Genomic DNA, 113,391 nt, shown 5'->3' with positions numbered 1-113,391 from the left:
TCGTGGATTCCCGGACCTGACTGACGAGCCCGACCGCAACCAGGGTCTTGATGTGATGCGACAGCGTCGACGCCGGAATCTTCAGCTTCTCCTGCAGGCGACCCACGGGCATGCCCGGGTGCCCTGCGCGAACAAGGGCCCGATAAATCTGGAGCCGTGTCCGGTTACCAAGAGCTTCCAGGCGTGCTGCTGCATCGTCGATCTTCATGATCCCACGATGCGCCCAATCGTCCGCGCCGTCAACCGTATTTCTAGAATATTCGAAATATTGGGTTTCTGATTGACACCCTCCCTTTAATTCCATAAGTCTGGATATATGGAAACTGAAGAAGCCGTCCTCGCCCTCGCGGCGCTCGCCCAACCGACCCGTCTGGAGGCTTTCCGGACGCTGGTCCGGCACGAGCCTGATGGTCTTGCGGCCGGCGACCTCGCCCGCCTCCTGGAAGTCCCCCAGAATACATTGTCGGCGCATCTGTCGATCCTGAGCCGCGCGCGCCTCGTGTCGTCCGAACGGCACAGCCGCTCGATCGTCTACCGCGCCAACCTCGGCGAGTTTCGCGACGTCGCCGTTTTCCTGCTTCGCGATTGCTGCGGCGGCCGGCCGGAAGTTTGCGAGCCGGTTGTCCAAACCCTGCAGTCCTGCTGCTCGCCAAAACGAAAGGAGCGAGCGCGCTGATGGAGACATTCGACCTTTCGCGGCGCCTTGCAGCCGAAGCGCTCGGCACCGGCATTCTCGTCGCGACCGTGGTCGGCTCCGGCATCATGGCGGAGACACTGACCAAGGACGTTGCGCTTGCGCTCCTCTGCAACACGTTGCCGACCGGCGCCATTCTGGTCGTGCTGATCACCGTGCTTGGCCCGATCTCCGGTGCGCACTTCAATCCGGCGGTCACGCTGGTCTTCGCCGGCAAGCGCGAGCTGCCGGTGAACGAAGCGGCGCTCTACGTGATTGCACAGATCGCCGGTGGCATTGCGGGAACGATGGCCGCTCATCTGATGTTCGGACTGCCCCTGCTCGATCCCTCGACGAAGGTGCGAACGGGCGGGCCGCAATGGTTCGCCGAAGCGGTCGCCGCCTTCGGGCTGGTCGCAACGATCCTGGCCGGCATCCGCTTTCAGCGAACGGCGGTCCCCTGGCTGGTGGGCCTCTACATCACAGCGGCCTACTGGTTCACGGCCTCGACATCGTTTGCCAATCCGGCGGTCGCCATTGCGCGGTCACTGACAAACACGTTCTCGGGCATTCGTCCCACCGACCTGCCCGGGTTCATCCTGGCGGAACTCTGCGGAGCATTCGCCGGACTACTGCTCATGAACTGGCTGCTCGGACAGACCAAAGCCCGCGGCCCCGTCCCGATCGCGGAGACAACCCGATGAGCGTCACGATCTACCACAACCCCGCCTGCGGCACCTCGCGCAACACGCTGGCAATGATCCGGCAGAGCGGCGTCGAGCCTGTCGTGATCGAATACCTCAAGACGCCGCCATCGCGCGAAACGCTGAAGCAACTGATCGCGGCGATGGGAATATCGGTCCGCGCATTGCTGCGCGAGAAGGGCACGCCCTACAAGGAGCTTGGCCTCGATGATCCCAAATGGGCAGACGACGAGTTGATCGACCAGATGCTGGCGCATCCCATCCTGATCAACCGTCCGATCGTGGTGACGCCAAAGGGCACGCGCCTGTGCCGGCCCTCGGAAGCGGTCGTCGATCTTCTCGACAATCCCGTCGGCCGCTTCGTGAAGGAGGACGGCGAGGTGGTCGAGACGCGTTAGGCCGGCGCTGACCGGTCAAGCGCGGCTCGTCGGGCAAAACCGGACCGGGAACATCGAGAGTTCGTCTTACCCGCGCGGGGAAATCCGCCGCGGGCATTTGCCGCGGGCGTTTTATGTCGCACCAGAAGTAGCCCGGGTCGGAGGATTTCTCTGGTTCCCCTTGCGTCAGCTTGGGCCATCGATCTGTAAGCGCCGCGGTTCCAGGAGTGACGGGCCTGATCCGATCACGTGCACAATCCTGACATGCCCCTGGAGAGTGGCAGGGGATGGTTCCGCGTCGGGCCTTGGTCCGTGCAGGACCGAAAAAGGTTCAATGGATGCGAGGACTTCGCTCTCCCGAACGCGGGGGTTTCGTCATTGTCTCAGTATGTCAATGTGATAGCTTTCACAGACAGCGGCCTTTGGGGGGCTATAGGCTGGGCTCGCGTTTGAAAGTTCGTGGAGTCCCCCGCTATGGGCGAAATTCGCAACTTCAGATCGGGAAGTCAGGATGAGCCGCCTCCGCATGGCGTGGGGCCGCGTCGTCTTGCAGCGATCATCGTCGGCGATATCGCCTCCTACAGCCGCTTGATGCAAGCCGATGAGGAAGGCACGCATGTCCGCGTGAAGCGGATCGAGCGGGACCTCATCCAGCCCAGCATCGTCGAGCATCATGGAAGCCTCGTGAAGACGACGGGCGACGGCTTCATCGCCATCTTCGATAGCCCCGTCGAAGCCGTTCGATGCAGCATCGTCATCCAGCAGAACCTCATCGGCCGTAACGCCTCGCTCCCCAAGCATTCGCGGATCGAGTACCGGATTGGCGTCAATCTCGGCGACGTCATTGTGGAGCCGGACGATGTGTACGGCGACGGTGTCAACATCGCCACGCGCATCGAGGGCCTTGCCGAACCGGGCCACGTTTACATCTCAGGCGCGATCTACGAGCAGATCAAGCACAAGGTCGTGTGCGGTTACGAGTCGCTTGGGGATCGCAAGGTCAAGAACATCACCGATCCCGTGCGCGTTTATCGCGTGCTGCCTGACGCCGACGCGGTCGACAGGACCCGCGGCCGCCGCGAGAATGCGCTGATCTTTCTCCTGGGCATCACACTACTGATCATTGCTGCCGGCGCGCTGTGGTATCTGCTGGCCTTGCCGCATGGGAAAATGCGCGAGCAGGCCGCCGTGCCGACCGCCTCTCCGGCTCCCGCTCCGGCTCCATCGCCGCCGCCCCCCCAACGCGAAGCGGCGGCACCGATGCCGCAGCCATCGCCCTCGCTGGCTGCGTCACCCCCACCGCCCGCCCCGGCACCGAGCCCATCGGCGGCGCCCGTTCGCGAGCCCGAGATGATCGCCATTCGCGGCGGCAGCTTCGCAATGGGAAGCAATGATGATCCGACCGAGCGGCCTGTTCACCAGACCACGATCAAGCCGTTCTCGATCGGCAAATATCCGGTGACGGTTCAGGAGTGGAACGCCTGCGCGGCTGCCAAGGCATGCGGCTTCGCCGCCAGCGGCCGGGACGATGCGCCGATCACCAATGTGAGCTGGACCGACGCGCAGCAATATGTCGCCTGGCTGGCGCAGGCGACGAAGAAGGCCTATCGCCTTCCAAGCGAAGCGGAATGGGAATATGCCGCGCGCGGCGGAACGCAAACCAAATATTGGTGGGGTGACAAGCTCCAGCCGGGCATGGCCGGATGCAAGGATTGCGGCGACGTCGCGGCCGAGCAGCCGGCGAAAGTGGGTAGCTTCAAACCCAATCCATTCGGACTCTACGACATGGGCGGTGCCGTCGATCAGTGGGTCGAGGATTGCTGGCATAGGACGTATCAGGGGGCGCCTGGCGACGGATCGGCATGGCGCGGCCCGGACTGCACGTCGCATGTCCTGCGCTCGGGCTCCTGGAAAAACGATTCCAGATATGTACGGACGTCAAATCGCGATGGCTACGACACCAATGTTCGATACCCGACTCACGGCTTCCGCGTCGCGCTCGATCCTTAGTTGCGGGGAGTAGGTCTGATGCACATCCTGCGCTGCCTTGCGCTGTCGGCGATGCTCGCATTGCTGCCGGCCGTCGCTTATCCACAGGGCAAGACCGCCCCCAAGGACGCAAAGCTCTATTTCATTACGCCCCATGATGGGCAGAAGATCCGTGGCGGATTCTGGGTTCGGTTCGGATTGCGCAACATGGGTGTGACGCATGCGGGCGACGACTACCAGAACGCGGGTCATCATCATCTGCTGATCGACGTCAGCGACCCCATCGATCCCAAGGAGCCGATTCTGCAGGACAAATCGCATCTGCATTTCGGCGCGGGGCAGACCGAAACGTTCCTCGAGCTTCCGCCCGGGACTCACACGCTCCAACTGGTGCTGGGGGACGCCAAGCACTATCCGTTCGAGCCGCCGATCGTATCGGAGAAGATCACCGTCCGCGTCAGGCCGACGGCCTCAGCGCGGCAAGGTAAATAGCGAGCCCGGATCGGCGAAACATTCGATCTCCGGTGACCCCACCTATTCCGCAGCCAGCGGCGTGCGCATCAGACGCTCATCCTCAATCGTCGCACGCTCGCCCGGCGGCAGGCCCCGTCCCTTCACCAGGCCGAAGATCGCGGGGATCACGATCAGCGTGAGCAGCGTCGACGACAGCATGCCGCCGATCATCGGCACCGCGATGCGCTGCATGATCTCCGATCCGGCGCCGGTGCTCCACATGATCGGCAGCAGACCGGCCATGATGGCGACCACGGTCATCATCTTTGGCCGGACGCGCTCGACGGCACCGACCATGATGGCGTCATTCAGATCGCGACGCGTGAGGCCCCTTCCTTCGGCGTCGCGCATGGCTTTCATCTCGGCCAATGCGTGATCGAGATAGATCAGCATCACGACGCCCGTCTCGGCGGCGACGCCGGCGAGCGCGATGAAGCCGACGGCGACGGCGACGGACAGATTGAAGCCGAGCCACCACATCATCCAGATGCCGCCGACCAGCGCGAACGGCAGCGACAGCATCACGATCAACGTCTCGGTCATCGACCTGAAATTCAGGTACAGCAGCAGGAAGATGATCGTCAGCGTGACCGGGACGACGACCTTCAGCCGCGCGGCCGCGCGCTGCAGATATTCGTACTGGCCGCTCCAGACCACGTAATGTCCGGGCGGAAACTGGATGCTGTCCGTCACCGCGCGCTGCGCGTCGGTGACGTAGCTGCCGATGTCGCGATCCCTGATGTCGACGTAGATATATGTCGAGAGCTGCCCGTTCTCGGTGCGGATCGACGTCGGCCCCCTCGCCGGCTCGACCTTGGCGACCTCGCCGAGCGGCACCGCACCGCCCGCCGGCATCGGCACCAGGATGTCGCTGGCGATCGCCGCGGGATTGTCCCTGAGGTCGCGCGGATAGCGCATGTTCACCGTGAAGCGCTGCCGGCCCTCCACGGTCGTCGTCACCGTCTGGCCGCCGAGCGCGGCGGCGATGGTGTCCTGAACGTCCTGGATCAGGATGCCGTAGCGGGCGAGCGCCGCGCGGTCCGGCACGATTTCGAGATAGTAGCCGCCGATGCCGCGCTCGGCGTAGGCCGACGAGGTGCCGGGCACGGCCTTGATGACGCGTTCGATCTGCTTCGCCAGCCTGTCGATCTCGACGAGATCGGTGCCCATCACCTTGACGCCGACGGGCGTGCGGATGCCGGTGGAGAGCATGTCGATGCGCGCCTTGATCGGCATGGTCCAGGCGTTGGAGACGCCCGGAAACTGCAACGCCTTATCCATCTCGGCGATCAGGCTATCGACGGTGACGCCGGCCCGCCACTGCTCCTGCGGCTTCAGATTGACGATCGTCTCGAACATTTCCGTCGGCGCGGGATCGGTCGCCGTCGCGGCGCGTCCTGCCTTGCCGTAGACCGAGGCGACTTCCGGGAAAGACTTGATGATCCGGTCCTGCATCTGCATCAGCTCGGCCGCCTTGGTGACCGAGATGCCGGGCAGCGTCGTCGGCATGTAGAGCAGCGTGCCTTCGTTCAGCGTCGGCATGAACTCGGTGCCGAGCTGCCGCGCCGGCCATATCGTCACCGCGAGCACGGCGAGCGATGCCAGGATCACCAGCGTCTTGGCGCGCAGAACGCCTGAGATCACGGGACGGTAGACCCAGATCAGGAAGCGATTGATGATGTTCCGGCTCTCCGGGACGATCCTGCCGCGGACGAAGATCACCATCAGCGCCGGCACCAAGGTGACGGACAGCAAGGCCGCCGCGGCCATCGAGAAGGTCTTGGTGAATGCCAGCGGGCTGAACAGCCGCCCCTCCTGCGATTCCAGCGTGAAGATCGGCATGAACGACACGGTGATGATCAGCAGGCTGAAGAACAGCGCGGGCCCAACCTCGGACGCGGCGTCGATCAGGACCTGGACGCGCGACTGATCGGGCCCGGCACGTTCGAGATGCTTGTGGGCATTCTCGATCATGACGATGGCGGCGTCCACCATGGCACCGATCGCGATCGCGATGCCGCCGAGACTCATGATGTTGGAGCCGAGCCCGAGCAGCTTCATGGCGCCGAACGCCATCAGCACGCCCACCGGCAGCATCAGGATCGCAACCAGCGCGCTGCGGACGTGCAGCAGGAACACGATGCAGACCAGCGCGACGACGATGCTCTCCTCGAACAAGGTATGCTTGAGGGTATCGATCGCCGCATAGATCAGGTTCGACCGGTCGTAGACCGGGACGATCTCGACCGACTTGGGAAGGCTGCTCGCGATCTCGTTGAACCGCTTCTTGACGTTCTCGATGACGTCGAGGGCATTGACGCCGAAGCGCTGCAGCACGATGCCGCTTGCGACCTCGCCCTCGCCGTTCAGCTCGGCGATGCCTCGCCGCTCGTCCGGACCAAGCTCGACGCTGGCGACGTCGCGCAGCAGCACCGGTGTGCCGTTGCTGGTCTTCAGCACGATGTTGCCGAGATCGTTGATGCTCTTGATGTAGCCCCTGCCGCGGATGACGTATTCGAACTCCGCAAGCTCGACGGTGCGGCCGCCGACATCGGAATTGCTGGCGCGGATCGCCTCGCGGATCTTCTGCATGCTGATGCCGCGGTCGCGCATCCGCTGCGGGTCGAGCACCACATTGTACTGCTTGACGAAGCCGCCGATGCCGGCGACCTCGGCGACGCCTTCGGCCTTGGCCAGCGCGAATTTCAGATTCCAGTCCTGGATCGTGCGGGTGTCCGCGAGGTTCAATTCCTTCGACATGACCGCATACTGATAGACCCAGCCGACGCCGGTCGCGTCGGGCCCGATGGTCGGGGCGACACCGGCGGGAAGCCGCGAGGCCGCGCCGTTGAGGAACTCCAGAACGCGCGAGCGCGCCCAGTAAATGTCGGTGCCGTCCTCGAAGATCACGTAGACGAACGACACGCCGAAGAAGGAGAAGCCGCGCACGACCTTTGATTTCGGCACGGACAGCATCGCCGTCGTCAGCGGATAGGTGACCTGATCCTCGATCACCTGCGGCGCCTGGCCGGGATATTCGGTGTAGACAATGACCTGCGTGTCCGAGAGATCCGGGATCGCATCCAGCGGCAGATGAACCAGCGCATAGAGGCCGGCGGCGGCGGCAAAGCCGGTGCCGAACAGGACCAGCAGCAGATTGCGCGCCGACCAGGCGATGATACGGGCGATCATTTGCGATCTCCCATCGTTTGGCCGGCGTCGGTGGCCCGTGGTGCGCCTTCCGCAAACCCCTTCAGCGCCGCCTTCAGATTGCTTTCTGCATCGATCAGGAAGTTGGCGGAGGTGACCACTGCCTCGCCATCGGCAAGACCATCCCGCACCTCGACGTAGCCGCCGCCGCGCCGGCCGAGCTTGACCTCCCGCGGCTCGAAGCGCCCTTCCCCCTTGTCGACGAGGACGGCCTGCCGGCTGCCGGTGTCGAGCACCGAACTATCGGGCACCGCCAGCACGGGCGCGGCATCGGCCGTGTCGATGTCGGCGTCGACATACATGTCCGGCAGCAATACGGCGTCCGGATTGGCGAGCTCGATCCTGACACGAACGGTTCGCGTGTCGCGGTTCACCTGCGGATAGACGAGTGCGATCCGGCCGGTGAAGGTCCGGCCGGGAAAGCTCCGCGCGCGCACCGCCACGGATTGTCCGACCGCGATGTTGCCGAGATCGCGTTCGGCGACATCGACCAGCGCCCAGACCACCGAGGTGTCGGCGATGCGGAACAGCACATCGCCGGGATTGGCACGCATGCCCTCGATCGCGTTGCGTTCGAGCACGACACCGTCGCGCGGCGCCGACCAGTGTATGGTGACGGGCGCGGTGTGCGTCCTGTCCATTTCCGCGATGGCGGATTCGGGAACGTCGAGATTGACCAGCCGCTGCCGCGCGCCGCGACCATACATCTCGACGCCGCCGACCGTCCTGGAGGTGATGGTCGCGAGATATTCGGCGGAAGCGGAGACGACCGCCGAGCTGTAGATTTCCATCAGCGGCTGGCCAGCCTTCACGCGCGTGCCGGTGGTCACATCGGAGACCTTCTGCACGAAACTCTCGGCGCGCATCGCGATGACGGACACGCGGCGCTCATCGAGCTGGATCGTGCCGGGCGCCCTCACCGACACGCGGATCGCGCGCCGCGCGACCGGCTCGGATTTCACGCCGGTACGCTGGATCTTGCCGGGCGAGAGCTTGACCGTGCCGTCGTCGGCATCGTCGCCTTCGTAGACGGGGACATAGCTCATCCCCATCGGGTCCTTCTTCGGCACGGGCGAGGTATCCGGCAGGCCCATGGGATTGCGGTAGTAGAGGATTTTTCGCGAGGGCTGCGCCTGCTGCGGCTTCGTCTCCGCCGGGAGCGCCTGCGCGTCGTCATAGACCGGCAGATAGTCGCGCCCGCGGTCGTCCTTCTTCGGGCCTGCGGACCATAGCGGCGCGCCTGAGGGGTCGCGGTAGTACAGCGGCGCTCGGTCCGCGGCAGATGCAGGCGGGGCGAACTCGCCACTCGAGCATGCGAGGACGAGGCCACTGCCCAGCACAAGAGTCGTCAGAAGACGCAGCGTTTTCATGGCGTGTCTCCGCGCGCCCGGGAGCGCGCGTCCGTGTCAATGGAAAGGGGAATGTCGGGCGCCGCCGGGCAGCGCCCGAACGCTCACTTGGTCGCCGTGACGATCACCTTGCCGGTGACGGTCTCCGCTTCGCCCTGCACCTTCGCGGACAGTGTCACCTGGTAACGGCCGGCCATCGGCAGGTCCGTCCTGAAGGCGTAGACGCCAGGCTCCTTCGACGGCAGCGGAGCGACAGCCGATTCCATCTCGGCCATCCCGTCCGGGGCCATGTCGACGCGGGTCTTGAAGATGACGGCGTCCGGCACCGGCTTGCCGGTCTGCTTGTTGGTCAGGCGAACAGCGAGCGTGACGTCGTCGCCCTTCTTCATCTGCGGAGTGACGGGCTCGAAATTGTAGTCGCCGGCGCCCGCCATCGCGGCGGAAGCGGCAAGCGAAAGGGTGGCGGCAATAGCCGCGGTGCTGAATTTGGAAAGCATTGTCCAGTCCTCATGAATTGATCTTCCGCCGTGGCGCGTCACGCGCGCACGTCTGTCGTCGTCGCGAGCAGGCACACCGCTCGCGCCGTCAGGCTTTGCGAGATCAGATTCGAGGAGGTCGGAAGGGAGGACTGCCGCTGCGGTGAGAGGCAACCTGATCCTCGGGGATGGCCATCTTGCCCGCCGCAACGGCAAGATGTTCGAAGGCGACGGGCCTGATGTCGCCCAGCGCAATCATTCCGCCGATGCAGCAGAAACCCATCCCGCACTTGTAGCCGCCGGTGGGCGAGCCCGGTCCCTTCACGTCAGGACAACACTCGTCCATCGACATGTCGGCATCGCCGCCCATCTGCATGGTCGCCTGCATGTCGCCCGACGACATCGCGAGCCCGGCCGCGGACGCACCAACGGGCAGCATCGCCAGGGATATGGCGACGGCAAATGCCAGGATGGTACGAATGAACCGCATCGATGAAGACTTACCCTTTGGTCCGGAACTTTGCCTGACTAACATACTCCGGCGCCGGAAGCAGTCCTTGATCCGGGTCAAGCATTCGTGACCGGGGGCGCCCTCGCCGAGCAATGTTGCGATGCCGGCGGCTCAGATCTTCGGGATCTTCGCCCGCTCCACCACGGCCGACCATTTGGCGATCTCGGCCTCGATCAGCGCCTTCATCTCCTCCGGCGAGCTGCCGCGGACCTCGCCGCCGACGGCCGTCTCCAGGCGCTGCCTGACGTCGGGGTCCTTCAGCACCTCGAGCGTTGCGGCATTGAGCGTCGCCATGATCGCGGGCGGCGTTCCCTTCGGCGCCAGCAGGCCGGCCCAGGTGCGCACGTCATATCCCTTGATGCCGGCCTCCTGGACGCTGGGCACATCGGGCAACAACGCGGTGCGCGCCGGCGAGGTCACCGCGAGGCCGCGGATCCCGCCGCTCTGGATCTGCGGGGCCAGCAGCACGGGCGTGCCGACGATGACAGGGACCTCGCCGCCGAGCAGCGCGGTGACCGACTGCGCATCGCCGCGATAGGGCACATGCACGATCTCGACGCCGGCGGTCGCGTTCAGCAGCTCTCCGGCAAGATGATGCGTGCTGCCGAAGCCGACCGATCCGAAGCTGAGCGCGCCGGGCTTCTCCTTGGCCATCGCAATGAGATCGCCAAGCGATTTCGCCGGGTGGTCGCTGCGCACGGCGATGACCAGCGCGTAATACACCACGGTCGAGATCATCTCGAAGCTCTCCGCCGGCTGGTAGGCGAGGCTCTTGTAGGTCGCCGCGGAAATCGCGTGGGCGCCGGTGACGAGGCCGAGCGTGTAGCCGTCGGGCGCCGCCTTCGCGATCGCATCGGCCGCGATGTTGCCGCCGGCGCCGGGCTTGGCCTCGACGATGATGGGTTGACCGAGCTTCTTCGAGAGTCCGTCGGCGACGATGCGCGACAGCGTGTCGGCGGCGCCGCCCGCGGCAAATCCGTGCAGCAGCCGGATCGGGCGCGACGGATAATTGTCCGCCGGCACTGGGGTGGTCGCAAGACAACCGCCCAGCAGAAAAATGGCCGCAGCAAGCCGCTTCATCCGTCGCATGGATGCGTCTCCCTTTTTGATTGTTCTATCGTTGGCCGCAACGCGTGCGGCGTTCTTCAGGTCGCTAGCGCGCGAACTCCGTGCATTCAGGTGAAGGCGGCATGCCCCAGACGTCGCGCGGCAGGCCGACCCACACTTTCGGCCGCTGCGGACGATCGCGGTGCCACGGACGCGGCTCGAAATAGCCGAGCTCCTCGTCTGTCATGCGGTCGAGATCGCAGAACAGCTCGACCAGATGCCCGTCGGGATTGCGGTGATAGATCGCCGTGTTGTGCCCGGGACCATGACGAACCGGCCCCCAGAGCACCGGCAGCTTGTGCCGCGCCAGATGATCGCAGGCTTGATGCATGTGGGCGGGCCCTCGCAGCTCGAAGGCGAAATGATGCAGGCTGCGCACAGAGGCACGCGCAAAATTCAGCGTGTGATGCTCGAAGCCGCTGCGCATGAAGACGAAGCGATCTTCGATCCAGTCGGAGACCCGCAAGCCCATGACATTTGCATAGAACTCCGAGGCCGCCTGCGGATCGGGTGTGCGAAGCGCAACATGGCCGAGCTTGGTGACGGCGAGCGCACCGATCCGCTCCTGCGCGGGCGTCGGCGTCCAGCCCTGGATCAGCTCGAAGCGCGTTCCTTCGGGATCGCTGAACGACAGCAGCCGGGAAATGCCGGGCGAGGAATCGCTGTGAAGCTCGGGCCGCAGGTCGGCCTGCTTGAGCGCGGCACCCAGCGCCTCGATCTGGACGTGGGGCGAGATCTCGAAGGCGATGCTTTTGAGCGCGGCCTCGCCGGGCTCGATCACCAGCGAGAGCTGCTCGGAATCGTTGGCGAGGAACAAACGTCTTCCATCGCGGGCGACGAGACCAAGCCCGATCACGCCGCGATAATAGTCGAGCAGCCGTTCCGGATCGGGCGAGGTGAAGGTCGCGTGCCGCAGCCGGGTGAAGCGCGCAATGGGTGCTTGTGTGGTCATCGGTGCATCCATCCCCTCATGGCGTCATGATGATCTTGCCGAGCGCGGAGCCCTGCTCCAGCAGCGTATGCGCTTTCCCGACCTCGTCGAGCTTCAGCACCGCCGAGATCGCCGGCTTGATCGCATTGCGGCTCAGCGCGTCGATCACGCTGCGCATCAGGGCGCGGCGGCCGTCGCGATCATGGTCGTAGATGTGGAAGGAGAAGCAGCGGATCGCCGGACAGATGTCGAGATGGTCGCGCATCGCCGCCATCAAATTCTCTTCCGGCAATCCGGCAAAGGCGTTGTAGGACAGCAGCGTGCCCCATTTGCCGAGCGCGCCGAGATAGGCGGTGAACTCGGGCCCGCAGACGTGGTCGAGCACGAGGCCGACGCCCTCGCCGCCCGTCAACTCGCGCGTCCGCGCCACCACATCCTCGCTTCGGTAGAAGATGATGTGGTCGGCGCCGTTCGCCTTCGCGAATGCGGCCTTCTCCTCGGTCGAGACCGTGCCGATCACGGTCATCCCGGCGAGCTTGGCCAGTTGCACCAGCGCGGTGCCGACGCCGCCGGCAGCGCCGATCACCAGCACGCTCGCGGGTGCGCGCGGATGGCGGCACTCGTGCAGCAGCGCGTAGGCGACCTGGTAGTTCGACAGGCACACGGCCGCCTGCAGATCGACATGGTCGGGCAACACATGGACGGCGTCAGCCGGCGCCACCACGTAATCGGCGTAGCAGCCGCCGCGCTGGGACAGATCGCGCGCGCTCAGCAGCACCTTCTGACCGACGGCAAGGCCTTCGACGCCGGGGCCGAGCGCAGAGATGCGGCCCGCGACGTCGTTACCGGGATTGGCCGGCAAAGGCGGCATCCATTTGTAGACACCGCGCCGGATCAGCACGTCGGGCTGCCCGACGCCGAACGCCTCGGCCCGGATCTGCACCTGCCCTGCGGCCGGCACAGGCACCGGAAGCTCGACCACCTCAAGTGCATCCGGCCCGCCCGGCTGACGCACCAGCACTGCCCTCATGATTCCATTGCTCCCCAGACCATATTTTCGAAAATCATATCGTTTACGAAAATTATTGCAAGATGGTCGTTGGCGCGGCATCTTGAGGCATCGATTCATTGGCTGAGCCATGCCCGACAGCGCCATTCGCCCCCGCAAGGAATTCGGCAAGACCATCGCCGCCGACATCACCCATCGGCTGCGCGAGGAGATCATCGCCTGCGCCCTGCCGCCGGGCGAGCCACTGCGCTTCGACGTCCTGCGCGAACGGTTCGGCGCGAGCTTTACGACGCTGCGCGAGGCGCTGACCGCGCTCGCGGCGGAAGGGCTGGTCGACGCGCAGGAGCAGCGCGGATTTCGCGTGGCGCCGGTCAGCCGTCAGGATCTGGTCGAGGTCACCGACGCCAGGGTGCTGATCGAGGTGGAATTGATCCGCCGCGCGATCGAAAAGGGCGATGACGATTGGGAGATCGCGGTCATCTCGACGCTGCACCGTCTAAAGCGGATCGAGCAGCGCGATCCCGAGCATCCGCTGCGCGACCCCGAATGGAAGATCGCCCATCGCCAGTTCCACGAGGCGCTGGTCTCGGCCTGCGGCTCGGCGACGCTGCTCGCCATTCGCGCCGAGCTGTTCGACCGCGCCGAGCGCTACCGGCATCTGTCGGCCGGTTTCCGGCCACGGCCGCGCGACAAGGCCGGCGAGCACCAGGCGATCATGCAGGCCGCGATCTCGCGCAATGCCGATCTCGCCGTGCAACTGATCGAGACGCATATCCGTTCGACCTCCGACAACGTCGCCAAATACGCCGCCCACCTGCTCGATGCAGAATAGGCCGGAGCTGCATTTTCGCACCGGTGGGCTTGCGCGCCCGCCGATTTTCGAAAATAATACACCAGATCGAAAATCATAACCTTGGGGCGAAAACCATGAAGCTGCTGTCGTTCTTAGACGGAAACCGGGAAAGCTGGGGGGCCGTTGTCGAAAACGGTGTCGTGGACCTCGGCCGCGCCCTGCCCCAGTACCCCACGCTCGCGGACTTCCTCGGCAGCGACGACTATGCGCGGCGCGCGGCCATCGTCGCCGCCCACAAGCCCACGCTGGCGCTGAGCGACCTCAAATATCTGCCGGTGATCCCGCGGCCCGAGAAGATCGTCTGCGCCGTGCGCAATTATCTCGACCACCACAACGAGGCGGTCGCGTTCGGCATGAAGCGCGAGATCACGGAATTTCCGCCGATCTTCCTGCGGGTCTGGCGTTCCCAGGTCGCGCACAACGCGCCGGTGATCCGGCCGAAAGTGTCGGACAATTTCGACTGGGAGGGCGAGCTCGCCGTCGTCATCGGCAAGGGCGGCCGCCACATCAGCCAGGCAGACGCCTGGAGCCACGTCGCGGGCTACTCGATCTACAACGACGTCAGCGTGCGCGACTGGCAGCGCCATGCGCAGCAGATCGCTTCCGGCAAGAACTTCGTCGGCACCGGCCCGTTCGGACCGTGGCTGGTCACGCCGGACGAGATCGGCGATCCCACCAAGCTGAAGCTCGAGACGCGCGTCAACGGCGCGGTGGTGCAGTCCTCGGACACGTCGATGCTGATCTTCTCGATCCCGCGGCTGATCGAATATTGCTCGACCATCTTCGACCTCGTCCCCGGCGACGTCATCGCCACCGGCACGCCGGCCGGCGTCGGCTTCACCCGCAAGCCGCCGGTCTTCCTCAAGCCCGGCGACGTGGTCGAGGTCGAGATCGAGAATATCGGCGTGCTGCGCAACCCCGTCGTCGACGAAGCCTAGAGCCGCCCATGTCGCACGACATTCGCAAGACCGCGCTCAGCGTCGAGACGATCCGGCATGAGCGCGGCCCGCTTCTGGAGACGCCGCTGCTCGTCGGCACCGCCATCGCGGTGATCCGCAATCCCTTCGCCGGCCGCTACGAACCGGACCTGATGCCGTTCCAGGCGTCCTTGCGTGAGCTCGGACGCGAGCTCGCGAGCGGGCTGATCGCACAGCTCGGCGGCGCCGCGCGCATCGAGGCCTATGGCAAGGGCATCATCGTCGGCGAAGACGGCGAGCTCGAGCACGGCGCCGTCTGGCACGAGGCCGGCGGCCACGGCATGCGCGAGGTGCTCGGCCAGCCCAAGGCGATCGTGCCGGCGGCTAAGACCATTGGCGGCGCCGGCACGCGCCTGATGGTGCCGCTCGGTCACATCCATGCCGCCTATGTCCGCAGCCATTTCGGCACCGCGGAGATGACGCTGTGGGATGCGCCGCGGCGCGACGAGATCGCCTTCGGGCTCGTGATGGCCACCGGCGGCCGCCCCCACGCCCGCATCGGCGGCCTCAAGGCGTCCGACATCTCCGTGCATGACGGGCAGCGCTGACGGCGCGGCGCGCGCTCAATGCGCGCCGCGGGGAAATCGACAGCAATAAAGCGTTCACTACAAGACACACTTGTAGGGTCGCAGTAATGCAACCTTTTGGCGTCCATGCTAAACCAGAGGATGAAATGATTTGTCGCAACACCCTCGTGTAGCGAATGGAATGCCGGAATGCCCAGCATATCAACTGTCGCGCGATGGATCGGATCGTCGAATCGCGACGGAATGCTGGGGCATCCGAAGGTTACGACTCCGGTCCAGCGGCACAGCGAGGCCACGCCTCATGCGTTGATCGAACGATCCTGCTGGCTGATCGGCATCCTCGCGAGCGGCCTGGCGATATTTCTGCTCTCGACGCTCGGCGTCACGGTGGAGATCCGAAGCCTCGTTCTGTCGCTGGTTCCGATGTCGTTCCTGGTTGCCATCCGTCTCGTCTACGGGACGTGGCGGCCGGCACCGGTTCTGTCGAACATCGGCGGTGCGGTCGCCGTTCTTTTCCTCTCGATAGGAATGGCCGGAATCATCAGCCTTGTCGGGCTGCGGTACCACTACCCCCTGATCGACAACGCGCTCGCGAAGAGCGACCGTTCACTCGGAATCGATCTGCCCGCGACGATCTCCTGGTTCGCCGCTCACCCCGCTCTGTCTACTCTTCTCGGCCTCGCCTACGACAGTTCCTTCCTTCAATTGCTGGGACTGGTTGTCCTGCTTCCCTGCCTCCGTCGCATGGACAAGCTCTGGGAGCTGGCATTCGTCTGCAGTCTCACCATTGTCGCCTCCACCACGATTTCGATTTTCTGGCCTGCGATCGGCGCTTTCGCCTATTTCGACTATCCGACCGACATCCTCGAAAAACTGCCAACGGACGCGGGGACATATCATCTCGCGAAGTTCGAGTATTACAGGAACGCAGCCGCGCCCGTGCTGTCCTTTAACAGCCTTCAGGGCGTCGTGACTTTCCCTTCGTTTCACTGCTGCCTTGCATTGATGACGATCTTCGCCGTGGTCGGCACCGGATGGCTGTTCCGGATTGTCGCGGCCTGGAACGTTCTTGTGATGATATCGACGCTGCCGATCGGAGGTCACTACGTCACTGACCTGGCCGGGGGCGCGTTGTTGTGGCTGGCCTGTCTCTCACTGGCTGTCATGCTGCGCAGATGGAGCGCCCGCGAACCGATCCCCGGCGATCGGCTGGTTGCAGCCGAGGCAGGTATCGCGACATGACGCGGGAAAGCCAGGAACGCGCGGACCTGGCGCCCGAAAGCAGGGCCGCCGACAAGGGGGCAAGCCGCGACGGCATGTTTTGCACTCGGCCCGCTGGTGTTCAGCACGGCTCGCAGCCTGACATCGTCTCATCGCACCGCTAGAGCCTTTCCCGTTCCGATGGAATCGGAACGGGGCTCTAGCTTCTTGTTTTGACGCGTTTTCTTGACGCGAACCGGTATCCACTTCGCTCGAAAACGCTCTAATGCGCGCCGCACCGGCAGCGCTCGTAATCGACGGGATCATGGCTGTTGACGATCCTGACGCGGTCGCCGTGCTCCAGCTTCAGCGCGCGCAGCCGCGCCTGGTTGGCGATCCGCATCTTGCGGTCCATGTCGCCCTTGCGCTGGAAATAGCCGAGCATCAGCGGCACGCGGGGCGATGCGTCGAGCTGGGCGTGGTGGAAATAGCTGTCGCCGGCATGCAGCAGCCAGGTGTCGCCTGATCGCACCGCGATGCCGCAATGGCCGAGCGTGTGGCCGGCGAGCGGGATCATCAGGATGTCGGCTTCGGTGTCACCGAGCGCGCGCACGCCCTTGAAGCCGAACCAGCCCTCGCCGGCTTCGCCATAGAATGCCCAGCGCGGACCATGGCTCCACTGCCCAGTGACATAGCGTCCTGCGGGCGGCGCGGGCTTGCGCTCTACCGCCATGTCATATTCGGCGCGATGGACGTGAATCGCGGCACGCGGGAAATCAGGCACGCCGCCGGCGTGGTCGCGGTCGAGATGCGTCAGCAGCACGTGCCGCACATCGTCGGGCGAATAGCCGAGCGCCCTCACCTGCTCCACCGCCGTCTCCGAAGGATCGAGTCTTGGCGCGGTCTGGCGCACCCACCGCCGTCCCAGCCGTTCGGGTGTCGTGATATCGCCGAGCCCGATGCCGGTGTCGACCAGGGCGAGCCCGTCATTCGTCTCCATCAGCAGACAATGACAGACCATACGCGCGCGCTGGAACAGGCTGCCGGTGCCGTTGACGAGACGGCGGCCGATCGGACACATCGTGCCGGTGTTGAGGTGGTGGATCTTCATCGCGCGTCCCCGCTGTTGTGACGGGAGCGTTCTTGCCAGCCGGTAATCCATAGGTAAAATATCGAGTATTGATCATATCTCTAGGTTTATCCTATGGACATCCGCGAGCTTCGCTACTTCGCCGCCGTCTACCGCGAGCGCAATCTGACCGCGGCGGCGCGCGCATGCTTCGTGTCGCAGCCGTCGATCTCGACCGCGATCACCCATCTGGAAGCCGAACTCGGCACCACGCTGTTCATTCGGCACAAGAAGGGCGTCGCACCGACCGCCTCGGCCGAGCAGTTTCACACCCTCGCCCGCCGCATCATCGACGAGACCGACGCGGCGCGCAGCCTGTTCAGGAAGCCCGCGACCAAGACCACGCTCACGCTCGGCCTGATGCGCACGCTCGACGTACCCCGGACGATCGCGCTGTTGAAGCCGCTGACGGCGCGCAGCGACATCGCGCTCCGCCTCGTCGGCAGCGACGAGCGCGCGGATGCAAGGATCATCTCGAAGAGCATGCTGCGCTCGGACGAGCAGTTCGTTTCGCTGTGGAGCGAACGCTATGTGGCCGCGCTGCCGCCGTCACATCCGCTGACGCTGAAGGAGAAGCTCCGGACCGCCGATCTCGCCGGCGTTCCCTTGATCGACCGTTGCCATTGCGAGCAGAGCGAATTCTTCGGCCGTGCCGCACAGCGACGTCAGACCGCCGCGATCGCGCAATCGGAGGACTGGGCGATGGCGCTGGTCGCCGCCGGCGTCGGCATCGCCATCGTCCCGGAAGGCGTGGCGCGCGGCAATCCTGACGTCGCCGTGCGCGAGATCGACGTCAAGGTGAAGCGCGACGTCGGCCTCGCCTACCGCGCGTCCGTGCCACTGGCAGACGCGCTGAAGGATTTTGTCGGAAAGCTGCAGAAGCAGCGGCGCGAGCCTGATCGGAGCGCGCGCAAGGCTTCTGATCGAAGGCGCTGACCGCCCCCGGGAGCAACTGGCGCACATCGCCAGCATGTAACCTCAAACGGAATCGACGGTGGGCTCGCAGTTGAAGGCCTCACAAAATTGCTCGATCACGTCGACCGCCGCATCGACGTGGGTTGCCAAAAGCATGTGCGGCGCATCCAACCAGCACACTTGACTACCAGATCTGGCCGCGACGACCTCGTCGACATACTTCCTGCTCACGAGACGATCGGAGCGCCCATGTAGGCAGAGGACGGGACATGCGATTCCGCCTAATCTGTCGCGCTTGTCGACACGAAGCACCTCTTGTGCCCGTGTCCGGAGAATCTCTCTCGGCAACGCATTGAGAACTTGCCGGAGACGCACCTTGAGTTCTGGTGTCGCCGCCGATCCCATGAGGGCGGCAACGATGATACTTGTCGGTATCCATTTGAGATCAAGCAGCGGAGTGAGCGCCATAAGACTGGCCGGCAGCGGATGCCGCGCAAAGCTGGACGCGAGAACAAGCCCGGCAACCCGCGTGACCGTCGCGGCGATCTCGATCGCGATCGGTCCAGAAAACGACTCGCCGAGAACAACGAAGCGACCGCTTGGCAAGCGCTCCCCGACATAAGCGGCGAGTTGATCGTAGCCGAGAACGCAATCAGTGGGATACCCCACGAGCTGAACCGAACGATGCGCCGACAAGCGTTCGGCCAACGGCCTCAGCAATTCCCCCGTTCCGTCCATCCCCGGCAACAAGACGATCGCGGTATTATCAGGTATCTGCATGCTGTGGTTGTAGCACTCGCGGGCGAGAAACTCGATTGGCATTCCTCGCGCGCTGATGCGCTGTGGTATTCGAGCAAGACCGGTAACGCCCCCTAGCGGATGAGCAGACCTCGAGCGAACCGCTCAGCCCTTCGAAACCACCGCCCGCCCGTAGGGCGGCTGCGATGCGACCGGCGGGTTGGCGGTCTGGGCGGCGAGCTCGCCGATCAGGCGGTCGGCGTCGGCGGCCATGGGATCGGGCGCCTGGAGTACCAGGCGCTCCAGCGCCCACCGATAGGAGGAGACGCGCTGCTCGAGGGACTGCTGCACCCACTGGATGATCAGCGAGTTCTCCTGCATGCGCGCGACCGCGTCATCCCTCTCCCTCGGCGAGAGGGCGGACATGCGCGCCATGGTGGCATCGCGCTTCCTGTCGAGATCGATGACGCGGATCGCGGAGGCGAAGAACGGCTCGAAGCGCGTGGTGTCGTTGCGCACGTCCTCGATCAGCTGTGCATAGCGCGAGGAGTGCGAGCGATGCGGCTCGTCGATCAGCGTACGGCCGTACATGGTGCGGTCGAACACGACCTTCTGGTGCCACGGGGCCGGCAGGGCCCTGTAGTCGCCGAACACGCTCTTCCATGCGGGGCGCGAGAGGGGCGGCTCGATCATGGGATAGGCGAGGTCGCGAAGCTGGCGCTCCTCGTCGGTGAGCTGGAATTGCGAAGCTTTCAGGCCGAGACTGCCGGTGGCCTCGGCGCCGAGCCAGCGATGCATGTCGTCGCTGCGCATGTCCGCGCGGGTGCGGCCGAAATCGCCGCCGCTGCAGGCGCCCAGCGTCGCGCCGAGCAGCGCGAGCAGGACGGCCGAGAAGAAGGGCCGGATATGGCGGAGAGTGTCCGGCATTGCAAAGTCCGGAACTAGCGGCGGCGACGACGGCGCCCCGGCGCTGTGCCCTGCTCCGGCCCGCGATCGCCGCTGGTTTCGTCGCTCTCGCGCTCGATACGGATGACGGGGAGAATCAGAACAGTCCCCATGTCCGCGCGTGGTGTGACGTCCCCCGACGAGCCTACCCGGCGACCGGCCGGAAATTCGATGATGGTCCCCATGTCAGCTCTCTCAATTGCCGCGCGATGAAATACACCTCTGCAACATGGCGATCATTAAGATCAGTTCATGGTTAACGGGGTGTAAACAGGCCCGCCGGACCGTAACCGCACGGACCTTAGCGCCGGTCCCGTTGCGGCACGAGAAGCCTTCAATTTGAAGGGCCGGCTTCACGGCTCGTTTTCCTTAACGAGCCTTTAAAGGAACCTGCGCTACGCTCGCCCGGAAGTCTCTTTTCCGAGTTGCGTAAGCTTCCATGACCAAGTCGCTGTTCCCCGGATTCGACGGGTTGATGACCCTGTCCCGTCGCGAAGGCGTCGATGTCCGCCCGACGCTGCTGCGCGTGCTGACCGACCTCTATGTCCAGACCCGCATCCACAGCGACGACGAGCAGCGCCAATTCGTCGAGCTCGCCACCCGATTGATCGACCAGGTCGACGATGCGACCCGCGCCTCCGTCAAAGCGAAGCTCGCGGTCTATCCGCAGACGCCGGTCCCGGTCCTGCAGAAGCTCGGGCTGGTCGCAGCCCAGGAAGGACGCAGGGTTCCGCTCGCGCGCGAAATCCCGTCGCCGCCGGCAGAATCCGCCCCAGCGCGCACGCCGACCGACGCGGAGCTGCGGATGGCCGCGAACATGGCGATGCAGCCGAAGGACGCCGCCGAGATCCACGACATGTTCTTCCGCGCCGGATCTTCCGAGCGCGCGCTGATCCTGCACAATCTGGCGCAGACGCCGCTGAAGGCCGCGCCGCGGATTCCCACCGTGCGCGCCAAGCGCGCCATCCAGATCCTGGAGATGGCGGCGATCGCCAACGACGTCGAGAACTTCACCTATGAGCTCGGTGACAGCCTGATCCTGCCCTCGCGCGTCGCAGCGCAAATCGTCGACGATGCCGGCGGCGAAGCGCTCGCGGTCGCCGCGCGTGCGCTCGACATGCCGAGCCCGAACTTCCAGCGCATCCTGCTGTTCTTCAAGCCGGAGATCGGCAACTCCGTGAACAACGTGTACCGGCTGTCGCGGCTCTACGATCGCCTCAATGACCGCTCGGCGCTGGTGATGCTGGCGGCCTGGCGCGGCTCGACGCTTGCCGTCACACGCGCAAAGTACCAGTCCTCGCTGCACGACAGCGACCGCCAGCGCGCCCGCGCCGGCGCAAGCCAGACGCGCCCCGGTGCACAGCCCGGCTCCAATCCGGCGGTGCGGACGGGCGCGGGCGGGTCGTCGGAGCGCTAACGCCGGCCTTCAGAGGCAAGGACATTGGATGTGAGGCGCGCAGGCGTCTCCCCAAGCTCGTCATTGCGAGCGCAGCGAAGCAATCCAGAGTCCCGCCGCGGAAAGATTCTGGATTGCTTCGCTACGCTCGCAATGACGGTTGTGGCAGCAGTTACGTCTTCGCCAATTCCAGGAAATGCCGCCCGGCGCGGTCTTCGGTTTCGACGATCCAGGCATCGGGATCGAAGCGGAGCTCCTTGGTCAGGCGCTCCTCGACTGAAGATTCCGGCATCGGCTGCGGTGCGGCCGGCACGAAGAAACGATCGACCGGACGGCCGTCGTCATAAACGGTCTGCGGCGCCGGCACGTAGAGCATCGCATTGCCGTCGAGCAGCGACACCTTCACAAACACCGCGCCCGCCTCCTCGGCGCCGCGACGTCGCACGGCGCCGAACACGCCCTCGGTCTGGCACCGGCGCAAATAAGCCGAGACCCATATGTTGGATTTCAAACGCATCGACTAACCCGCGGCAGAACTGCGTTTGCGCTTCACCACCTTGACCAGCGCTTCGTCAATCCGGCTCTGCCAACCTGGGCCCTCAGCCTTGAAATAGTCAACGACGGAAGGGCTCAGGCGCAGGGTCACCTGTCGCTTTGTGGGGGCTTTATTCGGACCGCGGCCCTTTCGCAGACCCGGAAAGACCTCATCGAAAGTCTTCGCCCTGGCAAAGTCCTCCTTGGTCCATTCCGGATTGTCACTTACCGCACGAACATCGCGCGCAGTGTACCCCTTCCTAGCGGCGGCTCTTTTCATAGAGCTCCCTTTCCTTCTTGCTGGCGGGACGCATGCTGACAATGCTGACGCCCTCGGTTCCGCGAGTTGCAAAGATGACCGAGATAACGCCACGAATGTTGATGCCTATGGCACGCCAGCGGTTGCGATATCCGGCCAGCACCAAAGCATTGTCGAAGAAAGCCTCATTGAGATCAGCGAAATCCATCCCGTGCTTGTCGAGATTGGCTCGGCGCTTCGGTTCGTCCCAAACGATCTTCACAAGTTTATTTTGTAACTACAAAATAACCTACAGTCAATTGTGATCGCTCCCGCCGCGCAAGGGCGGCGAGAGTGATTAGGGTTGTGGATATGCGCTAGCCCGACGCTTATTCGACGGGATGGCCGATCGCGGCGGCGAGTTCGCGGAGCAGGCGGTCGGAGACCTGGCCGGTGACTTGCATCTTGTGCTCGCGCTCGAATTTCTGGATCGCGGACTGGGTCTCGCCGCCCATCGTGCCCGTGATCTTCAGATTGCCGTAGCCGTATTCAGACAACGCGCGCTGCACGCCGGCGATGCGCCGTGCGGCGGGGGTCTGCGGCAGCGGGATCGGCGCCGGCGGACGCATCGCGGAGGGCGGCGTCGAGGCTGTCGCCTTGACCAGGTTGGTCATGGGATCGTTGCCCGCGCGCGGCGTCGATGCGGTCGCCTCGACCGGCTTTTCGACGGCACGCTCGGGTGCTCGCTCGGCAGGTTTCGGCTCGACGCGGAACTCGGTCGCCTTCGGCTCGAGCGGCGAGGTGTCGGCGCCGACGGGGCGCGGACGCGGCAAGGGATTCGACAGCGGCGATGACGGCGCGGGAAGATTGATCACGGTGCCGAACATCGGCGCCGGATGCCGGCCGGTCTGCAGGAACAACGCATTGGCGACGATCGCGCTGATCGCGCCGACGGCGACGAGGCCGGCCAGCGTGTCCTTGGGGCTGTGCAGCAGCACGCGCATCACGAGGTTGCGCTCGGTCTCAACATCGATGACCGCAGCCTTAACGCCACCCTTAGCGCCACCCTTGGCGCCACGGCGGCGCGGAGCGGCTTCGTCGTTGGCAGACTTCTTAGGCACTTTTCTTCACCAGAGCAGGTTGGTCGTGAAGTTGTTCCGGAGTTTCCGGGCGCGGCACCGGCGTCAAGGTCGCGATCTTGTTCTCGGCCGGCTTCGCCTGCGGCGGCGTGTAGACGAGCGGCAGCTTGACGGTGACGGCAGTGCCCTCCCCCAACCTGCTTTGTACCGTCAAATCGCCGAGATGCAACGCCACGAGGCTCTTCACGATGGACAGGCCAAGGCCGGTGCCTTCGTGACGGCGCTCATAGGTCTTGCCGCATTGGAAGAACGGCGCGCCGATGCGCTTGAGATCGTCAGGCGCGATGCCGACGCCGGTGTCGCTGATGCGCAGCGTGAGCTGCGAGGCCGACGCGGCCGCAGACACCGTGACCTGGCCACCGCGCTCGGTGAACTTGATGGCGTTGGCGACGAGGTTGAGCACGATCTGCTTGAAGGCGCGCGGATCGCCGGTCATGACCGGCAGGTCCTGCGGCGCGTCGGTGATGAGGTCGATGCCGTTCTCCCGCGCCTTCAGCGCCAGCAGATTGCAGCAATGCATCAGCGAGGCGCGCGGCGCGAACGGCTCGGACGCGATCTCGAAATTGCCAGATTCCATCTTCGACATGTCGAGGATGCCGTTGACGACCGACAAGAGATGCTGGCCGGAATCGTTGATGAGCTGGGCGTATTCCTTGCGCTGGGCCGCACCCAGCATCAGGGTCTGCTCCTGCGCGATCATCTCGGAGAAGCCGATGATGGCGTTGAGCGGCGTGCGCAGCTCGTGGCTCATGGTGGCGAGGAAACGCGTCTTGGCCGCATCGGCGGCCTCCGCAGCGCTGCGCGCCCGATCGAGTGCCTGCTCCTGGAGCTTGCGATCGGTGATATCGCGCATCACGCCGACGACTTCCGCCTCGCGCGTGGCATCGCGGCCGAGATCCTGGTCGAGCGGCCGGCAGCGCATCTCGACCCAGATGAAATCGACCTGATTGCGCTCGGCGCCGACAGGCTCGCGCCGCAGCCGGAATTCGACGCTGCGCACGTCACCGCGCGCAGCATCCGACAAAGCCGTGAGATAGGCCGGACGATCGGCGACATGGACGCGGTCGAACAGGCCATGGCCGTGCAGCTGCATCACCGATATGCCGAGCATGGCCTCGGCTGCCGGCGAAATGAATTGCACCGCGCCGTTGCGCTGATGCCGCGAGATGACGTCGCTCATGTTGCGCGCGAGTAAGCGATAACGCTCTTCCTCGCGCGACAGCAGCGCGACGCTGGTGCGCGCGAGCGATTCCGCGCCGAAGGCGAGGCCCGCAGCATAAAGGGTCGCCGAGGCGACACCGAACGCCATCAGCACGCCGCGCTCCATGGCGCTCGGCTCCGCCACCGGCAGCCAGCCGAGCTGACTGATCAGGATCAGTATCCCCGCGCAGGATAGCGCCAGCAGCGAGGCGAAAGCGGCGACGCGGCGGGAGGCCGACAGCGCGGCTTCGAGCGGCACCACGACCAGCCAGACCGCAGCGAATGAATCGATGCCTCCGGTGGTCGTCGCGACCGCCATGATCAGGCCGGCCAGCGCCAACGACGACAGCACATGCGCGCCTTCGTAGCGGCCGGTCCGCGACAGGAACCAGGACAACATGATGGGCGCGATCAGCCAGGCGAAGGCCGCAACCTCGACCGCGCTCGGCGCGCCACGCATGGCGAGATAAACAGGAAATGCGGCAAAGGCTGCCAGGCTGCCCAGCAGCCGCGGCGCCATGAAGGCACGATGGCGTGCACGCGTCAGCGCATCGTAACGCGCGGAGGGATGCAGCAGCGCATCGAGACAATCGCGGATGATACTCAAAACTGTCACGGGTCTCGCGCTTCGGCTCACTCGTCGAGAAGACGCGCCGGAACGCCTCCTTATCGTTGAGCCAACCTGTCAGAGCGACCTTAAACGAGTGCTAAGGCGGCAACGCGTGCAGCCGGACACCGTGTCATCGCGGAGCTTTTTAGACGATTTGGCGACGTCTTCGGTAAGGATGGTGAACACAGTGTTTCACCTTCCGCCGCATGGTTTCGAATTGGTGGACACGGAGGTCCGGACGGACACGCAGGCGCGGCATCAATGAAAAATTTACGAGACCGCGCATCTCGAAGATTTCTGCGTAAATTTTCCGCGAATTAAGCTCGAAGCAATCACTTGCGATTTATCGAGAGTTGCTAGGTCGCAAGCCCGCGAAGATCGCCGCGGGCGGATCTAACGTACAGGTCGATAAGATGCGCTTTCTGCTCCGCATCACATTCTGGCTCGGGCTGGTGCTGGTGCTCCTGCCGCGGGACAAGACGCCCGAATCGGAGAAGCTGCCGCAGATCGGCGCTGCCGATGCGGTGCAGGCTGCGACCGCGGCCGTCTCCGACGTGACCCAGTTCTGCAAGCGTCAGCCGGCGGCCTGCGAGGTCGGCGGACAGGCCGCGACCATCATCGGCCAGCGCGCCCAGGACGGCGCCAAGAAGCTCTACCAGATCATCAACGACAAGAAGGAGCACATCACCAACGAGAAGAACGACAAGAACGACAAGAGCGACAAGAAGGCGCCCGACCACACCGGCTCGATCGCACTGGCCGGCGAAGGCGATGCCGCCTCGAACGAGGCGCCGCGCGACACCCTGACCCAGGACGACCTCGCGCTGGAATGGCGCGGTCCGCAAGGCGCGAATTAGGCCCCAATCCCTATCGATTTCACGGCTTCGCGTCCTTATATTGGCGTGAACGGGAACTTTGGGCCAACATGACGACGATCGACGAAATCAGGGACAATTTCGAGCTTCTGGACGAGTGGGACGACCGCTACCGGTACGTCATCGAGCTCGGCCGCACCCTGGAACCGATGCCCGAGGCCGAGCACTCGGCCGAGAACAAGGTCAACGGCTGCGTCAGCCAGGTCTGGCTGCAGAAGCTGATCGACCGCGGCAACGGTGCGCCGATCCTGAAATATCGCGGCGACAGCGATGCGCATATCGTGCGCGGCCTGGTCGCGATCGTGCTCTCGCTGTACTCGGGCCGCACGCCGCAGGAGATCCTCGATACCGACGCAATCGCCGTGTTCAACGAGTTCGGCTTTCGGGATCATCTGACGCCGCAGCGCTCCAACGGCCTGCGCTCGATGGTCGAGCGGATCAAGACGGATGCGAGAGAGGCGCTGGCGGAGGCGTCGTGAAGAACGCCCCTCATGATGAGGAGCGCGAAGCGCGTCTCGAACCATGAAGGCCCCGCTCTCGCCCGCGGCCATCCTTCGAGACGCCCGCTTCGCGGGCTCCTCAGGATGAGGGCGGAGTACACTGCGAATTAAGCTGTCGTAACGGCAGATCCGTAGGGCGGGCAAAGCGACTTGTCCGCCGTAGCTCGAAGAGCGAAGGCGGAAGCGTGCCCACGTTCCAGCGCGATTCGAGAGAGATGGCTGGCACGGCGCTTTGCGCCTTTGGCCACCCGAGAGCTGGCCGAGCGGCTGCATTACTTCCGCTTCCGCTGCTGCTGTCCCAATCCCATCTGCTTGGCCAGTTGCGAGCGCGCCACCGCGTAGTTCGGCGCGACCATGGGATAGTCGGCCGGCAGGCCCCATTTCTCGCGATATTGCTCCGGCGTCATGTTGTACTGGGTGCGCAGATGGCGCTTCAGCGACTTGAAGCGCTTGCCGTCTTCGAGGCACACCAGATAGTCCGGCGCGATCGACTTCTTCAGCGACACCGCAGGCTTTGCCGGCTCGTGTGGGACGACCTCGTTGCGGCCCGACGAGACGCGCACCAGCGCGCCATGCACCTGGCTGATCAGGTTCGGAATCTCGGCGGCCGGCGTCGGGTTGTGGCCGACATAGGCCGACACGATGCTCGCCGTCAGCTCGATGAAATTCTTGGCTCCGGCATCCGACATGGCCCGCCCTTCCCTAAGATCCTGCGCGTCAGGAGATTGACGACGCCAAAGTATTCCGTGTCAACAATACGTTCGGTCAAAATACAGGACTGACGAATTTGAACTGATTACTGGCGATCTGACAAGAACGGCAACGCTTTACTTGGCCACCTTCAGCCACCCCGCTGGTCGAGATGCGCGCGGAGCTCGTCGATCGAGGCGAAGCGCATCATACCTTCAGGCATCTGCGCCTCAATCGAGCCGTCCGAATAAAGCGAATAGGCCATGCCATCGACGATGCCGGATTTGAGCACCGTCACGGCCGCCTGCTCCGGCTCGTGCTCGGGCTCAGGTGGCTGCGGCGTTGGGGCAGCCTCGGCAAAGGTCGATGGCGAGCGCGGCGCCGGGCGGCGCGAGGCGGCCGGCGGTTCGGGCGCGCGCGGGCGATCCGCCTTCGGCCAGGCGTCGTCGAAGCTCGCAGGCGGCGCGTCAGGGGCGGCGGGCGCCGCGGGCTCCGTGCGTTGCGGCGGTGTGCCCTCGGCGGCCTTTGCCTCGGCGCGCTCGCGCTCCCTGCGCGAGGTCGAGGCGAACATCAGATTGCGCCGGCGCGGCGCTTCCGGCGCGGCAGGCGGCGGAGCAGCTTCCGGCTCTGCGGGTGGCGGCGGCTCGACGCGCGGACGCTCGCGCGCAGGCGCTTCGCCCAGCCATGGCGGCGGCGCAGCGGGAGCCGGCGGAGCCATCGGCTCGGCGCGCATCGCCGGCGCAGGCTCGGGCGCACTCGGTGTTGCGATACCCGGCAGCACGGGCCTGACCCGAACCTCGGGCTGCGCAGCTGCGCCAGCCAGCCGACGGCCGATGCCCTTCAGCTCCAGCACCACGACGTAGAGACCAGTCAGTAACATTCCGGAGCAGACGCCGATCGTGCCGGAGATTATGAGAGTGCTGCCGAGGCTGAATTCCCTGACGGAAAAGCCAAAAGCGACCGCAAGGAGGCCCGCCACGGCGGCCACGATGCCCGCGATCAACAATGCCAAGGTCATCGAACCCACCCCAAGCCGCGCATCCACACGCGGCATCCTCTAACTCTACGCCACGATACCGTCATACTGTGTTCCTCGCCAACGGCCAATTGAGGGCAGCGTTCCTAAAGGGAAGGATATCAGGGACTTATTCACATTCCCTTCACCTACGGATCGCTACTGCTAGTCTGCCCCCGGTTGCAAGGATTTGCTGCGTCGCATCAGGAATTTAGCCATAATGCCCAATTACTTGGTAATGGAACTGCGCTATAGGGATTCCGGGGAAGTGGCCCGCACGCACCAGCAGGGCCAAGAGGGGATTCCAGGTCACCAATAGCCATGACATCCATCACGACTTCGGCGATCGACACGCCCCTACGGCGCTCGGTTGAACGGACTTGCGACGATCTCGCCATGCTGGTGCTGGCCGCGGTCGCCGTCATTTCAGGCCTGACCTTCCGCGACTACGGACTTGGCTGGGACGACTACACCCACGCTGAATATGCCGACCTGCTGCTGCGCATGTTCGGTTCCGGTTTCAGGGACACCGCGGCGCTCTCCTTTGCCAATCTCTACATGTATGGCGGCGGCTTCGACATGGTCGCGGCGCTCCTGCACAAGGTCATTCCGCTCGAGCTGTTCGAGACGCGACGCCTGGTCGGCGCGATCGTCGGCGTGGTCGGCCTGGCCGTGACGTGGCGGCTTGGCCGCCGCATCGGCGGTCCTCTTGCGGGTCTTGCCTCGCTCCTGCTGCTCGCGCTGTGCCCGATCTTCTACGGCCACATGTTCATGAACCCGAAGGATGCGCCCTTCGCGGTGGCCATGATCATCCTGATGCTGGGCCTCGTCCGCCTCGCCGAGGAATATCCGCAGCCCTCACCGCGCACGATCCTGATCGTCGGCTTGGGCGCCGGCCTCGCGCTCGGCACGCGCATTCTCGGCGGCCTGTCGCTGGTCTACGCCATGATCGGCTTCATCCCGCTGTTCCTGGAGGAGCTGCGCACCGAAGGCCTGCGCGAATCGGTCCGCCGCTTCGCCCACGTGGTCTATGTGCTGCTGCCCGGCCTTGCGCTCGGCTATCTCGTGATGGGCCTGATCTGGCCGTGGTCGATCATGGAGCCCGGCAATCCCTTCGAGGCGCTGACCTACTTCTCGCACTTCTTCGAAAAGCCCTGGAAGGAGATGTTCGACGGCGCGATCGTGTCCGTGCCCGACATGCCCTGGTCCTATCTGCCGACGCTGTTCGCGCTGCAGCTGCCCGAGGTGATGCTGGTGCTGATGGGCGGCGCCGTGGTCAGCACCTTCGCCATGCTGACGCGCCGCGAGGTTCCGGCGCGCCGCAAGACCATCATGCTGATGCTGACGCTGGCCGCGACCCTGCCGCTCGCGATCGCGATGGTGAAGCGTCCGGCGCTCTACAACGGCATTCGCCATTTCGTCTTCGTGATCCCGCCGATGGCGGTGCTGGGCGGCGTCGGCTTCGCCTGGACGATGGAGCGCCTGCGCGCCAACCACCGCACCTGGCAGCCGGTCGTGCTCGCGACCTTCTGCTTCGGCCTTGCGCTCTCGCTCGCCGAGATGATCCGGCTGCATCCCTATCAGTACACCCACTTCAACCACATCGCCGGCACCGTGCGCGCCGCCGACGACCGCTTCATGCTGGATTATTGGGGCCTCGCGCTGAAGCAGGCCTCGGACGAGCTGCGCGAGCAGCTCGTCGAACGCCAGGAAGTGCCGCCGCGCAACCGCAAATGGAAGGTCGCGGTGTGCGGCCCGCAGCGTCCGGCCCAGGTCGCGCTCGGTCCCGACTTCACCATCGGCTGGGATTCCAATGCGGCCGATTTCGCCATGACGCTCGGCGAGTTCTACTGCAAGGGCCTCACCGCGCCCGTCCTGGTCGAGATCAAGCGCGACGACGTGGTGTTCGCCCGCGTCTACGACATCCGCGGCAGCAGCATTTCCAGCCTGCTCTCGATCCCAGCGCCGTAATATTCCTCTCCGTATCCGTAGCCCGGATGAGCGCAGCGACATCCGGGACCCTGTCAGAGCGGCCCCGCATATCGCTGCGCTCATGCAGGCTACGCTGAACTGCCGCGCTTTGACCGCCTTGCTGCCGGCCTCGACCGCGACTAGGCTCTCGCTCCGCAACAACGAGGTTCGGAGAGATTTGCCATGTCACCAGCGGAAGCGCGCCTGAAGGAAGTGCCGTCGAACATGACGGAGGCCGAGTGGCAGCAACGGGTCAATCTCGCCGCCTGCTATCGCCTCGTCTCGCTCTATGGCTGGGACGATCTGGTCGACACCCACATCTCCGCCCGCGTGCCCGGCCCCGAGCATCACTTTCTCATCAATCCCTACGGGCTGATGTTCGACGAGATCACGGCATCCAGCCTCGTCAAGGTCGATTTGCACGGCAACCAGCTCACCGAGAGCGAGTACAGCATCAACCCGGCCGGCTTCACCATCCATTCGGCGATCCACGAGGTCCGCGAGGACGCGATCTGCGTGCTGCATCTCCACACCCTCGACGGCACCGCGGTGTCGAGCTCGGCCGAGGGCCTCTTGCCGCTGAACCAGACCGCGCAGCTCGTCACCCACGACCTCGCCTATCACGACTATGAAGGCATCGCGCTCGACCACGACGAACGGCCGCGGCTGCAGAAGGATCTCGGCGACCACAACCACATGCTGCTGCGCAACCACGGCACGTTGACGGTCGGCCGTTCGGTCGCCTCCGCCTTCGAGCGCATGTACCATCTGGAGCGTGCCTGCTCGATGCAGGTGCGCACCCGCGCGCTGGGCACGCCGGTCTATCCGGTCGAGGAGATCGCGATCGAGAAGAACACCGAGCTGCTCGCCAACCGCGACCGCGCCGAGCTGCGCGCCACCAACCTCGTCTGGCCGCCGCTGCTGCGCAAGCTCGACCGCGAGCTGCCCGGCTACCGGTCTTGAGATTTCGCGGATTTCGTGTAGGGTAGTTTTCAACTACCTCTGCACGTTCTGGAATGAAACGCCGCCCAATTCCGGGCGGCGTTTTTATTTGGTCCGTTCGTCATTGCGAGGAGCCACCCGGTCCCGCCTGCGGCGGGCCGGATGACAGGCTCCGCGACGAAGCAATCCAGACTGCCTCCGCGGAGGGATCTCTGGATTGCTTCCGCCTTCGCCAAAGGCTTCGGCGGACAAGTCGCTTCGCTCGCAATGACGGGAACAGGTCTCGTAGGATGGGCAAAGCGCAGCGTGCCCACGTCTTCTTCCTTTGTAGTCACTGAGCGGTGGTGGGCACGGCGCTTCGCGCCTTTGCCTACCCTACGGCACCTCGCCCTACTTCACCTCCGCCAGCGCAGCCAGGATGCGGGCCCAGGAGCGGATGCCCTTCTGGAAGCTGCGGAGGTCGTACTTCTCGTTCGGTGAGTGGATGTTGTCGTCGTCGAGGCCGAAGCCGACCAGCAGCGAGTCGAGCCCAAGCGTGCGCTTGAAGTCGGCGACGATCGGGATCGAGGCGCCGGAGCCCATCAGCACGGTCTCCTTGCCCCATTCCTCCGCCAGCGCCTTGCTGGCGGCGGCAAGCGGCTTCATGTTCCAGTCGAGCGCGACGGCAGGCGCGGCGGAGTGGTCGCCGAACTCGACCTTGCAGTCGCCCGGCAGCCGCGCCGTGACGTAGTCGCGGAACGCCTTGCGGATCTTTTGCGGATCCTGCCCCTCGACCAGGCGGAACGAGACCTTCGCCGAGGCATGCGACGGAATCACCGTCTTGGAGCCTTCGCCGATATAGCCACCCCAGATGCCGTTGACGTCGCAGGTCGGACGCGACGAGGCCTGCTCGATCAAGAGGCGCCCCTTCTCGCCCGCCGGGATCGACAGGCCGATCGGCTTCAGGAACATCTCCGGCGTGAGATTGAGCTTCTTCCACTGCTCGAGGATGTCGGGCGGCAGATCCTTCACCCCGTCGTAGAAGCCGGGGATGGTGATGCGGTTGTCGTCGTCGAACAGGCCGCCGAGGATCTTCGTCAGCACGCGGATCGGATTCATCGCGCTGCCGCCGAACACGCCGGAATGCAGGTCGCGATTGGCGGCGGTGATCTTCAGCTCTTCATAGAGCAGGCCGCGCAGCGAGGTCGTGATCGCCGGCGTGTTGCGGTCCCACATGCCGGTGTCGCACACGAGCACATAGTCGGCCTTGAACTCGTCCTTGTTGGCCTCGATGAACGGTACGAAATTCTTCGAGCCGACCTCCTCCTCGCCTTCGATCAGGAAGGTGATGTCGATCGGCAGCGAGCCCGTCACCTTCTTCCAGGCGCGGCAGGCCTCGACGAAGGTCATGACCTGGCCCTTGTCGTCCTCGGCGCCGCGCGCGACGATGATCTTGCGGCCGTCGGCGTGGTCGGTGACGACAGGCTCGAACGGCGGACGGTCCCAGAGATTTTCCGGATCGACCGGCTGCACATCATAGTGACCGTAGAAGATCACGTGCGGGCGGCCGCCCGCCTTGGTCTTGCCGACGATGGCGGGATGGCCGGCGGTCGGGCGCACTTCGGTTGAGACGCCGAGGCTTGCGATGTCCTTGGCGAGATGCTCGGCCGCCGCCTTGCAATCGCCGGCAAAGGCCGGATCCGCGGAGATCGACTTGATCCGCAACAGCGAGAACAGACGCTCCAGGCTGTTGTCGAAATCCTTGTCGATGTGGTCGAGCACGGATTGAAGCTGGGCATTGGCCATGGTCGGATTCCCTACGTTCGAGATGTCTCGGCTTTTAGCCCCGTCGCGCGCCCGGAGCCAGCCGCAACCGGCGGATGCCGGATGTGCCATGCCAGCGCACCGGCAAGAACAGCCGTGGCGATGAGGTTATTGCCCCAGGCCTGGATGACATTGGGAAACCACGGCAGCGCCAGCAGCATGAGGATGCCGACAGCGCCCAGCGCCAGCCAGGTTCCCAGCCGCACGTGCGGCCGCACGTCGAATGCGGCGCGATGCATCAGCACCGTCATCGGGAAGAACAGCCACATGAAATAGTATTGCCGCGCCAAAGGCGAGGCCACCGTCATCAGGCAGAACAGGATGCCGAGCTCTTCGGCATCAGAACGCGCCGTTCGCCGCCGCTCCGGCGGCATCACCGCGAGGAAGCCGAGCCCAAGCAAAGCTGACACCGCCAGCACGATCCAGTTCGCCGTCTTGTAATCGACGTCGATGATATTCATCGTGCGCGGCGGCTTGTTGTGATCTTCCTGATTGTAGTTGATCGGCCGGACCAGGCGATGCGTCACCGCAATGAGCGACTGGTTGACCCACGACCAGTTCTGCTCGTCGCGCTGGCCAAAGCCCTTTTCCGAGCTCGTGCCGACCATGCCCTGGTACCAGGTCTTGAGCTCGATCGCGTTGCGCTCGAAGCCGCGGATCGGCGCCGGCACGATATAAAGAAGGATGCCGGTGAAGGCGACCGTCGCAGCGACGGCGGCCCACTTCCTGCGCCAGACCAGATACGGCAGCACCGCGATCGGAAACACCTTGATGGCGGTCGCGAGCGCAAACATGAAGCCCGCGAACCAGGCGCGCTGGTGCTGCAACAGCCAGAAGCCCCACAGCATTATCGCCAGCAGCAGGAGGTTCGGCTGGCCGAGATCGAACATGTCGAACACGAAGGTGACGGTGACCAGGGCCGGCAGCGCTTCCAGCCAGGGACCGGGCCTGCGGTCCGATCCGGTCATGGCATTGGAGAGTATGCCCGTGTACCACCATGCCACCACGTTCAGGATCGACAGCACGGTATAGAGCGTGATCTTGCCGAACCAGCTCGGGATCGCCAGCAGGATCGCCGGCAGCGGCGGATAGATGAACTCGAAATACTCGCGGATGTCGCCGGGATAGAGCGGCCCGCCGCTCAGAACCTGCTGCCCGGCCCAGTACCACAGCCCGTAATCCTTGGTCTTGCCATGGCCGAAGATCTCCGGGCCGAGGACATCCGCCGTCAGGATCAGGCAGCAAAGCAGAAAGAGCAGGTCGAGCGGCGCTCGCAGCGACAGGGTTCGGAATGCGTCGGGTTTGGCGAAAGGTTCTGATGAGGTCACGGCGGGGTCCAGTGGCGAAGGCACAGGACGTAGCAGACCGGAGGAGGCTTGGAGAGCCCCCTCACCCGAAATTGTGGTGGCGATAACGGGCCTTTTTTGCCTGCGGCCATCCTTCGAGACGCCCGCCTTTGGCGGGCTCCTCAGGATGAGGTCTTGCTTCGCGGCGAGGACTTAGACCCTCATGGTGAGGAGCCCGCAAAGCGGGCGTCTCGAACCACGCAGGCCGAGGTCAAGCAAAGCGATGCGGATTGCCCCAAAAGTAACTGGTCTGCCTACCGACGCAGCAGCCCGCCGAGCGCACCGCGAACCAGCGTACGGCCGATCGAGCCGCCGAGCTGGCCGCCGACCGACTTGCCGATATTGGCGGCCATTCCGCCGATCACCTGGTTGGTGACCGATCGCGTGACGTCACGCGCGATGACCTGGCCCGTCGACAGGCGGCCACGCTTGACGTTGGTGCCGAAGATGGTGCCGACGATCGAGCCGATCTGGCCGAGGATGCCGCCGCCACCACCGGCCGCGCCCGCATCAGCCGTCGCGGCCGTGCCGGAAATGCGCTTCTGGATCATCTCGTAGGCGGACTCTGCATCGACGGCGGTGTCGTATTTGCCCTTCACCGGGCTCGCATCCATGATCGCCTTGCGCTCTTCCGGCGTGATCGGTCCGATGCGGGCCGACGGCGGCCGGATCATCACCCGCTCGACCATTGCCGGCGTGCCGTTGCCTTCGAGGAAGGACACCAGCGCCTCGCCTTTGCCGAGCTCCATGATCACCTTGGCGGTATCGAGCTTCGGGTTGGGGCGGAAGGTCTGGGCGGCGGCCGCGACCGCCTTCTGGTCGCGCGGGGTGAAGGCGCGCAGCGCGTGCTGCACCCGGTTGCCGAGCTGACCGAGCACGCGATCCGGCACGTCGATCGGGTTTTGCGTGACGAAGTAGACGCCGACGCCCTTGGAGCGGATCAGGCGCACCACCTGCTCGATCTTGTCCATCAGCGCCTTCGGCGCGTCGTTGAACAACAGATGCGCCTCGTCGAAGAAGAACACCAGCTTGGGCTTCGGCAGATCGCCGGCCTCGGGCAATTCCTCGAACAGCTCTGACAGCATCCACAGCAGGAATGTCGCGTAAAGCCGTGGACTCTGCAGCAGCTTGTCGGCAACAAGGATGTTGACCAAGCCGCGGCCGACGCGATCGGTCTTCATGAAGTCCTTCAGCGTCAGCGCCGGCTCGCCGAAGAATTTGGTGGCGCCCTGGTTCTCCAGCACCAGGAGCTGGCGCTGGATGGTGCCGACGGTGGCCTTGGTGACGTTGCCGAACCCTTGCGCCGCCTTCTTGATGTCGGCCAGCGGACTTTCCTCGGCGTCCGCGCCCTTCTTGCCGGCGTCCGGCACGATGGCATCAAGCAGCGCGCGCAGATCCTTCATATCGATGAGGGTCAGGCCTGCGTCGTCGGCGACGCGGAAGGCGACGTTGAGCACGCCTTCCTGCACATCGTTCAGATCGAGCATGCGGGCCAGCAGCAGCGGCCCCATCTCGGTGACGGTCGCCCGCACCGGATGGCCCTGCTCGCCGAAAACATCCCAGAACACCGTCGAGAACTGGTCCGGCTGGAATTTCAGCCCCATCTCGGCGGCGCGCTTGACGATGAAATCCTTGGGCTCGCCGACCTCGGAAATGCCGGAGAGGTCGCCCTTGATGTCGGCCGCGAACACCGGGACGCCGGCGCGCGCAAAACCTTCCGCCATGACTTGCAGCGTCACCGTCTTGCCGGTTCCGGTTGCACCGGTGACGAGACCATGGCGATTGGCGAGCGCCAGCGTCAGCCACGCCTGCTCGTCTCCCTTGCCGACGAAGATCTTGTCGTCGGTGTCGCCGAGCTTGCTGTCCTGTGCGGTCATTCTTCTCTCTGATCTCTCTGCCGTGTTTCGCGTATTGAAACTCAAATGCACCAGTTCCGTAGTTTAACGCATGTCGCGCGTCGATTAAAACCGTTCGACGCGGCCTCGGCATGCGACATTGTCGGAAACATCCGGACTCGCATCCGCCGAAAGTAGGAACGATGCGTTCGCACCGCGGCAATTTTCTGCCGATTCCATCTCCGCTCTTGCATCGCTGCAACACTTTTTGCGCGTTCGGGAATGAATCGGAACGTTGTTCGCGTTCATCGCTTGTATTTCACATCACACCGGATCAAGATCATTTTCGAAAACAATACTCCGGCATGTGAACCGGCTGAGGGGCAGGCCATATGGACGAGCTGATCGGAAGGCTGGCGGCGAACGCCAGCATAGATAGTGCTGTCGCCGAAAAGACCGTCGGCATTATCCTGGGCTTCCTTCGCAATGAGGGTCCATCCGATACCGTCCAGGCTCTGATCGATCAGATTCCCGGCGCCGAAGCGGCCATCGAGGCGTCCAAGAGCGGCGGCGGACTGTCGCGGCTGATGGGCGGCGGGCTGATGGCGGTCGGCACGCGCCTGATGGGCCTGGGCCTCGGCATGTCCGACATTCAGACGATTGCCCGTGAACTTTTCCGCTTCGGCCGAGACAAAATCGGAGCGGATCAGATGGGGAAGATCATTGCGGGGACTCCAGGCCTCAGCCAGTTCGCTTGAAGCCTTTCGCATTTCACATCGAGTATCATGACATATCCGATCTCCGAGATTGAGGGCCTGTCGGCCTTTGCCGCCAATAAGTTGAAGGCGCAGGGAATCCGCACGACCGACGCGTTGCTCGAAGCGGCCTCGACCGTGAAGGGCCGCAAGGCGCTGTCCGCCAAGACCGGCATCAGCGAGCAGCAGCTGCTGGAATGGGCCAACGTCTCCGACTACATGCGCATCCCCGGCATGGGCCGCGCCAAAGTCGGCCTCGTCCGCGCCGCCGGCGTCACCACCGTGCGCGAGCTCGCTTATCGGAATCCGGCAAGGCTCGCCCAGAGCATGCGGGACGCCAACGAGAAGAAGAAGCTGCTCCGTATCCTTCCGTCCGAGAAGTCGGTCGGCGACATCATCGCCAAGGCCAAGAAGCTGTCGCCGAAGATTACGTATTAGTCCACTTGCTCTCTCCGTCATCCCCGCGCAACCGCGAAGCGGTTGTCGCTGGAGGTGCGAGACGTGCGACGCATAGCGTCGCACGGGGAGCCTCGAAGGATGAGCGGCCACGCTGATAGAGCCGGGCCGTCGCCCTTCGAGGGCCGCTGAAGAAGCGGCCACCTCAGGGTGACGGTCAGAGAGCAGCGCTTGTAGCCCGGATGGAGCGCAGCGCAATCCGGGGCAGGACCATCCGCATCGCACGACCGCCCGCATGGCACGAAACCCGGATTTCGCTGCGCTCCATCCGGGCTACGAAGATAACGTCCCGTCTTGACTCCCCCTTCCCGACCGCGCAAAGCGAGCGCCATGAATGCCTCGCCCTCCCCATCCGTCCCGCCGGCCGGCTCGGCCGGGCCAGATGCGCTGCGAACACTGCTGGAACGACCGATCCCGGCGGTGATGGGCGTGCTCAACGTCACCCCGGACTCCTTTTCCGACGGCGGCCAGTTCATTGCGCCCGAGCAGGCGCTGAAGCGGGCGCGGGCGATGATCGAGGCCGGCGTCGACATCATCGACATCGGCGCCGAATCCACCCGTCCCTACACCGGCGCCAAGGCCGTCACGGCCGAGGACGAGGTCGCCCGGCTGAAACCGGTGCTGGCGGGCGTCGTCGCGCTCGGCGTGCCGGTGTCGATCGACAGCATGAAGGCAGAGGTGGTGGCCTTCGCGCTCGACCAGGGCGTAGCGATCGCCAACGACGTCTGGGGCCTGCAGCGCGACGCCGACATGGCGCCGCTGGTCGCGGCGAAAGGCGTCCCCGTCATCGTCATGCACAACCGCGACAGCGTCGATCCCGCCATCGACATCGTCGTGGACATGAAGGCATTCTTCCTGCGCTCGCTGGATATCGCCGCGAAGGCCGGCATCGCACGCGACAGGATCGTGCTCGATCCCGGCATCGGCTTCGGCAAGACGGCTGAGCAGAGCATGACCGCACTGGCACGGCTCGGCGAGCTCGACGTGTTCGGCCTGCCGATCCTGGTCGGTGCCTCGCGAAAACGCTTCATCGCCTCGGTGTCGCCGTCGGAGCCATCGGAGCGGCTCGCCGGCTCGATCGCCGCGCATCTGATCGCCGCGCAGAAAGGCGCCAGGATCATCCGCACCCACGACGTCGCCGAGACCTTGCAGGCCCTGCGGGTCGCCAACGCAATCGAGAGCAAGCAATGACCGATACGATTTTCGTGACCGGCCTGTCGATCCACGCCCGCCATGGCGTGATGGATCACGAAACCGAAGTCGGCCAGCGCTTTGTCATCGACCTCGAGCTCTACACCGATTTGTCGGAGCCCGCGCGCAGCGACCGGCTCGCCGATACGGTGTCCTACGCCGAAGTCGTGGCGACCACGACGGCGGCGTTCAAGAACACCAATTACAAGCTGCTGGAGGGCGCGGCCGGCGCGGTCGCCGATGCCATCCTGTCGCACTTCCCGCGCATCCGTGCCGTGAAGATCACCGTGCACAAGCCGCACGCGCCGATCGCCGCGATCTTCGACGACGTCGGCATCATGCTGACGCGCTCGCGGCATCCTTGACATGGCGAGCGTGCTGATCGCACTCGGCGGCAATGTCGGCGATGTCCGCGCGACATTCCGCAAGGCGATCGCCCATATTTGCGGCATGGCGCAAGCCGCGGTGATCGCGCGCTCCTCGGACTATGCGACGCCGCCTTGGGGCGACGAGGACCAGGATCCCTTCATCAATGCCTGCGTCGAGATCGAGACCGACCTCGATCCGCACGCGCTGCTGTTCGTGATGCAGAAGGTCGAGCAGAAATTCGGCCGCACGCGGGACAAGGAGCGGCGCTGGGGTCCGCGTACGCTCGATCTCGACATGATCGCCTATGACAATGTGTCCCTGCAGAAGCCGGACCTGACCCTGCCGCATCCGCGCCTGTTCGAGCGTGCTTTCGTGCTGGTGCCGCTGGCGGAAATCGCGCCGGATCGCGTCATCGCTGGCATTCATGTGCGTGACGGGCTGGCCAGCGTCTCGACGCAAGGCATTGAGCGGCTTCCGGATACCGGTTAACCAAAAACAACCGTTTGCAGGGACGGTCCGCCGTGGCAATTTCGCCTGCGAATAACAAGCCGTTTGGGAGCCCTTGGCCGTATGACCTCCGTGACTGACGATCTGCCGCTGGCGGCCGATTTTCCCAAAGCGAGCGTCGACGACTGGCGCAAGCTGGTCGATGGCGTGCTCAAGGGCGCGCCGTTCGAGAAGCTGGTCGGCAAGACCTATGACGGCATCAAGATCGAGCCGCTCTATCCGCGCGCCAAGGGTGCTGCGCCGGTGGTGGGACGGTCCGCTTCCGCGCCGTGGCAGATCGTGCAGCGGATCGACCACCCTGATGCGGCCGTGGCGAACGCGCAGGCGCTGACGGATCTCGAAAACGGCGCGACGGGACTTTCGCTGGTATTCGCCGGCGCCAATAGCGCTCGCGGCTTCGGCCTGGAACCCTCGGCCGAGGCGGTCGCAAAGCTCTTGAAGGACATTCATCTCGACGCCGGCATCGGCATCGAGCTCGACATCGGTCCGCAATCGCGGATGGCCGCGATCCATGTCGCGGAATATGTCAAAAGCAACGGCCTCGATCCCGCCGCCTGCAACATCCGCTTCGGCCTCGATCCGCTCGCGGCCGGCGCGGTGTGGGGCCACAGTCCTTATACCTGGGACGAGATCGTTCCCGCCGTCACCGGCGCGATCAAGGGCCTCGCCGGGCTCGGCTTCAAGGGGCCGTTCGCGTCCGCCGACGGACGCGTGATTCACGATGCCGGCGGCTCCGAGGTGCAGGAGCTTGCCTTCGTGCTCGCCTGCGGCGTTGCCTATCTCCGTGCGATCGAAGGTGCCGGCATTCCGCTGGAGCAGGCGCAAGGCATGGTCTATGCGCGGCTCTCTGCGGATGCCGACCAGTTCCTGACCATGGCCAAATTCCGCGCGCTGCGGCTTTTGTGGGCGCGCATCGAGACGGCGTGTGGCCTCACGCCGAAGCCGCTGTTCATCGCCGCCGATACGGCCTGGCGCATGCTGACGCAGCGCGACCCTTACGTGAACATGCTGCGCGCGACCATCGCGACATTCGCGGCCGGCCTTGCCGGCGCCAACGCAATCACCGTGCTGCCGCATACGCTGGCGCTCGGGCTGCCCGATCCGTTCGCGCGGCGCGTGGCGCGCAACACGCAGCTTCTGCTGCTGGAAGAAAGCAACCTCGCCAAGGTCAGTGATCCCGCAGCAGGCGCCGGTGGCATCGAGACGCTGACCGCGCAGCTTTGCGACGCCGCCTGGGCGCTGTTCCAGGAGAGCGAGAAAGCCGGCGGCGCCTTTGCCGCGCTTCAGCAGGGTCTATTCCAGAGCAAGGTCGCCGCCGCGCGAAAGGCGCGCGATGCCAACATCGCCAAGCGCCGCGATGTGCTGACCGGCGCCAGCGAGTTTCCGAACCTGCATGAAAGCGAGACGGCGGTGCTGAAGGCGACGCCGGTCGCGCTCGCGCCGTACGGCGAGCAGAAGTACAAGTTCGATCCGCTGCCGCCGATCCGGCTGGCGGAACCGTTCGAAGCGCTGCGCGACAAATCCGATGCGGCCCTGAAGGCGCGCGGCGCGCGGCCCAAAGTGTTCCTGGCCAATCTCGGCACGCCCGCCGATTTCACGGCGCGCGCGACGTTTGCAAAAAGCTTCTTCGAGGCCGGCGGCATCCAGGCCGTCGATAGCGAGGGCTTTGCCGATCCGGCCAAGCTCGCCGCGGCCTTCAAGGCTTCCGGCGCGGAGCTTGCCTGCCTTTGTTCCAGCGACAAGGTCTATGCGGAACACGCCGAAGCCACGGCGAAGGCCCTGCAAAGCGCGGGCGGCCGACATATCTATCTGGCAGGCCGGCCCGGGGAAGCCGAGGCAGCCCTGCGGGCCGCCGGCGTCACGGGCTTCGTCTTCGCCGGTGGCGATGCACTTGCGACGCTGCAGGACGCCTATCTTCGGATGGAGCGCGCATGACCGAGGCCAGCAAACTCGTTCTCACCGGCGGCTGCCAATGCGGCGCGGTGCGCTTTGCGATTTCGGCCGCCCCGAATCGGGTTTCGATCTGCCATTGCCGGATGTGCCAGAAGGCGAGCGGCGCGCCGTTCGCCTCCTTTGCCGACATCAACCGGACCGACTTCGCATGGACCAAGGGCAAGCCGTCGTTCTTCCGCTCCTCGACGGTCGCCGACCGCGGCTATTGCGCCGCCTGCGGCACGCCGCTGAGCTTTGGCCGCATCGACGGCGAGCGGATCGAGATCATGACCGGCGCCTTCGACCGGCCCGACCGGCTGGTGCCGACGCGGCAATACGGAACTGAATCCCGCCTCGGCTGGGTGGTCGGCATCTCCAATCTGCCGAGCCAGACCACGACACAGAATTACGGGCCGGAGAAGATGGCGACCATCGTCAGCCATCAGCATCCGGACCATGATTGAGCGCCTATGATATGGTTGAAACCATGACCCGCATTCCCAATTTCGCCGATGTCGCCTTCGCGCGCGCCGCCACCGCCGCGCCGTCAGGCAGCGCCGAACCGTGGCTGACGCCCGAGGGCATTCTGGTGAAGCCCGCCTATGGCGAGGCCGATCTCGCTGGACTCGACTTCCTCGAGACCTATCCGGGCATCGCGCCCTATCTGCGCGGCCCCTACCCGACCATGTATGTCAATCAGCCATGGACCGTCCGGCAATATGCCGGCTTCTCCACGGCGGAAGACTCCAACGCGTTCTACCGCCGCAACTTGGCGGCCGGACAAAAGGGCCTCTCGGTCGCCTTCGACCTCGCCACCCATCGTGGCTATGACTCTGATCATCCGCGCGTCGGCGGCGACGTCGGCATGGCCGGCGTGGCGATCGATTCCATCTACGACATGCGCACGCTGTTCGCAGGGATTCCGCTCGACCAGATGAGCGTGTCCATGACCATGAACGGCGCGGTGCTGCCGATCCTCGCGCTCTATGTCGCCGCGGCGGGCGAACAGGGCGTGGCGCCGGAGAAGCTGTCGGGCACCATTCAGAACGACATTCTGAAAGAGTTTATGGTGCGCAACACCTATATCTATCCGCCAGCACCCTCGATGCGGATCATCTCGGACATCTTCGCCTATACCTCGCAGAAGATGCCAAAATACAATTCGATCTCGATCTCCGGCTATCACATGCAGGAAGCCGGTGCGACGCAGGACCTCGAGCTTGCCTATACGCTCGCCGACGGCGTCGAATATCTGCGTGCCGGTCTTGCCGCCGGTCTCGACGTCGACCGCTTCGCGCCGCGCCTGTCGTTCTTCTGGGCGATCGGCATGAACTTCTTCATGGAAGTCGCCAAGCTGCGGGCCGCGCGCCTGCTCTGGGCCAAGCTGCTGAAGCCGTTCAACCCGAGGGACCCGCGCTCGCTGTCGCTGCGCACGCACAGCCAGACCTCCGGCTGGTCGCTGACCGCGCAGGATGTCTTCAACAACGTGATGCGCACGACCGTGGAGGCGATGGCGGCCACCCAGGGCCACACCCAGTCGCTGCACACCAACGCACTCGACGAGGCGCTGGCACTACCGACCGATTTCTCGGCGCGCATCGCCCGCAACACCCAGCTCTTCCTGCAGCAGGAGAGCGGCACCACCCGCATCATCGATCCCTGGGGCGGCTCCTATTATGTCGAGCGCCTGACGCGCGACCTCGCCGCGAAGGCGTGGGGCCACATCCAGGAGGTCGAGGAGCTCGGCGGCATGGCCAAGGCGATCGAGGCCGGCGTGCCCAAGCTGCGCATCGAGGAGGCGTCGGCCAAGACCCAGGCCCGCATCGATGCCGGCAAGCAGGCGGTGATCGGCGTCAACAAGTACAAGCCGACCGACGAGACCCCCATCGACATTTTAAAGGTCGACAACACAAATGTCCGGCGCCTGCAGATCGACAAGCTGACGCGGCTCAAATCCGAGCGCAATCAGAAGGACGTCGACGCCGCGCTCGCCGCGCTGACACGCTCGGCCGGCGAAGGCAACGGCAATCTGCTCGCGCTCGCGATCGACGCCGCGCGCGCCAAGGCGACCGTCGGCGAAATCTCCGACGCAATGGAGAAAGTGTTCGGCCGCCACCGTGCCGAGATCAAATCCATCACCGGCGTCTACAAGCGGGAGGCGTCCAGCATGGGCAACCAGGTCGAGAAGGTTCAAACGCTGATCGACGCGTTCGAGGAGGCGGAAGGCCGCCGCCCGCGCATCCTGGTCGCAAAGATCGGCCAGGACGGCCACGACCGCGGCCAGAAGGTGATCGCGTCCGCGTTTGCCGATATCGGCTTCGACGTCGACATCGGGCCGCTGTTCGCCACCGCCGACGAGGCAGCCCGGCAGGCGGTCGAGAACGACGTGCACATCCTCGGCGTCTCCTCGCTCGCCGCTGCCCACCTCACCGCGGTGCCGGAGCTGAAGGCCGCGCTGAAGAAGCAGGGCCGCGAGGACATCATGATCATCGTCGGCGGCGTGGTGCCGCCGCAGGATTACGATGCGCTCTACGCGGCCGGCGCCGAAGCCATCTTCCCGCCCGGCACCGTCATCGCGGATGCGGCCGAGGAGCTGATCCGCAAGCTGAACGCCCGGCTCGGGCATAGCGAGGCGGCGGAGTAAATGATACACTGGCGGGGTAACCGGCCAGGTTGTGTCCATGACACGTGACGAAATCATCGCTGCGATACGCGAGAACGCCGATGCCATCAAAGGCAAGGGCGTGTCCAAGCTTGCAATCTTCGGCTCCCGCGCCCGCGATGACTATCGCCCGGACAGCGATATCGATGTCCTGGTCGAGGTCGAACCGGAGGCCTCTTTCTCGCTGCTTAACCTGATCGATGTCGAGCAGATCATCGAGGATGCGACCGGCTTGCAGGCGCAGGCGACCGTCCGGCGCTCCGCCTCCCCCCACTCTGCGCAGCAGATCGCAGACGACATCCTCGAAATATTCTGACGCTCACGTAAGGAGCACTCCCTTGAAGTTCATGATCGGTTTGAGCGTCGCTGTGGCGCTTAACGCAACGTGCTTGATCTCGGCCCTCGCCGCTGACCCCAAGCCTGACGCGACCGTCAAGACCAAGAGCATCGACGCCCGGATCTTCCTCGACGACAAGATCAAGGGCGATGCCGCGCTGGCGGCGGACTGCCTCGCCGAGGGCAAGAAGTGGCTCGACAAGAACGCGGCCGAGGCTGCGGCCTCGCGCAAGGAGGACCCACAATTCTTCAAGAACGGCGGCTGGGATTTCGAGCGCAAATATACGATCCGCTCGGTCGTCGCCGACCGCTACGTCAGCGTTCTCCGCAACGACTACATGGACACCCATGGCGCCCATCCGAATTCGGACGTGAACACGGTCCTGTGGGACAAGACCGAGAGCAAGCGCATCTCGATCCGTCCGTTCTTCACGGAGACCGCCGACAAGGGGCCGACCATGAAGGTGATGGTGAATGCCATCATCGCCTCGCTCAAGGTCGAGAAGAAGAAGCGCGACACCAGCGAGACCGCGACCGACGAATGGTTCAAGAGCGTCGAGCCGAGCCTGCTCAAGATCGGCGCGGTGACGCTCGCCCCGTCAACCGAGGCAGGCAAGAGTTCCGGGCTCACCTTCCATTATCCGCCCTACGCGGTCGGCCCCTACGCCGAAGGCGAATATGTCGCATTCGTGCCGTGGGAGACGCTGAAGCCTTACCTCACGGCCGAGGGCGCGCGCATCTTCGGCGGCGCACGGCCGAAGGGCGATGCGGAAGAGCCGCAGTGATGATGATTTGAGCAGCGACATGTTGCTCACAGTGTGCTGGTAGCGCTACCTTGCAGCCGGCTCGCAAAGCCGACTAGAATGCCGCCATTGACAAGAGCGCCCGGTGTCACGGGCGCCGCTGGGAGGCATTGATGTCCAGGATTTCGCGCCGCACTTTTGCGGCTTCTTCCGCTGCGCTTGCCGCATCCACCGCATTCGGCCTCACGCCCGCGCGCGCGCAGGCCTATCCGGCGCGCCCGGTCACCGTGATCGTGCCCTGGGGCGCCGGTGGCGGCACCGACGCGACTGCGCGCATTGTCGCAGCCCTGCTGGAAAAGGATCTCGGCCAGCCCTTCAACGTGGTCAACCGGACCGGCGGCTCCGGCGTGGTCGGCCACAGCGCGATCGCGACCGCCCAGCCCGACGGCTACACCATCGGCATGCTCACGGTCGAAATCTCGATGATGCACTGGCAGGGCCTGACCGAGCTGACCCCGCGAAGCTACACCCCGCTGGCGCTGATGAACGAGGATCCGCCGGGCATCCAGGTCTCCTCCTCCTCGCCCTACAAAACGGTGAAGGAGCTCGCCGAAGCGATCAAGGCGGCGCCTCCCGGCAAGTTCAAGGCCTCCGGCACCGGCCAGGGCGGCATCTGGCACCTCGCGCTGGTCGGCTGGATGCAGGCGATGGGCCTGCCCGCCAACCAGGTCGCCTGGGTGCCGTCGAACGGTGCGGCGCCCGCGATGCAGGATCTCGCTGCCGGCGGCCTCGACCTCACCACCTGCTCGGTGCCGGAAGCGCGCGCCATCATCGAAGCCGGCAAAGCCAGGAGCCTCGCCATCATGGCGCCGGCGCGCAACCCGATCTTCAAGGACGTGCCGACGCTGAAGGAGGCGATGGGCATCGACTACGCCACCGGCGCCTGGCGCGGCATCGGCGCGCCGAAGAACCTGCCGCCGGAGATCGCAACCAAGCTCACCGCGGCGCTGAAGAAGGTGTACGACTCCGCCGAGTTCAAGGACTTCATGGGCAACCGCGGCTTCGGCACGGTGTGGGGCGATGCCGGTTACTTCGCCGGCTTCATGGACAAGGGCGACGCCCAGATGGGCGAAGCGATGAAGGCCGCCGGTTTGAGCAAGGCGTGATCCGCTCCGGCGATGCTCTGATCGCCTCTCCCCGCACGCGGGGCGAGGGAGAAGGACACTCATAGGACTCCTCCCATGCGTCTTCCCGACTCCGTCACGGGATCGTTTCTCGTCGTGCTCGGCGCGGCCGCCGCCTATGGCGGCTACATCCTGCCGCCGGTGCCGGGGCAGCCGGTCGGCCCCAACGTGTTTCCGCTGGTGATCGGCACGGGCCTTGCGCTATGCGGGCTCGCGATCGTGTTCGGCATCGGCCATTCCTTCGAGGAGGAGGAAGAGCTGGTCCCGCTCGAGGACGGCCAGGCCGCCGCTGCTCCGCCGCCGCAGGGCAGGCTCTACGGCCTGCGCGCACTGCTGCCGCCGGCGCTGCTGCTGTTCTACGTGTTCGCCGCCGACCGGCTCGGCTTCATCATCACCGCGGCGATCATGGTCTACGTCACCTCGACCGCACTCGGCGCGAAGTGGAAGCTGGCGCTGCCGCTCGCAGCGCTGTCGCCCTTCGCCATCCACCTCATCTTCGGCAAGTTGCTGCGCGTGCCGCTGCCCGCCGGCCTGTTGCCGACGCCCTGGTAATCCCATGCTGAAAACCCTGCTCGAAGCCTTTGCGCTGATCTCCACCTGGGAGGTCATTATCGCGATGTTTGCGGCTTCCGTGTACGGCCTCGTGATCGGCTCGCTGCCGGGCCTGTCGGCGACGATGGCGACCGCCCTGCTCGTCCCCGTCACCTTCTATTTGTCGCCGATCGCGGCGATCGCGACCATCGTGGCGGCGTCCTCGATGGCGATCTTCTCCGGCGACATTCCCGGCGCGCTGTTGCGCATTCCCGGCACGCCCGCCTCCGCCGCCTATGCGGACGAGGCCTATGCGATGACGCGCAAGGGCCAGGCCGAGCTCGCGCTGGGTGCCGGCGTCTGGTTCTCCGCCGTCGGTGGCATTGCCGGCGTGCTGTCGCTGATGATTTTGGCGCCGCCGCTCGCCGAGATCGCGCTGTCGTTCTCGACCTTCGAATATTTCTGGCTGGCGCTGCTCGGCCTGATGTGCGCCACGCTGGTCGCGCGCTCCTCACCGGTGAAGGCGATCGCCGGCATGTTCCTCGGCCTGCTCGTCTCCTGCATCGGCATCGAGAATCCCGGCGGCGTGCCGCGCTTCACCTTCGGCATGACGGATCTGTTCGGCGGCATCGAACCGATCCCGGCGCTGGTCGGCGTGTTCGCGGTGGCGCAGGTGATGCGCGCGATGCTGACGCCGGAGCCGCCGCCGCTGCCCCGGCGCAAGTTCGGAAGCATCATGGCCGGCCAATGGCTGCTGACGAAGAAGTATCACTGGCAGATGACGCGCGGGAACATCGTCGGCATCATCATCGGCGTGCTGCCCGGCGCCGGCGCCGACATGGCCGCCTGGGTCTCCTACGCGATGTCGAAACGCTTCTCCAAGGAGAAGGAAAAGTTCGGCACCGGCCATGTCGAGGGCTTGGTCGAGGCCGGCGCCAGCAACAATGCCAGCATCGCCTCCGGCTGGGTGCCCTCGCTGCTGTTCGGCATCCCCGGCGACACCATCGCCGCGATCGCGATCGGCGTGCTCTACATGAAGGGCCTCAACCCCGGCCCGACGCTGTTCACCGAGAAGGCGTCGAGCATGTACGCGATCTATCTGATGTTCATCATCGCGAACATTCTGATGATCCCGCTCGGCATCGCCATGATCCGCGTCGCCGCCTACATCCTGCTGGCGCCGCGCTCCACCGTGATGCCGATCATCATGCTGTGCTGCGCGGTCGGCTCGTTCGCGATCGGCAACAACATGTTCGGCGTCGTCACCGTCGCCGCCTTCGGCGTGATCGGCTATGTCATGGAAGCCAACGGCTATCCCGTCGCCGCGATGGTGCTCGGAATCGTCATGGGCACCATGGTCGAGCAGGCTTTCGTGACCTCGCTGATCAAGTCCGACGGCAGCATCCTGCCGTTTTTCGAGCGTCCGGTCGCCGCCATCCTCGCCGCCATGGCGATCGGCGCACTGCTCTGGCCGGTGATGATCTGGGTCTGGCGCAAGGTGAAACCGGCGCAAACGGCGGCGGCAACGCCCCGGTGATATCGGGCGGGCGGCCCTCGCCTGCCCCGCCGCAGGCAGCCGAGTTGGCCGCGCTGGGCCAGGCGACTGCTCTGTGCTAATATTCAGCCATGGCCGATGTCGCAGACGTTCCGCTCCAAACCCTTGTCGGGAAGCTCCGAGAGCTTGCTCCCGCCTTGAGGGCTGCGGGCGTGAAGCGGCTATACATCTTTGGATCGCGAGCCCGCGGTGACGCGCGGCCCGACAGCGACCTGGATGTTCTCGTCGAAACGACCTCGCGCGAGGAGACACCTCGTTTCGATTTCTTCAAAGTCTTGCGTCTGATCGAGGACGAGGTGGGTCTCACGACACAAATTTCAATGCGAAACCTGCTGAAGCCCCGCATTGCCGAACGGATCGCGGACGATCTGGTCGAGGTGTTCTAGATGCCGCCGACCGCGGAAGACCGGTTGCGGGACATTCTTGAAGCGATCGTCGAGATCGAGGCGTTGCTCGCAGGCTACAACTTCGACCTCTTCACTGCGGACAAGATGCGACGCATGGCGACAGAACGCTATCTTGAAATCATCTGTGAAGCCGCCCGGCGCTTGACTGACACGATCAAGAAGGACGCGCCGGAGATCGACTGGCAAAGAATGGTCGATTTCGGCAACCACTTACGCCACGCCTATCATGCAACAGACGTGGGGATTGTGTGGGAGATCGTTCAAGATCACCTCCCACCGTTGAAATCTTTCGTTGAACGGTGCATTCGGGCATCCAACTGATAACCCATCCACACGCTCGCATGCAACGATGACCAGTCCCAAGACGCTCGACATCAAATCCCTCGCCCGCGACCTGCGCGCCGGCAGCCGTGCGGCGCTGGCGCGGGCGATCACGCTGGTGGAGAGCCGGCGCGGCGACCACCAGGCACTGGCGCGCGAGCTGGTGCAGATGCTGCTGCCCGACACCGGCAGGGCGTTTCGCGTCGGCATCACCGGCTCGCCCGGGGTCGGCAAATCCACCACCATCGACGCGCTCGGGACCTATCTGATCGAACAGGGCAACAAGGTCGCGGTGCTCGCGGTCGATCCGTCCTCGGCGCGCAGCGGCGGCTCGATCCTCGGCGACAAGACGCGGATGGCGCGGCTGTCGGCCTCCGACGATGCCTTCATCCGCCCCTCGCCGTCCTCGGGCACGCTCGGCGGCGTCGCCGCAAAGACCCGCGAGGCGATGCTGCTCTGCGAGGCCGCGGGCTTCGACGTCGTGCTGGTCGAGACCGTCGGCATCGGCCAGTCCGAGACCGCGGTCTGCGACATGACCGACTTCTTTCTCGCCTTGATGCTACCGGGCGGCGGCGACGAATTGCAGGGCATCAAGAAGGGCCTGGTCGAGCTCGCCGACATGATCGCGATCAACAAGGCCGACGGCGACAATCTCAAGCGCGCCAACATTACCGCCGCCGACTATCGCGGTGCGCTGCATATTCTCAGCCCCCGCTCCGAGCACTGGCATCCGCCCGTGATCACCTACTCGGCGATGGCCGGCACCGGCATCGCCGAGCTCTGGCAGAAGGTTCTGGATCACCGCACGGCGATGAACGCATCCGGCGATTTCGCCGCGCGGCGGCGCGACCAGCAGGTGAAATGGATGTGGTCGATGCTGGAGCAGCGCATGCTGGCGCGGCTGCGCAGCGAGGCATCGGTGCGCACGAAGGTGCGGAAGATCGAGGCCGAAGTGGCCGACGGCCATCTCACGCCGGCGCTCGCCGCCGAACAGATTCTGGGGTTGCTGCAATGAGCGAAAAGCTGCGCATTCTGCTCACCGGCTTCGGGCCGTTTCCCGGCGCGCCCCATAACCCGACGCAGCCGCTGGTGGCGCGGCTGGCGCAATTGCGCCGTCCGGCGCTCGACGATGTCGCGCTATCGAGCCACATCTTCCCGGTCACCTATGCCGCGGTGGACCGGCAATTGCCCGAGGTGCTCGCGAAGCAGAAGCCGGATGCGCTGCTGATGTTCGGCCTCGCCGCGCGCACGCCTTATTTGCGTGTCGAGACCCGCGCGCGCAACGCCGTCACCATGCTCTGGCCCGATGCCGCCAACACCCGCTCGAGCAAGCGCGGCATTGCCGGCCACGCTGACGCGATGATGTTCGGTCCGCACACCGCGAGACTGCTGCGCGCCGCGCGCCTCACCGGCATCGACGCGCGCGCCTCGCGCGATGCCGGCGCCTATCTCTGCAACTATCTGAGCTGGCGTGCGATCGAGAACGTCAAGGCCGGCGGGCCGCAGCTCGCGGCGTTCATCCACATTCCCCTGCTGGCGCGCAGCGGCGCTGTGCGCCGCAAGGGCGCGCCGCGCATCACGCTGGAGGAGTTGGTGGATGCGGGGGAAGCGATGCTGATGGAGATGGTGGGGCTGGCGCGGAAGCGGCGGCACACGCCGGCCCCCACGGCACCTGCGCTGGGGTAAACATTTAACCCTACCGCGAACAATCCCCGCGCCCCCGCCCGCCCTGCGCTACCTAATCCTCCGCGGACCGCCGCGTCCGCCGGAGGACGCGTCATGGACCTCAATCGCCGCCATCTCATCGGAGCTTCCACCGCCGGTATCGCGGGCGCTCTCGCCATGCCTGTTGATGCCGCGCGCGCGGCGCCGCTGACGTCGCTGCTCGGCCGCGATGCCACGCAATATGGCGTGCGGCCCGGCAGCAGCGAGGACCAGACGCGCGCGCTCCAGCGCGCCATCGACGAAGCCGCACGCGCGCAGATGCCGCTGGCGCTGGCGCCGGGCGTGTACCGCACCGGATTGCTGCGGCTGCCGAATGGCGCGCAGTTGATCGGCGTGCGCGGCGCGACGAAACTCATCTTCACCGGCGGGGCCTCGGCGATCCAGAGCGACGGCTCTGACGCGATCAGCCTCACCGGCATCACCTTCGACGGCGGCGGCATTCCGCTGCCGACGCGGCGCGGGCTGATCCATGTCCTCGGCGGGCGCGACGTCCGCATCACCGATTGCGAGATCGCGAACTCCGGCGGCAGCGGCATCTGGCTCGAGCAAGTGTCCGGCGACATCTCCGGCAACATCTTCACCAAGATCGCGGCGACGGCGGTGGTCTCGTTCGACGCCAGGGGCCTCGGCGTCTCCCGCAACACCATCATCGGCACCAGCGACAACGGCATCGAGATCCTGCGCACCGCGATCGGCGATGACGGCACGCTGGTCAATGATAACCGCATCGAGGACATCAAGGCCGGCCCCGGCGGCTCCGGCCAGTACGGCAACGCCATCAACGCCTTCCGCGCCGGCAACGTGATCGTGCGCGGCAACCGGATCAGGAACTGCGACTACTCGGCGGTGCGCGGCAACTCGGCCTCCAACATCCACATCACGGGTAACAGCGTCAGCGACGTGCGCGAGGTCGCGCTCTATTCCGAGTTCGCGTTCGAGGCCGCCGTGATCGCCAACAACATTGTGGACGGCGCCGCCGTCGGCGTCTCCGTCTGCAATTTCAACGAAGGCGGCCGCATCGCGGTGGTTCAGGGCAACATCATCCGCAATCTGATCCCGAAGCGGCCGATCGGCACCGCGCCTGATGACGACGCCGGTGTCGGCATCTACATCGAGGCTGACACATCCGTGACCGGCAACGTGATCGAGAATGCGCCCTCCTACGGCATCGTCGCCGGCTGGGGCAAATATCTGCGCGACGTCGCGATCACCGGCAATGTGATCCGCAAGGCACTGGCCGGCGTCGGCGTCTCCGTGGTGCCGGGCGCCGGCACCGCGCTCGTCAACAACAACATGATCTCGGAAACCCCGCGCGGCGCCGTGGTCGGCCTCGACCACGCACGCGCGGTGACGTCCGACCTGTCGGCCGACGGCGCACAGCGCTTTGCGCAGGTGGTGATCGGCGGGAATGCCGTGCGGCGCTAGAACGCGTTCCGCAGCAGCGGGTACTTCGCTTGCAGGCCGTCGAGGCTGAGGGTGAATTCGACGACGCGCTCGGGGGCTGCGACGATCTCGGTGGCGGGCGGGGCGAACTGCGGCAGGAGCGCGGCCATCGCGGCTGGCTGGGCCGCCGGTGCCTTCACGGCAGGGGCGGCACGCGGCGCCACCGCTGCGGAGGCCGCGACCTGTGGCTTCACGGCGGGTGCGATGAACGGCGGCAGAGCGGCGGGCGCGGCGGCCGGTGACTTCACGGTCGGCGCGGAGAGCGGAGCCCTTGCAGCGGGCGCCTTGAGCGGCGGCACCTCGGCAGGCGCGGTGAAAGATGCGAACCTGGCGGCCGCCACGCGCGGTGAGACCGGAGCCCGGGGTACGAGCGGGGCTTCCGTGACTTCGGGGAGGACTTCCAGCTTGGGCGCGAGCTTTGCCGGCACGGCGGTCTCGGGCGCGATCTTGACGGCCTTCTGGACGGCCTTGGGCTGCATGGTCTGCGCCTCGCGCGGGAACACGCGGGGCATGGTTGCCGGCGACCAGCCGAAGGCGGGCGAGACGCTCGCTGCCGCTGCGGCGACGTCGCCCCCGGTGGCGAGCGCCCGCCAGGTCTGGACGGCGCGTTTGGCTTCCTGGATGTTTTCGAGGAATGCGATCTCGGAGTGGTAGCGGCGCCAGCGTCCGGTCTCGAACATTTCGGAGAGGTGTTCCAGCCGCTGCTCGGCGAGTGCGCACCAGCGCGCTGCAACGTCGCGGCCAGGGGCCACGGCACGAACAGACTCTTGGCGATGTGTCATGAAACAGCCCGTCGGGAGAAAAATACGGACGCGACGCAACGCACACGAATCAATTTAGAAGCGACATGAATATTTTGTGGAAAAGTTTTGACTTGTCCAGCAACTGCACGGTGCTGGTCACAAAACACCGTAGTTGCCCGGTCAATTCCTGCACTTTCGAGTCAAGCTTCGCGCAAGCATGGCGGATTTTCGCGGCGCGAACCCGCCAATGACGACCGACGCGCACGCGGTCCTTCAACCGCAAGCTGAACGAACGCGACGCTTCAAAGAAACAGACGCCCAAAAAGAAAAGACCCGTCCGGGGGGACAACCGGACGGGTCGAGCCATATGGGCGCTTGGGGTGGATGGGCGCTCGCGCCTGATATGACTGATGGGGAGGGATGACCGCTCCCACATAATTTGGTCGTGGCAGCAGGCTGAACGTTCAAATCGGGAGTTCGAATTTTTAACCTTTGGCGCGCGCGCAAAGTTGTCGCAGCGGCTATCGCGCCGCCGGCCTATCCGCCTGAGAAACCGCAGCTTTATCGTCCGCGCTCGACAGCGAGGGTTGCTCGATCGCGCGAATGCCGGGCTCTGCGCGCGGCTTGCCTTCATCTTCACGTTTTGTTGTACCGGACGCAGTCGCAACCGGCGTCGCGCTGTCGGCGGGAACAGCCGTCACCGCAGCAAACGCATCGGCCTCGCCGTCGCCGAACAGATCATCACGCCCGGGTGAACCGAGGTCGCGCGCAGTCTTCGCCAGCGTCATGCGCAGCGCTTCCGGCTTGAGCGCGTAGTTGCGCTCGAGCAGCAGCGCCGCGACGCCGGAGACATAGGCGGCCGAGAACGAGGTTCCCGACGTGATCTGGTATTTCCCGTCGGGCGCCGGCAGGAAGATGTCGACGCCGGGCGCGGCCAGCGCGATGTAATTGCCGCGGTTCGAGGCGGTAAACAGCTTGTCCTGCTGGTCGGTCGCGCTCACCGCAATCACGTTGGGATTGGCGGCCGGATAGAGCGGCGGCGATTTCGCACCCGCATTGCCGGCGGCCGCGATCAGCACCAGGCCGCGTGCGGCGGTGGCGGCAATGGCGCGCTCGATCACGGCATCCTTCGGCCCGGCAAAGCTCATATTGACGATCTGCGCGCCGTGCTCGGCGGCATAATTGAGCGAGCGCAGGATGATGTAGGACGAGCTCTCGGCGCCGCCCGTGGTGCCGCCGAAGGCGCGGATCGCGATGATGCGCGCCTCGGGCGCGCTGCCCATCAGCCTGGCATGCGCCACGATCGCGCCGGCGATGCCGGTGCCGTGGACGTGCGCCCCCTCGGTGCTGCCGAGCGCGTCGAAATTGTCGGAGATGGAATTGGCGAGTTCGGGATGCTTGGCGTCGATGCCGGAATCGATCACGGCAACCGTGACGTTGGCGCCGTGCGCCAGCGTATGCGCCTGCGGCAGGCGCAGCTTGGCCAGCGCATATTGCGCCGGATCGCCTTCGGTCGGAATCGTCGCCTTCTGGTCCTGGAGCAGGTAGCGGAAGTTCGGCTGGACCGAGCGAACGCTGCCGTCGGCGGCGAATTCGCGCCGCACGGTCTCGGAGGCACGGCCGTCGGTGATGCGGAACAGACCGAACGTCGCCCCGATCAGCGGGAAATTCTCCGATGCAACGCGCGCAAGGCCGTGGCGGCGCGCAAGCGCGTCGGCTTCGGCGACCGACAGCGCGCCGTCGATCTCGGCGACGAATTCGCCCGCGAAGCTGCGCTGGCTCACCGCCACCGGCGTGTTGTTATTGCCACGCCCCTTGCTCGCGCTCTTCTTGCCCGATTTCCCGGTCCCCTCGCCGCCCGCATTGGGCTCGGCAAGGCATTCGCCGTCGGCGTCGCGATAGGCGGCCGTGCACGACGGATAGAGGTTCGGCGAGTAGCGCACATGGGGCAGCACCGGCATCACCGGCGCGATCCGGGCCGAAGGAATCCGTGCGACCGCTGTCGTCGTGGTGGTGACCGTGCGTGGACCGCGACCAACGCTCACCGCCCGCGCAGCGACGGTGGGAGAGATGGTCGGCGTGCGCGAGGGAACGCTGATCGTGGGCGTGCGCATGATCGCCTGCGCCTCCGCCACCTCGACGCCGAGGCAGGCGGCGAGCAGCAGCGCGGCTCCGGCCGAGGAAACATAGGCCCCGGCTCGCACTCTGCTCTCGGACTTGCGCGTCATCGGTTCAGGGGCGCCTTACGGCGCCGCCACGGCGAGATTGACGAACTTCTCGCGCTGCATCCTGCCGAGCAGCGAGGCAAGCTCGTCCTGGCTCATCGCCTTGTCGAACTGGAGGCGGAACATGCCGCCCTTGGCATCGCCGATGATCGACGCCTGGTAGCTGTCGAGCAATGCGGTGATGTCGGCAACCCGCGCCTCGGGCGTGAAGCGCACCAGCGCGCGTGCCGGTGCGACGGATGCACCAAGCTCGCGCGTGATCGGCGCGCCGGTCGATAGCGAGGCGGTCTGGAAGGTCGCGGTCTGGGTCTTCATCAGCACCGCGCCGATGATGCCGGCCTGGAGCAGCAGCGCGATGGCGCCGAGGCTCGCCGACCAGGCCAGCGTGCGCGGCGACAGGCTCGCAAAGAAGGTCGAGATGCGCGTGGAGAGCGGCAGCGACGCAGGCACCTGCGCCGGCTCGGCGTCGATCGCGGCGAACAGCTTCTGCATCGCGCGCGCCGACGGAGCGCCCAGGCTCTCGTTCAGATGAATGGTCTCTTCGTACTCGCCGCGGATCGCGGCGTACTGCCTGGCAAGCTCCGGATCACGCGCCAGCGCGTCCTCGACGCGGCGGGCGTCACGCGCATTCAGCGTTCCGGCGGCGTGCCAGGGCAGCAGCAGTTCAATTTCACTGGGCTCTTGCTCCAGCATCTTCTTGCTCAATGCCATCATGGCCAGCCTCGCTCAACGCCGGCTGCCTTCAGCAGTTCGGCCAGTTTCTTGCGCGCATAGAACAAGCGCGTCTTTACAGTGTTCTCCGGAATGCCGACGATTTCAGCCACCTCTTCCACGGACTTCTCGTGGTAGTAGACGAGATCGACGATTTCCCGATGTTCCGGCGTGAGGCCCGTCAGACACTCACGCAACGCTTCACTGGTATCCTTTTTCTGCACCGCGATTTCCGGATCGTCGGACGAATCCTCGATCGCGTTGGCAGCTTCTTCGTCCAACCCAACGTCCTTCCTGCGCCGGAGCGCCGAGAGGGCCTTGAATCGGGTGATTGCCAGCAGCCAGGTGGAAACGGCGGATCGGCCTTCGAACTTGCCGGCTTGACGCCAGACGTCCAGAAACACCTCGCTGATGAGGTCTTCCGCCGCCTGCTCGTCCCGCACGAGCCGAAGCCCGAACCGGTAAACCCTGACGTGGTGCCGCCCGTACAGCACCTGCATGGCGAGCCGGTCACCTTGAGCGATCCTGGCGATCAGGACCTCGTCCGAAGCCGCCTGTGTCACGCTCAATGCCCGTCTCGCAAAGTTGGTCGGGTCGATACGGCGGACGGTTCGACGGGAGGGGCAAAATTGTTCAACTTACCGCAGTCATACGGGAGCTTGTGTGATCTACCACACATACGCGTATTTTTCTCGTCCCACCCGCGGCGGTTGGCCGCCTCGATCCAGATCGGTAACATAATACTGAAACACTTTCTTGCGGAGCGCCAGCCCGGCATGGGCGGGCCGACCAGGTCCGGTTCCATAGCAGTCCTGCACGACGTATGTCTCACGAAGCCCAGCTTTGGCTCGACCGCATCGCAAACGATGCCTAATTGCCGGCAAAAATCCCCTGCCGGACGATCTCACCCTGTTCTGCGTTGCACGGTTCGGATTCGGTTGCAAAGGATACCAAACCTAAAGGCTTGCCACGTAGATTTTTGGGCTGAGCTCCACCATTGGCGGGACCATGAGCACGGCCGCGACGTCCTTTCCGGAGAGGAATGCCGCTGAGATCGCGGATCTCGTCCTCACGTCCGAAGCGGCCCTGCCCGAGGTGCTGATGCGCCGGGCCCGGCAGCGCCGCCAGATGTATATCGGCCAGGTCGCAAGCTACTCGCTCGGCGCCTTCGTCCTGCTGCTCTACGGCTATGACGGCACCGTTGCGATGCACGTGCCGTCGCTGTTCTGGGTCGGCGGTCTCTCGATCATCGGCATCTTCGTCGTGATGTCGGAGGCCGGCGTCGGCGACCGCTTCACCGACCACTATCTCACCGTCTTCCAGATCTCGGCGCATATGGCGCTGCAGTTCGTGTTTCTGATCTCGGTCCCGACGATCGGCATCGCCTTCATCAGCGTGCTGTTCCTGATCTTCGCCTTCGGCACCCTGCGGATGACCTCGGCCCAGGCCATGTTCACCTGGGCGGTCGCGACCGCGGCTCTCGCTGCGGTGTTCCTCGCCTCCGACCTGCCGATCGGCATGCCGGTCACCACCAGGCTGCAGCGGCTTGCCTCGATGCTGTGCTTCGTGCTGGTGATCGGCCAGTGCGCCTTCCTCGGCCTGTTCGGCGCCACGCTGCGCAAGATCCTGTATCGGCGCAGCATCGAGCTGAAGGATGCCTATCGGCGCATCGAGGAACTGGCCGAACTCGACGAGCTGACCGGCTCCTACAATCGCCGCTGCATCATGCGTCTTCTCGACGCAGAGATCGAGAAGTCACGGCAGGCCTCCGCGCCTTGCGCGATCGCGCTGATCGATCTCGACTGGTTCAAGCGCATCAACGACGCCCACGGCCATCCCGTCGGCGACGAGGTGCTGCGCACCTTCGCCATCACCATTTTCGCCAATATCCGCCCGGCCGACTGCTTTGGCCGCTACGGCGGCGAGGAATTTCTGCTGCTGCTGCCGGACACCACAAGCGAGGCCGCCTCGCGCATGATGGAGCGCCTGCGCGCCATCGTCGCCGATCTCGACTGGAGCGCGTTCTCCGCTGGCATGCGCGTGACGATTTCCGCGGGCGTCGTGACGCTGCGCGATGCCGATACTGCCGACACGTTTCTCGCGCGCGCCGACAGCGCGCTCTATTCCGCCAAGGCGCAAGGGCGCAACCGAATTGCAATGAGCTGACCAATCCATTTTCCCCCGGCGCGCCAAAGGCGGCCGGACCAAACGCTCCAGGACAGGGCAATGAGATCGAAATCCGCCAAAACTTCCGAGAACCTGCTTGAGGAACTGCAGGCCGCGCTCTCGCACGGCACCGTTGCGCGCCGGGTCGAGACGCTTCGCCGCGTCACGGATCTCTTCCTGGGCAACGCGGTGGACTATTCCGAGGAGCACCTCGACGTGTTCGACGACGTGTTCCAGTGCCTGATCGAGCAGATCGAGACCTCGGCTCGCGCCCTGCTCGCCGACCGCCTCGCGCCGATCGCAGCGGCGCCGCCGAAGATCATCCGCACGCTCGCGCTCGACGAGGTCATCGATGTTGCCGGCCCCGTGCTGACGAAATCGGAACGACTGGACGAGGCGACCCTGATCGAGATCGCGCGCACGCGCGGCCAGGCCCATCTGAAGGCGATCTCGCTGCGCCGGGTGCTGTCGGAAGCGTTGACCGACGTGCTGGTGACGCGCGGCAACGAGGACGTGGTGCAATCGACCGTGAGCAATCCGGGCGCACAGCTCTCCGAGGGAAGCCTCACCGACCTCGTCACGCGCGCCGAACGCGACGACGATCTCGCCACCTGTATCGGCCTGCGGCCCGACCTGCCGCGCCATCATTATCTGAAGCTGATTGCGAAGGCCTCGCTGAGCGTGCGCCGGAAGCTCGAAGCCGCCCATCCTGAGCTCGCGGCCGAGGTCTCGAGCGTGGTCCAGGAAGCGGCCCAGCGGATCCGCGCCGCCGCGATGACCAGGCAGACCGAGATGGCGCGCGCGCTGGTGAAGTCGCTGCATGAGGACGGCCGCCTCAACGAATTCCAGGTCACCACCTTCGCCGAGCAGGGCAAGTTCGACGAGACCAATGCGGGGCTTGCGGCACTCGCGGGCGTCGCGGTCGAGACTGCCGAGACCATGATGATCGAGAGCCGCACCGAGGGCGTGATGATCCTCGCCAAGGTCGCAGGCATGCAATGGACGAGCGTGCGCGCGATCATCGCGATGCGCGAGAAGCTCTCCGGCGGCTCGCAGACCGACATGCTGATGCTGCGCGATACCTATGAGGCGCTGCGCCCTTCGACCGCGCAGCAGGTGCTGCGCTTCCACCGCATGCAGAACACCACGCCGGCGGCCTGAAGCCGCCGGATTTAGTACCGCAGAACCCGCGAGCCGACCGCAGCGCCGATCGCGGTCACCAGCGCGGTTGCGATCGTGTACCAGGTCGCGACGAACAGCGGTGAATCGTCGGTGCAGTGCGAGGCATAGAGCGTTGCGGCAAGCCCGGCCGACACCAGGCCGGCGAGCGCACCGGCGAGCGCAGGGCGCGACGGTGCGCCGTGGCGCAGGCCGAACAGCGCGCCCGCGAGCAGCGGCAGCGACATTGCGGGAATGGCCGTCAGGCAGGCCCTGGAGTTCTTGCCCACCAGCCGCATCGTCATCGGCATCGCCGGCGCCATCATCGCCTCGCTGCCGATCGCGACCGCGAGCAGGCCGACCGGCAGCAGCAACAGCCAGCCCCAGCCGCGCATCAGGGCTTCGGGCCGCGACAGGTGCAGGCTGACGATGATCGCGGGGATCGCAAGCGACAGCGTGACCGCGAACTTCATGTCGAAGAACGGATTGTGCATCGCGCTCATCACGTCGGCGCGCACGCCGAGGAAGGTCGCGAAGATCAGGATCGACAGAGGCGCGGCCACCAGCAGCGCCATGGTCAGCACGGCGCCGACGCGCGGCGCGCGGTGGGCGTTGTCGGCCGCCAGCGAGCGAATGAGTTGATCGGTATCCATGACTAATGGTCCCGCAGTTTGGCTGTCAGTGCTGCAAGTCCGCGATGCAGCGCGACCCGCACCGCACCTTCGCTCATCGAAAACTTTGCCGCCGTGTCCTTGATCGAGGCGGCCTCGACCGCGATCGACTGCAACACGTCGCGCTGGCGCTGCGGCAGCGTGTTCAGCTGCGTCGCGACCTCGGCCGCCGACGCCGTCTCCTCCGGCATCTCGCCCGGCAGCGTCTCGGCGAAATCGTCGATGTCGACGAAAACCCGCCGGCCCCGCCGCCTCAGCGTATCGATCAGCTTGTTGCGGGCGATCGCAAACAGCCACGGGGCGAAGGGGGCCTCGCTGTCCCAGGTGTGCCGCTTCAGATGCACCGCCAACAGAATTTCCTGCACGATATCCTCGGCCTGATCAGGGGGCTGCCCGGCCCGTGCCAGGCCCCGCCTCGCAGCAGCGCGCAGCACCGGCGTGACCGCCTTCAGCAGGCGATGATAAGCCGCATCATCACCCGCCATGGCCGACCGCATCAGGCCGGTCCATTCGTCCTCACGTCCGCGCACGCGCGCCCTCACCATGTAATTCGGCCGCTCTTTCAGATTGTTACGCGGGCACCGGCCAGATCACGAATTCGTGATCAAAACCTTGCCTCGCCATCCGATGCGGCCGTCAAACCCGTGACGGGCTCATAACACCGATCCGTTCCGACCGCACCCGGCGCTCCCACCGCGGGAGGACGGTTCGCCAAGCTTTTGCCCCGTCCTGCCCGAAGATTCCCATTTTCTGCCCCGCTGTCGTCACGCCCCGGGGTCTCTGTTCGGCCCGGGCGGGCGGAATTGGGGAGATCGTCAACATGATGAAAGCCAGCGGACACGCGGCGTTGATCCTTCTTGCCGGGCTTTTCTTGATGTTCGGCGGCGCTGTACAGGCAGCGCCCAGCGCGACCGACAAGTCGGACAGCGCGAGCAAACAGACCGATGTGGCCAGGTCAGCCAAGCCTCGGCGCCACGCCTCGCGCCATCGCGACAGCGGCAAGGACAGCGTCAAGACTGCGCAGAAATCCGACGACAAGGCCGAGAAGAAAGCCGCCTCACCACAGACTGGTGATCCAGCCAAGGCTGAGAGCAATGCACAGGCCTCCAGCCAGATGCCGCCGGAGGTCGCCAACGCCCGTGCGCAGCTTGCTGCCGCTGACACCCCCGCTGCCGCGGCTTCCGCGATGACCAATCGCGCCAACGACAATGTGCAGGCGGCGGCGGATAATACCGCTGTCCCGAATGCCGAGACCCAGGCGGCGGCGCCGGATCAGCTCAATGACATCGACCGCACGCTGCAGCAGGACAACCCGCCCGCGCCGAAGGCAGTGATCGCCGCGACCGACGCGCAGCCGCGGCCGGCACCTGTCATGGCGAGCAGCCATCAAAGCTCGGCCTGGGACCAAAGCTCCCTGATCGGCAAGATCTTCATCGGTGTCGGCACGCTGCTGACGCTGGCCTCCGCCGTGCGGATGTTCATGGCCTAGTTTCGTGGCCTGATTTCTAGCACGTCCCGTCCGGAGCTCGCGTCTTGCCGCGTGTTCCGGACCGCCCTTGGGCCTTGAAGCCATCCGCGTCAGCGGGCACATTGCCCGCCCAATCAAACGCGTGGGTGGAGCATGAGCACGTTCGAACACATCATCGTCGAAAGCATCGGTGCGGTCGGCATCATCAAGCTGAACCGGCCGAAGATGCTGAACGCGCTCTCCTTCGGCGTCTTCCGCGAGATCGCCGCCGCCGTCGACGATCTCGAGGCCGATGACGCCATCGGCTGCATCGTCGTGACCGGCAGCGAGAAGGCCTTTGCCGCCGGCGCCGACATCAAGGAGATGCAGCCGAAGGGCTTCATCGACATGTTCTCCGAGGACTTTGCCGCGATCGGCGGCGACCGCGTCGCGCGCTGCCGGAAGCCGACCATCGCGGCGGTTTCGGGCTACGCGCTCGGCGGCGGCTGCGAGCTCGCCATGATGTGCGACTTCATCATCGCCTCGGACACCGCAAAATTCGGTCAGCCCGAGATCACGCTCGGCACCATTCCCGGCATCGGCGGCACCCAGCGCCTGACCCGCGCGATCGGCAAGTCCAAGGCGATGGATCTCTGCCTCACCGGCCGCATGATGGATGCGGCGGAAGCCGAGCGCTCGGGCCTCGTCAGCCGCATCGTGCCTGCGGACAAGCTGATGGAAGAGGTGATGGCCGCCGCCGAGAAGATCGCCGCGATGTCGCGCCCCGCGGCCGCCATGGCCAAGGAAGCGGTGAACCGCGCCTTCGAGACCACGCTCGCCGAGGGCATGAGCGTCGAGCGCAACCTGTTCCACTCGACCTTTGCGCTGGAAGACCGCTCCGAGGGCATGGCTGCGTTCATCGAGAAGCGCAAGCCGGTGAACAAGAACCGTTAAAGCCGGCGCGGTAAGGCTGGTGTAAGACTGTGCGGTCTTCCCGCAGAAACCCTGTGACGCACCTGCAACAAGCACGGAATACATGGGGGTTTTCCCCGCGGCAGTTTGCCTGCGGGACCTCGGCTGGCTAAACAGTTAAGAGAGCCGCCGTCGGCGGGGGCGGACAGCCGGGGTTGAGCGGGATTACATGATTGGGCGTGCCGCCAGAGCTGGTCGCGTGATGACGCGACGTCGACCGGGCGTGGGTCCTGTACTTGCGACATGGACCACGCTGGCGCTCTGCTGCGCCCTGCCCTCCGCCGCATGGGCCGAAGCCCTGCCCGAGGCGCTCGCCAAGGCCTACCAGACCAATCCGCAGCTCAATGCCGAACGGGCGCGGCAACGCGCCACGGACGAGAACGTGCCGCAGGCGCTGGCCGGCTACCGGCCGCAGATCGTGGCGAGCCTCAGCGCCGGCCTGCAATCGGTGCGCAATCTCCTGCCCGACAACACCATCCAGACCACCAATCTGAAGCCGTGGATCATCGGCGTCACCGTGACGCAGACCCTGTTCAACGGCTTCCGTACCGCCAACAACGTGCGCGCCGCGGAACTCCAGGTGCAGTCGGGCCGGGAAGCGCTGCGCAATGTCGGCCAGGGCGTGCTGCTCGACGCGGTCACCGCCTACACCAACGTGCTCGCCAACCAGTCGCTGGTCGAGGCGCAGCGCTCCAACGTTGCGTTCCTGCGCGAGACGCTGGCGGTCACCCAGCGCCGCCTCAACGCCGGCGACGTCACGCCGACCGACACTGCCCAGTCCGAAGCCCGCCTCAACCGCGGCCTTGCCGATCTCAACGCTGCGGAAGTTGCACTCGCGGTCAGCCAGGCCACCTATGCGCAAGTGATCGGCAACCCGCCGTCGCAGCTCCGGGCCGCCGAGGTCGTCGACCGCTATTTGCCGAAAAGCCGCGAAGACGCGACGACGATGGCGATCCGCCAGCATCCCGCCGTGATGGCGGCCGGCTTCGACGTCGACGTCGCCTCCACCAACATCCGCGTCGCCGAAGGCACGCTGCTGCCGAGCGCCAGCGTCCAGGGGAGCGCCAGCAAGAGCCGCAACAACGATCCAACGGTCGGAACCCTCGCCGAGGACCAGGCCTCGATCGTCGCCAATGTCACCGTGCCGATCTACGACGGCGGCCAGGCGGCTGCGCAGACCCGGCAGGCCAAGGAGATCACGGCGCAGAGCCGGCTCGTGCTCGACCAGGTGCGCAACCAGGCGCGCACGGCGGCGGTGAGCGCGTGGGTTGCCAATGAAGGCGCCAAGATCGCGGTCTCGGCCTCGGAGTCCGAGGTGAAGGCAGCAACCGTGGCGCTGCAGGGCGTGCAGCGCGAGGCCGCCGGCGGACAGCGCACGACGGTGGACGTGCTGAACTCGCAGGCCGATCTGATCCAGGCCAAGGCCCGTCTGATCGGCGCGCTGCGCGACCGCGTCATCGCCTCCTACACGCTGCTCAGCGCTGTCGGCCATCTCGACGTCAAGACCTTGAGCCTGAACACGCCGGACTACCTGCCCGAGGTGCACTACCAGCAGGTCCGCGACGCCTGGCACGGCCTGCGCACGCCCTCGGGGCAGTAACTTCAAATCGATTGGCCTGGTGCCGATGAAGAGCCGCCGCATCCATCTGATGGGAGCTTCGGGCTCAGGTGTCACGACGCTCGGTCGCGCGCTCGCGGGGCGGCTTGCGCTGCCGCATCACGACAGCGACGACTATTTCTGGCTGCCGACCGTGCCGCCATACCAGACCACGCGCCCCGCCGCCGAGCGCCTGCGCCTGATGCGCGAGATGTTCCTGCCGCGGCACGACTGGGTATTGAGCGGAACCGCCAGCGGCTGGGGCGACGAACTCGTCGCGTATTTCGACCTCGTCGTCTTCGTGGTCACGCCGCGCGAACTACGGTTGAAGCGTTTGCGGGCTCGCGAGGCCGCGCATTTCGGTGCTGATGCTGTCGCGCCCGGCGGCTGGCGTCATGAGGAGACCGAAGCCTTCATCGAATGGGCCTCGCACTACGAAGCCGGGGATCGCGAAGGCCGCAGCCTCGCAACGCACGAGGCCTGGGTTGCCGGCCTGCCCTGCCCGCTCGTGCGCGTCGACGGCTCGCGCCCGCTTGCGGAGTTGGTCGAGCAGCTATGCAGCGTCGTAGCAGGACTGCCGGGCTGATGTGATATCGTGCGCGCGTCTTCCCCGCCGCCGGAGCAGCCATGACCGACGAGATTTACGCGCGCGCAGCGCAACCCGCGACGCCGATCAATTTCGACGTCCCGGCACATGCCTGCGACTGTCACACTCATATCCATGGCGATGTCGAGCAATTTCCGTTCTTTGCGGGGCGCGTCTATACGCCGGGACCGGCAAGCCCCGAGGAAATGGCGACGCTGCACAAGGCGCTGCATATCGCGCGCGTCGTGATCGTCACGCCGAGCGTCTACGGCACCGACAATTCCTCCAGCCTGTTCGGGATGAAGGCGCGCGGCACGACCGCGCGCGGGGTGGCCGTGATCGACGACAAGACCACGGAAGCTCAGCTCGATGCGATGCAAGCAGACGGCTTTCGCGGCATCCGCATTAATCTTGCAACCGACGGCGTCAACAATCCCAAGGTCGGCCGTGCGCGCTTCACCGCGGCCGTCGAGCGCATGAAGGCGCGCGGCTGGCACGTGCAGCTCTACACCACGCTGCCGTTGATCTCGGCGATCAAGGACCTGGTGCTGGCCGCGCCGGTGCCCGCCGTGTTCGATCATTTCGGCGGCCTCGAGGCTCCGCTCGGGCTGGAGCAGCCGGGATTTTCCGACCTCGTCGCGCTCGTCAAATCCGGCAAGGCCTATGTGAAGATCTCCGGCGCCTATCGCTCGTCGAAACTCGCGCCTGACTACCAGGACATGGTGCCCTATGCGCGTGCGCTGATCGCGGCGAACCCCGATCGCATCGTCTGGGGCACCGACTGGCCGCATCCGGATTCGAGCCGCGTCGAGGGACGCAAGGCCACCGACATCGCGCCGCTCTACCAGATCGATGATGGCCGCCTGCTCAACCAGCTGCCGGTGTGGGCGCCGGAGGCGGATGTGCGCAAGAAGATCCTGGTCGACAACCCGGCGCAGCTCTACGGATTCTGATTCGCGAACGCGCGCGCGAGGTTCAGGCATCACCTCGCGCGAAACGCGAACTGGTTCCGCGTCACGCAACGGAACCGTTGTCGCGAGAGCACAACGCGGCAACGATTCACACGAACGTGTTAGCGCGCTCGTGCGCTTTTCAGCTGTTTGGTTGAAGCGACGATTTGTTTTCGCCGGTACGCACACGCACAGATTTCATCTGTTCGTGCGGTCGCATGCCTTTATCGCATTATCTTGCCGCGCTGTTTTCCGGCGTGGGAATTGGTTTCACCGTCGCTGCGCCCATCGGGCCCATGGGCATGTTGTGCATCCAGCGCACATTGGCGTCGGGCATGGCCACGGGTCTTGCAACCGGCTTTGGTGCCGCGACCGTGCATCTCGCCTACAGCGCCTTTGCAGTTCTGGGCCTCGGCTCGCTGGCGCAGCCATGGGTCGAGGCGAACGCGGCGGGCTTCGGCATCGTCTCGGCGCTGACGCTGCTATGGTTTGCGATACGCACGCATCGCGGTTCGATCGCGCTTCAGGAGACAAGCGAGATCGACAATGTCCGCCTCGCCCGCGCCTATCTCAGCGCCATCGCGCTGGGTCTGGCCAATCCGCTCACGGTCATCCTGTTCCTGGCGGCCCTGCATGCGTTCTCGACGCAATCCGCAGCGCCGCCGCTGGTCGCAGGTGTGTTCGTCGGCTCCGCGATCTGGTGGACGGTGCTGAGCACGATGGTCGCGACGGCGAGGTCACGTCTGACGCCGCGCATGCTGTTGCTCAGCAGCCGGTTCGCGAGCCTGATGCTGCTGGGGCTCGGGACTACGATGCTGCTGCGGATTGCGCAGCGGATGTTTGGTTAGAAACCCTCAGCGCGCGCGGCGCGAGAAGAAGGAGATCAGGACCGGCAAAGTCACGAGGATCACGACTGGCGCCAGCATCATGCCGGTGACCACGACGACCGCGAGCGGCTTCTGCACCTGCGAGCCGATGCCTTCCGACAGCGCGGCAGGCAGCAGGCCGACGCCGGCGACGACGCAAGTCATCAGCACGGGCCGAAGCTGGAGCTCGCCGGTGCGGATCACCGCGCTCATCCGGTCCATGCCCTCTTCGATCAGCTGGTTGAACTGCGACAGGATGATGATTCCGTCCATCACGGCGATGCCGAACAGCGCGATGAAGCCGATCGCCGCGGAAACGCTGAAGGCCGTGCCGGTGATCAACAGGCCCAGCACGCCGCCGAAGATCGCCATCGGGATCACGCTCATGGCGAGCAGCGTGTCGGTCATCGAGCCGAAATTGAACCAGAGCAGGATGCCGATCAGTGCCAGCGAGATCGGCACCACGATCGACAGCCGCCGGATCGCGTCCTGGAGATTGCCGAACTCGCCGACCCACTCCATGTGCGAGCCGGGCGGCAGCTGCACCTGGTCGGCGATCTTCTGCTGCGCCTCGCGGATGGCGCTGCCGAGATCGCGCTCACGCACCGAGAACTTGATCGGCAGGTAGCGTTCCTGCTGCTCGCGATAGATGTAGGCCGCGCCCGAGACCAGGCTGATGGTGGCGACTTCGCTCAGGGGAATCTGCGTGACGGTGCCGTTCGGCCCGGGCGCGCCGATCCGCAAATTCTGGATCACCTCGGCGCTCCGGCGGTATTCCGGCGCGAGGCGCACGATGATCGGGAAATGGCGGTCGGAGCCCGGCTCGTAGAGATCGCCCGCGGTGTCGCCGCCGATGGCGACCTTGATGGTGGCGTTGATGTCGCCCGGCGCAAGGCCGTAGCGCGCGGCCTTGGCGCGGTTGATGTCGATCTGGATGGTCGGCTGGCCGAGCGAGGTAAACACCGCAAGGTCGGTGACGCCCTGCACCGTCGACAGCACCTGCTTGATCTTGTTGGCGGTGTCGGTCAGCGCCTGCAGGTCGCTGCCGAACAGCTTGATCGAGTTCTCGCCCTTCACGCCGGAGACGGCTTCCGAGACGTTGTCCTGGAGATATTGCGAGAAGTTGAACTCGACGCCGGGGAAACGGTCGTCGAGCTGCTTGAGCAATTGCGCGGTCAGCTCATCCTTGTCGCGGGTGCCGGGCCATTGGCTGACGGGCTTGAGCGGGGCGAAGAACTCGGCGTTGAAGAAGCCGGCGGCGTCGGTGCCGTCGTCGGGACGGCCGTGCTGCGACACCACGGATTCCACCTCGGGCCGGGCGCGGATCACCTTGCGCATCTCGTTGACGTAGGAATTGCCTTCCTGCAGCGAGATGGTGGGCGGCAGCGTGGCGCGGATCCAGAGATTGCCCTCTTCCAGCTTGGGCAGGAATTCGAGGCCGAGCAGCCGGCTGAGTGCGACCGTCATCACCACGAGGCCGACCGCGGCACCAAGCATGATGTTGCGATTGGCCACCGCCCAGTTCAGCACCGGCATGTAGATGCGGTGCAGGATCTGCATCACCTTGGTCTCGGTCTCCTCGACATGCGCCGGCAGGATGATCGCCGACAGCGCCGGGGTGACGGTGAAGGTGGCCAGCAGGCCTCCGGCGAGCGCATAGGCATAGGTGCGCGCCATCGGTCCGAAGATGTTGCCTTCGACGCCGGAGAGCGTGAACAGCGGTATGAACGCCGCGATGATGATCGCCGCGGCGAAGAAGATCGAGCGCGACACGTCGGCGGCGGCGCTGAGGATGGCGTGGCTCTTCATGCCGAACAGCGTCTCGGGCGACATATGCTCGGATTCCGATACCGGCGTCGTCTGCGTCAGGCGTCGGAAGATCGCCTCGACCATGATGACAGTCGCGTCGACGATGAGGCCGAAGTCGATCGCGCCGACCGACAGCAAATTGGCCGATTCCCCGCGCAGCACCAGGATGATCACGGCGAAGAACAGCGCAAACGGTATCGTGGCGCCGACGATCAGCGCGCTACGGAGATCGCCGAGGAAGATCCATTGCAGCAACACGATCAAGAGAATGCCGACCACCATGTTGTGCAGCACGGTGTGGGTGGTGAGCTCGATCAGGTCGCCACGGTCGTAGATGCGCTCGATGCGCACGCCGGGCGGCAGGATGCTGGAATTGTTGATGGTCTGGACGAGTTGATGGACGCGCTTGATGGTCGGCGAGCTCTGCTCGCCGCGGCGCATCAGCACGATGCCCTGCACGATGTCGTCGGAATCGTCGAGGCCGGCGATGCCGAGACGCGGCTTCTGCCCGACGGTGACCGTGGCGACGTCCTTGACCAGTACCGGATTGCCGTTGGTCTGGGCGATCATGGTGTTGGCGAGGTCGTCGATCGACTTGATCAGGCCGACGCCGCGCACCACGGCCGATTGCTGGCCGATGTTGACGGTGTTGCCGCCGACATTGACGTTGGAATTGCTGACCGCCTGGAGCACCTGCGGCAGCGTCAGGCCGTTGGCGACGAGCTTGTTGTTGTCGACCTGGAGCTCGTAGGTCTTGCTCTTGCCGCCCCACCCCGTGACGTCGATCACGCCGGGCACGGCGCGGAAACGGCGCTGCAGAACCCAGTCCTGGATGGTCTTGAGGTCGAGCACGCTGTAGTTCGGCGGGCCGACCAGACGGTAGCGGAAGATTTCGCCGATCGGGCTCAGCGGCGAGATCTGCGGCTGCACGTTGCCCGGCAGCGGCGCGAGCTGCGCGAGGCGGTTCAGGACCTGCTGCAACGCCTCGTCGTAGGTGTAGGCGAAAGAGAACTGGAGTTTGACGTCGGAGAGGCCGTAGAGCGAGATGGTGCGGATGGTGGTGAGGTTCTTCAGACCCGCAACCTGGGTCTCGATCGGGATCGTGATGTAGCGCTCGATCTCCTCGGCCGACAGGCCCGGGCTCTGCGTCACGATGTCGACCATCGGCGGGGTCGGGTCGGGATAGGCCTCGATGTTGAGCTGGTTGAACGCAATCAAGCCGCCGACGAGAACGGCGACGAACATGCCGACCATCAGGAAGCGCCGGTTGACGGCAAGTGCGACGAGGCGATCCATTCAGGTCTTCAGCTTGTCTTGTTTCTTGGGTCGCTGGTCAGCTACCGGACGCCGCGCGGTCGATGAACAGGCTGCCCTTGACGACGATCTGCTCACCGGGCTTCAGATTGCTGGTGACCTCGACGAGGTTGCCGTTGATCAGGCCGGTCTTGATCTCGCGCAGCTCGACCGATTTGTCCTCGCGCGCGACCCAGAGCCGGACCTTGTCGGCTTCATAGATCAACGCCTGCTTCGGCACCGCGGGAGCGGCGCGATCGCCGGCCGAATAGATCGTGACGTTGGCGAACATTTCCGGCTTGAGCAGGCCGTCCTTGTTGTCGATGGTGGCGCGAACCAGCAGACGACGCGTGTTCGGATCGATCGCCGCGGCGACGTAGTTGATCCTGGCGGTCAGCGGACGGCCCGGCAGCGCCATCACGTTGACGGTGATATCCTGCCCGATGCACACCGCGGCCGCGTCGCTCTCGCGCACGAAAGCGGTGAGCCAGACCGTGGAGAGATCGCCGACCACGAACACCGGATCGCTGGCACCGGCGCTCACAAACTGGCCGGGGCCGATCTTGCGCTGCACGACGGTGCCTGCGATCGGTGAGTAGATCGTGATCTCCCGATCGATGACGCCCTTGTCCTGGAACGTCTTGATGGTCTCGTCGGTGTAGCCGAGAATCCGCAGCTTGTTGCGTGCGGCTTCCAGCGCCGTCACCGAGGAGCGCATGTCGTTCTGAGCCTGGACCTGGGTCGTTTCCGCCTGCTGATAGTCCTTCAGCGGAATGGCGCGGCCCTCGTAAAGATCCTTGGCGCGCCTGAACTGGATGTCGGCGAGATCGATCGCCGACCTCGCCTTGTTCTGCGCAGTCATCGCGGCGATGAAATCGTTCTGGGCCTGCACGGTGTCGGCGGCCTCGATTGTGAACAGCGGTTGACCTTGGGTCAGGGTCTCGCCCGGCTTGGCAAACAGCTTGGTGACCCGGCCGGCATAGGGCGAGAACACCGGCGTGGAACGATCCTCGTCGACCGCGACCTTGCCCTCGGTGACATATTCGGCCCGGAAGGTCTTGGCCTTGACGGTCTCGATCGTCAGCGTCGCCCATTCGGACGCTGTCGGCGTGAAATTCTGCGCATTCCTGCGCGACTGGCTGGAGATCTCGGAGTGGCTCTTGTCCTTGGTCCCCGCATAGAGAAAGCCATAGGCACCGGCGCCGGCAAGTGCCAGTAAAACTACGGATGTGATAATCCGTTGTTTTGTAAACACCTGCAATCGCTTGGTATTTTCAACTACCATGGGGCCCGGTCGTATCTGCGACGATCTTGGCAGACGCCTGCCTTATCGGTCGCGCTAATAGTGCTGAATTGGGATTTCAAACAACCTAAAAAACGCCTCGCACCTTTCGAACTGCGTTAAAATTTTGCGACGCGTCAGCTTCACGTCAGCTTTCAAGACGGCCACTTCGCCGAATGACTGCCGAGCGGCATCGCCGGGCGGCTCCATTGTGCCGGCGTCTTCGACAGCAGTGCCGAATGCTGCACCGCCTTCAACGTACCGAAGCCAGATGGCATGCTCTCGATGAACGCAGCATGTACGGCGTCGCCCGTAATATCCGGGGTATTCAGTCCGCCGTCGAGCCGGCCGAGATTCCACAGCCAGCGCCCTGTCTGAGCCAGCGATACGCGCACGTGCCAGCTGCCGCCTTCGCGGGATTGGCGCGCCTTGGCCATCATTGCGCCGAATGCCATCAGATAGCCAGTGGCGTGATCGAGCATCTGGGCCGGCAGTTCCTTGGGACCGTCGATGCCGGCGGCCTCCCCCTCGGCATGGTTGAAGCCGGTCGTGGTCTGCACCAGCGAGTCGAAACCGCGTCGCTCGGCCCAGGGGCCGGCATGGCCGTAGGCCGACAGCGTGACATAGACGATGCCGGGATTGATGCTGGCTGCATCTTCCGGCGCGAAGCCGAGAGCGGCGAGCGCGCGCGGGCGGTAACCTTGCGAGAAGATGTCGGCGTCTCTCAGCAGTTCGCGCATCTGCGCCCTGCCCGCTTCGCTCTTGAGCTCGATGAAGGTGGTGAGCTTGCCGCGGCCGGTGTCGATGGTGAGCCATGGGATGGCCGGCAGTTCCGGGCCTGAAACCAGCAGCACGTCGGCGCCGTGCGCAGCGAGCGTGCGGCCCGCAACGGGGCCGGCGATGACGCGGGAAAGATCGAGCACACGCAGGCCCGCGAGCGGACGATCGCCTTGCGGCCACGGCTTCGGCGCGGCTTCGCCGATCTTCTCGATCGAGATCAGCGGCAGTTCGGCGAGTGCACGCGCCTGCGGCAGCGCCGACCATTCGTCGTGGGAGCGCATGAGCGCGACGACGCCGCCCGCAGCATAGGCCGCGGTTTCAAAATCCTCGCCCTTCCACTGCATCAGCGCGGCCTGCACCTGCTCGCGCTCGGGCACGCAGCCGAGCACCTTGCAGACGGCGTCGCGATGATGCGGAAAGTTGGTGTGGCAGCGGACGAAGCGGTTGTCGCCGGTCTTGTAGACGCCGGCGATGGCGTCCCAGGCCGGTGGCGGCGGCTTGTCGTCGAGGCGTAAATAGCGCTCCGAGCGGCACTCGGCGACGGCGTGGCGCATGTCGACGGAAACATCCTGCGCCTCGCCGCTGCGCAAGCGCCAGATTTCGGCCGCAGCGAGCCCCGCGGCAGCGATCGTGGTCTGGCCGGCAACGGCGACGCGGAAGGAAGACGGGATCTGCGGTTCTTCACCGGTCAGATGCACGCGTTCGAGCGCGGCTGCATCGCCGCCGGCGGAGGTCCAGATGTCCTTGAGAATATCGGCGGGGCTTTGCATGACCGCTTCTCTCCCTTGTCGGGTTGAGCATGATCTTTTCGGAAAACCGCTGCGCACTTGTCCGGATCATGCTGTAATTTTCGCGACCATGTCATGATCGCAGAAAGGATTGCAATGGCCGCCATCGATCCCCTCACCGCAGGCGCCGTGTTCGTCGCAACGGCGGCCACCGACGCGGTCTATGTGATGTTCACCTCGGCCGTGGTCGCGCGCAAGCGCATGCCGGCGGCGACCTGGAGCGCGATCTGGTATCTGCTCTCGTCCTACGCCGTGATCAGCTACACCGAAAACGCCTTCTACGTCGCCTTCGCCGCGATCGGTTCCTGGGTCGGCGCCTATGCGTCGCTGACCTTCCTGCACCGCCCGCCCGGCGGCCCGCCGGTCGGCGCCGCGCCGGAGTGAAGGGAAAATTGTTACGAGCTTCGTAGGCTGGGCAAAGCGACTTGTCCGCCGTAGCTCGAAGAGCGAAGGCGGAAGCGTGCCCACCACCTTGTGCAAGTTGAGGGAATGGTGGGCACGGCGCTCACGCGCCTTTGCCCACCCTATGACTGTCCCGGCCTCGTCATTGCGAGCGCAGCGAAGCAATCCAGAATCCCTCCGCGGCCACAGTCTGGATTGTGGAGGCTTTTGAGTGTCGCTTGAAGCAGCTACACTCCCAGCGATCAACAACAAGGAAAACCAAAACAATGGATCTCGGCCTCAAAGGAAAAAACGCCATCGTGCTCGGCGGCACGCGCGGCATCGGGCGGGCGATTGCGGCGACGCTGGCCGGTGAAGGTGCCAATGTCGCAGTATGCGCGCGCAACGCGGATCAGGTTGCCGCGACCGTCACTGAATTGAAGGCGAGCGGCATCAACGCCACCGGCGGCGCGGTCGACGTCACCGACGGCGCGGCGCTGAAAGCCTGGATCGAGGCTGCTGCGAAGGAACTCGGCGGCGTCGATCTGCTGTTCTCCAATGCCGGCGCGATGTCACAGGGCCACGATCCCGCATCCTGGGAGCAGAATTTCCGGCTCGACGTGCTCGGCGCCGTGCACGCGTTCGACGCCGCGCGGCCGTTCCTCGAAGCCGGCGGCGAGCGAAGCGGCGATGCCGCCTTCGTCATCATCTCCTCGATCTCGGCAGCGCAAGCCGATCTCGCCAGCTCCTACGGCCCGATCAAGGCGGCGCTGATCCACATGGCCAAGGGACTGGCGCGGCAATACGCCAAGAAGAAGATCCGCGTGAATGTGGTCTCGCCCGGTACCGTCTATTTCAAGGGCGGCGTCTGGAACATGATCGAGCAGAACATGCCTGAGCGCTACAAGGACGCGATGAAGCGCAACCCGACCGGGCGGATGGCGACGCCACAGGAGATCGCGACCGCTGCGGTGTTTCTGGCAAGCCCGGTGTCGGCCTTCACGACAGGATCGAACCTGGTCGTGGATGGCGCGATCTCGAACCGGGTGAACTTTTGAGGGGCACACGCTCCTGCCAATTCCGTCATCCTGAGGTGCGAGCCGTGCGACGCAAGGCGGCGCACGGGGAGCCTCGAAGGATGCACGGGCGAGGTGCAGCGGGGCCGTCGTCCTTCGAGGGCCGCTGAAGAAGCGGCCACCTCAGGGTGACGGTGAGGGATTTGCGCGCGTTGAACTCGCCTCAATGAAAATCCCGCGACGGCGGCAGGATGCGGACGTTGCGCGGGTGGCGGATTTTCTGGGCGGGCATGTCCGCGAGGGCGCGGGGGTCGTCGTTGAGCGGCTCGACCACCGTGGCGCCTGCGGGCACCGGGTGCCTTCGGCTGAGCGCATCGTTGGCGAGACCGACCAGATCGTGCGAGCGGTCGATCATGCGCTGGGCGATCAGATGCGTGACCTTCTCGGGGCTGCTCTGGATATAGCCCTGGACCTCGATGAGGCGCGCGCCCATCACCTCTTTGCGGTACTGCTCCATGATCTTGGGCCACACCACGACATTGGCGATGCCGGTTTCGTCCTCCAGCGTCATGAACACGACGCCGCTGGCGCTGCCCGGCCGCTGCCGGACCAGCACCACGCCGGCGCAGCGAACGCGGCGCCGTTCGTTTTCGTGGCTGATCTCCTTGCAGGCGACGATCCGCTCGCGGGAAAACATCTCGCGCAAGAATTCCATCGGGTGGCCCTTCAGCGATAGCCGGATGGTCTGGTAGTCCGCGACCACCTGCTCGGCGCGCGGCATCACCGGCAGCGGTTTTGCGTGCTCGTCCGGCTGCTCGCGTGCGGTCGCCGCCTCGAACAGCGGCAGCGGCACGTCGTCGGGCAGCCGCCGCACCTGCCACAGCGCCTCGCGGCGGTCGAGCCCGAGTGAACGGAACGCATCGGCATCGGCGAGCAGGATCAGCGCGCGCTTGGGCAGGCCGGTGTCGCGGGCAAAATCCTCGAGCGAGGTGAAGGGCCGGCGCTTGCGGGCGGCGATGATGCGGTCGGCCCAGTCTTCCTGAATGACATGGATCTTGCCTTGCCGTTTCGCCTGCTCCGCTTTGAGGAACTCCTCATCGGGATCGAGCCAATGGAAGCCGTCGATCTGGCGGAAGCCGAGGCGTACGGCGCAATACTCGTTCTTCGTGTTCTCCAGCGTGTTCTGCGCAAAGCTATGGGAGACATCAATATCGCGCACCTCGACGCGGTTCTTGCGGGCATCGCTGACGATCTGCGCGGGGGCGTAAAAGCCCATCGGCTGCGAGTTCAACAGGCCGCAGCAGAAGGCGTCGGGATGATGATATTTCAGCCATGACGAGATGTAGACGAGCTGGGCAAAGCTCGCGGCATGGCTCTCCGGGAAGCCGTAGGAGCCGAAGCCCTTGATCTGGTCGAAGCAGCTTCTGGCGAAGTTGGGATCGTAGCCGCGCGCGACCATGTTGCCGATCAGCTTCTCCTCGTATTGGCCGATGGTGCCGACATTGCGGAAGGTCGCCATCGAGCGGCGCAGGCCGTTGGCCTCCTCGGAGGTGAAGTGCGCGGCCTCGATCGCAATGCGCATCGCCTGCTCCTGGAACAGCGGCACGCCCAACGTTTTGTGCAGCACATTGTAAAGCTCGTCCTTGTCGCCGTGGTCCGGCGACGGAGACGGATAGCTCACCTTTTCCAGACCATTCCGCCGCCTCAAGTAAGGATGCACCATGTCGCCCTGGATCGGACCCGGACGCACGATCGCGACCTCGATGACGAGATCGTAGAAGGTTCGTGGCTTCAGGCGCGGCAGCATGTTCATCTGGGCACGGCTTTCGACCTGGAAGACGCCGAGCGATTCCCCTTCACACAGCATGTCGTAGACCTCAGGGTCGTCCTGCGGGACGGTCGCCAGAACCCAACGCTTGCCCTTGTGCCGGTCGATCAGATCAAAGCACTTCCGGATGCAGGTCAGCATGCCCAGCGCGAGCACGTCGACCTTCATCATGCTGAGCGCGTCGACGTCGTCCTTGTCCCATTCGATGAAGGTGCGGTCATCCATCGCGGCGTTGCCGATCGGCACATAGGTATCGAGCCGGTCCTGGGTCAGCACATAGCCGCCGACATGCTGGGAGAGATGGCGCGGGAATTCGATCAGCTCGGTCGCAAGCTCGACCGCGAGGTTGATCATGGGATTTTGCGGATCGAGCCCGGCCTGCCGGACCTGCATGTCGTTGAGGCCCTTGCCCCAGCTTCCCCAGACGGTGTCGGCGAGCGCTGCGGTGACGTCCTCGGTCAGGCCCAGCGCCTTGCCGACGTCGCGGATGGCGCTGCGCGGGCGATAATGGATGATTGTGGCGATGATCGCGGCGCGGTGGCGGCCGTAACGGCGATAGACATATTGCATCACCTCCTCGCGGCGCGAATGCTCGAAATCGACGTCGATATCGGGCGGCTCGAGCCGCTCCTTGGAGATGAAGCGCTCGAACAGCAAATCGACCTTGGTCGGATCGACCGAGGTGATGCCGAGCACGTAGCAGACGGCCGAGTTCGCCGCCGATCCCCGGCCCTGGCACAGGATGTTCTGGCTGCGCGCGTAATGCACGATGTCGTGCACGGTGAGGAAGTAATGCGCGTATTTCAGCTCGGCGATCAGCGCGAGCTCCTTCTTGAGCGTGGCGCGCAGCTTGTCATCGATCTCTCCGCCAAAATATTTGTCGACGCCCGCCCAGGTCAGGTCCTCCAGATGTCCTTGCGCGGTCTTGCCCGGCGGCACGGGTTCGTCCGGATACTGGTATTTGAGCTGGTCGAGCGAAAAGTCGATCCTGTCGGCAAAGCGCATGGTCTCCGCGATCGCCTCGGAGAAATCGCGGAACAGCCGCGCCATCTCGCGAGGCGTCTTCAAAAAGCGCTCGGCATTGGCTTCGAGCTTGCGTCCGACCGCCTCGATCGTGGTCTTTTCCCGGATGCAGGTGAGCACGTCCTGAAGCGGACGGCGGCCGGGATCGTGATAGAGCACCTCGTTGGTCGCGAGCAGCGGCACCTTTGCCTTTGCGGCGAGATCGTCGAGCCGCGCCAGGCGGCGGCGGTCGTCGCCGCGATAGATCAGGCTCGCCGCCAGCCACACGCCCTCGGCGCGACTGGTCTTGAGTTTTGAAAGCACATCCAGTGCCTGCGCATCATCAAACCGATGCGGCAACGTCAGGATCAGGAGCTGACCTTGCGAAAACGCGAGCAGATCGGCGAAGGTGAGACGGCATTCGCCCTTCTCGATCCGCGTGATGTCGTCGCCGCGCTTGCCGCGGGTGAGAAGCTGGCACAGCCGGCCATAGGCGGCGCGGTCGCTCGGATAGACAAAAATGTCGGGTGTGCCGTCGATGAAGACGATACGCGCGCCGATCAGGAGCTTCGGCTTGTGCAGCACCTTGTCATTGTCGAGCTCCTTGTAGGCGCGCACCACGCCGGCCAGCGTGTTGTGGTCGGCAATGCCGATCACGGGGATGCCAAGCTCGCTGGCCTGATGCACATAGGCGCGTGGATCCGAGCCGCCGCGGAGAAAGGAGAAGTTCGTGGTGATGCCGATCTCGGCATAAGCAGGCGTGTTCATGCGAAAAGACCGTGCACATACCAGTTGGGCGGAGCGGGCTTGCCGTCGGCGTCGAACACCTCGCCCTCGTAAAGACCATCGCGAAAGATCCAGAAGCGCAGGCCCTCGGCATCCTCGATGCGGAAATAATCCCGGGTGAGCTGCTTGCCGTCCTGCCGCCACCATTCCATGGCGATGCGCTCGGGCCCTTCCACCCGCACCACCGCATGTTTCGCGCGCCGCCAGGTGAATTGATGCGGCGGGCCGTCGGGCACGGTCGCGAACGGCACGGTGACCGGCTCCGGCTTGTCGAACAGTCTGAGCGGACGCAGCGGCGGCTCGCCCTCGGCGCGCGCCGGCCACTCGGCCTGCATGGCCGCTGCCAGATGATGCTGCGCGGGCGCGGCCAGCACGGCCTGCTCGGGGATATGGGTATCCTCAGGCAGGTGCACGATGACGCGCTTGCCGCCGATGCGCGCGGCGATGCGGTCGATCAGCGCGGCGAGTTCGTCATTGTCGTGGACGTGGGCATCGAGATCGCGCTGCTCCTGCAGCACGATCTCGGTGCGGCTCGCCGACAGCCGCACCATGTCGAAGCCGAAGCCGGGATCGAGGGGATCGGCGAGCGCATCGAGGCGCTCGCGGAACAGGCGGTCGATCACCGCGCTCCGCGTCACGGGACGCCCGGTCTCGACCATGATCGTGCGCACCACGCCGTCGGTACGGAAGAACGCGGCCTCCAGACGGCGCGCGCCCTTGCCCTGCTTCTCCATCGACGCGATCAATGTGTCGGCCAGCCGCGACAGCGTCATCGCGATCATGGTGTCGGTCGCGATCGGCTCGGCGAAACGTTTCTCGACGATATAGTCGGGCAGCGGCTTTCGCGGATTGATCGGTGCATCGCCCTGCCCCAGCGCATGCGCGAGCAGCGTGGAAAACCGTGCGCCGAACCGCGCCGTGATCTCGCTCGGCGAACGCGAGGCGACATCGCCGATGGTCTTCAGCCCGGCACGGCGCAAGCCCGTGGTGATGGCCTCGCCCGCGCCGAGCGCGGACACCGGAAACCGGTCGATCGCCGCCGCTTCCCCGCCATCGGCGACGATGATGCCGGGCATCTGCCGCGTCAGCGTGCGCGCGCAAACCGAGGTGCCGGCAATCGCCGCGCTGACGGCAAAGCCCTGCCGGGCGAGCGCACGGACCAGCGTCTTCAGTAGCGCGGCTTCCCCGCCGAACAGATGCGCGCAGCCGGTGATGTCAAGGAATAGCCCGTGCGGCGGATCGAGCGCTACCAACGGCGTGAAGCGGTCGCACCAGTCGGCGATGTCGCTGAGCGTCTTGGCATCGGCCACGACGTCGGCGTCGAACACTTTTAGATCCGGACACATCGCCCGCGCATTCGCGAGCGGCTGGCCGATGTGCAGGCCGAGGCGCTCGGCGGCTTCGTCGAGTGCATAAATCACCAGCGCATTGTTCTCCTTGGTGACAACAATGCTGGGCTCGTTGGGTTTACCCAGCCCGGCGCTGCCAAGGAAGCGCTGGATCCGGTCGATGGGCAGGCGCGGCAGCCACAGGCTGAGGATACGCCGACGGTTCACTGAACTGGCACTCATCACATTTCCATTCCATGATCCACCGGCCGCACGGGCCATGACGATTGCGCAAGAGTTCGGCATCGAAGCGCGGCGCGCCCCAGGCACTCCAGGCTGCGCCCGGCGGCGAATGCGCGGCGCGCAGCATCCATCGTGTCTCCGCGGTCGAGGGCAGCGGTTGCGCGGCCATGCGCAGCATCAGACCGGTGACGCCGGACGATTGCGCGGCCAGCGTCAGCTTCCGGCTCGCGACGAGATCGAACTGTCTCGTCTCGCCCCAGAGCTCGAGCACGACGGCGCCGAGCGCATCGCAGGCGAGCGCATCGGCCGAGGTGCGCAGCGCGCTCTCGACATCGGCGGCGCGCACCATCACCACGCGGCGCGGATCGAGACCAAGCTCGGCGAGCCCGCTCATCGACAGCGCGCCGGCCTCGAGTTCCGAAAAATCCTGCCGCACCCACAGCAGCGGCCGCTGTGCCGAGACGCGCTCCGCAAGGCCCATCACGAAACCCGTCGCGGCCGTGCCCTGCCGCCCCTCGCAAAACACCTCGTGGATCGCCGCGCGCGCGAGACCGCCCTTCAGCACGGCATCGGCCTCGCCATGGCCGAGCGCGACGCGATCGTGCTGATGCACGATCTCCGCCGTCTCGATGCGCTCGATCTGGCCGCGCAAGGTCGCAAGCGCGCTCATCCGTGCGCCGCTCATGCTCGCCGCTCCTTCAGGGGTGATTGCCGAGGTTCTCAAAAATAAGAACCTGCGGCTGGCTCATTTGTTCATGATATGTTCTAATATAAAGCTAACGCCGCGCGGAGAGTCAATCGAATTGGCAGACTTTCGGATTCATGAGCGGAATCAAAGGGATTTGGGCATGGACGTGCAACGCAAGCTGGAAATTCTCGCGGATGCCGCCAAGTACGACGCATCCTGCGCCTCCAGCGGCACCGAGAAGCGGGATTCCAGCGACGGCAAGGGCATGGGCTCGACCGCGCCGGGCATGGGCATCTGCCATTCCTATGCGCCGGACGGACGCTGCATCTCGCTGCTCAAGGTGCTGCTGACCAATGCCTGCAATTACGATTGCCTCTATTGCGTCAACCGCGCCTCCTCGAACGTGCCGCGCGCCCGCTTCACCATCGACGAGGTGGTCAAGCTGACGCTCGACTTCTACCGGCGCAATTACATCGAGGGCCTGTTCCTCTCCTCCGGCATCATTCGCAGCCCCGACTACACGATGGAGCAAGTGGTCAGTGTCGCGCGCAAACTGCGCGAGGAGCATCAGTTCCGTGGCTACATTCATCTCAAGACCATTCCAGAGGCCGACGATGCGCTGATCGCGGAGGCCGGCAGATATGCCGACCGTCTCTCCATCAACATCGAGATGCCGGAGGAGACGAGCCTGCAGCAATTCGCGCCGGAGAAGGACGTCCGCGCGATCCGCCGCACCATGGGCCGGCTGCGGCTGAAGCTCGACGAGGCCGAGGACAACCGAAACACAAAGACGAAGGCAAAGCCGCAGCGTTTCGCACCCGCTGGACAAAGCACGCAGATGATCGTCGGCGCTGACAGCGCGAACGACCACACCATTCTCCACACCAGCGCCAATCTCTACGGTTCCTACCGGCTGCGGCGCGTCTACTACTCCGCCTTCAGCCCGATCCCCGATGCCAGCCGCGCCCTGCCTCTGGTGCAGCCACCGCTGCTGCGCGAGCACCGGCTCTACCAGGCCGACTGGCTGATGCGGTTCTATGGTTTCGACGTCGGCGAGATCGTCGACGACAGCGCAATGCTGCCGCTCGACATCGACCCGAAGCTCGCCTGGGCGTTGCGCCACCGCGACCGCTTTCCGCTCGACGTCAACCGGGCAAGCCGCGAGGAATTGTTGCGCGTGCCGGGCTTCGGCACCAAGGCGGTCGAGCGCATCATCGCGACGCGGCGCACCACCACGATCCGCCTCTCCGATCTCGCGCGGCTGCATGTGCCTCGCAACAAAGCGCTGCCGTTCATCGTCCTCAGCGATCACCGCCCCTCGCCGCATCGCCTCGATGCTGCCGGGCTGATCGAGCGGTTCAAGCCGAAGGCAACACAACTAAGGTTTGGCTTCTGATGCAGTACATCATCCTCGACACCGACACCGATTTCGACGGCTGGCGCAAAGCCGCGCGCTCGCTCGTGCTTCATCATGTGGAGCCTGCCGACATCACCTGGACCGTGCAGGGCAGCGAAGCGGAGCTGTTCGCGCCGCCCGCGCCGTCTCCGATCCTCGAGGTGAACGACGGCACCTTCAACGTGTCAGGCAAATTCGTCGACCTCGCCCAGGCCGCGATCCTGCATCGCGATGTCGAGCGATTTGCGATCCTCTATCGCCTGCTCTGGCGACTGAAGGACAATCACGATCTCATCGAGGTCGCGACCGATCCTGATGTCGCGCAGGTCACGTCCATGGCGAGAGCCGTCCGTCGCGACGAGCACAAGATGCATGCCTTCGTCCGCTTCCGCGAGATCGGCCGGGAGCGCGACGCCTACTACGTCGCCTGGTTCGAGCCGGAGCATCACATCGTCGAGCTCGCCGCGCCCTTCTTCGCAAAACGCTTTGCCGATATGCCGTGGTCGATCCTGACGCCGGACCTCTGCGCGCATTGGGACGGTCATGCGCTCTCGTTCACGCCGGGCGTGAGCAAGAGCGAGGCGCCGGGCGAAGACCGGCTGGAGGAGACCTGGCGGCGCTACTACGCCAGCATCTTCAATCCGGCGCGCCTGAAGGTGAAGGCGATGCAGACGGAGATGCCGAAGAAATACTGGAGGAACCTGCCCGAGGCCTCGATCATTAAACCCCTGATCGAGGATGCCGAGCGCATGACCGGCGCCATGATCGCCAATGCCGCAACCGATCCGCACAAGCCTCAGAAGCGGCCGGAGGCTCCGATGACACGCAAGCCTGCCACCGACGATCTCGAAGCGCTTCGCGAGGAGGCCGCGCATTGCCGCGCCTGCCCGCTCTACAGGGACGCGACCCAGACCGTGTTCGGCGAAGGCCCTGAGAACGCGACCATCATGCTGGTCGGCGAGCAGCCCGGCGACAAGGAAGACCTCGCCGGTCATCCCTTCGTCGGTCCGGCCGGCCAGATGCTCGACCGCGCGCTCGAGGAAGCCGGCGTCGACCGCAAGAAGGTCTACGTCACCAACGCCGTGAAGCACTTCAAATTCGTGCCACGCAGAAAGATCCGCCTGCACCAGAAGCCGGCGACGCCGGAGATCAAAGCGTGCCGGCAATGGTACGAGCGGGAAGTTTCGGCAATCCAACCCGAGCTCATCGTGGCGATGGGCGCCACCGCCGCGCACAGCGTGTTCGGCAAGATCACTCAGATCGGAAAGACCCGAGGCCGGCTCATAGACCTGCCCGACGGACGCAAGGCGCTGGTGACGGTGCACCCGTCCTATCTGCTGCGGCTGCCTGATCCGGAAGCGAAGGTGCTGGAATATCAGCGTTTTGTCGAAGACCTGAAGATTGCCGCCGGCCTGCAGAAGAAGGCCCCGCGCGCCGCCTAAATACGGGTGGGAAAGCGGCTTTTCGACGCAGCTGTCATCCAGCCTTCAAATCCTTCGCGGACAATAGCCCTTCCAATTAGTTAAGGGGCGTCCAAAAATGACAGATGTTGCATTCGACCGTGCGGTAGGCGATCCGGCGCCTGTCCAGCCTGCTTCCCGGCCCAATCTCGACAAGGGCTTCAATCCGCTGACGATGATCCTGTTCTTCGGCATCCTCGCCGCGGGTCTCTTGTTCGTCGCCTACAGCATCTATTCCGATGTCGATGCGACCGGCACCAAGGTCACGAGCTACGTTCCCTACATGCTGCTGTTCGTCGCGCTCCTGATCGCGCTCGGCTTCGAATTCGTCAACGGCTTCCACGACACCGCCAACGCGGTGGCAACCGTGATCTACACCCACTCGCTGCCGGCGGAATTCGCGGTGATGTGGTCCGGCCTGTTCAACTTCCTCGGCGTGTTGACGTCAACCGGCGCCGTGGCGTTCGGCATCGTCTCGCTGCTGCCGGTGGAGCTGATCCTTCAGGTCGGCTCCAGCGCCGGCTTTGCGATGGTGTTCGCGCTGCTGATCGCCGCGATCCTCTGGAACCTCGGCACCTGGGCCTTCGGCCTGCCGGCCTCGTCCTCGCACACGCTGATCGGCTCGATCATCGGCGTCGGCGTCGCCAACGCGCTGATGCGCGGCCGCGACGGCACCTCGGGCGTGGACTGGGGCAAGGCCACCGAAATCGGCTATGCGCTGCTGCTGTCGCCGCTCGTCGGCTTTATCTGCGCCGCCGGCCTGCTGCTTCTGCTCAAGATGATCGTCAAGAACCCGGCGCTCTACGCCGCGCCTGAGGGCCACAAGGCCCCGCCGATCTGGATCCGCGGCCTGCTGATCCTGACCTGCACCGGCGTCAGCTTCGCGCATGGTTCGAACGACGGCCAGAAGGGCATGGGCCTGATCATGCTGATCCTGATCGGCACCGTGCCGACCGCCTATGCGCTCAACCGCGCGCTGCCGGAGTCGCAGGTCGCCCAGTTCCAGAAGGTCTCGGACGCCGCCTCCAAGGTGATCGCGGCCAAGGGCGCCGGCCACGCGATCATCGGCGATCCCCGTCCTGCGGTGACGCAGTACATCACCTCGCACCACATCAGCGAAGGCACCTATCCCTCGCTGTCGGTGCTGGTGAAGGATGTCGGCGACCAGGTCGCCAAGTACGGCTCGCTCAACAAGGTGCCGGCGGAAGTCGTCGGCAACACCCGTAACGACATGTACCTGACCTCGGAAGCGATCCGCTTCCTGATGAAGGACAAGGAAAACGACCTCAACAAGGAAGAGGTCGCGACCTTGAACGCCTACAAGGGCGGGCTCGACAGCGCGACCAAGTTCATCCCGACCTGGGTGAAGGTTGCTGTGGCGATCGCGCTCGGCCTCGGCACCATGGTCGGCTGGAAGCGCATCGTCGTGACCGTCGGCGAGAAGATCGGCAAGACCCACCTGACCTACGCGCAAGGCGCCTCCGCCGAGCTCGTCGCCGCCGCCACCATTGCTGCCGCCGACAATTTCGGCCTGCCGGTGTCGACGACGCATGTGCTGTCGTCAGGCGTCGCGGGCGCGATGGCCGCGAACGGCTCGGGTCTTCAGGTCTCCACCATCAGGAACATGGTGATGGCCTGGGTGCTGACCCTGCCCGTCGCCATCCTGCTGTCGGGCACGCTCTACGTGATCTTCTCGCGCATCTTCTGAGCGGATTGCACCACTCAAACAACAAAGGGCCCGTGCGATGCACGGGCCCTCTTCATTTGTATTCCGAACTCGGCGCTACGACGCCGCCAGCGATTCCTCGACCAGCTTGACCCAGTAGGACGTGCCGTAGACGATCGCCTCGTCGTTGAAATTGTAGGCGGGGTGATGCAGGCCGGCGCTGTCGCCGTTGCCGCAGAAGATGAAGGCGCCCGGGCGCGCTTCCAGCATGTAGGCGAAATCCTCGCCGCCCATCAGCGGCGGCATCTCGTGCACATTGGCATCGCCGGCGACGTGCTTTGCGATGCGCCGCGCCACCTCGGTCTCCGCGGCGTGGTTGTTCACGACGGGATAGTTGCGCTTGTAGTGCAGATCGATCTTGGCGCCGGTGATCTGCGCGACGCCCGCGACCACTTCGTGCACACGCTTCTCGACGAGCTTGCGCACCTCCGGCGACAGCGTGCGGATGGTGCCCCGCAGGGTCGCCGTCTGCGGAATGACGTTGCGGGCGTTGCCGGCGTGGAATTCGCAGATCGAGATCACGGCCGATTCCAGCGGATCGACGCTGCGCGCGACGATCGACTGCAGCGCCGTGATCACCTGCGCGCCGACCAGTACAGAATCGATACATCTGTGCGGACGCGCGGCATGGCCGCCGAGGCCCTCGATATTGATGTCGACCTCGTCGGTCGCCGCCATGATCGGGCCGGGCCGGATCGCGAAGGAGCCGACAGGAATGCCCGGACCATTGTGCATGCCGTAGACCTGCTCGATGCCGAAACGCTCCATCAGGCCGTCCTTGACCATGGCCGCGCCGCCGGCGCCGCCCTCCTCGGCCGGCTGGAAGATCACCACGGCATCGCCGGCGAAGTTGCGGGTCTCGGCGAGATAGCGCGCGGCGCCGAGCAGCATCGCGGTGTGGCCGTCATGGCCGCAGGCGTGCATCTTGCCCGGGGTCTTGGAGGCGTAAGGCAGGTTGGTCTGCTCGTCGACAGGGAGCGCATCCATGTCGGCGCGCATGCCGATCACCTTGAGTCCGTCACCGGCCGGCTTGTTGCCCTTGATCACGCCGACCACGCCGGTCTGGCCGAGGCCGGTCACGACCTCGTCGCAGCCGAACTCGCGCAGGCGGTCCGCAACGAATGCTGCAGTGCGGTGGACGTCGTAGAGAAGCTCGGGATGCTCATGGATGTCCCGGCGCCAGGCCTGAATATCGGGTTGAAGGTCGGCGACGCGGTTCACGATGGGCATGGAGGGGTCTCAAGCTTTGTTGAAAATACAGGACTGTCTACCATGCAAGCACCAGTCCACCCAACTGCCTGACATCGGGGCCTAGCCCTGCCCGCCTGGCATGGCCGGACTTGTGGTCCGCTTGTCTTGGCCCGCCGCGTCTGCCTATTAGGACGGAACGTCAAATGACCATCCGGGTGGAAGCAGAATGCCAAGACGGCTCGAAGGTGAGTTTGATTACATCGTCGTCGGCGCCGGCACGGCCGGCTGCATCCTCGCCAACCGGCTCTCGGCCGCACCCGGGAACCGCGTCCTCATTCTGGAGGCCGGCGGCGACGACAACTGGATCTGGTTCCACATTCCGGTCGGCTATCTCTTCGCGATCGGCAATCCGCGCTCGGACTGGATGTTCAAGACCGAGGCCGAGCCCGGGCTGAACGGCCGCGCGCTCGCTTATCCCAGAGGCAAGGTGATCGGCGGCTGCTCGGCGATCAACGCCATGATCTCGATGCGCGGCCAAGCCGCCGATTACGATCATTGGCGCCAGCTCGGCATGACCGGCTGGGGCTATGACGATGTGCTGCCGCTGTTCAAGCGGCTCGAAGACCATTTCCTCGGCGCGAGCGAGCATCACGGCACTGGCGGCGGCTGGCGCATCGAGGCGCCGCGGCTGTCGTGGGATGTTCTCGACGCCGTCGGCGATGCCGCCGAGGAGATGGGCATCAAGCGCATCCCGGATTTCAACACAGGCGACAACGAAGGCACGAGCTATTTCCACGTCAACCAGAAGCGCGGCCGGCGCTGGTCGTCGGCGCGCGGCTTCCTCAAGCCGGCGCTGAACCGTCAGAACCTGCGGCTCGAGAAGCATGTGCTGGTCGACCGTCTCATCATCGAGCAGGGCCGCGCCGTCGGCGTGCGCTTCATGCAGAACGGCGAGATCATCGAGGCACGCGCGAAACGCGAGGTGGTGCTCTCGGCCGGCTCGATCGGCTCGGTGCAGGTGCTGCACCGCTCCGGCATCGGTCCCGCCGACTGGCTATCGCCGCTCGGCATCGACATCGTCATGGACAAGCCCGGCGTGGGGCGCAATCTGCAGGACCATCTGCAGCAGCGCGCGATTTACAAGGTCGAAGGCGTGCGCACGCTGAACGAGACCTACTACAATTTGTTCCGCCGTGGCCTGATGGGCCTCGATTACGCCTTCCGCCGCCGCGGTCCGCTGACCATGGCGCCGTCTCAGCTCGGCATCTTCACGCGCTCGGATGCGACGCGAGCCCGCGCCAACATCCAATTCCATGTGCAGCCGCTGTCGCTCGACAAGTTCGGCGATCCCCTGCACCGCTTCCCCGCGATCACGGTGAGCGCCTGCAATCTCCAGCCGACCTCGCGCGGCACCGTGCGGCTGCGCTCGGCGAGCCCGGACGAGAAGCCGATCATCGCGCCGAACTATCTGTCGACCGATGACGATCGCCAGGTCAGCGCCGACGCCATCCGCACCACCCGCCGCCTGATGCAGCAGAAGGCGCTCGCAAAGTATCGCCCGAGCGAATACCTGCCCGGCCCCGCCGTCGGCGACGACGATGCCTCGCTCGCCAAGGCCGCCGGCGACATCGGCACCACCATCTTCCATCCCGTCGGCACCGCCAAGATGGGCGCGGTGAGCGATCCCATGGCGGTGGTCGACGAGCGGCTGCGCTTCTACGGCCTCAGCGGCCTTCGCATCGTCGATGCCTCGATCATGCCGACCATCACCTCGGGCAACACCAACACGCCGACCGCAATGATCGCCGAGAAGGGCGCAACGATGATCATGGAGGATGCGAAATAGCATCCGGTCCCCATGATCAATCCGCAGCGCTTTTCCATCGAGCCCGCCGGCGCAGAGATCGCCATGCTGCAATGGGGCGAGAGCGGCAAGCCGCCCGCCCTGCTCGTGCACGGCACCGGTTTCGTCGCCGACGTCTGGGACGAGGTCGCGCGCGAGCTTGCCTCGACCTACACCGTCTACGCACACGACCGCCGCGGCCATGGCGCCAGCCACAAGCCCAGCACCTATCACTTCCTGGATTATGCCGACGACGTCTGCCGGGTGATCGACGCGCTCGGGCTGCGCGATGTCTACGGCATCGGCCACAGCGCGGGCGCGACCGATCTCCTGCTCGCGGCAAAGCTCTTGCCCGGACGTTTCACGCGCCTGTTCGTGATGGAGCCGACCATCATGGACCCGCGCGCGGCGCGCGCCGGCGGATTGGACGAGGACTCTCTGTCCCGCGTGCAAGGCGCGCTGCGCCGTCAGGCGGAATTCGACAGCCTGGACGTCGTCTTCGAGCGCTACCGCGCGGCGCCGGTATTTGCGGATTGGACCGAAACGTCGCTGCGGGCCTATGTGCGCCACGGCTTCGTGCCGCTCGAAGACGGCCGTGCCCGGCTCTGCTGCACGCCCGAGATCGAGTCGGCGATGCTGCGTCCGATCTACGAGGCGATGACGCAGGTCTACGTTGGCGATGCCCGCGGCAATCCGTTTGCCTCGCTCGCCGAGATCGACTGCCCGGTGCGCGTCACGACCGCCGCGAAGTCATGGCCGGTCTACAAGGTGATGGCCGCGCGCGCAGTGTCGCTGATTCCACGCGTCAGCACGCGGGTGTTCGAGGACGCCGGGCATTGCGTCGCGCAGGAAGTGCCGGCGGCCGTGGTGGAAGCGGTGAGAGAGTTTTCAAACTAGGTCCCGTGCCCCGGACGCGGCGCGCCACCATAAGCGCGTTCACGCGCGTCTTCGACGCGCTATGGTGATGCGCTGCTGAGCCGGGGCCCATCCCGCCGCGCACTCCGTGCCGCTTTCTGGGTCCCGGCTCTGCGCAGCAACGCTCCGCGTTGCAGCGCGTCCGGGACAAGAGAGCCACCTCACGAAAACGTCATCGCCTCCGGGAATAAGTCCCTCCCTCCCCCGATCACCTCCCCGAAGCCCAATTCCGGGCGAAGTGGAGACGTGGGATGAGCGGACACGATCACGGAGACGGCGTCAGCCGCCGCAAGGTGCTGGAATGCATGACCTGGGCCGGCACCGGGGTGCTCTGGACGGTCACGGGCGGCGTGCCGCGCTCGCTCGGCATTATTGATTCCGCTGAGGCCGCGACCGCGGCGGCCCCTGGCATGACATTCCTGCAGATCAGCGACAGCCATGTCGGCTTCGACAAGCCGGCCAATCCCAACGCGCTCGGCACGCTGGAAGAAGCCATCAACAAGATCAACACGATGCCGGCAAAACCGTCGTTCATGATCCACACTGGCGACATCACCCACCTGTCCAAGGCCGCCGAGTTCGACAATGCCGATCGCATCATCTCGCAGAGCAAGCTCGACGTGCACTACGTACCCGGCGAGCATGATTTCCTCGATGAAGAAGTGAAGTTCTATCGCGAGCGTTACGGCCGCGGCACCAAGGGGGCGGGCTGGTACTCGTTCGATGCCGGCGGCGTGCACTTCGTCGGCCTCGTCAACGTCGTCGACCTCAAGGCCGGCGGCCTTGGCAACCTCGGCGCCGACCAGCTCGCCTGGCTCGAGGACGACCTGCGCGGCAAGTCGAAATCGACGCCTGTCGTCTTGTTCGCCCATATCCCGCTCTGGACCGTCTATCCGGAATGGGGCTGGGGCACCGAGGACGGCGGCCGCGCGCTGGAGCTCGTGAAGGGCTTTGGCTCGGTCACCGTGCTCAACGGCCACATCCACCAGGTGATGCAGAAGGTCGAGGGCAACGTCACCTTCCACACCGCGCGCTCGACCGCCTTCCCGCAGCCGGCGCCGGGAACCGCTCCCTCGCCCGGTCCGATGAAGGTGGAGGACGCAAAACTCCGCGGCATGCTCGGCGTTGCCAGCATCAACTTCAAGCAGAACGAGCAGCGGCTCGCGATCATCGACACGCCGCTGCAGGGCTAAGGTTGAACGGAAGCTGACAATGAAGACACTCAATCGCCGCGACTTCGGCGTCGACCTCGGTCTCGCTTTGGCCGCGGCCATCCTGCTGCCCGCAACAAGCGCCCGCGCCGACGACATGGAAGTGCATATCGACAATTTCGTGTTCCAGCCGGCCGAGCTCAAGATCAAGGTCGGCACCACCGTGACCTGGACCAACCGGGACGACATCCCCCACACCGTGGTGTCGGCCGGCAAGTTCAGGTCCAAGACCTTGGACACTGACGACAAGTTCTCGTTCACCTTCACCAATGCGGGTGACTACAAGTATTTTTGTTCGCTGCACCCGCACATGACGGGGATGATCAAGGTTGAGTAACAGCTCGAACCAAGGCATCAACGTCTTGCCCGGCCGGTGGTCCCACGCCGGCCGGGCTCGTGTGCCGTCGGTCACACACAGGGACGAAACGAAGCCGCGAACGGAACAAGAGGCAGAGCGAGGAGCGATGCCCGCCAACGACGATTTGCAGAAGGCACAGCGCTTTCGCGAGGCGGCGCTGCCCTATCTCGACGACGTCTACACGCTCGCGCGCTATCTCTTGCGCGACGCCTCCGACGCCGAAGACGCGGTGCAGGAGTGCTACCTGCGTGCGCTGAAGCATTTCGACAGCTATCGCGGGCCGGCGATGAAACCCTGGCTGTTCGCGATTCTGCGCAACGTCTGCAACGCCGAATATGCGCGGCGCGCGCACCGGCCCAGCGCGATCGAGGACACGCCCGGCGCCGCCGACCAGACGCCGATCTGGCAGGAGAGCGAGGCGAGCCCCGAAACCGAAATGCTGCGCAGCCGCGATGCCGGCGCCATCCGCAAGCTGATCGACGCGCTCGCCGAGCCGTTCAAGGAAACATTCGTGCTGCGGGAGATCAACAACCTGTCCTATCGTGAAATCGCCGCGGCCGCCGGCGTGCCCGTCGGCACCGTGATGTCCCGCCTCGCCCGCGCCCGCGCCATGCTGCGCGCGGCCTGGACGGCGGAAGAGGAGCAAGCAAGATGACCTGCGACGAAGCAAAGATCCTGCTTCACGCGCTGCTCGACAACGAGCTCGATGCCGGCAATGCGCGCGAGGTCGAAGCCCATATCGCGGGCTGTCCGGACTGCGCCGCGGAATTCGCCGCACAGCGCGAGATGCAGCGCGTGCTGGCCGAGACCGACCTGCGCTACACCGCGCCCGCAAGCCTGCGCAGCCGCATCGAGGCCTCGCTGCCGCAGCCGCAGCGCCAGCAACCGAGCCGCCGCTCCGTGCTGCGCGGCTTTGCGATGGGCTCGGCTGTCTCCGCGCTCGCCGCCTCGGGCGTCGTCGCCGTGGTGCTGCGCCAGGACGACCAGCAGAGAATCCTGTCGGAGGTCGTCTCCGCGCATCTGCGCTCGCTCCAGGCCGGACACCTGATCGACGTCGTCTCCACCGACCAGCACACCGTGAAGCCGTGGTTCAACGGCAAGCTCGACGTCGCTCCGCCCGTGATCGATCTCACCGCGCAGGGCTTTACGCTGGTCGGCGGCCGGCTCGACTATATCGACGCGCGCGCCATCGGCGCGGTCGTCTACAAGCGCCGGCAGCATGTGATCAATTTGTTCGTGGCGCAAACGTCGAGCATCGAGCACCGGCCACCGAAGACGCAGACCATGCAGGGCTTCAACTGCCGCCGCTGGGGCGAGCGCGGCCTGAACTTCTGGGCCGTCAGCGACATCGGCGCCGACGAGCTCGCCGAGTTCGTCGACAAGTTCGAGGTGGCGATGAGGACGAATGTCGAGGGGTAACAGCCTCGCCTGGCCACCGGCCACATGAGCATTCAACCGTGAGGGGTCTCACGGTCCTCCTGAGCGCGGCGCTGCAGACTGCAGCAATCAAGGAGGACAGAAATGATTCCGCTACTGATTGTCTGCACCAGCCTGCCATCGATGTTCGCCGCCGGCTGCGCCGCATGGCTTGCCCTGAAAGACCGCAAGCAATGGGTGTGGTTCGGCGGCCTCGCCGTACTCGCAGGATTCGCCGGTCTCGTAACCCTGAACCTGATGCATATCTGGCTCTATGCCGGGCGATGCTGAGGCGCCACCAGCGTTGCTCGCGGAAGGGCAGGCTGAAGATGTATCAAGAGCTGATACAAATTCCTTGCGTGTGTATCAGTTCATGATACATTGCTCGCGTGATCAGGACGTTTCGGGACAAAACAACTGAAGCGGTCTTTAACGGCGAAAGCCCCAAGGGCTTTCCGGCCGATCTGGTGAAGGTTGCGCGCCGGAAATTGCGCTATCTTCACGCGGCAGGTGAACTCAGCGACTTGAGGGCACCGCCCGGCAACCGCCTCGAAGCCCTCACGGGCGATCGCAAGGGGCAGCACTCGATCAGAATCAACGACCAGTTCCGGGTGTGCTTCGTTTGGACCGCACAGGGGCCTGCAGAGGTCGAGATCGTGGACTATCACTAGGAGAGCGCGACGATGGCCAAGAAACTCAAGCCCATGCATCCTGGCGAGGTTCTGCGGGAAGAATTTCTGATCCCGCTGAACATGTCCGCCGGCGCTCTCGCCAAGGCATGCGGCCTGCCGCGCACGCGTATCGAGCGGATTGCGAGTGAGCAGACCGGGATCACCGCCGACACTGCCCTTCGGCTTGGCAAGGCGCTGGGCACGACCGCCGAGCTTTGGCTCAATCTTCAGAACGATTACGACATCCAGATCGCCAAACGCGATCTCGGCAAAGCGCTCGACAGCATCGAGACAGTGAACAAGCCGAGGGCGGCCTGATAGATGGTGCCGTACCGCAGATGCCCTTAGTCGAGCGGAGGAAACCGTTCAAACACGGGCAGTTCATGCGCCCGCTCCATCCAGCCAATCCGCTCGGCGACCTGGATGTGCATCACGGCCGGAACGGCATCGGGGTCGTCATAGGTGCCGCTCTGGATGTCGATGATCCCAGGCATCAGGTTCTCGTTGATGTAGAACAGTCCCGTGCCGCAATCGGCGCAGAAGTGCCGCCGTCCATGCTCGGAGGAATGATAGATCCTGGGCTGGCCGCGCACCACCTTGACCGCGTCGCGCGGATACATCGCCCAGCCGACCATCGGTGCGCCGGAGTGGCGACGGCAATCCGTGCAATGGCAGAGCGCGTGCACCATCGTGTCGCCGTTCACTTCATAGCGGATCGCGCCGCAATGACAGCCGCCAGTCACAGGCATGTGCTCACTCCTCTCCCGGTCAGGTCAATGCCGGGAAAGTAAGTGCCGATTTGGAGTTTCAGGAGGCGGGCTGCTTCAGCAGGTCGCACGTCGCGACACCACGCCGCGGCGAAGGCCTCAGGCCGACCGCCGCACCGCGTTGTCCACCAGCGTCTTGCCGAGCGACCAGATCGCGCCGGGGACCTTGTGGCTGCCGGCGATGACGTCGTCGAACGCCTTCTCGATCCAGCTGCAGTCTTCCTCGGTGATGGTGAGCGGCGGCAGCAGCTTGATGGTGTGGCTGCCGTGACCGGCGACCTGCGTCAGGATCTTGTGATCCTTGAACAGCGGCACGGTGATGAGCTGGCAGAACAGGCCCTTGTTGGCAGCCTCCAGCACGTTCCACGACGCACGCAGGCGGAGCGACTTCGGCGGACCGAACTCGACGCCGATCATCAGGCCCTTGCCGCGGACTTCCTTCATCAGCTCGTAGCCGGGCACCATGCGCGTCAGCGCGAGGCGCAGCTCGGCGCCGCGCTTGGCGGCGGACTCGATCAGCTTCTCGGATTCCATGACGTCGAGCGTGGCGATGCCCGCGGCCATCGCGAGGTCGTTCTTCGAGAAGGTCGAGCCGTGCACGACCGCGCGGTCCATCTGGTTGAAGATCTTGTCGAAGATGCTCTTGCGCGTCAGCACCGCGCCGACCGGCACGTGGCCGCCGGACAGCGACTTCGACAGCAGCACCATGTCGGGCTCGACGTTCCAGTGCTCGACCGCCAGGAAGCGGCCGGTGCGGCCCATGCCGGTCTGGATCTCGTCGGCGACGAACAGCGTGCCGTATTTCTTGCAGAGCGCGGCCGCGCCCGGCAGGAATTCGTCGGTGGGCATGTTGACGCCCTTGCCCTGGATCGGCTCGACGACGAACGCTGCGACCTCGCGCGAGGCCAGCGCCTTTTCCAGCGCGGCCAGGTCGTTGAACGGAATCGAGGTGCAGCCCGGCAGCAGCGGCTCGAAGCCGGTGCGGAAGTTCGAATCACCGGTCAGCGACAGCGCACCATAGGTCAGGCCGTGATAGCCGTGGGCGCAGTAGACGATGCCGGGACGCCCCGTCGCGCCTCGCGCGAACTTGATCGCGGCCTCGACGCATTCGGCGCCGGAATTGGCGAAGAACGCCTTGTCCAGATACGGGACGTATTTCAGCAGGCGCTCGGCCAGCACGCCGGCGAGCGTCGAGACGTCGAACTGGACGAGATTCGGCAGGTCGGCGTCGAGCACGCTCTTGAGCGCCTCGCGCATCACCGGATGGTTGCGCCCGATCGCAAACACGCCAAAGCCGGACAGCAGGTCGAGATAGCGCGCGCCCTCGCGGTCGTAGAGGTACTGCCCCTGCCCCTTCTGGAAGCCGACATCGTAACCGATGGTCTTCAGGACCCGGACGAACTGCTCGTTCAGATACCGATTATGCAGGGTGCTGCGCTGGGCCTGCCGGTCCGCGAACAGCTGAGACATGTCTGGATTTGGACTGTGCATCCGCTACATACTTCGGTTGAGGGCCGTCTCGTCAACTGAAAACGGACCGTTGACTGAAAACGGTCAGTGCGGCCTTTTGCCCTTTTTCGGACCATCTTCGCAAGCACAGCTTTAGACCATGTTGCACTGCCAAGGAACTATCATGCGTTTAGCCCTTTACACCGGACTAATACTGGCTGGTGGTTACACCTGCCTGACTCCCGCCCTCGCCGCCGATCCGACCGGCGACTGGCGGGTCGCCGACGGCGTCGCCAATATCCGTGTCGCCCAATGCAATGGCAGCATGTGGGGTGCCGTTTCCTGGGAGAAACAGCCCGGCGGCCGCGATGAAAACAATCCCGACGCGTCGAAAAAGACCAGACCGACACTCGGCATGGCGACCCTGATCGACATGAAGAAAAAGCCCGGCGCCGATCTGTGGGAAGGACAGGTCTACAACGCCAAGGACGGCCAGCTCTACAGTGCGACCATCACGCCGATTGGTTCCGATCAGCTCGAAATCAAGGGCTGCGTGATGGGCTTCCTGTGCGGTGGCGAGACCTGGACCCGGGTCAGCCCGCCGATTCCCTTGAGCACCGCCAATGCCATGGCCAAGGGCGCGCCGAAGTCCGGCGCGGCGCCAAAACCGCAGGCTGCAGCGCCCCAAGCCACCGCTCAGGCTACGACCGGCGCCACCGCGCCTGCGCCCGCAGCCCCGAAGGCCGCCGGCGCAGCCAAGCCCGGTCAGAAGAGCGCCGCCGACCCCGTCGGCGACATCTGCCTACTCCCGGAGATTGCGGGGTTTGCCCATTAGGGCGGGCTGAAACAGCAGCACAGCGGCAAGCGTCGTCACCAGCGAGAGTGCGAGCAGCTTGCCCATGCTGGACGTACCGGGATGGCTCGATAGCCACAGGCTGCCGAACGCAGTTGCCGTCGTCAGCGCACTGAAAAAGATCGCGCGCGTCAGGCTGGTCTGAAGCAGGTTTGTTCTGCCAGAGCGCCAGGCCACGACATAATAGATCTTGAAGGCGACGCCGACGCCGAGCAGCAGCGGAAACGCGACGATATTGGCGAAGTTGAGCGGCAGGCCGATCAGCACGCAGATCTCGAGCGTGACCGCACCGGCCACCAGCAACGGCACCAGCGTCATCAGCACGTCCACGAAGCGGCGCAGCGTGATCCACAGCAGGAGACCGATCACCAAGAGCGCGTAGATGCCGGCGTGAATGAACGCCTTCACCACGGTGTCACCGGATTTCAGGATCGAGACCGGGCCGCCGATCGCGGTCGGCTCGGCCGCGAGCACCGCCGCCGCAAATCTGCGCAACGTGTCGTTGTCGTTGGGATCGCCCTTGGGCAGCGCCTCGACGCGGATGATGCCGTCCTTGCTCTTCCAGGCGTTGACCAGATCGGGCGGCAACGAGCTCAGGGTGACGGGACCTGCCTGCAACGCGTTCCTGAGCTGGTCGAACACGATCTTCATCGGCGTGACGAACACGTCCTGCGCCTTGTTGCGCGTGGCCTCGTCGCCATTGGCGAGCTTCTCGAGTGCATCCGCCAGCCTGCGCGAGGCAATCGCGCCCGGGCCCTTCGCGTCACCGGCGGTCCGGCGCAGATTCTCCACCGAGGATTTCAGCGCCTCGACGTTTTCCTGGTCGGTCGGCGCCGCGTCGATCTGGTCGGGGTTGAGCGCGGGATTGAGCACCTTGGCGCCCTGCGCGATCAGCTTCAGCTTCGGCGCCTGGTCCTGCGGCACGAAGCTGTCGAGCGACATCACCCGCAGCACCTCGGGCACCTTCTCCAGCTTCGCCTCGACCTGTCTTGCCTGCTCCTCCGACGTGGTCATCACATTGATGGCATTGGCGCCGGTGTTCGGATCCTTGCGCAGGTCGAGGAAGGTCGCGATCGACTCGGCCTTCGGGTTGCGCAGGTTCATCGGGTTGAAGTCGAACTTCATGAAATAGAGCAGCGGCAGGCCGGCGAGCGCCAACAGCAGGGTGCCGCCCACGACCAGCACGCGGTGCTTCTCGAGGAAGTGATCGAGCGGCGCCAGGAAGGCGTAACCGACCGGCTCCTTCTCGCCGGGCGGGTTGAGCAGCTTGAGCATGGCCGGCAGAACGGTGATCGACGAGATGAACGCCACCAGCATGCCGACGCCGGCGATCTGGCCGAGCTCCGCGATGCCCTTGTAGTCGGTCGGCATGAAGCAGAGGAAGCCGGCCGCGGTCGCCATCGCCGCGAGCGACAGCGGCACCGCCGAGCGCTTCGCCGCCAGCACCAGCGCCCCCGAAAGGTCGTTGTGCTTGAAGCGCTCCGAACGATAGCGAACGCTGTACTGGATGCCGAAATCGACGCCGAGGCCGACGAACAGCACGGCGAACGCGATCGACAGCAAATTGAAGGATCCGACCATCATCAGGCCGGCGGCCGTCGTGATCGCAAGGCCGACGAAGAGATTGATGAACACGGCGAAGATGATCTTCGCCGAATGCAGCGCCAGCCACAGGATGAGCAGCACGACCAGGACGGTGCCGACGCCGTTGACGACGGCGCCCTCCTGGACGGTGGCGTATTCCTCGTTGGCGATCGGGACCGGGCCGGTCAGCCGCACGCGCGCCTGGTATTTGGTCGCAAAATCCAGATCGACGGCGGCCTTGCGGATCGCGTCGGTGGCGCCCTTGCCGGGCTCCAGCGCGTTGTAGTCGAGGATCGGCTTGAACTCGATGAAGGCGCGCTTGTCGGCGTCGGAGAGCGGCTCGTCGCTGACGAGCTCGCGCCAGGAGAAGCTGGCATTGCCCTTGTTGAGCACGGTCTCGACCGTCTGCGCGATCATGTTGAAGGGCCGCGCGGTATTGTCGAGCTTAACCTGGCCGCGCTTGACGCCGGCAAGCCCGGTCTCCAGCGCGCCGGTCAGCCCGCGGATCGAGGGATCGCCCGCCATGATCTCGATCAGGGGCGCAGCGGCTTCGAACTGGCTGGTGGCTTTGGCAACTTCCTCGGTCGGCAGGAACAGCAAGCCGTTCTTCTCGAAGAACTCGCCCGTGCCGAGCTGCTGCATCGACTGGAAGTTGGTCTTGTCGTCCTTCAGCTTGGAAAACAGCGCGTCCGCAGCCGCGGTCGCCATCTCCGGTGTCTTCGCCTCGACGACCGCCGTGATCGTCGCATCGCGGTCGAAGGCGCGGTCGAACTGCTGGTCGCGCTGGCGCCAGTCCAGATTTTGGGCAATCAGCGAATTGATGTCGGTGTTGATGGCGAAGTGCCGGGACGCGTAATAGCCCGCGCCCACCGACAGCAGGAGCCCGAGAACGACGACGAGGGAGGCAAACCGGGTGCAGGCCCTGACGATGGCAACGACGACGCTTTGCAGCACTTCTTTTCTTTCTGCGGTTAACAGCTTGCCGGAAACGCCCGCTGTTTATCGGAGTTCCCGGGCGAAACCTATTGCTGTTTTGAGTGGCTCTCGCCGCAAGAAGGTTCGAGGTAAACGGCGGGAGACCGTAGCAAAATCATGCGGGGCGGTCGGTATAGCCGGGGAGTTGAGGCGGGAAAGTGGCGATGCAGTGAGCACAAATGTCGCCATTTTGCCCAGAGCCATTACTGTATTATAATACCCTGAAATTGAACCAGCACGGAACCCGGTTTCATCGCACCTTTCCTTTTTGCCGATTTTTTGACACAAAGTGCTGTGCCTCCATGCGCCGGGCCCAGTTGGGGTGGGCGGTTACCGCGTGCGCGAGGCCGATGGTGCGGTTATTGCAACTCATTGGCAGTGCCGGGGTGCCGCCGGGGACTTTACGAAGCGGATTGGTGCAACTTGCGTGATGGGCGTCCCATGGAAGTTTATCTAGCGCAACCGCGCGGCTTTTGCGCGGGCGTGGTGCGTGCGATCGAGATCGTGGAACGGGCGCTGGAGAAGTACGGCCCGCCCGTCTACGTGCGCCATGAGATCGTACACAACAAATACGTGGTCGAAAGCCTGAAGAACAAAGGCGCCATCTTCGTCGAGGAGCTGTCCGAGGTTCCGCCGAAGGCCGTGACCGTTTTCAGCGCCCATGGCGTCGCCCGCAGCGTCGAGGAAGAGGCCGCCGCGCGCGACCTTCCGGTGCTCAATGCCACCTGCCCGCTGGTCACGAAAGTTCACAATCAGGGGAAGCGCTACATCACCAGGGGCCGCACTTTGGTCCTGATCGGCCATGCCGGCCACCCCGAGGTCGAGGGCACGATGGGCCAGGTTCCCGCCCCCGTGCTGCTTGTTCAAAGCGTTGAAGAGGTTAACGCCCTGACGCTGCCGGCGGATACGCCAGTGGCCTACATCACCCAGACCACCCTGTCGGTGGATGACACAAGGGACATCATTTCGGCCCTGCAGGCCCGCTTTACAGATATTCAAGGTCCGGATATCCGGGATATCTGCTATGCGACACAGAACCGCCAATCTGCGGTAAGGGACTTGAGCAAGCTGGTCGACGTGATCTTGGTGGTGGGCGCTGCCAATAGCTCGAATTCGAACCGGCTCCGCGAAATCGGCACTGAAGCCGGCGTCGCGAGTTATCTGATTGCCGATGGCAGCGAGCTCAATCCGGAGTGGTTGAAAGATGCCAGGACCGTCGGCGTCACGGCCGGCGCCTCGGCGCCCGAGGTGCTCGTGGATGACGTGATCGAAGCGATGCGGAGAATCGGACCGGTCAAGGTCTCGGTGCTCCCGGGTCGCGAGGAAAACATCGAATTCAGGCTTCCGGCCCAATTGGCTGCGAGCTGACCCACCCGAATTCCAAGCCCAGAAAGAAACTTGTAATGGCTATCCCCTTCTTCAAGGAAATGCGTATCGGCGGCTATTTGCTCAAGCAGAAACTGCTTGGCCGCAAACGCTATCCGCTCGTGCTGATGCTGGAGCCGCTGTTTCGCTGCAACCTCGCCTGCGTCGGCTGCGGCAAGATCGATTATCCGGATGCTATCCTCAACCGCCGCATGACCGCCCAGGAGTGCTGGGACGCGGCCGACGAGTGCGGCGCGCCGATGGTGGCGATTCCCGGCGGCGAGCCGCTGATCCACAAGGAGATCGGCGAGATCGTGCGCGGCCTCGTGGAGCGCAAGAAGTTCGTCTCGCTCTGCACCAACGCGCTGCTGCTCGAGAAGAAGCTCGACCTGTTCGAGCCCTCCCCGTATTTGTTCTTCTCCGTCCATCTCGACGGCCTGAAGGACCATCACGACAAGGCCGTGTCGCAGAAGGGCGTGTTCGACCGCGCCGTCTCCGCGATCAAGGCGGCCAAGGCGCGCGGCTTCACCGTCAACGTCAACGCCACCATCTTCGACGGCCACCCGGCCGAGGAGATCGCGAAGTTCTTGGACCTCACCGTCGAGCTCGGTGTCGGCGTCTCGATGTCGCCGGGCTACGCCTATGAGCGCGCGCCGGACCAGGAGCACTTCCTGAACCGCACCAAGACCAAGAAGCTGTTCCGCGACGTCTTCGCGATGGGCAAGGGCAAGAAGTGGAACTTCATGCATTCCGGCCTGTTCCTCGACTTCCTCGCCGGCAACCAGGAATACGAGTGCACGCCGTGGGGCATGCCCGCGCGCAACATCTTCGGCTGGCAGAAACCCTGCTATTTGCTCGGTGAAGGCTATGCGAAGACCTTCAAGGAGCTGATGGACACCACCGACTGGGAGACCTACGGCACCGGCAAGTACGAGAAGTGCGCCGACTGTATGGCCCATTGCGGCTACGAGCCGACGGCCGCGACCGCCGCGCTCAACAACCCGCTGAAGGCGATGTGGGTGTCGCTGCGCGGCATCAAGACCTCTGGTCCCATGGCGCCGGAGATCGACATGTCGAAGCAGCGCCCGGCGCAGTACATCTTCTCGGAGCAGGTCCAGAAGAAGCTGTCGGAGATCCGCAAGGACGAAGCCGAGGCCGCTCAGGCGAAGGCCGCACGGAAGGCTTCGACGGCTGCGTAAGCAGACGACCTTGTAGCCCGGATGGAGCGAAGCGAAATCCGGGACAGTCTCTCCGCGTTGCAAGGCCCGGGATTGCGCTGCGCTCGATCCGGATTACGACATCAAACAAAAAAGGCCCGGTCGCACGACCGGGCCTTTTCTTTTGTCAGTTCGAGCAACCTGCTCAGATCGTCTCCGACACCAGCGCCTCGCTCTCCACGAGCTCGGTGCCGATCAGATAGTCGCGGCAGCCGCGCAAGCTACGGAGCGCGCGGTTGAAGTCGATGCCGGTCGAGACCAGCGCATGCAGCGTCGCCGGATTGCGGACGATGCCGCGCAGCACGGCGGCGAGGTCGATCTGGCCGTTCGGCTTGATCGCCGCGCGGGCGAGCGCCGGCAGCGCGCGGTGGGCGGGATCGCTGATGACACGGACCGCGGCGAAGGGCAGCCCGGCCTCGGCGGCGTAGGCGGCCGCGATATGGCTTTCCATGTCGACGGCGGCAGCCCCGGTCTCGGAATGCAGCGCCGCCTTGCAGGACCGGCCCGTGACCACTTCCTCGGCACCGGCGAGGCTGCTGCGCACAACGCGGCGGCGGCCCGAGGTCAGACGGTCGATCAGGTCGTCGCCGAGCGACAGGTCAGCGGCCCAGCGGGTGTCGCCGGCCAGCACCTCGGTGGCCAGCACGACATCGCCGGAGCGCAGGGTCGGGTCGAGCCCGCCGGCCACGCCGAACGAGATGACGCCGCGAATCGTTTCGGGGTCCACCACGGTGAGCAGGGCCCGCAACTGGGTCGGGCTGCTGGACGAGCAGATAACGGCCATTCCCGGCCCGGCCGCGATACGGGCCTCCTGAACCAGTCCAGTCACGATCAAGATCGGCCGCGGATCAATCGCATTGCCCGCGGTAAGATAGTCCCCCGTCCCCAAAGTCACATTCCGACCCCTACCACCCTGCTGTTGGTGTTCCGCAAGTTCCGGTACCGCGCCAGCGCCCACAGCGGAAAGAACTTCGGGTAACCGTGATACCGGAGATAGAATACACGAGGAAAGCCTGTGGCGGTGTACCGTTGCTCGTCCCACAGTCCTTTTTTGTTCTGTGTTGCAATCAGGTACTCCACCCCGCGGGCGACGGCCGGGTGATCAACCTCGCCTGCGGCCATCAGGGCAAGCAAGGCCCATGCCGTCTGAGAGGCGGTCGAGGGAGCGGCCTCCCAGCCCTTGTAGTCCAGCCGGTAGCTGACGGCGTCCTCGCCCCAGCCGCCGTCCTCGTTCTGGATCGAGGCCAGCCAGCCGGCGGCTTTCCGCATCATGGGGTCCTTGTGGTCCACTCCGGCCATATTGAGGGCGCAGAGCACCGACCAGGTTCCATAGATGAAGTTCATGCCCCAGCGGCCGTACCAGGACCCTTCCGGGTGCTGGGTCTTGCGGAGGTAGGCAACGCCATCGGCGACGTGCTTGCTGGTCTTCTCGGTCTCGCCGAGTTGGGCCAGCATCGAGATGCAGCGCGCGGTGACGTCCTCGGTCGGCGGATCGAGCAGCGCGCCGTGGTCCGAGAACGGGATGTTGTTGAGGTAATATTCGAGGTTGTTGACGTCGAAGGCGGCCCAGCCGCCGTCGTCGCTCTGCATGCCCTCGATCCACTCCCGGCCGCGGTCGATCGCGGCGTCATAGCCGGTCGCACCGTGCTCGCGGCGCATGCGGTCCATCGACATCACCACGACAGCGGTGTCGTCGAGGTCGGGGTAATGAGCGTTGTTGTACTGGAACGCCCAGCCGCCCGGGCGCACGTCGGGCCGCTTCACCGCCCAGTCGCCCTTTACCTCGAGCTCCTGCTTCGGGATCAGCCAGTCGAGACCGCGCTTGGCGGCCGGCACGGCCTGCGCATCGCCGGCCTCCAGCAGCGCGTGTGCGGTCAGCGTCGTGTCCCACACCGGCGAGACGCAGGGTTGGCAGTAGGCCTCGTCGTCCTTGATCACGAGCAGCTTGTCGATGCCGCGGCGCGTGATCGCACGCGGCGGGAAGTTCTCGTCCTTGCCGAGCGCGTCATACATCATGACGATGTTGGCCATCGGCGGATAGATCGCGCCCATGCCGTCCTCGCCGTTGAGCCGCTCCTCGGTGAAGGCGAGCGCGGCGTCGATCGCGCGCTTGCGCAGGCTCTTCGGGAACATCGGCTCGATCACGCGCAGGATCGCATCGAGCGAACGAAACAGCAGGAACCAGGCCATGCTCTGATGCGGCGCCTTCGCGGTCATGCCGATCGAGCGCGGATCCTGCAGGAACAGCTCGTCGATGCCGACGCCCTTCGGATTCCGCGCGCGCGGCTTCAGCGCGGCGATCACCATCAGCGGCACCATGGTGGTGCGCGCCCAGTAGGAAATCTTGTTGAGGTGGAACGGCGACCAGAACGGCAGCAGCACGATCTCGATCGGCAGCACCGGCACCGCGCGCCAGGTCACGACGCCGAAGGTGGCGAGCAGGAAGCGGGTGAAGACGTTGCTGTTGATCGCGCCGCCGCGGGCGTGGATCGCTTCGCGCGCCCGCACCATGTGCGGCGCGTCGACGGAATCGCCGATCATCTTGAGCGCGAAGTAGGCCTTCACGCTGGCGCTCATGTCGAACTCGCCGTCATGCACCAGCGGCCAGCCGCCATGGGCGCCCTGGACGCGACGCAGATAGTTGCCGATCTTGGCCTCGAGCGCGGTGTCGACCGGCTCTGCGAGATAATGGCGCAGCAAAATGTATTCGGCCGGAATGGTGCAATCGGCCTCGAGCTCGAACACCCAATGGCCGTCGGGTTGCTGGAAGCCGAGGACGCCTTCCCTCGCCGAAGCAATGCTCGATTCCAGCATCTCTGAGTCCGGGGCTTCGCGGCTGATCGCGTTCACGGAATCCATGTCGCTCGATTGCTCCGATAGTCGATTGAAATTGACCGGGACAATTGCCCGTCAGGGCCGCTTTTCAGGATCCTTTGGCGGCCAAAACCAGATCGGCGGCACGATCACCCGACCGGACCGATCCCTCGATGGTTGCAGGCAATCCCGTAGCAGTCCAATCGCCTGCGAGAAACAGGTTTTTCAGCGCAGTGACCGGCCCCGGACGCAGGGCATTCTGCGCCGGCGTTGCCGCAAATGTGGCACGGCGCTCGCGCACGATCTGCCAGGGCGGCAGCTCGCCGGACACGCCGCCGGCCTCGCAGACGTCGTTCCAGATCGCCTGCGCAAGCTCCTCGCGCGGCATATCGACGAGACGATCGCCATTGCTGATGGTGACGGACAGCCGGTTCGGGAACGCGAACAACCATTCCACGACGCCGCCGATCACGCCGAGGATCGGCGCCGAGCCCGGCGGCGGCTCGAAGCGGAAATGGGCATTCACGATGGCGCGGAATTCGGTCGGCGTCTTCAGGCCGGGCAACAAGCTGGACGCAGCGCGCGGCGGCACCGCCATCACGACGACGTCGCCCTCACCCAGCTGGATCACATCCTCGCCGCCGAAATTCAGCGCGCTCGCCTTGCCGTCGCCGGTCACGAACGAGCGCAGCTCGTGGCCGAGCTGAACCGTGTGGCCGCGTTCCTGCAGGAACTTCACCGCGGGCTCGATCAGCACGGCGCTGAGGCCGTCGCGCGCGATCAGGGGACGGCAGGCCTGCCCGCCGGCCAGCAGCGTCTCGCGCACGATCGCACCGGCAAGCCCGGCCGAGCCCTCGGGCGGATCGACGTTGAGCGCCGCCAGCAGCAGCGGCTGCACCAGGCGCTGATAGAGCACGCCTTCGCAAGGAATGGACTTGCCGACCAGCGTCTCCTCCGACGCCCAGATCAGCGGCGCCAGCTTGAGATAATCGGTGAGCCCGGTGTCGGGCACGCGGCGGCTTTCGTCGAGCACCCAGGTCGGCAGCCGGCCGGTGCCGAGATCGATCTGCCAGCGCTGCCCGGTCTTGATGTCGACGAACGGAAACTGCGCGCTCTCGGGGCCGACGAGGCCCGCCTCGGTGCCGATCGAGCGCGCATAGGCGCGCGCGTGGCTGTTGCCCGACAGCAGCAGATGATTGCCGTTGTCGATGGTGAGATTGGTGGCGCCGTCGAAATAGGAACGGCAGCGGCCGCCGGCCTGGTGCGTCGCCTCATGCACGGCGACCTTGAAGCCGGCATTGGCGAGCCGCACGGCGGCAGAGAGGCCGGAAATTCCGGCGCCGATGATGTGAGCTGTCTTTTGCATCAGATGAAAGCGTAACGGAGCAGGATCAGGATGCGCGTGACCTTCGACACACGCACCGGCTCGCGCGGCGCGTTGAAACCGCGCGCGATCAGGAGGTCCAGAATGGAGTGGTAGTATTTCGACATGATCCGCGGCGCGCGCACAGCGCGACGCTTGTTGCGGTTCATGATCTCGTCCGACTTCTCGAAATGCGCCTTCGCGCGCTGCGTCAGCGGCACGCAGACCTTCGGCAACGCACGTTCGGCGATGACGCGGTTCGGATCGTTGGAGGTGATGCCGGCATGCAGCAGCGCCTCGCGCGGCAGATAAAGCCGGCCAAGGCCCGCGTCCTCGTCGATGTCGCGCAGGATGTTGGTGAGCTGCAGCGCGCGGCCGAGATGGTAGGCGAGCAGAATGCCGTCCTCTTCCGGCAGGCCGAACACCCGCACCGACAGCCGTCCGACGGCGCTGGCGACACGGTCGCAATAGAGATCCAGCGTCGCCATGTCGGGCGCGCGGATGTCCTGCGGCACGTCCATTTCCATGCCGTCGACGATGGCGAGGAAATCCTCGCGCTTCAGACCAAAGGTCTTCACCGAGGCGACGTAATCCTTCAGCCGCGGCGGCGGATTGCCCTGGTAGAGCGCGTCGATGTCGTTGCGCCACGCCTGAAGCGCGGCGAGGCGCTCGTCGCGCGGACCGTCGGAATCGGCGATGTCGTCGACCTGGCGGCAGAAGCTGTAGATCTGGAACATGGCTTCGCGCTGGTCATGCGGCAGGATCCGCATCGCAGCGTAGAAGGAGCTGTTCGATGCGGTCGAGCCGTAATTGGCGCTGGGCGAGGTCGCCTCAAGCGTCATGTGCAGTCCCCGGTCTGGAAATGGCCTTGCGTCCGATCGCGCGACGGCCGACTTCGCCGATCATGCCGGCGAGGCTGAAAGTGAGAAGCTCGAACTTGTTCAGATGCACGCGCTCGCGCAAGGGATCGCGCACCTTGAGCAGGCGCACGATGCGGTCGGCATAGGCCTGGATCACCGCGACGTCGACGCCGAGACGGAAGTCCCGGATCTCCGCGCTCAGCGACCTGCCCTCGTCGAGCAGCGCTGCGTTGCGCACGGCGAGACCTTGCAGGCAAGCTAGCATTTCCGGCGGCGACTGCGTCAGCCCGAGCTGCTCGACCGAGGCGCCGCTCGCGGCCAGCGCATCGCGCGGCAGATAGACGCGGTTGAGCTCGCGGAAATCCTTGCCGCAATCCTGCAGATGATTGTTGATCTGGAGCGCTGCGCAGAGCGCATCCGACGCGGCCCAGGTCGAGGTGCTCTCGCCGTGGACGTCGAGCATGAAGCGGCCGACCGGCATCGCCGAGTAGCGGCAATAGTGGATGACCTCGTCCCAGTTCTCGTAGCGCAGCTTGGTCACGTCCATGCGGAACGCGATCAGCACGTCGAGCGCATGGCGCGGCGCCATGCCGCGCTCGGCCAGCGCACCACGCAGGGCGACCGCCTCGGCCTGGGTGTCGCCCTTGCCGAGCAGTTCCGCCTCGAGCAGGTCGAGATAGCGAAGCTTCTCGTCTGCCGGCAGGCTCGCATGGTCGGCGATGTCGTCGGCGGTGCGCACGAAATTGTAATAGGCCAGGATCAGCGCGCGATGACGCGGATGAATGATCCAGGACGCGACGGGAAAATTCTCGTCGCGGTCACCTTTGCCGGATCGCAATTCGCTCGCAGAGGTCATCGAGGGCTGGTTTACAATCGTTTGGACAGGAAGGGGTTTTTCGCTCGCGCGGGCTCATGCCGGCGATGCCGCCGCGGCCCCCCATATAGGGGAATACGGCCACAAAACCAATCCTGTCTCTCGATGGCAGCCCCGCGGATCCGGCCGGAAAAGGCGGCCCCGGGGCCGCCCTTGTGGGCCAGTGGCCGAGCTTACTGGTTGTGGTTCTTCAGGACCTGGTCGCAGGCCTGCGAGATCTTGGCCCGGTTTTCCTTGAGGCAGGCGAGGATCGTGAAATCGCCCTGGTCGATGACCGGACGGCAGAACTTCTGCACATCGCGGGTGCAGGCCTTCTGCTCGGCGTCCGTGCCGCGTCCTGCCTGGGCGAAGGCCGCCGTCGTCGAAAGGGTCGACAGCAGGGTGAGAGCGACGAGAAGCTTACGCATTGTATTCCTTCATTCTGACGGCAGAATCGCACCAATCCCGGACTGCACAGGGCGGCCGGCGGGGCCGGATTGTTCTGATGGCAAGTGCCGCGGAAGTAGCGGCCTCGGAGAAGGCACAAGCACTGGCAAATGCGGCCAAATTGGCGCCGCGCCCACCAAATCAGGTCTTCCCTGTCCCTTCATTGGCAGATGTAAGGGGTTGATACTACGTCATAATTCACGCATCGCGCATTTTACTGCGCGCCTGTTGCAGCGCTGCATCTCCTTGCCCCGCCATTTCGGCCGGAAACACACCGAAACACGGCAAATCGCGCGCATCAGTTCCGCCGCAGGCCCCGCATGAATGGCCATCTCTGGCCGTGCGGCGTTGAACCTGACACTGGCTCGGAACACTAAACCTTCGATGTGGCGAGACGTCCTTCATCTTGCGCGGACGTCGTTCCAAAACGGGATATTTGTGATGAAATTCTTTGGGCGATCTGGACTGGCGATCAAGGCGGCCGGCATTGGGGCTGCGCTGCTCTTCTCAGTTACGGCAAGCCACGCTCAGTCGTCCGGACCGTTTGCCGGGTTCGACGGCGCGTGGACCGGCACCGGCACGGTGTCGCTGTCCGACGGCTCCACCGAACGCATCCGCTGCAAGGCGGACTACAAGGTCGCCGGCAGCGGCCTCAACCTGAAGCAGGCCCTCCACTGCGCCTCCGACAGCTACAAGTTCGACCTCACCAGCGACGTGACGAGCCAGGGCGAGCGGATCTCCGGCAACTGGAGCGAGTCCAACCGCAACATCTTCGGCAATCTGCAGGGCACCGCCGGCGGCGGCCAGATCGACGTGTTCGTCGAGGCCAACGGCTTTGCCGCCAACCTGTCGCTGCGCACCAACGGCACCAAGCAGACGGTGCAGATCAGCTCCAAGGGCGAGATCCGCGGCGTCAACATCACGATGACGAAGGGCTGATCGCCCTTCCCGCCTCGAAAGGACGCGCCCTCGGTTCTCGCGAGCCGGGGGCTTTTTACTGACATGGACCATCTGCGCAGACAATTGCTCAAAGCCGTCGGACTCTTCGCCGCCAGCCGGGCGTGGGCCGACGATCAACCGTCAATCCAGCGGGGGACGGACATGCAGCCTTCGTCAGTGAAGCCGCGCCACGTGCTCTGCTTTCTCGGCAGGAACGACAGCCTGCTGCATCCGCCGAAGGCGGTGGCGAAGACGATCGCCGATTTCAACTTCGAGATCGATCGCACCTATTCGCAAGCCAAACCCGATCCGCACATGGAGCGGTCGTTCGGCGTGTGCTGGGACCGTGTCTTTCCCAACGCATGGACCGCCGCCGACGAAGCGGCCGTGGCCAGCCACAAAGCGGTGCTCTACGTGCTGAGCCCGCCGCTGGAGCAGCCAAAATCGGTCGCCTATTCGGCGGCGGCCCTGCGCATCGTCGAAGAGATGATCGAGGCCGGCGCCACCGCCGTGAAGGGCGAGAGCGCGGGCGTCGCCCATGGCCTCAAGCGATGGATGCAACTGGCCGGTGAATGCAAGGCGGCCGCGCAGACCAACCAGGGCCTTGCCGTCACGACAGCGATGAGCCGGACCTGCCGCCTCGCCTTCGCCAAGCGTCCGCTGGGCGGCGACAGCTACAACGAAAGCGTCGGCTTCCACTTGGTCGGACTGCCGGATGTCTATGTCGCAAAATCGCGCGGCAGCGATCGGGACGCGGTCAAGCTGATGGACGAGATCGCGGACGCGATGGCCGAGCGCGGGATCGAGGCGACGCTGCGCGACCGCAAGCTCACGCTCTCGCGCGAACAGGACTACGCCGAGGACGATTTCAAGTTCAATCCGTACGGGATCATCCGCGTCGGGGCGTGAGCGCGGATCAGTCCTTTCGCGCGACGCATTCGCAGCGGCACCGGAAATACACCGCGTCCGGATCGGCTCCCCAGGCCTCCCATCCCGCAAGCGCAAGCTGAATCTCGCGATCCGTAGCGAGCCCCTTGCCGACCAGCAGCGGCCCGAGACCGAGCAGGCTTCGCCTGGCATCGGCGACGGCCTCGCTGCGGCTCGCAGCATCGGCACTGTGGTTGATGTAGCTGGCGCCGGCCCAAACCGGCGTGAAGCCGTGCGCGCGAAGGATGGAGCTCTGCCGGCGACCGAAGCGAAGCGCGGCCGGATCGTCGTGCTCGTACCAGCGCTGCCAGAGATCGAGCGCGAGGCGCACGCCCTCGATTTCTGGGTGAAGGACGTTCCCGCCGACATCGGCATCGCGCGTTGCGACGAAGCCACCCGGTTTCAGCACGCGACGTGCTTCCGTCAGCGTTCGCGTCAGACGCGCCGGGCTCTGATGGTAGAGCACCGCGTGAAAGAACACGGCGTCGAACGATCCATCCTCGAACGGCAGCGCGGTCATGTCGGCCTCGGCAAAGGCAAGGTTGCTCAGTCCGGCTTCAGCCGCGAGGGCATTGGCGGCGGCGAGTGCCTTCGGCTCGTTGTCGATCCCGATCGCCTTGCCGACAAGGCTCGCCAGCGCCACGGTGATGGTGCCGGGCCCGCAGCCGGCATCCAGCAGCGTCGTCTGCGATGTCAGGAACGGGACGAAAAAAGCGGCTGAATCGCCGCCGCGCTTCTGCTGAAACGCCACGATGGAGCTGTCGTGCCGCATGGGCTGCATCCTCGGCCGGAACTCCGGCGCAGTCGTCCAGACTGCGCCGATTCCATGTCCGGGCGATGAAGCCGCTCAGATCGCGGGCTTGTCGGGGCCCTGCAGCCTGGCGTGCAGGTTGATCAGCCACATCGCCGTCGGCCGCAGGATGAAGAGGTCGGCGACAAGCGCCATCACCATCGAGAAGGCGCTGAGCCAGCCGAACAGCCGCAGCGACGGCAGGTCGGAGAACACGGTGACGACGAGGCCGCAGGCCAGCACCACCGTGGTCAGGATCAGCGCCGGTCCGACCAGCACGGTCGCCCGCTCCACCGCGAGCGCCGAGCCGACGCCCGGCTTGCTTTCGAGCCTCAGGCGATTGAGGAAGTGGATGGTCGCGCTCAAGCCAAGTCCGAACGAGACGGTGAGCGCGACGACGCTGGCAAATTGCAGCCCCTCGCCCATCGCCCACAGCACGGTGCCCGACATCACCACCGGGAAGATGCCCGGCAGGATGCAGGCGAACATCACGACCCATGAGCGGAAGGCAAGACCGATGAAGATCGCGACCAGCGCGAATTCGACGGTGAGGCCGCGGTTCAGCTTCTCGATCATGCTGGCCGAGTTGCGCGCCGCGATCGCGGCAAGGCCTGTTACCGCGATCTCGTAGCCGGGATGCTTCTTGCGGACGGCGTCGAGCTCGGAATCGAGCTTGTCGACGATCGGCAGCAGCTGGCTCGAATCCTTGTCCGGTACGCGGCCGGCGACCACGACGGCGTCCTGCTCGGCGTCGATGAAACGCCGCACCAGATGCTCGGGGATCACGCTCACATATTCCTTCAGTGTCGCAACGTCGGCGCTGCCGGCCTTTTCGGCAAGCCAGCGGCGCAGCGTCTCAAGCGACCAGACGTTGCCGACGCCGGCGGCCTTCTCGACGGTCGAATGCACGTCCGCGATCGTCTGCAGCGTCTCCGGCGAATAGAGCGATTCGCCCTTGGGGAACTGGATCAGCACGTTGACCGGGTTGGCGCCGGTCAGCTTGGCGTCGAGCCGGTCGCTGGCGGCGACGGCCTGGCGCTTGTCCGGCACCTGGTCGGCCAGGCGGTAGCGCGGCTCGAGGTTGGCGTAGATCACGCCGAGGCCGCCGACGAACAGCACCGCGATCAGGCTGAACAGGCCGGGACGGCCGACCATGCGCACCGCGATCCAGTAGCAGAAATTGCGCAGCGCCTGGACGCCGGCATCGGCGCTCTGGAACTTGACCGCGAACATCTTCTCGTTGCGCACGAGCAGCACGCCGAACACCGGCACCAGCGACAACACCGCGACCAGCGCGATGATGGTGGCGGCAAGGCCCGCCTCGCCGAACTTGCGGATCAGGTCGGAGTCGGAGAATTGCAAGGCGATGAAGGAAATGCCGGCGGTGCCGTGCGTCAGCACGCAGGCCGGGCCCACCACCAGCACCGCGTTCTTGAACGCGGTGAACTTGTCCTGGCCTGCGATCAGCCGGTCGCGCGCAGCGAAGGTGAGCTGCATCGAATCCGAGAAGCTGATGACCATGATGAGCGGCGTCATCACGTTCAGGAACATGTTGAGATTGAAATTGGCCCAGCCGAGCGCGCCGAGCGCCAGCATGATCGCGATCATCGGCGGGAACGCCGCCGCCACCATGAACGAGATCTTGCGGAAGAAGATGATGGCGATGACGCAGCCGGCGAGGATGCCGAGGATGTTGTAGGTCAGACCGTCGCGCTCGACCGCGTTGCGGATCTCGAGCTGCATCACCGGCACGCCGGAGAGCTGCACGTTGAGGCCGGTATCGCCGAGGTCTTCCTTCATCAGCGCGCGGATGTCGCCGACGGTCTTGGTCAGCTTGCTGGAGGCCACCACCTCCGGATCGAGCGACAGCACGATCAGCGCCAGCGTGCCGTCCTCGGACAGCAGCTTGCCGCGGATGATCTCGTTGTTTTTGACGGTCTCGATGAACTTGTCATAGGCCGCGCCCTCGGGCAGCTCGGCCGGGAACAGCGCCGCCGGCAGCTTGCCCGGCGCCGGCGCCTGGCGCGCCGAGAACAGCGAGACAAGGCCGCGGGTACCCTCGACCAGCTGCATGTCGGTGACGAAGTCGCGCAGCTTCTCGAGGTTGTTCCGCGCCAGGAGGTTCTTGCCCTCGACCACGACGAGGACGTCGAATTCCTCGGCCGGGAACTTCTTCGTGACCTCTTCATACTGCTTGAATTCGCGGGTGTCGGAGCGGAACAGCTGCGACAGCGAATCGTCGATCTTGATCCGGTGGATGCCGAACACGGCGCCGACGATCAGCGCGAGCAGGACGATGCAGGAGACGATCGGCGCCCGGACGGCGATCAGGCCGATGCGCTCCAGCCCGAAGGCGATCGAGGACGTAGGTCCCTGTTCGACCTTGTCGACATGAACCTCACTCTCGCTGTGCTTTTCGAGCATGCCTTGTCCAGTTCCTAAATCGACTCGGTCTGTGAGCTTATTGCGCCCCGCGAACGGCTTGAAAACGCCATACCAATGGGAGGCTTGCCCCTTGAAAATGCGCGGAAAATCGCCGGCAGCGGTTTAGCAGGTCAATCACCCTTTTCGCAAGCAGGCGAAGGGCGGCCAAACCGATCAAGATGCGGCGATTTTGCCGAAACGCCCGTCATTCGGGCCGCGCCGTGCCGATTCGACGCGGCGCGCGGTCCGCGCTCTCGTCCTTCAGCGCCACGCCTGTGACCTCGCGCGCCATCCCTTCCCGGACCAACCAGGCGATCTTGAAGGCGGCCTCGTCATAGCTCAACCCAGCATGGTGGATGTTCGAGACGCAATTGCGCTCGGCATCGGACCGACCCGGCTGCGGCGCGAAGGTCAGATAGGCGCCGAGGCTGTCGGGCGCGGACAGGCCGGGCCGCTCGCCGATCAGCATCACAACCATGCGCGCACCGAGAATCGCGCCAATCTCGTCGCCCAGCGCGACGCGCGCGCCTGAGGCGACGACGACATGGCCGGGCGCGACAGCGTCGTCCTCCGCAAGCAGCGTCAGCAGGCGCTCCACCACCGCCACCGCATGGGCGTGGACCGCCGCCGCCGACAGGCCATCGCCGATCACGATCGCAAGCCGGCACGGCACCGAGGCACTTTGCGCCAGTAGCTCCGCGGAGCCGGAATCAAGCTGCCGTCCCAGATCGGGACGCCGCAGATAGTCGCGGCGATCGACGGCCTGGCTCCTCGCCTCGGTGACGGCAAGACCGAGCGCGCGGAGATCGGCGACCAGCCGCGGCGCATCGAACACCGCATGCACGGCGTCGCGGGCGCGGGCATGGTCCAGCGTGAAATCGAGCAGCGCGCTGGTCGGCACGCTGGCGCCGCTGCGACCGAGCGCGACGCGCGCGGGCGTGAATGATTTGAGGTCGATGGTCGGCCGGGCCGGAACGGACTTGTCGCTCATTCGGCGGGAACGGCGGCCTCGCGCAGCCGGATCGAGTAGTTCGAGGCGTTCTGCTTGCCGCTCGATGCCGCGCGCGCAAAGGTGATGAGATGGTGCGCGATCAGGGTGCAGCCGATCAGCCCTTCGAGATCGCCGCGCTTGATGCGCCCGAGCGCGAACTTCCAGAACACGCGCTTGTAGTCGCCGAGCACGCCGACCTTCCAGAAGATGTTGCGCATCATGACGAGACCGCGCCGGATGTTGGCCCAGGTCTTCATCTCGTCCGGCACCGGCATCTTGAGGCGGTGCGGATAGACATGGTCGCATTGATACTGGAAGCGCGCATAGACCTTCTCGGGCTCGTAGGCCACGCCCATGGCGTGCTTCCAGGATGCGACGACGTCGTCGTAAGGCAGCAGGAAGTCGACGTTGGAATCACGACCCTCGTCCTCGACCAGGCGTCCCTCGCGCTCGAGCCGGTCCCACAGCGGCGTCTTCGGCAGCGCCTGCAGCAAATTGATGGTGAGCAGCGGAATCCGGGACTCCTCGACGAAAGCGAGCAGCGCCTCCGAGGTGTTCGGCTTGTCGGTGTCGAGCCCCATGATGATGCCTGACACCACCTCCATGCCGTAGGAATTGATGGTGCGGACCCCCTCCAGGATCGGGACCATCATGTTGTGGTCCTTGTGCATCGCCTTCAGCGCATCGGGATCGGGCGTCTCGATGCCGCAGAAGATCGTGATGAAATAGGCCTCACGCATCTTCTTGAGGATCTCGGGACGCTTGGCGATGTTGAGTGTCGCCTCACAGGCAAGCCGCACCACATAGCCGGTCTTCTTCTGCCATTCGATCAGATGCGGCAGCAAATCCGACGCCGCCTTGCGGTTGCCGATGAAATTGTCGTCGACGAAGTAGACCGTGTCGGTCATGCCGCATTCGCGCAGGCG

At 65.2% G+C, this 113,391-nt stretch carries 108 protein-coding genes (2 of these 108 running past the window's edge); 60 read left to right on the top strand and 48 right to left on the bottom strand.

Annotated features, from left to right (window positions below; genetic code table 11):
- A protein-coding gene (locus tag VGR99_RS16710; protein WP_326899703.1) for a metalloregulator ArsR/SmtB family transcription factor crosses the window boundary here: on the bottom strand, positions 1-208 show its 5' portion. Its footprint begins 110 nt before the window's first position; only the first 208 of its 318 coding nucleotides appear in the window; it begins with the start codon at positions 206-208; the stop codon falls past the left edge of the window.
- 108 nt (positions 209-316) lie between these two features.
- On the opposite strand from VGR99_RS16710, the gene VGR99_RS16705 reads away from it, so the two are divergent.
- The 5 genes from VGR99_RS16705 (at position 317) to VGR99_RS16685 (ending at position 4,235) form a co-directional block, all read left to right on the top strand.
- Positions 317-676 (top strand): metalloregulator ArsR/SmtB family transcription factor, encoded by a 360-nt coding sequence (locus tag VGR99_RS16705; RefSeq protein WP_326899702.1) that lies wholly within the window; start codon positions 317-319, stop codon positions 674-676.
- Positions 676-1,377 (top strand): MIP/aquaporin family protein, encoded by a 702-nt coding sequence (locus VGR99_RS16700; protein ID WP_326899700.1) that lies wholly within the window; start codon positions 676-678, stop codon positions 1,375-1,377. Before VGR99_RS16705 ends, VGR99_RS16700 begins: the two co-directional genes overlap by 1 nt.
- A complete protein-coding gene (gene arsC, locus VGR99_RS16695; RefSeq protein WP_326899699.1) occupies positions 1,374-1,775 on the top strand; it encodes an arsenate reductase (glutaredoxin) in 402 nt (133 codons plus the stop codon). The genes VGR99_RS16700 and arsC overlap by 4 nt, the downstream gene beginning before the upstream one ends.
- 453 nt (positions 1,776-2,228) lie before the next feature.
- A complete protein-coding gene (locus VGR99_RS16690) occupies positions 2,229-3,764 on the top strand; it encodes an SUMF1/EgtB/PvdO family nonheme iron enzyme (protein WP_326899697.1) in 1,536 nt (511 codons plus the stop codon).
- Positions 3,765-3,782: 18 nt separating this feature from the next.
- Complete coding sequence (locus VGR99_RS16685; protein ID WP_326899696.1) at positions 3,783-4,235, top strand: DUF4399 domain-containing protein; 453 nt, start codon at positions 3,783-3,785, stop codon at positions 4,233-4,235.
- Between the two features lie 42 nt (positions 4,236-4,277).
- On the opposite strand, the gene VGR99_RS16680 is transcribed toward VGR99_RS16685, so the two are convergent.
- The 7 genes from VGR99_RS16680 to VGR99_RS16650 all read right to left on the bottom strand — a co-directional run bounded on the left by VGR99_RS16680 (position 4,278) and on the right by VGR99_RS16650 (position 12,870).
- Complete coding sequence (locus VGR99_RS16680; protein WP_326899695.1) at positions 4,278-7,448, bottom strand: efflux RND transporter permease subunit; 3,171 nt, start codon at positions 7,446-7,448, stop codon at positions 4,278-4,280.
- Positions 7,445-8,836 (bottom strand): efflux RND transporter periplasmic adaptor subunit, encoded by a 1,392-nt coding sequence (locus VGR99_RS16675; RefSeq protein ID WP_326899694.1) that lies wholly within the window; start codon positions 8,834-8,836, stop codon positions 7,445-7,447. Before VGR99_RS16675 ends, VGR99_RS16680 begins: the two co-directional genes overlap by 4 nt.
- An 83-nt stretch (positions 8,837-8,919) precedes the next feature.
- Entirely contained in the window at positions 8,920-9,312 is a 393-nt protein-coding gene (locus VGR99_RS16670) for a FixH family protein (RefSeq protein ID WP_326899693.1), read from the bottom strand.
- A 103-nt stretch (positions 9,313-9,415) separates the two neighbouring features.
- Positions 9,416-9,781, bottom strand: coding sequence for a hypothetical protein (locus VGR99_RS16665; protein ID WP_326899781.1), 366 nt, complete (start codon positions 9,779-9,781; stop codon positions 9,416-9,418).
- Between the two features lie 132 nt (positions 9,782-9,913).
- Positions 9,914-10,891, bottom strand: coding sequence for a tripartite tricarboxylate transporter substrate binding protein (locus VGR99_RS16660; protein ID WP_326899691.1), 978 nt, complete (start codon positions 10,889-10,891; stop codon positions 9,914-9,916).
- Positions 10,892-10,955: 64 nt separating this feature from the next.
- Entirely contained in the window at positions 10,956-11,861 is a 906-nt protein-coding gene (locus VGR99_RS16655; protein ID WP_326899689.1) for a VOC family protein, read from the bottom strand.
- A gap of 16 nt (positions 11,862-11,877) precedes the next feature.
- Positions 11,878-12,870, bottom strand: a complete 993-nt coding sequence (locus VGR99_RS16650) for a zinc-dependent alcohol dehydrogenase family protein (RefSeq protein ID WP_326899688.1) — start codon at positions 12,868-12,870, stop codon at positions 11,878-11,880.
- Positions 12,871-12,979: 109 nt separating this feature from the next.
- On the opposite strand from VGR99_RS16650, the gene VGR99_RS16645 reads away from it, so the two are divergent.
- The 4 genes from VGR99_RS16645 (at position 12,980) to VGR99_RS16630 (ending at position 16,448) form a co-directional block, all read left to right on the top strand.
- Positions 12,980-13,681, top strand: a complete 702-nt coding sequence (locus tag VGR99_RS16645; RefSeq protein WP_326899687.1) for a GntR family transcriptional regulator — start codon at positions 12,980-12,982, stop codon at positions 13,679-13,681.
- A gap of 95 nt (positions 13,682-13,776) precedes the next feature.
- Positions 13,777-14,640, top strand: a complete 864-nt coding sequence (locus VGR99_RS16640) for a fumarylacetoacetate hydrolase family protein (protein ID WP_326899686.1) — start codon at positions 13,777-13,779, stop codon at positions 14,638-14,640.
- An 8-nt stretch (positions 14,641-14,648) separates the two neighbouring features.
- Entirely contained in the window at positions 14,649-15,227 is a 579-nt protein-coding gene (locus VGR99_RS16635) for an amino acid synthesis family protein (protein ID WP_326899684.1), read from the top strand.
- Between the two features lie 168 nt (positions 15,228-15,395).
- Positions 15,396-16,448, top strand: a complete 1,053-nt coding sequence (locus VGR99_RS16630) for a phosphatase PAP2 family protein (RefSeq protein ID WP_326899683.1) — start codon at positions 15,396-15,398, stop codon at positions 16,446-16,448.
- A gap of 241 nt (positions 16,449-16,689) precedes the next feature.
- On the opposite strand, the gene VGR99_RS16625 is transcribed toward VGR99_RS16630, so the two are convergent.
- On the bottom strand, positions 16,690-17,517 hold the full coding sequence (locus tag VGR99_RS16625) for an MBL fold metallo-hydrolase (protein WP_326899681.1): 828 nt from the start codon (positions 17,515-17,517) through the stop codon (positions 16,690-16,692).
- Between the two features lie 93 nt (positions 17,518-17,610).
- Here VGR99_RS16625 and VGR99_RS16620 point away from each other — a divergent pair, with 93 nt between their 5' ends.
- Positions 17,611-18,471 carry a LysR family transcriptional regulator gene (locus VGR99_RS16620; RefSeq protein WP_326899679.1) on the top strand — a complete coding sequence of 287 codons (861 nt, stop codon included), beginning with the start codon at positions 17,611-17,613 and terminating at the stop codon, positions 18,469-18,471.
- Between the two features lie 42 nt (positions 18,472-18,513).
- Here the strand turns inward: VGR99_RS16620 and VGR99_RS16615 are convergent, their stop codons facing one another.
- The 3 genes from VGR99_RS16615 to VGR99_RS16605 all read right to left on the bottom strand — a co-directional run bounded on the left by VGR99_RS16615 (position 18,514) and on the right by VGR99_RS16605 (position 20,318).
- Positions 18,514-19,272, bottom strand: a complete 759-nt coding sequence (locus VGR99_RS16615; RefSeq protein ID WP_326899678.1) for an alpha/beta hydrolase — start codon at positions 19,270-19,272, stop codon at positions 18,514-18,516.
- A gap of 81 nt (positions 19,273-19,353) precedes the next feature.
- Positions 19,354-20,115 carry a hypothetical protein gene (locus VGR99_RS16610; protein ID WP_326899677.1) on the bottom strand — a complete coding sequence of 254 codons (762 nt, stop codon included), beginning with the start codon at positions 20,113-20,115 and terminating at the stop codon, positions 19,354-19,356.
- Between the two features lie 14 nt (positions 20,116-20,129).
- Positions 20,130-20,318, bottom strand: coding sequence for a hypothetical protein (locus VGR99_RS16605; RefSeq protein ID WP_326899676.1), 189 nt, complete (start codon positions 20,316-20,318; stop codon positions 20,130-20,132).
- A gap of 254 nt (positions 20,319-20,572) precedes the next feature.
- Between VGR99_RS16605 and VGR99_RS16600 the strand changes: the two genes are divergently transcribed.
- Positions 20,573-21,550: a DUF2336 domain-containing protein gene (locus VGR99_RS16600; RefSeq protein ID WP_326899675.1), complete on the top strand. Its 978-nt coding sequence runs from the start codon at positions 20,573-20,575 to the stop codon at positions 21,548-21,550.
- A 151-nt stretch (positions 21,551-21,701) separates the two neighbouring features.
- On the opposite strand, the gene VGR99_RS16595 is transcribed toward VGR99_RS16600, so the two are convergent.
- From VGR99_RS16595 to VGR99_RS16575, 5 genes are all read right to left on the bottom strand, one after another.
- Complete coding sequence (locus VGR99_RS16595; protein WP_326899674.1) at positions 21,702-22,046, bottom strand: DUF1491 family protein; 345 nt, start codon at positions 22,044-22,046, stop codon at positions 21,702-21,704.
- Positions 22,047-22,049: 3 nt separating this feature from the next.
- Positions 22,050-22,343: a BrnA antitoxin family protein gene (locus VGR99_RS16590; protein ID WP_326899673.1), complete on the bottom strand. Its 294-nt coding sequence runs from the start codon at positions 22,341-22,343 to the stop codon at positions 22,050-22,052.
- Positions 22,324-22,584: a BrnT family toxin gene (locus tag VGR99_RS16585; RefSeq protein WP_326899672.1), complete on the bottom strand. Its 261-nt coding sequence runs from the start codon at positions 22,582-22,584 to the stop codon at positions 22,324-22,326. The genes VGR99_RS16590 and VGR99_RS16585 overlap by 20 nt, the downstream gene beginning before the upstream one ends.
- A gap of 106 nt (positions 22,585-22,690) precedes the next feature.
- Complete coding sequence (locus VGR99_RS16580; RefSeq protein ID WP_326899671.1) at positions 22,691-23,422, bottom strand: peptidoglycan-binding domain-containing protein; 732 nt, start codon at positions 23,420-23,422, stop codon at positions 22,691-22,693.
- Positions 23,415-25,256 (bottom strand): PAS domain-containing sensor histidine kinase, encoded by a 1,842-nt coding sequence (locus VGR99_RS16575; RefSeq protein ID WP_326899670.1) that lies wholly within the window; start codon positions 25,254-25,256, stop codon positions 23,415-23,417. Before VGR99_RS16575 ends, VGR99_RS16580 begins: the two co-directional genes overlap by 8 nt.
- Before the next feature lie 407 nt (positions 25,257-25,663).
- Between VGR99_RS16575 and VGR99_RS16570 the strand changes: the two genes are divergently transcribed.
- Together VGR99_RS16570 and VGR99_RS16565 are read left to right on the top strand one after the other, a co-directional pair.
- Entirely contained in the window at positions 25,664-26,107 is a 444-nt protein-coding gene (locus tag VGR99_RS16570; RefSeq protein WP_326899669.1) for a DUF5330 domain-containing protein, read from the top strand.
- Between the two features lie 68 nt (positions 26,108-26,175).
- The gene (locus tag VGR99_RS16565) at positions 26,176-26,604 is read left to right on the top strand and encodes a SufE family protein (protein ID WP_326899668.1); all 429 of its coding nucleotides are present in this window, start codon (positions 26,176-26,178) and stop codon (positions 26,602-26,604) included.
- A 293-nt stretch (positions 26,605-26,897) separates the two neighbouring features.
- On the opposite strand, the gene VGR99_RS16560 is transcribed toward VGR99_RS16565, so the two are convergent.
- On the bottom strand, positions 26,898-27,314 hold the full coding sequence (locus VGR99_RS16560; RefSeq protein WP_326899667.1) for a MucR family transcriptional regulator: 417 nt from the start codon (positions 27,312-27,314) through the stop codon (positions 26,898-26,900).
- A 152-nt stretch (positions 27,315-27,466) separates the two neighbouring features.
- Positions 27,467-28,333 (bottom strand): DUF308 domain-containing protein, encoded by an 867-nt coding sequence (locus VGR99_RS16555; RefSeq protein WP_326899666.1) that lies wholly within the window; start codon positions 28,331-28,333, stop codon positions 27,467-27,469.
- A 318-nt stretch (positions 28,334-28,651) separates the two neighbouring features.
- Between VGR99_RS16555 and VGR99_RS16550 the strand changes: the two genes are divergently transcribed.
- Both VGR99_RS16550 and VGR99_RS16545 read left to right on the top strand, forming a co-directional pair.
- Positions 28,652-30,301: a glycosyltransferase family 39 protein gene (locus VGR99_RS16550; RefSeq protein ID WP_326899664.1), complete on the top strand. Its 1,650-nt coding sequence runs from the start codon at positions 28,652-28,654 to the stop codon at positions 30,299-30,301.
- 183 nt (positions 30,302-30,484) lie between these two features.
- Positions 30,485-31,264: a class II aldolase/adducin family protein gene (locus VGR99_RS16545; protein WP_326899662.1), complete on the top strand. Its 780-nt coding sequence runs from the start codon at positions 30,485-30,487 to the stop codon at positions 31,262-31,264.
- A 369-nt stretch (positions 31,265-31,633) separates the two neighbouring features.
- On the opposite strand, the gene VGR99_RS16540 is transcribed toward VGR99_RS16545, so the two are convergent.
- The 3 genes from VGR99_RS16540 to VGR99_RS16530 all read right to left on the bottom strand — a co-directional run bounded on the left by VGR99_RS16540 (position 31,634) and on the right by VGR99_RS16530 (position 36,269).
- Positions 31,634-33,028, bottom strand: coding sequence for a M20/M25/M40 family metallo-hydrolase (locus VGR99_RS16540; protein ID WP_326899661.1), 1,395 nt, complete (start codon positions 33,026-33,028; stop codon positions 31,634-31,636).
- A gap of 11 nt (positions 33,029-33,039) precedes the next feature.
- Positions 33,040-34,374, bottom strand: a complete 1,335-nt coding sequence (locus VGR99_RS16535) for a glycosyltransferase family 87 protein (RefSeq protein ID WP_326899660.1) — start codon at positions 34,372-34,374, stop codon at positions 33,040-33,042.
- Between the two features lie 272 nt (positions 34,375-34,646).
- Positions 34,647-36,269: a helicase HerA-like domain-containing protein gene (locus VGR99_RS16530; protein WP_326899659.1), complete on the bottom strand. Its 1,623-nt coding sequence runs from the start codon at positions 36,267-36,269 to the stop codon at positions 34,647-34,649.
- 350 nt (positions 36,270-36,619) lie between these two features.
- Between VGR99_RS16530 and VGR99_RS16525 the strand changes: the two genes are divergently transcribed.
- The 18 genes from VGR99_RS16525 to VGR99_RS16440 all read left to right on the top strand — a co-directional run bounded on the left by VGR99_RS16525 (position 36,620) and on the right by VGR99_RS16440 (position 52,326).
- On the top strand, positions 36,620-36,985 hold the full coding sequence (locus tag VGR99_RS16525) for a DUF2267 domain-containing protein (RefSeq protein WP_326899658.1): 366 nt from the start codon (positions 36,620-36,622) through the stop codon (positions 36,983-36,985).
- A gap of 27 nt (positions 36,986-37,012) precedes the next feature.
- On the top strand, positions 37,013-37,420 hold the full coding sequence (locus tag VGR99_RS16520; RefSeq protein ID WP_326899657.1) for a DUF4332 domain-containing protein: 408 nt from the start codon (positions 37,013-37,015) through the stop codon (positions 37,418-37,420).
- 348 nt (positions 37,421-37,768) lie between these two features.
- On the top strand, positions 37,769-38,629 hold the full coding sequence (gene folP, locus VGR99_RS16515; RefSeq protein ID WP_326899656.1) for a dihydropteroate synthase: 861 nt from the start codon (positions 37,769-37,771) through the stop codon (positions 38,627-38,629).
- Positions 38,626-38,994 carry a dihydroneopterin aldolase gene (gene folB / locus VGR99_RS16510; RefSeq protein WP_326899655.1) on the top strand — a complete coding sequence of 123 codons (369 nt, stop codon included), beginning with the start codon at positions 38,626-38,628 and terminating at the stop codon, positions 38,992-38,994. The genes folP and folB overlap by 4 nt, the downstream gene beginning before the upstream one ends.
- A gap of 1 nt (position 38,995) precedes the next feature.
- Complete coding sequence (gene folK / locus VGR99_RS16505) at positions 38,996-39,487, top strand: 2-amino-4-hydroxy-6-hydroxymethyldihydropteridine diphosphokinase (protein ID WP_326899654.1); 492 nt, start codon at positions 38,996-38,998, stop codon at positions 39,485-39,487.
- An 81-nt stretch (positions 39,488-39,568) separates the two neighbouring features.
- Positions 39,569-41,440: a methylmalonyl-CoA mutase family protein gene (locus VGR99_RS16500; RefSeq protein WP_326899653.1), complete on the top strand. Its 1,872-nt coding sequence runs from the start codon at positions 39,569-39,571 to the stop codon at positions 41,438-41,440.
- Positions 41,437-41,901, top strand: coding sequence for a GFA family protein (locus VGR99_RS16495; RefSeq protein ID WP_326899652.1), 465 nt, complete (start codon positions 41,437-41,439; stop codon positions 41,899-41,901). Before VGR99_RS16500 ends, VGR99_RS16495 begins: the two co-directional genes overlap by 4 nt.
- A 23-nt stretch (positions 41,902-41,924) precedes the next feature.
- A complete protein-coding gene (scpA, locus tag VGR99_RS16490) occupies positions 41,925-44,081 on the top strand; it encodes a methylmalonyl-CoA mutase (protein WP_326899651.1) in 2,157 nt (718 codons plus the stop codon).
- Between the two features lie 37 nt (positions 44,082-44,118).
- On the top strand, positions 44,119-44,415 hold the full coding sequence (locus tag VGR99_RS16485) for a nucleotidyltransferase family protein (protein ID WP_326899650.1): 297 nt from the start codon (positions 44,119-44,121) through the stop codon (positions 44,413-44,415).
- Between the two features lie 31 nt (positions 44,416-44,446).
- Positions 44,447-45,220 (top strand): RsiV family protein, encoded by a 774-nt coding sequence (locus VGR99_RS16480; RefSeq protein ID WP_326899780.1) that lies wholly within the window; start codon positions 44,447-44,449, stop codon positions 45,218-45,220.
- 131 nt (positions 45,221-45,351) lie between these two features.
- Positions 45,352-46,344: a tripartite tricarboxylate transporter substrate binding protein gene (locus tag VGR99_RS16475; protein WP_326899649.1), complete on the top strand. Its 993-nt coding sequence runs from the start codon at positions 45,352-45,354 to the stop codon at positions 46,342-46,344.
- Positions 46,345-46,419: 75 nt separating this feature from the next.
- On the top strand, positions 46,420-46,914 hold the full coding sequence (locus VGR99_RS16470; protein WP_326899648.1) for a tripartite tricarboxylate transporter TctB family protein: 495 nt from the start codon (positions 46,420-46,422) through the stop codon (positions 46,912-46,914).
- A 4-nt stretch (positions 46,915-46,918) separates the two neighbouring features.
- The gene (locus tag VGR99_RS16465) at positions 46,919-48,430 is read left to right on the top strand and encodes a tripartite tricarboxylate transporter permease (protein WP_326899647.1); all 1,512 of its coding nucleotides are present in this window, start codon (positions 46,919-46,921) and stop codon (positions 48,428-48,430) included.
- Between the two features lie 89 nt (positions 48,431-48,519).
- Complete coding sequence (locus tag VGR99_RS16460) at positions 48,520-48,834, top strand: nucleotidyltransferase family protein (protein WP_326899646.1); 315 nt, start codon at positions 48,520-48,522, stop codon at positions 48,832-48,834.
- Positions 48,835-49,176 carry a DUF86 domain-containing protein gene (locus VGR99_RS16455; protein WP_326899645.1) on the top strand — a complete coding sequence of 114 codons (342 nt, stop codon included), beginning with the start codon at positions 48,835-48,837 and terminating at the stop codon, positions 49,174-49,176.
- A 28-nt stretch (positions 49,177-49,204) separates the two neighbouring features.
- Positions 49,205-50,191 carry a methylmalonyl Co-A mutase-associated GTPase MeaB gene (gene meaB / locus VGR99_RS16450; RefSeq protein ID WP_326899644.1) on the top strand — a complete coding sequence of 329 codons (987 nt, stop codon included), beginning with the start codon at positions 49,205-49,207 and terminating at the stop codon, positions 50,189-50,191.
- Complete coding sequence (locus tag VGR99_RS16445) at positions 50,188-50,862, top strand: pyroglutamyl-peptidase I (RefSeq protein ID WP_326899643.1); 675 nt, start codon at positions 50,188-50,190, stop codon at positions 50,860-50,862. Before meaB ends, VGR99_RS16445 begins: the two co-directional genes overlap by 4 nt.
- 93 nt (positions 50,863-50,955) lie before the next feature.
- On the top strand, positions 50,956-52,326 hold the full coding sequence (locus tag VGR99_RS16440) for a TIGR03808 family TAT-translocated repetitive protein (protein WP_326899642.1): 1,371 nt from the start codon (positions 50,956-50,958) through the stop codon (positions 52,324-52,326).
- Here VGR99_RS16440 and VGR99_RS16435 read toward each other — a convergent pair.
- The 4 genes from VGR99_RS16435 to VGR99_RS16420 all read right to left on the bottom strand — a co-directional run bounded on the left by VGR99_RS16435 (position 52,323) and on the right by VGR99_RS16420 (position 56,592).
- Positions 52,323-53,096 carry a TIGR03809 family protein gene (locus VGR99_RS16435; protein ID WP_326899641.1) on the bottom strand — a complete coding sequence of 258 codons (774 nt, stop codon included), beginning with the start codon at positions 53,094-53,096 and terminating at the stop codon, positions 52,323-52,325. The genes VGR99_RS16440 and VGR99_RS16435 overlap by 4 nt on opposite strands.
- A 512-nt stretch (positions 53,097-53,608) precedes the next feature.
- On the bottom strand, positions 53,609-55,315 hold the full coding sequence (locus tag VGR99_RS16430) for a S8 family serine peptidase (protein ID WP_326899640.1): 1,707 nt from the start codon (positions 55,313-55,315) through the stop codon (positions 53,609-53,611).
- A gap of 15 nt (positions 55,316-55,330) precedes the next feature.
- The gene (locus VGR99_RS16425) at positions 55,331-56,026 is read right to left on the bottom strand and encodes a hypothetical protein (RefSeq protein WP_326899639.1); all 696 of its coding nucleotides are present in this window, start codon (positions 56,024-56,026) and stop codon (positions 55,331-55,333) included.
- Entirely contained in the window at positions 56,023-56,592 is a 570-nt protein-coding gene (locus VGR99_RS16420; protein ID WP_326899638.1) for a sigma-70 family RNA polymerase sigma factor, read from the bottom strand. The genes VGR99_RS16425 and VGR99_RS16420 overlap by 4 nt, the downstream gene beginning before the upstream one ends.
- A gap of 439 nt (positions 56,593-57,031) precedes the next feature.
- On the opposite strand from VGR99_RS16420, the gene VGR99_RS16415 reads away from it, so the two are divergent.
- Positions 57,032-58,189, top strand: a complete 1,158-nt coding sequence (locus tag VGR99_RS16415) for a GGDEF domain-containing protein (RefSeq protein ID WP_326899637.1) — start codon at positions 57,032-57,034, stop codon at positions 58,187-58,189.
- Positions 58,190-58,249: 60 nt separating this feature from the next.
- Complete coding sequence (locus tag VGR99_RS16410) at positions 58,250-59,350, top strand: DUF2336 domain-containing protein (protein WP_326899636.1); 1,101 nt, start codon at positions 58,250-58,252, stop codon at positions 59,348-59,350.
- A gap of 11 nt (positions 59,351-59,361) precedes the next feature.
- Here VGR99_RS16410 and VGR99_RS16405 read toward each other — a convergent pair whose 3' ends face one another.
- Positions 59,362-60,000, bottom strand: coding sequence for a DUF1109 domain-containing protein (locus VGR99_RS16405; protein ID WP_326899635.1), 639 nt, complete (start codon positions 59,998-60,000; stop codon positions 59,362-59,364).
- A 2-nt stretch (positions 60,001-60,002) separates the two neighbouring features.
- Complete coding sequence (locus tag VGR99_RS16400; protein ID WP_326899634.1) at positions 60,003-60,548, bottom strand: sigma-70 family RNA polymerase sigma factor; 546 nt, start codon at positions 60,546-60,548, stop codon at positions 60,003-60,005.
- Between the two features lie 290 nt (positions 60,549-60,838).
- Here VGR99_RS16400 and VGR99_RS16395 point away from each other — a divergent pair, with 290 nt between their 5' ends.
- The 6 genes from VGR99_RS16395 (at position 60,839) to VGR99_RS16370 (ending at position 66,418) form a co-directional block, all read left to right on the top strand.
- The gene (locus tag VGR99_RS16395; protein WP_326899633.1) at positions 60,839-61,507 is read left to right on the top strand and encodes a hypothetical protein; all 669 of its coding nucleotides are present in this window, start codon (positions 60,839-60,841) and stop codon (positions 61,505-61,507) included.
- 132 nt (positions 61,508-61,639) lie between these two features.
- Positions 61,640-62,419: an enoyl-CoA hydratase gene (locus VGR99_RS16390; RefSeq protein WP_326899632.1), complete on the top strand. Its 780-nt coding sequence runs from the start codon at positions 61,640-61,642 to the stop codon at positions 62,417-62,419.
- A 187-nt stretch (positions 62,420-62,606) separates the two neighbouring features.
- Entirely contained in the window at positions 62,607-64,037 is a 1,431-nt protein-coding gene (locus tag VGR99_RS16385; protein WP_414645125.1) for a TolC family outer membrane protein, read from the top strand.
- Between the two features lie 25 nt (positions 64,038-64,062).
- Entirely contained in the window at positions 64,063-64,620 is a 558-nt protein-coding gene (locus VGR99_RS16380) for a hypothetical protein (protein WP_326899779.1), read from the top strand.
- Positions 64,621-64,661: 41 nt separating this feature from the next.
- Positions 64,662-65,573 (top strand): amidohydrolase family protein, encoded by a 912-nt coding sequence (locus tag VGR99_RS16375; protein ID WP_326899630.1) that lies wholly within the window; start codon positions 64,662-64,664, stop codon positions 65,571-65,573.
- 215 nt (positions 65,574-65,788) lie between these two features.
- A complete protein-coding gene (locus VGR99_RS16370; RefSeq protein WP_326899629.1) occupies positions 65,789-66,418 on the top strand; it encodes a LysE family translocator in 630 nt (209 codons plus the stop codon).
- Positions 66,419-66,424: 6 nt separating this feature from the next.
- On the opposite strand, the gene VGR99_RS16365 is transcribed toward VGR99_RS16370, so the two are convergent.
- From VGR99_RS16365 to VGR99_RS16355, 3 genes are all read right to left on the bottom strand, one after another.
- Entirely contained in the window at positions 66,425-69,541 is a 3,117-nt protein-coding gene (locus VGR99_RS16365; RefSeq protein WP_326899628.1) for a CusA/CzcA family heavy metal efflux RND transporter, read from the bottom strand.
- Between the two features lie 37 nt (positions 69,542-69,578).
- Complete coding sequence (locus VGR99_RS16360; RefSeq protein ID WP_326899627.1) at positions 69,579-70,823, bottom strand: efflux RND transporter periplasmic adaptor subunit; 1,245 nt, start codon at positions 70,821-70,823, stop codon at positions 69,579-69,581.
- Positions 70,824-70,975: 152 nt separating this feature from the next.
- The gene (locus tag VGR99_RS16355; protein WP_326899626.1) at positions 70,976-72,370 is read right to left on the bottom strand and encodes a CoA transferase; all 1,395 of its coding nucleotides are present in this window, start codon (positions 72,368-72,370) and stop codon (positions 70,976-70,978) included.
- A 114-nt stretch (positions 72,371-72,484) separates the two neighbouring features.
- Between VGR99_RS16355 and VGR99_RS16350 the strand changes: the two genes are divergently transcribed.
- Positions 72,485-72,772 carry a hypothetical protein gene (locus VGR99_RS16350; RefSeq protein ID WP_326899625.1) on the top strand — a complete coding sequence of 96 codons (288 nt, stop codon included), beginning with the start codon at positions 72,485-72,487 and terminating at the stop codon, positions 72,770-72,772.
- A 284-nt stretch (positions 72,773-73,056) separates the two neighbouring features.
- Positions 73,057-73,827: an SDR family NAD(P)-dependent oxidoreductase gene (locus VGR99_RS16345; RefSeq protein ID WP_326899624.1), complete on the top strand. Its 771-nt coding sequence runs from the start codon at positions 73,057-73,059 to the stop codon at positions 73,825-73,827.
- 181 nt (positions 73,828-74,008) lie between these two features.
- Here VGR99_RS16345 and VGR99_RS16340 read toward each other — a convergent pair whose 3' ends face one another.
- The 3 genes from VGR99_RS16340 to VGR99_RS16330 are packed head-to-tail and all read right to left on the bottom strand — an operon-like array spanning position 74,009 to position 79,657.
- Positions 74,009-77,383 (bottom strand): error-prone DNA polymerase, encoded by a 3,375-nt coding sequence (locus VGR99_RS16340; RefSeq protein ID WP_326899623.1) that lies wholly within the window; start codon positions 77,381-77,383, stop codon positions 74,009-74,011.
- Positions 77,380-78,972 (bottom strand): DNA polymerase Y family protein, encoded by a 1,593-nt coding sequence (locus VGR99_RS16335; protein ID WP_326899622.1) that lies wholly within the window; start codon positions 78,970-78,972, stop codon positions 77,380-77,382. The genes VGR99_RS16340 and VGR99_RS16335 overlap by 4 nt, the downstream gene beginning before the upstream one ends.
- Entirely contained in the window at positions 78,869-79,657 is a 789-nt protein-coding gene (locus VGR99_RS16330) for a DNA repair protein (RefSeq protein ID WP_326899621.1), read from the bottom strand. Before VGR99_RS16330 ends, VGR99_RS16335 begins: the two co-directional genes overlap by 104 nt.
- A 163-nt stretch (positions 79,658-79,820) precedes the next feature.
- Here VGR99_RS16330 and VGR99_RS16325 point away from each other — a divergent pair, with 163 nt between their 5' ends.
- The 3 genes from VGR99_RS16325 to VGR99_RS16315 all read left to right on the top strand — a co-directional run bounded on the left by VGR99_RS16325 (position 79,821) and on the right by VGR99_RS16315 (position 84,224).
- A complete protein-coding gene (locus VGR99_RS16325) occupies positions 79,821-81,056 on the top strand; it encodes a putative DNA modification/repair radical SAM protein (RefSeq protein ID WP_326899619.1) in 1,236 nt (411 codons plus the stop codon).
- The gene (locus VGR99_RS16320) at positions 81,056-82,498 is read left to right on the top strand and encodes a UdgX family uracil-DNA binding protein (protein WP_326899618.1); all 1,443 of its coding nucleotides are present in this window, start codon (positions 81,056-81,058) and stop codon (positions 82,496-82,498) included. The genes VGR99_RS16325 and VGR99_RS16320 overlap by 1 nt, the downstream gene beginning before the upstream one ends.
- 97 nt (positions 82,499-82,595) lie before the next feature.
- Complete coding sequence (locus VGR99_RS16315; RefSeq protein WP_326899617.1) at positions 82,596-84,224, top strand: inorganic phosphate transporter; 1,629 nt, start codon at positions 82,596-82,598, stop codon at positions 84,222-84,224.
- Between the two features lie 75 nt (positions 84,225-84,299).
- Here the strand turns inward: VGR99_RS16315 and VGR99_RS16310 are convergent, their stop codons facing one another.
- The gene (locus VGR99_RS16310; protein WP_326899615.1) at positions 84,300-85,472 is read right to left on the bottom strand and encodes a M20 aminoacylase family protein; all 1,173 of its coding nucleotides are present in this window, start codon (positions 85,470-85,472) and stop codon (positions 84,300-84,302) included.
- A gap of 187 nt (positions 85,473-85,659) precedes the next feature.
- On the opposite strand from VGR99_RS16310, the gene VGR99_RS16305 reads away from it, so the two are divergent.
- The 9 genes from VGR99_RS16305 (at position 85,660) to VGR99_RS16265 (ending at position 92,165) form a co-directional block, all read left to right on the top strand.
- Complete coding sequence (locus VGR99_RS16305) at positions 85,660-87,279, top strand: GMC family oxidoreductase (protein ID WP_326899613.1); 1,620 nt, start codon at positions 85,660-85,662, stop codon at positions 87,277-87,279.
- 12 nt (positions 87,280-87,291) lie between these two features.
- A complete protein-coding gene (locus VGR99_RS16300; RefSeq protein ID WP_326899612.1) occupies positions 87,292-88,173 on the top strand; it encodes an alpha/beta hydrolase in 882 nt (293 codons plus the stop codon).
- A 269-nt stretch (positions 88,174-88,442) separates the two neighbouring features.
- Positions 88,443-89,384 carry a metallophosphoesterase family protein gene (locus tag VGR99_RS16295; protein ID WP_326899611.1) on the top strand — a complete coding sequence of 314 codons (942 nt, stop codon included), beginning with the start codon at positions 88,443-88,445 and terminating at the stop codon, positions 89,382-89,384.
- A gap of 19 nt (positions 89,385-89,403) precedes the next feature.
- Positions 89,404-89,739 (top strand): cupredoxin family copper-binding protein, encoded by a 336-nt coding sequence (locus VGR99_RS16290; RefSeq protein ID WP_326899610.1) that lies wholly within the window; start codon positions 89,404-89,406, stop codon positions 89,737-89,739.
- A gap of 127 nt (positions 89,740-89,866) precedes the next feature.
- Positions 89,867-90,415, top strand: coding sequence for a sigma-70 family RNA polymerase sigma factor (locus VGR99_RS16285; protein WP_326899609.1), 549 nt, complete (start codon positions 89,867-89,869; stop codon positions 90,413-90,415).
- A complete protein-coding gene (locus VGR99_RS16280; RefSeq protein ID WP_326899608.1) occupies positions 90,412-91,179 on the top strand; it encodes an anti-sigma factor in 768 nt (255 codons plus the stop codon). Before VGR99_RS16285 ends, VGR99_RS16280 begins: the two co-directional genes overlap by 4 nt.
- A gap of 102 nt (positions 91,180-91,281) precedes the next feature.
- Entirely contained in the window at positions 91,282-91,467 is a 186-nt protein-coding gene (locus VGR99_RS16275; RefSeq protein ID WP_326899607.1) for a hypothetical protein, read from the top strand.
- Positions 91,468-91,565: 98 nt separating this feature from the next.
- Positions 91,566-91,847, top strand: a complete 282-nt coding sequence (locus tag VGR99_RS16270; protein ID WP_326899605.1) for a type II toxin-antitoxin system RelE/ParE family toxin — start codon at positions 91,566-91,568, stop codon at positions 91,845-91,847.
- A gap of 12 nt (positions 91,848-91,859) precedes the next feature.
- The gene (locus tag VGR99_RS16265; protein WP_326899604.1) at positions 91,860-92,165 is read left to right on the top strand and encodes a HigA family addiction module antitoxin; all 306 of its coding nucleotides are present in this window, start codon (positions 91,860-91,862) and stop codon (positions 92,163-92,165) included.
- 26 nt (positions 92,166-92,191) lie between these two features.
- On the opposite strand, the gene VGR99_RS16260 is transcribed toward VGR99_RS16265, so the two are convergent.
- A complete protein-coding gene (locus VGR99_RS16260; protein ID WP_326899603.1) occupies positions 92,192-92,596 on the bottom strand; it encodes a GFA family protein in 405 nt (134 codons plus the stop codon).
- Between the two features lie 117 nt (positions 92,597-92,713).
- Positions 92,714-94,105: an aminobacteriohopanetriol synthase HpnO gene (gene hpnO, locus VGR99_RS16255; protein WP_326899602.1), complete on the bottom strand. Its 1,392-nt coding sequence runs from the start codon at positions 94,103-94,105 to the stop codon at positions 92,714-92,716.
- 142 nt (positions 94,106-94,247) lie between these two features.
- On the opposite strand from hpnO, the gene VGR99_RS16250 reads away from it, so the two are divergent.
- Positions 94,248-94,898 (top strand): DUF2147 domain-containing protein, encoded by a 651-nt coding sequence (locus tag VGR99_RS16250; RefSeq protein ID WP_326899601.1) that lies wholly within the window; start codon positions 94,248-94,250, stop codon positions 94,896-94,898.
- Here VGR99_RS16250 and VGR99_RS16245 read toward each other — a convergent pair.
- Positions 94,866-97,454: an MMPL family transporter gene (locus tag VGR99_RS16245; protein WP_326899600.1), complete on the bottom strand. Its 2,589-nt coding sequence runs from the start codon at positions 97,452-97,454 to the stop codon at positions 94,866-94,868. The genes VGR99_RS16250 and VGR99_RS16245 overlap by 33 nt on opposite strands.
- 462 nt (positions 97,455-97,916) lie before the next feature.
- Here VGR99_RS16245 and ispH point away from each other — a divergent pair, with 462 nt between their 5' ends.
- Positions 97,917-98,843 (top strand): 4-hydroxy-3-methylbut-2-enyl diphosphate reductase, encoded by a 927-nt coding sequence (gene ispH / locus VGR99_RS16240; protein ID WP_326899599.1) that lies wholly within the window; start codon positions 97,917-97,919, stop codon positions 98,841-98,843.
- 35 nt (positions 98,844-98,878) lie between these two features.
- Positions 98,879-100,039: an adenosyl-hopene transferase HpnH gene (gene hpnH, locus VGR99_RS16235; protein WP_326899598.1), complete on the top strand. Its 1,161-nt coding sequence runs from the start codon at positions 98,879-98,881 to the stop codon at positions 100,037-100,039.
- 163 nt (positions 100,040-100,202) lie between these two features.
- Here hpnH and VGR99_RS16230 read toward each other — a convergent pair whose 3' ends face one another.
- The 6 genes from VGR99_RS16230 to VGR99_RS16205 form a co-directional block, all read right to left on the bottom strand.
- Positions 100,203-100,952 carry a phosphorylase gene (locus VGR99_RS16230; RefSeq protein ID WP_326899597.1) on the bottom strand — a complete coding sequence of 250 codons (750 nt, stop codon included), beginning with the start codon at positions 100,950-100,952 and terminating at the stop codon, positions 100,203-100,205.
- The gene (gene shc / locus VGR99_RS16225; RefSeq protein WP_326899596.1) at positions 100,949-102,916 is read right to left on the bottom strand and encodes a squalene--hopene cyclase; all 1,968 of its coding nucleotides are present in this window, start codon (positions 102,914-102,916) and stop codon (positions 100,949-100,951) included. The genes VGR99_RS16230 and shc overlap by 4 nt, the downstream gene beginning before the upstream one ends.
- 64 nt (positions 102,917-102,980) lie before the next feature.
- Entirely contained in the window at positions 102,981-104,237 is a 1,257-nt protein-coding gene (gene hpnE / locus VGR99_RS16220) for a hydroxysqualene dehydroxylase HpnE (protein ID WP_326899595.1), read from the bottom strand.
- Positions 104,237-105,076, bottom strand: coding sequence for a presqualene diphosphate synthase HpnD (gene hpnD / locus VGR99_RS16215; protein WP_326899594.1), 840 nt, complete (start codon positions 105,074-105,076; stop codon positions 104,237-104,239). The genes hpnE and hpnD overlap by 1 nt, the downstream gene beginning before the upstream one ends.
- The gene (hpnC, locus tag VGR99_RS16210) at positions 105,066-105,950 is read right to left on the bottom strand and encodes a squalene synthase HpnC (protein ID WP_326899593.1); all 885 of its coding nucleotides are present in this window, start codon (positions 105,948-105,950) and stop codon (positions 105,066-105,068) included. Before hpnC ends, hpnD begins: the two co-directional genes overlap by 11 nt.
- 191 nt (positions 105,951-106,141) lie before the next feature.
- Positions 106,142-106,375, bottom strand: coding sequence for a hypothetical protein (locus VGR99_RS16205; RefSeq protein ID WP_326899592.1), 234 nt, complete (start codon positions 106,373-106,375; stop codon positions 106,142-106,144).
- A 460-nt stretch (positions 106,376-106,835) separates the two neighbouring features.
- On the opposite strand from VGR99_RS16205, the gene VGR99_RS16200 reads away from it, so the two are divergent.
- Both VGR99_RS16200 and VGR99_RS16195 read left to right on the top strand, forming a co-directional pair.
- Positions 106,836-107,333 (top strand): hypothetical protein, encoded by a 498-nt coding sequence (locus VGR99_RS16200; protein ID WP_326899590.1) that lies wholly within the window; start codon positions 106,836-106,838, stop codon positions 107,331-107,333.
- Positions 107,334-107,396: 63 nt separating this feature from the next.
- Positions 107,397-108,242: a hypothetical protein gene (locus tag VGR99_RS16195; protein ID WP_326899589.1), complete on the top strand. Its 846-nt coding sequence runs from the start codon at positions 107,397-107,399 to the stop codon at positions 108,240-108,242.
- A 7-nt stretch (positions 108,243-108,249) separates the two neighbouring features.
- Here the strand turns inward: VGR99_RS16195 and VGR99_RS16190 are convergent, their stop codons facing one another.
- The 4 genes from VGR99_RS16190 to VGR99_RS16175 all read right to left on the bottom strand — a co-directional run.
- The gene (locus tag VGR99_RS16190; protein WP_326899588.1) at positions 108,250-109,032 is read right to left on the bottom strand and encodes a class I SAM-dependent methyltransferase; all 783 of its coding nucleotides are present in this window, start codon (positions 109,030-109,032) and stop codon (positions 108,250-108,252) included.
- 75 nt (positions 109,033-109,107) lie between these two features.
- The gene (locus tag VGR99_RS16185; RefSeq protein ID WP_326899587.1) at positions 109,108-111,474 is read right to left on the bottom strand and encodes an efflux RND transporter permease subunit; all 2,367 of its coding nucleotides are present in this window, start codon (positions 111,472-111,474) and stop codon (positions 109,108-109,110) included.
- Positions 111,475-111,679: 205 nt separating this feature from the next.
- The gene (eutC, locus tag VGR99_RS16180) at positions 111,680-112,465 is read right to left on the bottom strand and encodes an ethanolamine ammonia-lyase subunit EutC (protein WP_326899586.1); all 786 of its coding nucleotides are present in this window, start codon (positions 112,463-112,465) and stop codon (positions 111,680-111,682) included.
- Positions 112,462-113,391, bottom strand: the 3' portion of a protein-coding gene (locus tag VGR99_RS16175) for a B12-binding domain-containing radical SAM protein (protein WP_326899585.1). The gene runs 657 nt beyond the window's last position; the window shows 930 of its 1,587 coding nt (coding positions 658-1,587); the start codon falls outside the window, past its right edge — the gene reads right to left on this strand; it ends in the stop codon at positions 112,462-112,464. The genes eutC and VGR99_RS16175 overlap by 4 nt, the downstream gene beginning before the upstream one ends.

It is taken from the genome of Bradyrhizobium sp. (genome assembly GCF_035935975.1).
In the GTDB taxonomy this organism is placed as follows: domain Bacteria; phylum Pseudomonadota; class Alphaproteobacteria; order Rhizobiales; family Xanthobacteraceae; genus Bradyrhizobium.
Note: the sequence above shows the minus strand (reverse complement) of the source record. Positions and strands in the feature narration are given on the sequence as shown.

Coding starts and splice junctions, on each gene's coding strand:
- VGR99_RS16655 (WP_326899689.1), bottom strand. CDS start 11,861: ATGACCACACAAGCACCCATTGCGCGCTTCACCCGGCTGCGGCACGCG.
- VGR99_RS16360 (WP_326899627.1), bottom strand. CDS start 70,823: ATGGTAGTTGAAAATACCAAGCGATTGCAGGTGTTTACAAAACAACGG.
- VGR99_RS16330 (WP_326899621.1), bottom strand. CDS start 79,657: ATGAGCGGCGCACGGATGAGCGCGCTTGCGACCTTGCGCGGCCAGATC.
- VGR99_RS16525 (WP_326899658.1), top strand. CDS start 36,620: ATGGACGAGCTGATCGGAAGGCTGGCGGCGAACGCCAGCATAGATAGT.
- VGR99_RS16375 (WP_326899630.1), top strand. CDS start 64,662: ATGACCGACGAGATTTACGCGCGCGCAGCGCAACCCGCGACGCCGATC.
- VGR99_RS16200 (WP_326899590.1), top strand. CDS start 106,836: ATGAAATTCTTTGGGCGATCTGGACTGGCGATCAAGGCGGCCGGCATT.
- VGR99_RS16640 (WP_326899686.1), top strand. CDS start 13,777: ATGAAGCTGCTGTCGTTCTTAGACGGAAACCGGGAAAGCTGGGGGGCC.
- VGR99_RS16370 (WP_326899629.1), top strand. CDS start 65,789: ATGCCTTTATCGCATTATCTTGCCGCGCTGTTTTCCGGCGTGGGAATT.
- VGR99_RS16475 (WP_326899649.1), top strand. CDS start 45,352: ATGTCCAGGATTTCGCGCCGCACTTTTGCGGCTTCTTCCGCTGCGCTT.
- VGR99_RS16495 (WP_326899652.1), top strand. CDS start 41,437: ATGACCGAGGCCAGCAAACTCGTTCTCACCGGCGGCTGCCAATGCGGC.
- VGR99_RS16700 (WP_326899700.1), top strand. CDS start 676: ATGGAGACATTCGACCTTTCGCGGCGCCTTGCAGCCGAAGCGCTCGGC.
- VGR99_RS16550 (WP_326899664.1), top strand. CDS start 28,652: ATGACATCCATCACGACTTCGGCGATCGACACGCCCCTACGGCGCTCG.
- hpnC (WP_326899593.1), bottom strand. CDS start 105,950: ATGACCTCTGCGAGCGAATTGCGATCCGGCAAAGGTGACCGCGACGAG.
- VGR99_RS16560 (WP_326899667.1), bottom strand. CDS start 27,314: ATGTCGGATGCCGGAGCCAAGAATTTCATCGAGCTGACGGCGAGCATC.
- VGR99_RS16350 (WP_326899625.1), top strand. CDS start 72,485: ATGGCCGCCATCGATCCCCTCACCGCAGGCGCCGTGTTCGTCGCAACG.
- VGR99_RS16480 (WP_326899780.1), top strand. CDS start 44,447: ATGATCGGTTTGAGCGTCGCTGTGGCGCTTAACGCAACGTGCTTGATC.
- VGR99_RS16600 (WP_326899675.1), top strand. CDS start 20,573: ATGACCAAGTCGCTGTTCCCCGGATTCGACGGGTTGATGACCCTGTCC.
- VGR99_RS16530 (WP_326899659.1), bottom strand. CDS start 36,269: ATGACCGCACAGGACAGCAAGCTCGGCGACACCGACGACAAGATCTTC.
- VGR99_RS16380 (WP_326899779.1), top strand. CDS start 64,063: ATGAAGAGCCGCCGCATCCATCTGATGGGAGCTTCGGGCTCAGGTGTC.
- VGR99_RS16280 (WP_326899608.1), top strand. CDS start 90,412: ATGACCTGCGACGAAGCAAAGATCCTGCTTCACGCGCTGCTCGACAAC.
- VGR99_RS16355 (WP_326899626.1), bottom strand. CDS start 72,370: ATGCAAAGCCCCGCCGATATTCTCAAGGACATCTGGACCTCCGCCGGC.
- VGR99_RS16185 (WP_326899587.1), bottom strand. CDS start 111,474: ATGCTCGAAAAGCACAGCGAGAGTGAGGTTCATGTCGACAAGGTCGAA.
- VGR99_RS16555 (WP_326899666.1), bottom strand. CDS start 28,333: ATGACCTTGGCATTGTTGATCGCGGGCATCGTGGCCGCCGTGGCGGGC.
- VGR99_RS16500 (WP_326899653.1), top strand. CDS start 39,569: ATGACCTCCGTGACTGACGATCTGCCGCTGGCGGCCGATTTTCCCAAA.
- hpnE (WP_326899595.1), bottom strand. CDS start 104,237: ATGCAAAAGACAGCTCACATCATCGGCGCCGGAATTTCCGGCCTCTCT.
- VGR99_RS16440 (WP_326899642.1), top strand. CDS start 50,956: ATGGACCTCAATCGCCGCCATCTCATCGGAGCTTCCACCGCCGGTATC.
- VGR99_RS16680 (WP_326899695.1), bottom strand. CDS start 7,448: ATGATCGCCCGTATCATCGCCTGGTCGGCGCGCAATCTGCTGCTGGTC.
- scpA (WP_326899651.1), top strand. CDS start 41,925: ATGACCCGCATTCCCAATTTCGCCGATGTCGCCTTCGCGCGCGCCGCC.
- VGR99_RS16590 (WP_326899673.1), bottom strand. CDS start 22,343: ATGAAAAGAGCCGCCGCTAGGAAGGGGTACACTGCGCGCGATGTTCGT.
- VGR99_RS16595 (WP_326899674.1), bottom strand. CDS start 22,046: ATGCGTTTGAAATCCAACATATGGGTCTCGGCTTATTTGCGCCGGTGC.
- VGR99_RS16605 (WP_326899676.1), bottom strand. CDS start 20,318: ATGGGGACCATCATCGAATTTCCGGCCGGTCGCCGGGTAGGCTCGTCG.
- VGR99_RS16365 (WP_326899628.1), bottom strand. CDS start 69,541: ATGGATCGCCTCGTCGCACTTGCCGTCAACCGGCGCTTCCTGATGGTC.
- VGR99_RS16660 (WP_326899691.1), bottom strand. CDS start 10,891: ATGCGACGGATGAAGCGGCTTGCTGCGGCCATTTTTCTGCTGGGCGGT.
- VGR99_RS16540 (WP_326899661.1), bottom strand. CDS start 33,028: ATGGCCAATGCCCAGCTTCAATCCGTGCTCGACCACATCGACAAGGAT.
- VGR99_RS16190 (WP_326899588.1), bottom strand. CDS start 109,032: ATGCGGCACGACAGCTCCATCGTGGCGTTTCAGCAGAAGCGCGGCGGC.
- VGR99_RS16705 (WP_326899702.1), top strand. CDS start 317: ATGGAAACTGAAGAAGCCGTCCTCGCCCTCGCGGCGCTCGCCCAACCG.
- VGR99_RS16615 (WP_326899678.1), bottom strand. CDS start 19,272: ATGCCAATCGAGTTTCTCGCCCGCGAGTGCTACAACCACAGCATGCAG.
- VGR99_RS16415 (WP_326899637.1), top strand. CDS start 57,032: ATGAGCACGGCCGCGACGTCCTTTCCGGAGAGGAATGCCGCTGAGATC.
- VGR99_RS16470 (WP_326899648.1), top strand. CDS start 46,420: ATGCGTCTTCCCGACTCCGTCACGGGATCGTTTCTCGTCGTGCTCGGC.
- VGR99_RS16685 (WP_326899696.1), top strand. CDS start 3,783: ATGCACATCCTGCGCTGCCTTGCGCTGTCGGCGATGCTCGCATTGCTG.
- VGR99_RS16275 (WP_326899607.1), top strand. CDS start 91,282: ATGATTCCGCTACTGATTGTCTGCACCAGCCTGCCATCGATGTTCGCC.
- VGR99_RS16325 (WP_326899619.1), top strand. CDS start 79,821: ATGGACGTGCAACGCAAGCTGGAAATTCTCGCGGATGCCGCCAAGTAC.
- VGR99_RS16465 (WP_326899647.1), top strand. CDS start 46,919: ATGCTGAAAACCCTGCTCGAAGCCTTTGCGCTGATCTCCACCTGGGAG.
- folK (WP_326899654.1), top strand. CDS start 38,996: ATGGCGAGCGTGCTGATCGCACTCGGCGGCAATGTCGGCGATGTCCGC.
- VGR99_RS16445 (WP_326899643.1), top strand. CDS start 50,188: ATGAGCGAAAAGCTGCGCATTCTGCTCACCGGCTTCGGGCCGTTTCCC.
- hpnH (WP_326899598.1), top strand. CDS start 98,879: ATGGCTATCCCCTTCTTCAAGGAAATGCGTATCGGCGGCTATTTGCTC.
- VGR99_RS16630 (WP_326899683.1), top strand. CDS start 15,396: ATGCCCAGCATATCAACTGTCGCGCGATGGATCGGATCGTCGAATCGC.
- folP (WP_326899656.1), top strand. CDS start 37,769: ATGAATGCCTCGCCCTCCCCATCCGTCCCGCCGGCCGGCTCGGCCGGG.
- VGR99_RS16570 (WP_326899669.1), top strand. CDS start 25,664: ATGCGCTTTCTGCTCCGCATCACATTCTGGCTCGGGCTGGTGCTGGTG.
- VGR99_RS16425 (WP_326899639.1), bottom strand. CDS start 56,026: ATGATGGCATTGAGCAAGAAGATGCTGGAGCAAGAGCCCAGTGAAATT.
- VGR99_RS16650 (WP_326899688.1), bottom strand. CDS start 12,870: ATGAGGGCAGTGCTGGTGCGTCAGCCGGGCGGGCCGGATGCACTTGAG.
- hpnD (WP_326899594.1), bottom strand. CDS start 105,076: ATGACGCTTGAGGCGACCTCGCCCAGCGCCAATTACGGCTCGACCGCA.
- VGR99_RS16645 (WP_326899687.1), top strand. CDS start 12,980: ATGCCCGACAGCGCCATTCGCCCCCGCAAGGAATTCGGCAAGACCATC.
- ispH (WP_326899599.1), top strand. CDS start 97,917: ATGGAAGTTTATCTAGCGCAACCGCGCGGCTTTTGCGCGGGCGTGGTG.
- VGR99_RS16290 (WP_326899610.1), top strand. CDS start 89,404: ATGAAGACACTCAATCGCCGCGACTTCGGCGTCGACCTCGGTCTCGCT.
- VGR99_RS16265 (WP_326899604.1), top strand. CDS start 91,860: ATGGCCAAGAAACTCAAGCCCATGCATCCTGGCGAGGTTCTGCGGGAA.
- VGR99_RS16625 (WP_326899681.1), bottom strand. CDS start 17,517: ATGAAGATCCACCACCTCAACACCGGCACGATGTGTCCGATCGGCCGC.
- shc (WP_326899596.1), bottom strand. CDS start 102,916: ATGGATTCCGTGAACGCGATCAGCCGCGAAGCCCCGGACTCAGAGATG.
- VGR99_RS16320 (WP_326899618.1), top strand. CDS start 81,056: ATGCAGTACATCATCCTCGACACCGACACCGATTTCGACGGCTGGCGC.
- VGR99_RS16260 (WP_326899603.1), bottom strand. CDS start 92,596: ATGCCTGTGACTGGCGGCTGTCATTGCGGCGCGATCCGCTATGAAGTG.
- hpnO (WP_326899602.1), bottom strand. CDS start 94,105: ATGCACAGTCCAAATCCAGACATGTCTCAGCTGTTCGCGGACCGGCAG.
- VGR99_RS16345 (WP_326899624.1), top strand. CDS start 73,057: ATGGATCTCGGCCTCAAAGGAAAAAACGCCATCGTGCTCGGCGGCACG.
- VGR99_RS16455 (WP_326899645.1), top strand. CDS start 48,835: ATGCCGCCGACCGCGGAAGACCGGTTGCGGGACATTCTTGAAGCGATC.
- VGR99_RS16300 (WP_326899612.1), top strand. CDS start 87,292: ATGATCAATCCGCAGCGCTTTTCCATCGAGCCCGCCGGCGCAGAGATC.
- VGR99_RS16610 (WP_326899677.1), bottom strand. CDS start 20,115: ATGCCGGACACTCTCCGCCATATCCGGCCCTTCTTCTCGGCCGTCCTG.
- VGR99_RS16485 (WP_326899650.1), top strand. CDS start 44,119: ATGACACGTGACGAAATCATCGCTGCGATACGCGAGAACGCCGATGCC.
- VGR99_RS16315 (WP_326899617.1), top strand. CDS start 82,596: ATGACAGATGTTGCATTCGACCGTGCGGTAGGCGATCCGGCGCCTGTC.
- VGR99_RS16405 (WP_326899635.1), bottom strand. CDS start 60,000: ATGGATACCGATCAACTCATTCGCTCGCTGGCGGCCGACAACGCCCAC.
- folB (WP_326899655.1), top strand. CDS start 38,626: ATGACCGATACGATTTTCGTGACCGGCCTGTCGATCCACGCCCGCCAT.
- VGR99_RS16520 (WP_326899657.1), top strand. CDS start 37,013: ATGACATATCCGATCTCCGAGATTGAGGGCCTGTCGGCCTTTGCCGCC.
- VGR99_RS16545 (WP_326899662.1), top strand. CDS start 30,485: ATGTCACCAGCGGAAGCGCGCCTGAAGGAAGTGCCGTCGAACATGACG.
- VGR99_RS16285 (WP_326899609.1), top strand. CDS start 89,867: ATGCCCGCCAACGACGATTTGCAGAAGGCACAGCGCTTTCGCGAGGCG.
- VGR99_RS16335 (WP_326899622.1), bottom strand. CDS start 78,972: ATGAGTGCCAGTTCAGTGAACCGTCGGCGTATCCTCAGCCTGTGGCTG.
- VGR99_RS16340 (WP_326899623.1), bottom strand. CDS start 77,383: ATGAACACGCCTGCTTATGCCGAGATCGGCATCACCACGAACTTCTCC.
- VGR99_RS16250 (WP_326899601.1), top strand. CDS start 94,248: ATGCGTTTAGCCCTTTACACCGGACTAATACTGGCTGGTGGTTACACC.
- arsC (WP_326899699.1), top strand. CDS start 1,374: ATGAGCGTCACGATCTACCACAACCCCGCCTGCGGCACCTCGCGCAAC.
- VGR99_RS16565 (WP_326899668.1), top strand. CDS start 26,176: ATGACGACGATCGACGAAATCAGGGACAATTTCGAGCTTCTGGACGAG.
- VGR99_RS16430 (WP_326899640.1), bottom strand. CDS start 55,315: ATGACGCGCAAGTCCGAGAGCAGAGTGCGAGCCGGGGCCTATGTTTCC.
- meaB (WP_326899644.1), top strand. CDS start 49,205: ATGACCAGTCCCAAGACGCTCGACATCAAATCCCTCGCCCGCGACCTG.
- VGR99_RS16460 (WP_326899646.1), top strand. CDS start 48,520: ATGGCCGATGTCGCAGACGTTCCGCTCCAAACCCTTGTCGGGAAGCTC.
- VGR99_RS16205 (WP_326899592.1), bottom strand. CDS start 106,375: ATGCGTAAGCTTCTCGTCGCTCTCACCCTGCTGTCGACCCTTTCGACG.
- VGR99_RS16675 (WP_326899694.1), bottom strand. CDS start 8,836: ATGAAAACGCTGCGTCTTCTGACGACTCTTGTGCTGGGCAGTGGCCTC.
- VGR99_RS16390 (WP_326899632.1), top strand. CDS start 61,640: ATGAGCACGTTCGAACACATCATCGTCGAAAGCATCGGTGCGGTCGGC.
- VGR99_RS16295 (WP_326899611.1), top strand. CDS start 88,443: ATGAGCGGACACGATCACGGAGACGGCGTCAGCCGCCGCAAGGTGCTG.
- VGR99_RS16305 (WP_326899613.1), top strand. CDS start 85,660: ATGCCAAGACGGCTCGAAGGTGAGTTTGATTACATCGTCGTCGGCGCC.
- VGR99_RS16310 (WP_326899615.1), bottom strand. CDS start 85,472: ATGCCCATCGTGAACCGCGTCGCCGACCTTCAACCCGATATTCAGGCC.
- eutC (WP_326899586.1), bottom strand. CDS start 112,465: ATGAGCGACAAGTCCGTTCCGGCCCGGCCGACCATCGACCTCAAATCA.
- VGR99_RS16410 (WP_326899636.1), top strand. CDS start 58,250: ATGAGATCGAAATCCGCCAAAACTTCCGAGAACCTGCTTGAGGAACTG.
- VGR99_RS16670 (WP_326899693.1), bottom strand. CDS start 9,312: ATGCTTTCCAAATTCAGCACCGCGGCTATTGCCGCCACCCTTTCGCTT.
- VGR99_RS16620 (WP_326899679.1), top strand. CDS start 17,611: ATGGACATCCGCGAGCTTCGCTACTTCGCCGCCGTCTACCGCGAGCGC.
- VGR99_RS16665 (WP_326899781.1), bottom strand. CDS start 9,781: ATGCGGTTCATTCGTACCATCCTGGCATTTGCCGTCGCCATATCCCTG.
- VGR99_RS16395 (WP_326899633.1), top strand. CDS start 60,839: ATGATGAAAGCCAGCGGACACGCGGCGTTGATCCTTCTTGCCGGGCTT.
- VGR99_RS16385 (WP_414645125.1), top strand. CDS start 62,607: ATGATTGGGCGTGCCGCCAGAGCTGGTCGCGTGATGACGCGACGTCGA.
- VGR99_RS16195 (WP_326899589.1), top strand. CDS start 107,397: ATGGACCATCTGCGCAGACAATTGCTCAAAGCCGTCGGACTCTTCGCC.
- VGR99_RS16690 (WP_326899697.1), top strand. CDS start 2,229: ATGGGCGAAATTCGCAACTTCAGATCGGGAAGTCAGGATGAGCCGCCT.
- VGR99_RS16635 (WP_326899684.1), top strand. CDS start 14,649: ATGTCGCACGACATTCGCAAGACCGCGCTCAGCGTCGAGACGATCCGG.